The organism is Methanofervidicoccus sp. A16, assembly GCF_003351865.1.
Classification (GTDB): domain Archaea; phylum AGJL01; class Methanococci; order Methanococcales; family Methanococcaceae; genus Methanofervidicoccus.
This window is the reverse complement of record NZ_CP022242.1, coordinates 461,372-576,714: the sequence shown is the minus strand read 5'-3', so window position 1 is coordinate 576,714 and position 115,343 is coordinate 461,372. Positions and strand designations below refer to the sequence as shown.

Here is a 115,343-nt window from a genome sequence, read left to right as displayed (position 1 = left end):
CTAGATTTATGGATAGAAACGAGGCGGAACAGAAGTACGGTTTTAAGATATACCAGGGAGGTGTTGTACCAGGGAATACATTGAGGATAGTGGAGATAGAGGGTGTTGATGTAGAGGCATGTGGAGGTACTCACTGTGAGAGTACCTTGGAGGTAGGATATATAAAGATACTTAGAAGTGAGAGGGTGCAGGACGGTGTGGAGAGGTTGATATTTACAAGTGGTATAAATACAGTTAGGGAAGTAACTGCCATGGAGGATATACTACTTAAGTCTGCAGAGATACTTGGGGTGCCTGTTGAGAAACTACCTAAGACTGTAGAGAGGTTCTTCAAGGAGTGGAAGAAGCAGAGGAAGGTTATAGAGGAGTTGGAGGAGAAGATAGGGGAGTATAAGAGGTATATGTTGATAAACAAGTTCAGAGAGATAGGGAATTATCAAGTGTTAATAGAGGAGGTAGAGGGTACTCCAAAGGAACTTATGACAACTGCAGATAACTTAGTAGGGGATAACACTATAGTAATTCTTCTTAATAAAGATGGGTATATACTCTGTAAATGTGGTAAAGGTGTAAATGTAGATATGGTTAGTTTATTAAGGACAGTTGGAAAGGGTGGAGGGAGAAAGGATCTAGCCCAGGGTAAGTATTTAGGGGATATTGAGGAGATAAAAAAGAAATTGAGAGAGGAGATAAAGAGGATAACTAAGCAGGAAGATGAATAAGAAGGATTACTTTTTTATTATTATAATTAAAAAAATAATCCCAATTCCCATCAAAAAATCCTGATAAGAATAATAATTATAATAAAAATATAAAAAGAAGATATTTAAATCAAAATAAAGAGATAAATAGTCTCTCCTAGGGTGCTCTAAGATACTATGGAAGTGAGTAGATCCTTCCTAACAGTTGCTATTATTAATTTTATTATATGATATTAAATTTTAATATTTCTCAATCTTTTTATTATTTTTATTATTTAAATCATCACTTTAATGGGAATTAAGGTAAAATAATTAAAAATATTTTCAAAAACTATCAAAAATTTTTTAGAATCGAGAAATAGTAAGAGACACCTGCCCCTTTTTAACCTTTATAAAAAATATAAATAAAAGTTTGCTGGATAAATACCATCATCCAAAATAGGAGGTAATTTTATTCCTTTTTGGGAATTTTTACACATTAATTTTTACAATAAAAGATGGTGATACTATGGATCTAAGGTGTCCTATAGTATGTGTATTAGGTCATGTAGACCATGGAAAGACTAGTTTACTGGATAGAATAAGAAAAACTAGAGTATGTCAGAGGGAGGCGGGGGGAATAACTCAACATATTGGAGCCAGTGAGATCCCAATAGATGTTATAAAGAAAGTTGCAAAGGATCTTTTAGGGATGTTGAAGGCAGATTTAAAGATACCTGGCCTCCTCGTTATAGACACCCCAGGACATGAGGCATTTACATCCCTTAGGAAGAGAGGGGGTGCATTGGCAGATATTGCCATACTTGTGGTGGATATTAACGAGGGGTTTAAACCTCAAACCATAGAATCCATCAATATACTTAAACAGAATAAAACACCCTTTATAGTGGCTGCTAACAAGTTAGATCTCGTCCCAGGTTGGAACTCTAAGGATGTGCCATTTGTCTTGAACTTCAACGAAAAGGTGCAACATCCCAACGCCTTAACAGAGTTTGAGATAAGACTGTACAACAACATTATAAAACCTCTCAACGAGTTAGGATTTAATGCAGATCTCTTTACAAGGGTAGAGGATCTTACAAGGACTGTATGTATAGTACCGGTGTCTGCTAAGACTGGAGAGGGAATCCCAGATCTACTACTGATGATAGCAGGATTGGCTCAGAAGTACCTAGAGGATAACCTGAAGTTAGATGTTAAGGGACCTGCAAAGGGTACAGTGTTGGAGGTTAAGGAGGAGAGAGGCTTAGGTAAAACCTTAGATGCAATAATATACGATGGAATAGCGAGAAGGGGAGATTATATAGTTCTTGGAAACCCCGATGGAGTTGTAGTCTCAAGGATTAAGGCACTTCTAAAGCCAAAACCACTGGATGAGATGAGGGATCCTAGGGATAAATTTAAACCTGTGAATAAGGTTACTGCCGCCGCTGGAGTTAAGATATCTGCTCCAGAATTGGATAGAGTTATAGCAGGTAGTCCCTTTAGAATAGTACCTAAGGATAAGATAGAGGAGGCAAAGAAGGAGGTTATGGAGGAGATAGAGGAGTTGAGCATACCAACAGATGAGGAGGGTATTATAATCAAGGGAGACACCATGGGATCCTTGGAGGCTCTTGCAAAGGAGTTGAAGAAGATAGGGGTAAAGATCAAGAAGGCAGAGGTAGGGGATATATCTAAGAAGGATATTATAGAGGCCCACACCTACGGTAAGATAAATCCACTTTACGGAGTAATACTGGCGTTCAACTCAAAGATACTTCCAGATGCAAAGGAGGAGTTAGAGAGGTACAGTGATGTTAAAATTATTCAGGGGAATATTATCTATAAAATAGTTGAGGACTATCAGGAGTGGGTTAAAAAGATGGAGGAGGCCCTTAAATCTGATGAGTTTGACAAACTTACAAGACCTGCTGTGATAAAGGTACTACCTAACTGTATATTTAGAAAGAGTAAACCTGCAATATGTGGGGTGGAGGTACTCTGTGGTACCTTGAGGGTAAAGAGCCCACTTATTAATGAGAGTGGTAAAAAGATAGGATTTGTAAGGGAGATAAAGAATAGGGAACAGGAAAATATTAAGGAGGCAACTGCAGGTATGCAGGTACCTATCTCTATTGAGGGGAATATTATCCTTGGAAGGCATGTAAAGGAGAACGACATACTCTATGTGGATGTCCCAGAGGAGGAGGTTAGGAAATTTGTACATGAGTACAAGGATAGATTGAGGGAGGATGAGAAGGAGGCTTTAGAGAGGTTTGTTGAGTTGAAGAGGAAGTTGGAGAATAACATGTTCTGGGGGATTTAAAAAATAAGTTATTATTAATTACAATGATAATTATTAAAAAATTAATTATAATAATAATTATTAAAAACATAAAATCAAAGATATAAGAATACTTAAAATATTTAAAAATAATAAATAAAAAGCAAAAATAAAAACTAAACCTCGCCTGTTATTCCTTATATTAATACCACCACTTGAAAGGTGGTTAAAGTTCTATTAACCTTTTTCTTAAGTTTTTTACCCTCTTTTTTAACTTTTATTAATTTTAAAAATAATAATAATATTTATATTAGTTTATAAGTCAAATGTTTAACTAAAATTAAAAATTATTTATACCAAACATTAAACAACAGTATCAAATATAGCACTTATCATATCACAGGTGGAACTTATGAAACCTTACAGGGAGGATAACGAAGTTATAAGGGAGGCCCTAAAGGATCTAAAACTTCCTGAAAGAGTAAAAATATTCGATACAACCCTAAGGGACGGAGAACAGACGCCAGGTGTATCTCTAACTCCAGAGGAGAAGGTGGAGATTGCAGTGAATCTGAACAACTTAGGGGTGGATGTGATAGAGGCTGGTTTTCCCATATCTTCCCAGGGGGAGAGGGAGGCTATAAAGAGGATAACATCCCTAAACATGGATGCTGAAATCTGTGCCCTTGCGAGGGCCGTTAAAAAGGATATAGATACTGCTATAGACTGTGATGTAGATGCTATCCATACATTTATTGCAACCTCTCCACTACATAGGAAGTACAAGTTAAAGATGGATAAAGATGAGATAATAAGAAGGGCTGTAGAATCTGTGGAGTATATAAAGGATCATGGTATTATTGTAGAGTTCTCTGCAGAGGATGCAACTAGGACGGAGATCCCATACCTGATAGAGGTATATAAGGCAGTTGAGGAGGCTGGTGCAGATAGGATAAACGTACCTGATACTGTAGGGGTGATGATTCCAAAGGCTATGGAGTATCTTATAAGGAGGATAAAGGAGGAGATCTCACTGCCTATATCTGTACACTGTCATAACGACTTCGGACTGGCGGTGGCTAACTCCTTAGGTGCTGTGGAGGGAGGGGCTCAACAGGTACATTGTACTGTAAATGGTATTGGGGAGAGGGCTGGAAATGCGGCACTGGAGGAGGTGGTACTCTCCCTTAAGATGATATACGGGATAGAGACAGGGATAAGAACTGAGAAACTTACAGAGGTATCCCAGTTGGTATCTAAACTTACAGGGGTAAAACTTCAGATAAATAAGGCTATAGTTGGGGAGAACGCCTTTGCCCATGAGAGTGGAATACATGCCCATGGAGTACTTGCCCATGCCCTAACCTACGAACCTATACCTCCAGAGATCGTAGGGCAGAGGAGGAAGATTATACTTGGGAAACATACAGGTTCCCATGCCATAGAGTGTAAGTTGAAGGAGTTAGGTTTTAAAGTGGGAGAAAATATTACAGAGGAGCAGTTTAAGGAGATAATAAAGAGGATTAAAGATATTGGGGATAAGGGTAAGAGGATCACAGATGACGATGTGATAGCCATAGTTGAGGATATAACGAAGAGGACTGTAAAGGGAGAGAGGGTGGTTAATTTAGAGCAGATTGCAGTAATGACGGGAAATAAGGTAATACCTACTGCCAGTGTGATATTAACCATCGACGGGGAGAGGTATATTACATCTAAGGTAGGTGTTGGTCCAGTGGATGCTGCCATAAAGGCTATCCAGTCCATAATAGGGGAGAAGATAAAGTTAAAGGAGTATCATATAAACGCCATAACTGGAGGTACAGATGCCTTAGCAGAGGTAACTATTAAGTTGGAGGGTTATGGAAGGGAGGTTACTGTAAAGGCTGCAAATGAGGATATAGTTAGGGCTTCAGTTGAGGCTGTAATCGAGGGGATAAATAGGATTATGATAAACAGAAAAAATTAATGAGGTGATCAAATGGAGGAGGTAAAAACAGGGGTTAATTTCAGGGAGATAGATCTTGAGATAAAGAGGTTCTGGGAGGAGAAGGACATCTACAGAAAGGTGAAGAAATCCTTGGAACATGGTCCAGAGTTCTACTTTGTAGATGGGCCTCCATACTGTTCAGGTGCTATACACTTAGGAACCGCATGGAACAAGATAATAAAGGATACTGTATTGAGGTTCAAGAGATTACAGGGCTATAACGTACTGGATAAGGCTGGCTGGGATATGCATGGCCTTCCAATAGAGGTTAAGGTGGAGGAGGAGTTTAAGATAAATTCAAAGAAGGATATAGAGAATAAAATTGGAACTGAGAGGTTTATAGAGAAGTGTAAGGAGTTTGCACTGAGGAATAAGGAGGTTATGGAGAGGCAGTTTAAGAACTTAGGGGTATGGCTTGACTGGGAAAACGCCTATATGCCAATAGAGAGGGATTACATAGAAACTGGATGGTGGACCTTAAAGAAGGCACATGAGAGGGGACTCCTATCTAAGGATCTTAGGGTAGGTTACTGGTGTCCAAGGTGTGAGACCTCCTTGGCAGAGCATGAGGTAAGGGGGGAGTATAAGGAGGTAGTAGATCCATCTATCTACGTTAAGTTTCCCTTAAAGGATAGAGAGAATACATACCTTATAATCTGGACAACTACTCCATGGACCCTAATGGCAAATATGTTAGTTGCTGTCCATCCTGACTTTAACTACGCCTACGTTAAGGTGATCTTAGATAATGAAGAGGGGGATGTTGAGGAGTACTGGATTGTAGGAGAACCACTAGTTGAGAGTGTTGTAAAGAGGGCTGAGAAGAGTCATAACATAAAACACTACCAGGTTGTGAAAACTGTTAAAGGTAGTGAATTGGAGGGTTTAAAGTATATTACACCTCTCTTGGAGGAGAACGAGAAACTTAAGGAGTTTTCAGAGATGGAGAAGGTTCATACTGTAGTACCTGGAGAGCATGTTTCCTTAGAGGAGGGTACAGGTTTAGTACATACCGCAACAGGTTTCGGTGAGGAGGACTTTGAAGTTGGTAAGAGGTACGGTATTCCAATATACTCTCCAATAGATGACAGAGGTAGATACACTGAGGGGTTATGGAAGGGTATCTTCGTAAAGGAGGCAGATAGGTATATAATAGAGAGGTTGAAGGAGAAGGGATTACTCCTCTCGGAGGGTAAGATAAAACACTCCTATCCACACTGTTGGAGATGTAAAACTCCACTACTCTTCAGGGCTACAGAGCAGTGGTTCTTGAAGATATCCAAGATAAAGGATGAGATAATAGAGCAGGCTAAGAGTGTCCATTGGGTACCAAGTTGGGTGGAGACAAGGTATATAAATGGAGTGAAGTACGTGGGGGACTGGAACATAAGTAGGCAGAGGTACTGGGGCATACCTATTCCAATATGGATCTGTGAGAAATGTGGTTCCTACGAGGTAATTGGAAGTGTAAAGGAGTTGAAGGAGAGGATGATTAACGAGGTAGATCTGGAGGATTTACATAAACCTACTGTAGATAAGGTATTTCTCAGGTGCCACTGTGGAGGTGTCATGAAGAGGGTGCCAGATGTCTTAGATGTGTGGTTTGATTCAGGTTTGGCACCTTATGCCTCTATGAACCTGAGGGAATTAAAAAAGGCAGACTTCATAGTGGAGGGACACGATCAGGTTACAAAGTGGTTCTACTCCCAACATGCCCTAAGTGCCATCCTCTTCAAGGATGTACCATATAAGAAGTGTATGATGCATGGCTTCGCCCTCGACGAGAAGGGGAATAAGATGAGTAAGAGTTTAGGGAATATAGTTAATCCTGATGATGTTGTAGAGGAGTACGGGGCAGATATTCTAAGGTTCTACCTCCTAAGTGCAAACAAGGCATGGGAGGATATAAAGTTCTCCTACAACGAGTTGAAGGATGTTAGGAGCCTATTTAACACATTATGGAACGCCTACGCCTTTGCAGTTAATTACATGGTACTTGACAACTTCCAACCTAAGGATGAGTATATGAAGTACCTTAAGGATGAGGATAGATGGATAATAAGTAGAATTAACACATTAGCCAAGGAGATAGTAGAGGATCTGGAGATACCACACCTCCACTCCTACACCTGGAAGTTGAAGGACTTCATACTTGAGGATCTAAGTAGATGGTATATTAGACTTATAAGAAGTAGAACCTGGAAAGAGAGTGAGGATCCTGAAAAACTCTCTGCATATCAGACACTGTACTACGTACTGATGAAACTGATACTCCTACTGTCTCCTGTAGTTCCACATATAAGTGAGAAGATATACCAGAACTTGAAGACAGAGGAGATGCCAGAGAGTGTATTCATGAACAGGATAACTGTAGATGAAGAGTATATAGATGAAACTTTGGAGGAGGATATGGAGTTAGTTAGGGAGATAATAGACGCTATTATGAGAGGGAGGGATAGGATAAAATACACCCTCAGGTACCCAATATGGAAGATAATACTACCAACTACAGTAGAGAATATAGTAAATAAATACGGCCATATCATAAAGGAGCAGGGAAATGTTAGAGAGATAGAAGTTGCAGAGTTCCAGGAGAGCATATCTGTAAAACCAAACTACAGGGAGTTAGGTAAGGTATTCAAAAGTGAGGTTCCAAAGGTTGTAGAGGCTATAAAGTCTGTAGATCCTAAGGTACTTAAGGAGAGGTTGGAGAAGGAAGGAGTTGTTAAAATTGGAGAGTATGAGATAAAACCTGAGTATGTACAGTTCAAGATGGAGATACCGGAGAATATAGTAGGAGTGGAGTTCTCTAAAGGAAGTGTATATATGGATATTAAACTAACTGAGGATATCATCAAAGAGGGACTTATGAGGGAGGTTATAAGGAGAATACAATCTATGAGAAAGGACATGGATCTGGATATAGAGGAGTGGGTTAATATAAAGATGGAAGGAGTATCCTTCGATAGGGATACCTTGGAGTATATAGAGAGGGAGGTAAGAGGTAAGTTCCTTGATGAGGTAAACCCAGATTATAAAAAGGTATGGGAGATAAAGACGCCTGATAATAAGAAGTATAAGGTGGAGATAAGTATAGAGAGGTGTAAAAAGGATTAATTTATAAAATTTTTTTAAAATAATAATTATAATAATAAAAAAATAAAAAAAATAATATTCAAAAAAAAGAAAGTAAACACTAAAAATTAGGAATCTTGTTTATATTTGCCTCTTTAGATCGCTGAACACTGAAAAAATAAAAGATTCCTACACCAGTAATTTATATAGAATTTTGTATCTCCTGTACTTTATTAAAGCACCTCGTTGCCTCATCATATCTTCCTAGATTTTTAAGAACTATTCCTTTGTTATTCCAGGCGTCTACATATCCTGGATCTATCTTTAACGCTTTATCGAAGCATTCTATTGCCTCTTCATGCCTTCCTAGCATATAGAGAGCATTTCCCATATTATTCCATGCAGTTGCATACCTTGGATTTATCCTTAATGCCCTCTTATAACATTCTATTGCCTCATTATATCTACCTAGCATATAGAGAGCAAATCCTTTGTTGTTCCATGCAGTTGCATACCTTGGATTTATTTCCAATGCTCTATTAAAACATTCTATCGCTTCATTGTATCTTTTTAACATATAAAGGGCTATTCCTTTGTAGTTCCACGCAGCCGCATATCTTGGATCAATTTCCAATGCTTTATCAAAACACTCTATTGCCTCCACATATCTACCTAGATTACCAAAGGCAACTCCTCTGTTCTTCCACATCTTTGCAGATCTTGAATTTGTCTTTAATACCTTGCTATGGTGTTTTACCGTTTTCTTATGTTTTTTTGGCTTACTCTTTCTAGACTTTGGTTTCATCTTTAATGCATTATCAAAGCATTTTAGGGCTTCTTTATCTCTCCCTAACTTACGAAGGACATTTCCCTTGGCTATCCATGCAGTACTATACCCTGGATCTATCTTTAGTGCCTTATCAAAACATGCTAGTGCTTCTTTATACCTCCCTAAATTACTGAGTGTTATCCCTTTATTTACCCATATATTTTTATATTGAGGATCTATCTCCAATGCTTTATCAAAACACTCCAAAGCCTCTTTATATCTTCCTAACTTACTAAGAACTATTCCTTTGTTCCTCCATGCATTAGCGTATTGTGGATCTATCTCCAGTGCCTTGTCAAAGCATTCTATCGCCTCTTTATATTGGCCTAAATTACTAAGAGATACCCCCTTGTTTTTCCAAGCCTTTGCATATGTTGTATTTGGTCTCTTTTTCCGTATCATTATTTGTCACCGTCACCTTTATATCTTATAAAACATCAGAAGGAGAAGTTCCCAGTTTTATAACTATTTTTATCCTATTATATTATATAATAATTATAAACAAAAAATATTATACTAATTAAATCTCGAAAATTTCGAATAAAATATAAAAATTACTTTGATTTCTGGAATGCCTGGGCACTAATAGAGGTAGATAGAGCCTGGTAATTCTTTTTCTTAAATTAGATCTTTAATCTATAAATTCTATCTTTTTAGGTATTAGATATCCAAAAAAAAAGAAATTAGAAAAGTTTTTTACCTTTTTTATCTTTATTATTATTTTTTAGAAATCTATAAAATATAGATATTCATAAAATTAATATCCTATAAATGTAATTGTAATTATAAAAGTTCTAAGGTGTAAATATGGACATCTACGATGTAGTAATAATAGGGGGAGGTCCTGCTGGATTGACTGCAGGAATATACGCCATGAGGTCAAAGTTAAAAACTATATGTATCGAAAAGGAAAGAGAAGGAGGGAAAATAGCAGAGGCTGGGATTGTAGAGAACTATCCAGGTTTTGAGAATATTAGGGGATATGAGTTGGCAGAGAGATTTGTAAAGCATGCCAAGAAATTTAATTTAGACATAGTATATGACACCGTTGTAAAGATAGAAACAGGGGAGAGGCCCTTTAAGGTGATAGGAGAAAATAATACTTACATCACTAAAAGTGTTGTAATTGCCACTGGAACTAAGGAGAAAAAGTTGGGACTAAATGAGGATGAGTTCGTTGGGAGAGGAGTCTCCTACTGTACCACATGTGATGCCTTCTTCTATCTAAATAAGGATGTAATTGTAATCGGTAGAGATACGCCTGCTATCATGTCCGCACTGAATTTAAAGGATATTGCAAAGAGTGTTATAGTAATCACAGATAAAAAAGAGTTGAGACCTGCTGAGAGGATCATGTTAGATAGGTTAAAGGAAGCAGAGAATATTACTGTAATAAAAAATGCAAAGGTTATAAAGATACTTGGGAAGGAGAAGGCAGAAGGTGTGTTGATATCGCTAGATGGTGAGGAGAAGGTTATTAAAGGCGATGGGATCTTTATAAGTATGGGGCATGAGCCAAACTCCCAGTTCTTAGAGGGTAGTGGGGTGGAGTTAAATAGAGGGTTTGTAAAGGTAGATAGGAATTGTAGAACCAATATTGATGGTATATTTGCCTGTGGGGATATTACAGGAGGAGTTTTACAGGTTTCTAAGGCTGTTGGAGAGGGGGCTGTTGCAATGGCAAGTGTTGTAAAGTATTTAAATAGATTGGATAAAAATTAAAAAATAAAAAAGAATAGTATTAGAAAAAAAGAATAAGTCTACCGGTCATTTCTGAGATACTTTGAGCGCTAAAAGATATTCTCTAACATTTATTATTTATTTTTATTAGATTTAAAATAATTATATAACATAAAAAAGCATGAATATATATTTTTACATTATTATACAATTAATAAAGGTAGAGTAGATCTTAACTAAACTTTTTCTTTAACATTATAAAACATTAAATAGATTTTATAGAAAGTGGAAATACTGCTTAAAGTGTTGTGAGGGAATTTGTCTTTTCCTGGGGTTCTTAGGGATATCAGAAAAAATATAATGTATAGAATTTTTTTAATCAAAATTTTTAATTTTTTATTATATTTATTTTATAATAATTTATATATCCCTATTTTAATCGAGATTCTCGATAAATGTTTAGTATAACACTCTTTTATATGTTTAACAATTAAATCTCTCACTTAAAGTATTTATCTGTAGAGATGGAGTGGTGCCTCCCTTCTAGATTTGTTCAATTCTGCCAATACTGCATCTAGGTCTTTCTCATCTATGTACTTCTTATCCTCTAATATGGCTCTGTGGAGGGCTGGTTTTAAGAACTTCTCCTTTATATCCCTTCCACTCATGCCCTTTGTCTTCTCTACGTACTTTCTTAAATCTGCTCTGACCTCTATAGGCATCTTTTTCTTATATAGTTCCATGATCTGCAGTCTCTCCTCATCTTTAGGTAATTCAAATTTTATCTCCTCCTCAAATCTGCTCCTTATAGCACTGTCTAACATATCTGGGTTGTTGGTGGCTCCTATGGTCACTATTCCGTCGTTGTCATGTATACCGTCTAACTCTGTCAACAGTGCATTTACTACCTCAGATACATCTCCTCTGAGGGACTGGTACTGTCTACTGAGGGCTATTGCATCTAACTCGTCGATGAATACTATACAAGGTTTGTCCTCCAGTGCCCTGCTGTACAGTTGCTCTATCTGTTTGGCACCATCTCCAACATGCTCTCCTATCAATTCAGTGGCCTTAATCAGATAGAGAGGAACGTCAGTTTCAGTGGCTAAGGCCCTTGCCATCAGTGTCTTTCCAGTTCCAGGAGGTCCATAGAAGAGAACGTTCTTTGGAGCCCACTCTCCAAATAGTTCAGGATGTTTGAGATACTTTATAATGATCTTACACTTCTTCTTTGCATGCTCCTGACCTATAATATCATGGAATCTCGCCTTTTTAAAGGACCTACTTCCCACGTCTCTCTCAGTTATTATTTTAAATAGAGTGTCCCTTGTAATAATACCTCCATCAGATGGATAGGTAGATACAACTTTAAATGCATAATCTGGAATGATGGTGTTATCAAAGAGATAGTCACCTTCCTTTACAGTCTCGCCCTCCCACTGTTCTCTCGCATAGACGTTGAATAAAGTAGGATCCTCTATAGTAACCTTTAAATTCTCACTGTTTATCCTAATTGGAAATCCCACAGGTTTTATTATGACGTACTTCAACGCTATAACTTTATCAGATATCTTCGCAGTTTCAGAAACTAAGGATTTTATCTTTATGGTGCCCAAGTTTATTCTATTCATTGAAAAACACCTCAGATATTATTATCAAAAGTAAATAATTAATCTTACTAATAATATATATAAATATTATGTAAGTTATATAACTTTTTATCTATACCAACTTTATAAAAATAATAATAAAAATAACTAAAATAAAAAATAAGATCTCTAACGAAAAATAACCTCTATGGTGCAATTATGGATCCCACAGTTATTTTTTGGATGTTCTTTATATTTCTTATTCTATACTCCCATAGTACCTTTAGATGGATACAGATACAGCGATACAACTGTATAAAGAAGTTGGAGAGGGAGAGAAAAACTAGGGTAATTGTAATGGTTCATAGGCAGGAACAGTTAGCACTTTTTGGTATCCCTATATATAGATTTATAAACATAGAGGACAGTGAAGAGATACTTAGGGCTATAAGGATGACACCAGATGACATGCCTATAGATCTAATACTTCACACTCCAGGTGGGTTAGTACTAGCCAGTGAGCAGATAGCTATGGCGTTGAAGGAACATAAGGCTAAAACTACAGTAATTGTACCACACTACGCCATGAGTGGAGGTACCTTAATAGCCCTGGCTGCAGATGAGATCATCATGGACAAAAATGCTGTACTGGGGCCTGTGGATCCTCAGTTAGGTAACTATCCAGCAGCCTCTATCTTAAAAGTGGTGGAGAGGAAGTACATAGATCAACTTGATGACGAGACGTTGATACTTGCAGATATCTCCAAAAAGGCTATAGCACAGGTGAAGGAGTTTGTATATAATCTCTTGAAGGATAAGATGCCAGAGGAGAAAGCCAGGGAAGTTGCAGAGACTCTCTCTACAGGGAAATGGACCCATGACTACCCACTAACAGTGGATAAGTTAAAGGAGTTGGGAATAGAGGTGAATACTAACGTTCCAACGTTGGTATATAAACTCTTCGATCTCTACAAGCAACCAACAACCCAGAGGCCATCTGTACAGTACATACCTGTACCTTACAGAAAGGTGGACGATGTTAAAGGTAAGATTTAAAAGTAAAGAGGGTTATAAGGAGTATAACCTCTATGTTGCAGATAATTTTTTTAAGAGAGGTTTAGGTTTGATGTTTAAGAATATTGGAAAAAATGAGGGGATGATATTCTACTATAGAAAGCGAAAACTCCATATCCATACCTTTTTTATGAGATTTCCAATAGATGTTATATTTTTACTAGACAATAAGGTTGTAGAGGTGGTCAGAAATCTGAAACCTTGGAGAACTTATAGGTCTAAGGTATACTCTAACTCTATGATAGAGATAAGGAGCGATGATACTTTAAAGATCGAGGTAGGAGATAGGATAGAGATCAGGAGATAGGCTCTTTCTTATACACATGTATGTGTCTAGTTAAGCCACCATGAACATATAACTTATGTATCTCCATCAACTTCAGATCTAAATCTACTCTCCTAGGGAAGGCAAATACCATATACCCTCCATCCTTCAGAATATCTCCAAGTTTTTTCAGTATATCTATAATATCTCCCTTTACAGATGTCAATATCCCATAGGGAGGGTCTGTAACGATGGCATCTACTCTATCAATACCCTTAGATTTCAGGTAATCTACAACATCCTTGGCATCTATTCTCTTTATCTCTATTATTTTATCCTCTAGGTTATAAGATTTCAAATTTAACAATGTACCTCTTATCATTCTCTCATCTATATCACAACCTATCAACTTACACCCTACCATACCTCCCTCTATTAGAAACCCTCCTACTCCACAGAAGGGATCTAACAGTATTTCTCCCTCCTTCAACCTGGCTAAGTTTATCATCCCTCTGGCAAGTTTTGGGAGGATACTTCCAGGGTGGAAGTATGCCCTTAGATGGGGCCTGTTGTTGTAGAAGTACTTTCTGTCTCTCTTTCTTACAAGTAATCCCAAGTATATCCTATTTTGAAGTATTACTACCTTTATAACCTTAGATGGCTCTTCAAGGTTTACCTTTGCGTTAGTTTTCTCCTTTAGAATACCTCCAACGATCCTCTCGATAGTTGGAGAATTTATATCTTTATCATCCTTTATCTTTATCGTCCTAACTGCAAAGGTATCCTTAGATGGATCCATCTGGAGGGTGTTAAGAAGATCTTCCGATGATAACTCCCTTAACCTCTGGAGAAGAGTTTCAAGTCCCTTCTTTAGAGATCCACTGTACTCTACTCCAGTGATTAAAAGATGTCCCTCCTCAATATAGGCGCTCTTTTTAATAATGTTGTCTATATATTTAACAAGAACAGACCTATCTAAGGAGGATGATACAACTCCGTAGTTGTCTATGATCTCTAACTTATCACCTACTGGATAGATTTCTAAGAGGGCCTTTAACTCAGAGAGTGGAAGTGTTTCATGTTCCTTTAAAAGTAAAAATCCAGTTTCCATATTCACCCCTTACTTTATCAAACTCTTCTCAACCACCTGACCTCTAGGACTAACCTCTTCAAATATCTGAGCCTGGAAGGAGTATATCTTTACAGGATACTTGAGCCAGGCATCTGGAGGTAAGGACGCCTTAAGACATAAATTAGATAGATACTCTGCAACTTCCCATCCCTGTTCTACCGGGACCTGAGGTAGTAATAATCCTCTATGGGCACCATATTCTATTATCAATCCATCTCTTCCTATTTTTATTTTATCCAAGTATTCTAGGGGCTCCTCTACCTCTATCAACTTAGGTGGTGTTAATACACTAACTTCTACCACTATGTTATCCATCTCATCTACAGTTACTGGGGGAAATCTTGGGTCCTTAACTGCAGCACTTATAGCAGCCTCCCTTAGAGCCTCTATAAGGGGCATGACAGGTTCAGGTATTCCAATGCACCCTCTTAATTCACGATCTGGATAGGTATGGAGAGTTACAAAAACACCCCTATATTTATTAAACTTTTTAGGATAATTTACCACTACGATATTTTTACCCTTTAGATAGTTTTCAATAACTGCTCTAGCGTACTTTACAGCGTATGTACCTTCTTCTAAGGTTAGCCTATCTACGGCCTCCATATCCATATTATCTCCTTTGAATTTTTTAGTAATGATTGAGGTAGGGACATATTATTTATAAGTAGTTAGATTAATTATTGTATTTATTAGTATCTATCAAGGTGATTCTATGTTTGCAAGGGAGATTGAGTTAAAGGGACATATAATAGACAATCTTATTTTACCAAGGGTATTTGATACCATACTGGAACTTGGAGGGGACTACAAGGTACTGGAGTTTGACATAGGTAAGAGAAAAACTGATATTTCCTATGCAAGAATACTTGTAATAGGGAAGGATCAGGCCCATTTAGATAAGATATTGGAGGAATTACAGAATATTGGGGCGGAGATTCCAGAGGTCGAGGATGTTGAGGTAAAGAGGGCTGAGAGGGATATGGTACTACCAGATGGGTTTTACTCCACAACTAACCATCCAACCTATATAAAGTACAAGGGCCAGTGGATAGAGGTTGAAAAACCTAAGATGGATGGAGTTATCGTTGTCTATCCAGAGAAGATGAGAGCAGAGACTAAGGTTATAAGGGAGGTTAAGAAGGGAGATTTGGTAGTTGTAGGTCATAAAGGTATAAGGGTGATGCCACCGGAGAGACCTAGGGAGAAGGGACAGTTATTTGAATTTATGAAGTCAGAGGTCTCTGCGGAGAAACCAAAGGAGGCTATTATAAAGAAGATAGCAAGGGAGATGTACAAGATAAGGGAGGAGTACAGAAAAACTGGAAAGGGAGGTATAGTGGTGGTGGCAGGTCCTGCAGTAATACACACTGGAGGAGGCCCTGCACTTGCAAAGTTGATAAGGATGGGATACGTTCAGGCACTCTTTGCTGGTAATGCCCTTGCAACCCACGATATAGAGAGTGTTCTATATGGCACCTCCTTAGGTGTAAATATCTCAACGGGAAAACCAGTATTAGGAGGACATAAACATCACCTATACGCTATAAACACCATTATGAAGGCTGGTAGTATTAGAGAGGCTGTAGAGCAAGGTGTAATAAAAAAGGGTATAATGTACGAGTGTATAAAGAACAACGTTCCTTACGTATTAGCTGGAAGCATAAGGGACGACGGTCCTCTCCCTGATGTTATAACCGACGTTGTAGAGGCCCAGGATAGGATGAGGGAGTTACTGTTAGATAAGAAGATGGTTCTGATGATGTCTACACTACTTCACTCCATAGCAACTGGGAATTTGATGCCATCCTATATAAAAACCATCTGTGTAGATATCAACTCAGATGCTGTAACGAAACTGATGGATAGAGGTACTTCCCAGGCCATAGGTGTTGTTACAGATGTTGGGGTGTTTATCAACTGTTTAGTTGAGGAGTTGGAGAGGCTGGAGAAGGAGAAAGGTAGGGATGATTAAATTTTACTTTTATAAATTATCCATCTATGATAAAAGGTAAAACAGTGAATTTTGGGAGATTTGATAGGTATAGGAAGATTTTTATCTGTAATCAGTGTAGGTATTTTATCGGGAATTTTTGCTACTATATTGTATTTTATAAGTGTAAATAGGTATTTAATTGTACCATTATCTGTAGGTCTTGACTTAGGAGTATTCTTCTGGTTTAATAGGAAAATATTTTTTTCAAAGGAGGTGAAATAAGATTTTTTATTATTATAATTTTTATTATAATTATTATTTTTTAAATAATTCTTTAATACAATAAAAACGTGATACTATGGACAGAATGGAGGATTCTAAAACCCTGATAAAGAAGGCTATCTCTACTATTCACACTTTAAATACTAAGGAAAAAAATATTCCAGAAGTAGAAACCTCTATATCCTACAGAGATGCAAAACCAGGTAAGATAAATGTAGAGGAATTCAAAAATGCAATATACGCCCTTATTGAGGCTGATGACTACCTCTATAGGAAGGCACCTCACCATAAACTAAATGATAAAGAGGCTAAGGAATTCTGTAAGTTGATATTCAAGTGTAAAAGACACTTAAATAAGGTGTTAGAGGGTTTTGGTTTCAAATTCCAGGGAGGGATTAAGTTAAAAAAAGATGTGCTGTATATAGTTAGTAGTAAAAAACTACTGAGAAGTTTAAAAAGTAAAATGCCAGAGATAAACGTAGTATCTACAGATGGAGTTCTACATCCAGAGGATATGAAGGTAATAAGACCTGATATAAGTGAAAAGGCCCTTAAAGGTATCTCTAAAAAGTGTGAGATTGTAAAAAGAGAGATAAGTAAGTTAATAGATAAACTGAAACCCTCTGAAATAATAGTTATAGTAGATGAGAATAATAAGGGAGATCAGTTGGTATATTTAAGGGCTAAAGAGTTATACGGTGCCAAGAAGATAAGTGTAGAAGATCTCGATCTATAGGGATAGTATGCTCTACGTAGTGGGAATAGGCCCAGGTGGAGAAAAATACTTTACAAGGGAATCTGAGGAGGTATTAAAGAGTGTAGATCTTATAGTGTGCTACAGTGGATATAGGAAGTATATAGAGAGGTTCAGGAAGGAGGTATATACAACTGGAATGAAAAAGGAGATAGAGCGTGTAAGGTATGCATTGAAGGAGGCAGAGAAGAGGGATGTTGCACTGGTATCCAGTGGAGACGCCACTATATACGGTATGGCCTCCTTAGTTTATGAGTTGGCAGAAAAGGATAACTGCAAGGTACCTATAAAGGTAGTAAGTGGTGTCACCGCCGCCAGTATATCCTCTGCTATCTTAGGTGCCCCTCTAAACCATGACTTTGTAGTTGTCAGTCTAAGTGATCTACTTACACCTCTGGAAGTTATCCTTAGGAGAGTAAGGTGTGCCTTAGAGGGAGATTTTGTTTTAGTGTTGTACAACCCTCTAAGTAGATCCAGGAGGGAACCTTTCTTAAGGACTGTAGAGATTATAAGGGAGTACGGGGAGAAAAGAGGAGTAGATTATATAGTAGGTATCGTTAAAAATGGTGGAAGGGAGGGAGAGGAGTACAGAATTACCACTATAGGAGATATATGTAGCAACTTAGATAAGTATATGAAATTTATAGATATGAACACCACTGTGATAGTAGGGAATAGTAATACAAAGGTGATCTGTAATAAGATGGTTACACCTAGAGGGTATTTAGATAAGTATAAGGTGTAATTGTCTTTAAAAGTCGAGTAAATTTTATTATTTCCTTTTTCATTTATTTAATTCTCTAGTATATACTGAGTACTGAAGAAACGGACGAGATTCCTATTTTGTCCCTTTCTAGACTTTATTCTTTCTATTTTTTATTAATTAAATATTATAAGTTTTAAAATTGTATGTATAACTATTTATTTAAAAAATAAAAAAGTTTTCTAGAGATTTTTAATTCTAATACAATATATCTCCTGTTAAGGATAAAATAATACTTAGAACCCTGTTTCCCCTGAATTCTCCTGGTCTACAAATAATATTTTAAATAGTTTTGTGTTGTAATCCTTTGCCAACCTATAGGAGTCGTAAATACTATATATCCATATTAAAGGAGTGGTAAGAAGACCTATAAGTAATAAACAGAGGAATACAGAAACTGTAAAAACAATAGATATTATTATACCTCTTATAATACATCCAATGTAGATATGTCCAAGTCCAGGTAGGAGAAAACTAAGAAGGACTGTGATCCCAATATTTTTCTTTTTCATCTCGTAGTAAATAATTTTATAGCCTTTATCTACATCCTTTACCAGTTCTTTAATTATATTTAATTCTGCCTCCCAACTACTCCCTACATCCTTTATAAACTTCTCTACTTTATTTAGATCTGTTCCATCCATAGTATCACCTTTTTAATATTAATATTTCAATCCTCTCTCTTAGAGGTAAGCACCCTATATCCTCCCTTTACAGTAACAGCCCTAACGTTGCCAAATATCTCCTCCATATACTTTGCAAGGGATTTTGCTCCATGCTTCCTTTGGACTACTAACCATATACTACCATCTTTCTCCAGCAGTTCTTTACCTTCCCTAACTATTCTATGAACAACTTCCTTTCCCGCCTTTATTGGAGGATTTGATACGATCTTGGTAAATCTTCTATCCTTCACCTTCTCGTATAGATCACTATGAAGTACCTCGATGTTTCTATCCTCTAAGTTGTTTAGTTTTATATTTTCTCTTGCAAGTTTCACAGCCCTCCTGTTTATATCTGTCATGACTACACTATCTACCTCATCACATACACTTATGCCTATAACCCCATATCCGCAACCAACATCCAATAACTTATCCCCTTTATCCAACTCTAGAGCCTCTACAAGTACCTTAGTGCCCTTATCTACTTTTTTAGGGGAGAATACACCACTGTCTGTTTTAAATATAAACCTCTTACCCCTTAAGATAGCCTCAATTAACCTCTCCCTATGGGCAGATGTTGGTTTTTCAGAGAAGTAATGCATAGTATCACTTTTACATCAACCTCTGAATTATCAACTTAATAAGTATCTTGATACCTGTGATCACATTTGTACCCCTTGACATGGAGTACTCTGTATATATTGTCTTTATAGGTACCTCTTTAAATTTCAACCCTTCCCTTCTCGCTATTATTATAAACTCCGAGGAAACCTCGTATCTATTACTCTTTAAGTTAGAGAGTATTACCTCTGCAGCCCTCTTGGAGAACGCCCTTAAACCACTTTGACTGTCTGTAACGAGATAACCTCCAAGGAGGTAGGTTATAACATTTAATAATATATTCCCCACCCTCTTTACTACAGGCATGTTTTTTAACTCCTCTCTATCCATTAACCTACTACCTACTACCATATCGTAACCTTCGTATAGGATAGGTTTCACAACCTTCTCTATATCCTTGGGATCATGTTGTCCATCTGCATCGAAGGTTACTATCACCTTTGGATTGTACTCCAGGGCACACTTTATACCTGTACCTAAGGCTCCCCCTAAACCTCTGTTGATAATATGCCTACAGAGGATAACTCCCTCCTCCCTTGCTATATTGGATGTTTTGTCCTTACTACCGTCATCAACTACTATAATATTGTGATAGCCCTCACTCTTTAACTTTCTTAGGGTATCTTTAATTACCTTCTCTTCATTGTATGCAGGTACAACAATGTAAATATCTTCCTTATCCATAGTAATCCCGCTCTATCTTTTACGCCACAATTATATGCCTTGCCAAACCTCGCCCTATGGCTATCTTACAGTTCCCAACTCTTACTATAATTGGTCCCTTATCATTTGAGATTACCATTATTTTAGAGCCTGGCACTATTCCCAACTGGTAGAACTTGCTACAGGGCTTAGTTATTTTTACAACGGTGTAGATACCTGGACCTTTATCTGCAAGACTATCCATATTATCACCTAACAATGAGATTTTTATAATAATTATTAAAATATTTTATCCCTGTTAAAAATAATAATGATAATAAAAATTAAAAATTCTAATATAAAAATCATAATATTGAAGAGAAACCCCAAATTCTCACCGACTATAGACTGAATAAATAACCTTAGTTCTATTAAAAATTAGAAAAAACTCACTGTTTAGAATATTAATTATTATTTTTTTAATTACTATCTTATAAAACCTACAACTCTTCACATACACAGAACTCACATAGAGAGTACTCATTTCTCTGTTTATTCTTCACTGGACAGTAGTACTTGTCTCCTCTTTTTACTATGCACTTCCCTCCAGGAAACCTCGTTCCTACAGGATGTAGTGGTTTTTTCTCTATGAATATTAAATAAGGTACTACGATCTTAGAGAGTTTAATAAATGAATCCTCCCCTTTAACTCCCCTTTTAAAACCCTCTATCCTCTCAAGGAGATCCCTTAATTTTCCCTCATCTATTGGATAATCCTCAATATCATCATCCCCCTTCCTCTTTATCTCCTTCAATGTATTCATAAAGTACATGATCTGATTTTTCAGGTACTGTTCTTTATAGTTCTCTGGTAAATACTTCATATCCTCCTCTAAGAACACCCTTACATTCATAAGATCCTGGATACTAAATTCCTTTGCCATCTCCTTCAGTCTCTTAAACAACTCCCTACTCCTCATAATTCCACTACAGTATATTCTCAATTACAAAACTTATCAGGGCAACCAATAATCCTACCACAGCCATTTTAACCCCTGAAAATATAAGGTTTTCCTTGGACATCTTTCCTATAAAGACACCTAAGGCAAAGAGTATAATTGTAGTTATTGCAACTGCAAGGAAGAGGGCAATCTCCTTTGGAAAGATGAAAAATGGAGTTATAGGTATTATAGAGCCAAAAGTTGTAGATAGCCCATCCCATATACCACTTATAGTTGTTCTGTTCAATGCATCTCTGTAGGCTTGGGAGGATTTTAAATAACCTTCCTCTCTTAAAAGTACTCTCTCCTGGGACATCCTTACACTCTCCACTATAGCCCTCTCTGCAGTTAACGCCCCTAAGATGTTGGAGATACCATTTGCCACTCCTCCACCTATGCCTGCTGTAATTATAAGGGAGACGTCACCTCCACTGGCTCCTATTATAACTCCAAGGGAAGATAGAGATCCGTCGATGATCCCTCTTATTACATACCTTATATCGAAGTTTGCAGTGAGACACTTGCTAATATCCTTCAGATTCACCTGCTATCCCCCTTATACTCTTCTCTAACTAACTCTAAGATCCTAAAGGACATCTCGTAATTTTTAAAGTAGTCGTCTAATATATTCTTCAGGGAACCTATAGAGTCAGTCTCTACGTAAAGTTCTAATATATTATCCTTTTCCTGGTAAGACGTCTCTATTATAAGCCCCTCATTAACATCATCTACCTTTAAACTCCTATATACTACCTCATCTCCAGGTATCCTCATCCTGTACTTAACCCTCACAGTAGCACCTCTGAGTATCTCCTTACCTCCTCTATAACTTTATCTGTAACCTCTTTAGTTTTTAAATTTCCCCCTAAATCTGGTGTTGTATATCCCTTTTCAACTACAGATTTAACTGCCATTCTCAAGATCTTACTCTCCTTCTTCATCCCAAGGTAGTAGAGCATCATGGCACCACTTAGTATTGAGGCTAAGGGGTTTGCTATACCCTTCCCTGCTATATCTGGTGCAGAGCCATGGACAGGTTCAAATAGTCCGTATTTATCTCCGATGTTTGCAGAGGGTGCTAAACCAAGGCCTCCTATCAACCCTGATGCCTCATCGGAGAGTATATCACCAAATAGATTGGTAGTAACTATGACGTCAAAGATCTTAGGATCCTTTACCATATACATGGCTGTAGCATCCACCAGATAGTCGTTAGTTTCTATGTTGTATTTTTTGTAGTCCTCACTTACCTGATAAAATATCTTTAAAAATAGCCCATCTGTTATCCTTAAGACGTTAGCCTTGTGAACACAAGTTACCTTTTTCCTATGATGTTTCAGTGCATACTCAAATGCAAATTTCACTATTCTATAACATCCCTTCTTAGATATTACCCTCTCTGCAACTGCCTCTTCGGTGTATGGGTTGTAATACTCCCTACCTACGTAAAGTCCCTCTGTATTCTCCCTAATTATTATAAAGTCAATATCTCTGAAGTTGGATATAGGCCGAATATTTGCATAGAGATCCAACTCTCTCCTCAAGGTAAGAATAGGACTCCTGTATATCTTGCCCTCTAACTCATGAGGTTTTGGAGTGGTTACCGCCCCGAAGAGTATGGCGTCACACTCCTTTGCTGTCTCTATTGTCCTCTCAGGTATGGCATCACCGTACCTCTTAAAACACTCGTACCCTGCATACTCCTTTATAAATTGGAAATCTCCAAGGTTCTCAAGTACCCTGACAGTCTCAGGTATTACCTCTTTACCTATTCCATCCCCTTCTATGACACATATCTTGTACCTTTTCATCTACTCACCAAGTAAGAATCTCCTATAACATTATCCTAATCTTTTAAAATCCATTTTGAGATTACTATTTATATTTTCTTATAAAAATTAAAATAATTATTTTATTTTTATTATCAAGATTTTTAAAGATATGAATTATTCTAAATTATGATTGAAAGTTTAATGAAGACATAACTTACAACTATTTATTATTTGATAATATTTATCCAACAAATTAAAAAAGGGTAAGATCTATGAAGATCCTGGAAACTTCGGAAAAGGATACACTCAAAGTTATACCTGAGAATTTAGACGATCTCTGGCATCTATACAATATTATAGAGAAAGATAACATAGTGTGGGCACTGACAGAGAGAAGGGTGGAAGATAAGGGAGATAAGTTAAGGGCCGATAGAGGTGCTAAGAGAAAGGTATTCTTGGGATTAAAAGTGGAAAAAGTCCTCTTCCATGAGGATACAAATAGGTTGAGAGTAAGTGGTAGGATAGTACATGGACCTGACGATATACCCCTTGGAGCCTACCATACCATAGATATAGAGCCTTTAACAGAGGTTAGTATTCAGAAGGAGTGGAAGAGATGGGATTTAGAGAGGTTAAAAAGTGCTGAGGAATCTACAAAAAAGCCAAAGATAGTAGTTGTTATTATGGATGACAGTGAGTGCAACGTATATCTTATAAGGGAGTATGGAGTAAAGGAGTTGGCACATATAAAATCCAATATATCTAAGAAGTTAGATCCAAAGCGGTTGGAACAGGAGAGACATAACTACTACAAGGAGATTGTAGAGGTTCTGAAGCCTTACGAGGGGAAAATTCTTGTAGCAGGTCCTGGATTTGGTAAGAATAACTTCCAGAAGTATCTTGCCGAAAAACATAAGGATATCTATAAGAGGACAGTATTCGAGTCTATAAACCATACTGGAAGACTAGGACTTAACGAGGTCTTAAAATCTGGAATGGTAGATAGGATATACGGCCAGGCAAGATTGAGTGAAGAAACTCAACTAGTGGAGAAACTTTTAGAGGAGATTTCAAAAGGAAATTTAGGTGTTTACGGTTTAGAGGAGGTTAAAAAGGCTATAGACTACTCTGCAGTAGATATATTACTTATATCTGATGAGTTTCTAAGGAAAAATAGAGATTTAGTTGAGAAACTTATAAACTCCGTTGAATCCATCGGAGGCAAATCTGTAATTATATCTACAGAGCATGATGCAGGAAAACAGTTGAGGGCGTTAGGTGGTATTGGGGCGATACTGAGGTTTCCTATTGAGTAATATTAAAAAAAAATAAAATATTAATTAAGGCCTCTCTATCTTTACTGCTTTTCCATTCCTCCACTCCACAAAGATAGGCTCATCTGGGAGATCCTCCAAGGTTTTGAAGTACTCCACTGCCGCCTTTGTACCCCATCTGTCGGAACCTGCCAAGAGAACAACTGTGTGGCCATCGATCTTTATTACCTCTATCACTCCCTTATACCTTCCTGGATACTCGTTAGTTACCCTCACTGGGAAGTAATTCAGGTACTTTTTCACCACTGGATTCGCTACAGGACCTCCTATGAGGATACAGTCTTCTTTTATCTCGAAGGGTGTATCTATTAGATCTATGTCAGTTTTTAGATATTTTGCAGAGAGGTTGATGTCTATCTCTGAACCTACGGCAACTCTTGTCCTGTATACGAAGTCCCTTATCTTTTCTGATTTAATATCCTTTGCTACTACCTTGGTGATAGGTGATGGACCTGCTCCTCCTCCAGTGGGGATATAGGTGGGGGTTTTCTTTGGTGGTAATTCTGCTGAAAGAGTGACTTTTACTTTAGGATCTTTTATTAGAGTTATTTCTAACACTCCTTCAGTGGGTATTCTGTACCATCCTATGTACCATCCTATTTTGTTGTGTGTGTTATTACCCTTCCATTCATTCAGTTCTACTGTGGTAGTTCCATTGGATACTGTGACGTTCTCCACTGTTAGATTACCTATTGGTACTCTAACTGTTATGAATCCTTTCTTGGAGGTATTAACTGCGTTGAAGGAGATGGTAGATATTATCTTGTTTCCAACCTTTTCAGATTCTTCTACCGTTTCATTAGCTATAGTGAAGTTCACAGCTATTACTGGTGTAATGTTTTCTGCAATCTTTTCAACTATTTCTTTTACATCGGATTCGTTTCTGATTTCTACGTTTTTAATCTTATCTGCTACATTAAGGGTTTTGTTTAGATTTTCAATAATCTTAGTAATATTTTTTATTTTTAAAGTTACATTAACAACTTTTGGAATGATTACTGTATCTCCAATACTTTCTAAGGGTATCTCTACCACTTCTAAATTACTTATATTATAGGTTGATACATTATTAATATCGATGATATCTGTTATATTTTCCTCATCCAACACTACAATTTCTTTTAGAATTTTCAATTTTGTAGTATTTATGTTGTAGTACAATTTAATAAATCTAACGTCTCCTGCCTTGTATTTTATAGTATCTGAGGCGTTAAGTAAGATAGTACCATTTAGGTAGAACTTAACCTCTTTATCTTTCTTTCCCGGTGCATATACTAACAATTTCCCATCTAAATATGTAGGACCTCCAAAGGCATTATTAACTAGAGGTATAGTAGCGTAGGTTTCATTGTCTATTTTTGCCTCAATAGAACCATTTAAAGGGGTTGGAGAGATAACTTTTCCATAGTACTGGGCAGGTAGTTCTGGCACATTGAAACTTTCAGCGAAACTACTGTGTGATAAAAGGAATCCTAAGATAAAAATTACAGAGTATATTTTTACCCCACATTTCATAAAATCACCGTAGTAATTGTTTAAAAAGTTATTAAAAAAATAAGGGATAGTAGAAGTAGAAGGATTTAATATAGATTCCTTCCAGCTAACATATCATCCTCTTTACAGTACATCCAATAGACTTCGTATGGGTAAAGTAGCACATTGAAGAGGTTGTCATTTTTAGTATAGAGGTTTCCATCGAGATCAAGTATCATTATCCATGAGTCCTCTACAGGTAGTACGAAGTCTATCACTCTTACTCCATTGATATCATTCTTTCCTGGATTTACTCCAACGAGGTTCCAGCCTTTGTATACATCTCTCACAGGTGGTGCTGTAGGTTTCTCTGGGGTGATGTATTGTATGTACATGTAGGTGTCGTTGTGGCAGTAGATGTAGTATCCGTAGAGTGGTTCTAAGTTGGTTTTGTTATGCCAGGTGTTGTTGTAGTAGGTTATTATGGATGTTACAGTCTCTGGATCACTGAAGGATATGTTTGCCCTGTGAGGTATTGAGATAGCGTTCCAGCCTTTATTGAGGGTGATGATTCTACCGTTACCAGTTGTTGAGAATATTATATCTTCTTTACTTCTCGGAAGTATTTCATAGTATTGTTTATAGAGATGTGCTATTCCCACTACACCTATTTTATCTCCCACCTTCACAATACTTGAAGGATTGAAACCTGCCATCTTACAGTATAGTACTGTTGTATTTGTTCCATCACTTACAACTATCTTTCTATCGTCCACTGATTCTACAGTTAGGCCCTTTACTATAACCAAGTTTCCTAGGTTCTCTGGGATCTCGTTGATAGTAATTTCCTTTGGATCAGGTATTGGTGCACTTCCATTTATTATTAGATCTTCCTCCCTTCCTACAACGATCTCTATCATGTTGTTGTATGTTGTCAACTGTCCCCTTACAGTTACTACATCTCCTAAGTTAATAGGACCGTGGTTTATTTCTCCTAACCATAACTCAATACCTCTGGTATCATCTTGAATAGCCACTAAATCTCCAAATACTGCAGTTACAACTCCCTTTACTTCAACGTATTTATTTTTTAAGGCACTGAAGTTTTTGTAGGCAGTTTCAATATTTGGGAGAACTATCAATCTTACGGATATATTTTCGAACCCATATACTATCACATCGGAACCACTTATTAACTTCAGTTCCTTAGTACCTTTAAACTGAGTTATTTGTCCCCTTAGTATCACTTTCTGCCCTTTTGTGAAGTTATCATGTTTACAGTCCCCTGCCCATATTATTATATCCCCTGAATCATCTACAATTTGAAGTAGGTTCCCATTACGTGTAACCATTGATATAGTTCCATTTATTGTTGTAAATAATCCATAGTAGTCATTAAAGTTAGTATCATTAATTATCTCTGCGATCTTCATTATGGTATTATTTGAGAATTTGTAGTGGAATGTTCTGTTAAAGGTACTACCATCCTTTGCTGTGACGATTATTGTTATATTGTGTTTTCTGTCGTCTAACATATCAGGAGTTATGATTACATCGCCCTTGGCGTTGTACCACCATGTTTTTGTAACGTTGATCAGAGTAAAGTTTAGAGGATGTAATGTTCCTTCATTGTCTATCTTATAGGTTATATTAACTATGGTTTTGTTTTCGTAATATACATTCAATTCAATTGGAGTTGTACCATTTAATACAACGTCCCTTGGGGAGAGTAAATTGATCTGCTGTGTATATCCAATACCTTTGTAGAATCTGTAGATAGTACCATTTTCTATATAGTATATGGTATACCCTATTGGATTACCATCAGGAGTTTTACCAGTTTGCCACCAATCTCCACAAACTGCCCCTCCCTGATGCTCAGGAACTCCGTTTATAGTCATTATTCTATTGTCATGAGTATGTCCAGCAATGAGTAATATATGGCCGTTGTATTGGGAAACTATATCCAAAAACTCATTATAGTATTCATCTTCCCAGGAACCTAATGGTTGGTGATAACTTATGATGATAAACTTATCACTGTTCTTTTCTAAATCACTTCTTAACCATTCTAACTGCTCTCTAGGTAATCTAACCGCTCTGTATCCACTTTCTTCTGTTTCCACAGGATCTATGACTACAAAGTGGTAATTTCCATAGTCATAGGAGTAGTATGTTTTACCTTTATCACTTAATAGATACTTTAGAAGTAATCCGTCGCCGTATCTAGGATCAGATTTATCTACATTATCCAATGTAATTCCTGCTGGATCATGGTTTCCAGGTGCAAATAGGAATGGAATACCTGCTGTCTTATTTATAGGCGTATATATTGTAGCATTTACCAACTTATACCATCTTTCATCAGTATCTAGATCGTACCTATCTGCCAGTGCTACTATATCTCCAGTCTGTACAACTACCTCAGGTTGGAATCTTATTACCTCTTCAACTGCCTCTTCTGTTGTAGTTACAGGAGGTACTGTACCTCCAAATACTTCATTAACTTCATCGTCATCACAGATGTGAATATCTGCGAGATGTATAAAGAAAATACTTCCGTAGTTTTGGGAGATATTGGTTTTTGGTATTTTAATCCTTATCTTTGAAATTGTGGATTTATCCCCCTCTATTTCAAAGTCATTGTCATTTAATAGGTATAAGGTATTTCCATCCCTTGCAATTCCCTCTATTTTTTTAGGCAATATTATTTTAGATTCTCCATTGTCAAATACCAATATTTTCTGGAGAGGAGTTATGTTGTAGTCCTTTAACTCTTCTACCTTCAATTCATCTAAACATGGTTGGGTATCTTCATCGTCCCATTTTGTATTGTATATGTTCGTTCCATTTAATTTTACATAGTACAATTTTGTAGTTGCAGATACTCTTTCCAATACAATGAGTTCATCGTCGCCTACACAGACCATTTCACTTAATTTTACCTTCTTTTGTTTGTCGGTATTATCCAGTTTGAAGGTTTCAGGAGTATCTAAAGTATATACATACTCTCCTACAACCTTTTCATTATTTAAATCGTATTTAAACAGCCTAATGATCCTTGATTTTTTATAGTTTTTATTATTAGGGTTGTCTATTGGGCTCTGAAGTGCGAAGTATAGATACTTTTCATCAGGAGATAGAGCAAGTGCCTCAATACCTCTATTTAAGTGTCTCTTAGCAATAATAGATGGCAATCCTCCAACTACATCATAGGTTGCATTGACATAGTACTTTTCTAGCCCTTCAGGAACTATTCTTTTAATTATTCTTCCATCAGGAGCAACTAATAGTATACTTGGACTGTATTCTTCACCTATCCAGAAACTTCCATTTGATAGTACTACTATTGCTTCAGAATCAATTCCATTTGGATCGTGATCCAATAGATTAAAGTTACTGTCGTATGCCAACTCTGTCGAAGGAATTGGATTTGTCAATCCTGTAATTTTATTTCCATATTTATCTTTTAAGGTAATATTTCCGATTATCTCATAGTTTGAGGCATTTATTAAGAATATCGTTGGAGTGTAGTCTGGAATTGGGAATATCTTTCCATCTTCACTTAAATTATACTCCTCCTCTGCATCCACTCCTAATATCTTCTCTGTATCATCAACATCGATGTTTGGTCCCCTATCTGTAATGGCGTAGATTATTCCATCCTTATAGAATGCACCGCTTCCAATACCGTAACTGAATCTCAATGTTTTATTGTTTTTGAAGGTTACCTTTCCTAAGGATATGTCTATTACTGCCTCTGTTTTAGGATATATTGTAATATCCTCATCACTTCTTGGATTTACCTGTATATTGTCATAGCATCCTACAACGGATATAAGATCTACGAAGTCTCCAGTATTTAATGGGTTGTTATCACTGTATTTGATATATCCTCCGATTTCTCCAGTTGCATCTGCAACTTTGAATTTTTTACCATCTACATGTGTAGCCTCAACTTTATACAATTTTATTAAAGTTCCCATTAAACTTTCATTGTTTATATCCTTAATTTGAACAACCTTTGGATCTGGTAATTTGTTATTGTGGCTTAGTATGACTACTTTGGTAGATACTATCTCCCTTAATCCTTTATATTTATCCAATGTCCCTACAACGTTTATTTCATCTCCAACCTCCACATCTGAGAATACACCACCACTATTATATAACCAGATACCTGCCGTATCGTCTTGGATTACTATTAACTTATCGCTAAATTTTGCCGTGACAATACCTGTGACATTAACTTCATCTTTAGATTTCAGTAGAGAATCAAAGTGTTCATGGACGTATGCGATATTTACCTCATCCCCATAGCATACTGCTAGAGATAAGATACCCAATAGCAAAATTAGTAATATATTCCTATTCATACCTTCACCTACCTTATTTTAATTCATTAGATATCTAACTGTGGATCTATGTCCACAGAAAATTATGGTGCTCACATCTAGTATATAAAATTAACTATTATGAATAATTATTCATAGATTATGAACAGAATATTAGACAGAAGCATTAATATCTTAAAATCTAATATTGAAGACCCAAACTTAAGAAGTTTAACAAGTTCAGGATATAGAAGAAAAATTTATTGTAAAAAAATAAAGATTCATAAGGATCCAAATATAAAAAATAATTTAATTTTATTTTATAACTAAAATAACAACCATGAAGGAATTAGAAGATTGAGATAAAAATAATATATTATTATAATTTAACCTTATTTCCATTAAAAAAATTCTGATAAGAACAATAATTATAAAGATAATAATAAAAAGTATAAGTAAGGTATTAATAAGAGATAAATGATCCCTTCCTGGGATACTATAAGATGCTATAGAAGTGGAACAGATCCTTCCTCACAGGTTGCTATTATTAATTTTATTACTTTTTTATTATATATTTTTATTATTCAAATTATTACTTTGATGGGAATAGGGTTATAATTTAATAGAAATAGATAATATATGAAATAAAAATAAGTGTAAGAAATAGTACAGATAAGTAATTCTATCAATATTTCTAGACATACACTAGACACTAGGTAGTGGGATGATACTCTAAATAATTTTTATTTATCTCTTATTATTTTTAGTTATTTTTTATTTATTAATTTTTGTTTTTAATTGGTTTAAAATGTTATGTCCTTGATTATATACTCTGAAAAATAATCTCTTTTTTCTGTTTCTAATATTTTCCATTTCTATTTACATCCCTTCACTAAATCAACAACCTCCCTAAGACCCCAAATACGGCAGAATGAACATACCTCTCCACCTGAGGGCATATCACAGACCTTACACTCTTTAATCTCTCCCCTTTCAACCTCTCCCTCAAAGAGACACCTCTTCTTTAGAAATCCCCTCACAAACTTTATCTTTGTTCCAGGTCTCATTTCTTCCAACTGATTAATAACCTCCTTATATTTCAGTGTAATGGCCCCCTTTGAATAGGGACATTTATCAGTTACATACTCTATCCCAACTGCTGAGGCATATGCAACAATTTCCCTCTCTGTGATCTCATAGAGTGGTTTAACTCTCTTTACAAATTTACCTTCACCGGGAAGGATAGGACCCTGTTTAGCAAGATATTGAGTACTCCAGTTAAGTATATTGCCAAAAATAAAAGATGCCTCATCATCTAAGTTATGCCCTGTAACCACAACATCAAAGTTGTTATCATAGGCAAACTTGTTGGATATATACCTCTTTGTAGTTCCACAGTAGGAACATGTAGGACGGGAAGTTCTAAGTTCGCCAACTCCAGCCCCTAAAAGTTCCCTAATTCTAACTACATGAAGAGGAGCGTCTATCACTTCACATTGTTTTTTAGCATACTCCTCACATCTGTCAGAGTATTTTCCAATTCCAAGGTTGATATAGAGACACTGGATAGGATAGTTTAACTTTTTAAGTACGTAGGAGAGAACTGCAGAGTCTTTTCCACCACTTAAAGCAACTAATATTCTTTCATCCTCCTTTAAAAGTTTGTATCTATCGATAGTCCTTCTAACCTTTCTTTCAAAGTATTCTATAAAATGCTCCCTACAGAGATACATCTTTGGATGGTGAAGTTTAATATATACCTCCCCTTTACAGAATTTGCACTTCATCATTCCCACCTTTTATGTATTACTGTAGTTCCACATTCCTATTCTATGTTCCTTAGCATACTTTTCATACTCCAAGTATCTCTCTAACAGTTCAAATTGAGAATAGTATACCCTAGCATAACCATTTATTATCAAATCCTCCCCAAGATCTCTACCATCTACAAATATGTAAGCCAAATATCTGTTATACCTATCCCTTTTTGGAGACATCCTATCAAATACTACAATAACTTCTTTACCCTTTAACTTATTCTCCACATACTCCTTTGCCCTGTAGCCCCAGAGTTTTAAGTGTGTGGTGTTAGTTATAGGAGTTCCATCGTAGGTATAGTACTCATAGGGATTGTTTCTATGATTTATTTCCGGAGTATCTATCCCTAGAATTCTTATTTTATATAAACTTCCATTTTCACATCTAACCCATACAGTATCTCCATCTACAACTTTAACAACCTCTCCTACAAAGTGCTCATGACTCTCTATAAATTGATAGGGATCGTAATAATCGCCCTGAAAAGTGGTAGTGAGACATCCTGAAATCATTAGAATAATCAATAGAAGGGAGACGATCCTAATATTTCCACCTTCCATATTTTATTTATCTACAATAGCGTCTATTGGACAGTATTTAATACATAATTTACACTCTCTACATAGATCCCTACTTATAATAGCCCTTCCATAACTACTGATCGCTCCAAAGGGACAGAATGGAACACAGTTGCCACATCCAATACATCTATCTAACACCTTCATGGGATCACCGCTCTTTTATATTAAACTTTAATAATGATTATAATATAAAAAAGAAGTAAAATCTCCAGAATACCTTCCTGAAATACGACCTAAGAAGAACAAACTATCAGAGATTTCTATTTAACTCTTCAGTACTTAGGAGACAATAATAAGAGATTAACTTTTTTCTCCTTTTAAATAATCCTATGACCATGAGATTTTTCAATCTACTTATTAATTTAATTTTTTATATTAATTATAAAATTATTATTTTTTATTTCCTTCTTATCAAATTCTTCAATAGAATTTAAAAATCTAAATATATCTAACCTCTAGAGACATCATAAAAAATAAGGATTTAGAACGGGAAACTATGGACTTTGATAGATACGACGTTGTTATCGTTGGAGGAGGGCCGGTAGGTTGTATTACAGGAGAAAATATAAAACATCATAAGGTATTGATTGTTGAGGAACATAGTACTGTAGGAGTTCCTCTACAGTGTGGAGGGCTTGTTAGTAAGGAGGGTGTTAAGGAGTTGGGATATCCGAAAGGTGTGGTGAACAAAGTTAGGGGTGCCTATATATTTTCAAAGAATAGATGTATAAAAATTGAAGATAGAGATATCAGGGCCTATGTATTTGAAAGGAAGATTATGGATAAAGACATAGCAAAGAGGGCCTCTAAGAATGTTGATTTTCTACTTAAAGCCTATGGTAGACTAGTTATACCTTCCTATTGTCAGGAGGAGAATAGATTAAAAAAAGAGAAATTCCTCAATCTCAAGAACCTCCTTAAGGAGGAAAAGAGATACTCTCTATCTGTAAGTTTTATGGGGGATGACTACCATTTAAATCCCAAGGTTATAGTTGGTGCAGATGGGGTAAAATCAAGTATTGGAAGATCTGCAGGAATTCCTATGAGGAGGGAGGTACTTTCTGGGGCACAACTTGAGATGGTAAATGTAGATGTTGACAATGATCTTGTCTACGTATTTTTAGATAGAACCTACTCTAAGGATTTCTTCGCCTGGATAATTCCCATGGGAAAGGACAGGGTAAGGGTTGGTTTATGTGATACATCAGATGGGTATAGGAAACTTATTAACTTTATAGAGAATCATCCTGTAGTTTCCCAGATGTTGAAGGATGGTGTCCCTGTGGAGTTCTCTGTAGGTGCCCTTCCTATAGGATACGCAAAAGAAACAGTTAAAAACAACCTCCTCCTCGTTGGAGATGCTGCGGGACAGGTAAAGCCTTTAAGTGGAGGGGGATTGTACTACGGAGCAAAGTGTGGCAAGATCTGTGGGAGGATCATAGGGGAGTATCTCAATGGAGAATACGATATGGAGTATCTCAAGAGATACCACACACTCTGGAGAAGGGAGATAGGTAGAGAGATCGACTTTGGACTTAAATTCAGAGATCTCTTAAAGAGGATGGATGACAGTATGATAGATAAACTTTTAGAGTTTATCGAGAAGAGAGAACTTGTAGATTATATAGTAAGGGAGGGGGATATGGACAATCCCTCAAGGGTATTAGAGGGAATATTTAAAAAATTTTTTGGAGGTTTTATAAAGGATTTTATTAAATAATAAACAGAAGGTTTTTAAATTAACGACAATTATCTGGATCCTGAATAAAAAATAAGAAATTATTAAAAGAAATAATAATTATAAAAAGAAAAAGAATAATTAAAATCAAAAAAATAAAAAATTATTAAAATACCATAATAAAGAGCTAATACGGACAAAAAAGTAAAATAATAACCCTTATCCTCCTGGCTATAGTGAGTAGGGGGAGGCGGGGGGATTTTTGTTAATCCTTCATCTTAAGAGTTTTTTACTTTTTTATTTATTAATTTTTAACTATTTTTTATTAATGGTTATTATTATAATAAACCCTAATTCCCATCAAAAAAATTCTGATAAGAATAACAATAATTATAATAAAAATAATAAAAAGAAGGTATTAAAATCAAAATAAGAACCTTAGTTCCCACCAAGTAGTGATTAAAAGAACAATGAAAATAATCAATATAAAAATATTAGATATCCTTAGGATCTTTCCGAACCCTTAGGTAAGATAGGAGATCTTATTCTGATATCACTATTTAGTAAGATATACAGAGGACCATCCCCTCCAATCTTCTTTTAAAATTTTGTATCTAAGATTATAGAAGTTTTTATTTTAAAACCTCTTCTTATTTTATTATTTTTATAATTATCCTTATTATTCTTTAAACTATCTTTTTGAGATGGGAAGTAGGGTTATAATAATTATTTTTTATTTTTATTAACATTATTATTTTTAATTATAAGTTTAAAAAGTTATGTCCATGACTAAAGTTTATATCAATATTAGAAACCCTATTATTATTATTATATCTAAGAATAGAGTAATGGCTCCATTTATCATAACTATTTTAGTTCCAAGTTTCGGTCCAAAGAGGGAGATATGAAGAGGTAGGGAGTGTTTTACATACCGAGATGAGAAGGTTATTACATTTCCTATAGTAAGACCTATCAGTACCTCCTTGGAACTTAGTATATTCTCTCTTAAAAATTCTCCAGCCATTACTACGGCTCCATAGACGTTTATCACTTCAGTTAAGGCCAGCAGACCAACATTTGGATTTAAATGAAATCTCTCAGTTATGGGCATAATTAAGTTATTTAGGTATTGAAAAATACCTAATTTAGATAGAAACACGACTAAGAACATTGTAATAAACATTACAGGCACTAACTTCCTCGAGAATTTCAATGTGCTGTAGAAGGAGTCTTTAATATCTCTCTTTTTATAACCCTTTATCTCCAACTCCCTTTCAATATTCCCATTCCTTGACAACTTATTTAGATAGAGTAATCCCACTATACTTTTTACAAGTGCTATACCTAACCTTATAAATAAAAAGGCTACTCCAGTTAGGCCTAATATAGGTATTACAACAGGGAGGAAGAATGTAAAGGTATGGGAGAGGATAGATGGGAAAGAGTTTGCAAGGGAGGTTGCAATTACCTCTTTTTCACTTATCTTATTACTCCTTAAACCTTCTGCTAAAATAGAGTATCCAACTGTAGGACTAAATAAACAGGCCAATATAGAGGATAGGGAGAGGGGATTTATATTCAGGTGTTTTATAAGGGGTAGCATCCTCTTCAAGATTTTCTCCATAATACCAGAGTTGATTAGATAGTTCATAACAAAGATGGTGGGAAGTACTATAGAGAGTACCTTTACAGTGTAAATCAGAGCAGTTTTAAATGATATAAGAAAAATATCTATATATGACATATAAACTCCTCCAGTATCCTTCTAAATATGTTGAGTATGTGATATTTTAACTTTAAAAAATAATAATTATAATAATAAAAATCTTAACTTAATTCAGGAATCTAAATATAAAAAGTGGGTAATCTATCTATTACTTTTTTAATAAAAACCTAATTCCCATTAAAAATCCTGATAAGAACAGCAATAATTATAATAAACGTATAAAAAGAAGGTATTAATAAGAGAGATAAATAGTCTCTCCTAGGACGCTCTAAGATACTCTATGGAGTGGAGTAGATCCTTCCTAACAGGCTGGCTATTATTAATTTTATTAAAGATATTTAATATTTTTTTTCTAGTCCTTTTTATTATTCTTATTTTTATTAATTCCCATCAAAAAATTCTAATAAGAATAACAATAATTATAAAAAATAAAAATATAAAAAGAAGTATTAAAATTATTGAAATTAAAACAAGAGATAAATAATTTCTCCTGGAATGCTCTAAGATACTGTAGGGATAAAACAGATCCTCCCTAACAGTCTGCTATTATTATCCATATTTTAATATTTTCTCAGTCTTCTTTATTATTTTTATTATCTAAATCTTATTATGATGGGAATAAGGTTTATTTTATTACTCCTCTTAAGATTTTTATTATTTTTTATTATAATATTTTTATTTTTATTATTCTTCTAATCACAGTCTTGATGGGAATTAAGGTTTAATTTTATTGGATATTATATTTTAATATTTTTTCTAGTCTTTTTTATTATTTTTATTATTCAAATCATTACTTTAATGAGAATTAAGGTTTAAATAAAAATAAAAAATAATAAAGAACATTTAAAATCGTAATAAAGGACAAACTATAGGTGAAATAATAAAAATTGATTCTAATATCTTAAACAACACTAAACACTGGGAAAGTAGGGCTGGATTTTACCGATCTCTCTTTTTAAGAAGTTATCTGTCCTCCTTTTTATTTATTAATTTTTATAAATATCGTTATTTTTATTATTCTTCTAATCACGGTCTTGATGGGAACTGGAATTTAATAAAAATATATTGATCATTCAAAATATTATTTTTTATAATCCTTTTTAACCTTCTCTACAACTAAGAATACACCTTCAACTCCAACTATTCTAACCTTATCACCTTTTTTTAAAGGCTCTCTGCTTTTAATATGCCACTTTTCGTTATCTATGGTAATTAGGGCCTGTCCAGTCTCATCTAAATCTACAGGTAAAACTATCTCTCTTCCTATATATTTCTCAGGTCCTATCTTTATATCTCCTTTTACCCTATATACCATATTCTGTAAAATAACAACTGTGGTTATCCCTGCAAGGAGGGCGAGAGGTAGTGCCAGAGATGGTGCATATAGTAACATTATACCATATATAGTTAGGGCTATCCCAACTGCTGGAAAGTAAAGGCCAGGTAAAATAGATTCAAGGAGTATAATGATTAGTCCAACTAAGATAAGTAAATGTCCTATATAGAATTCCATGGAATCACCGTAGAGATATCTAGTCTTCCTTTATAACTCTCCTTAGATCCTCAAAGGTATTTATATTTGTGAATACCTTTTTACTTTTATCTATATTCTTTGAGGGTACATATAGAGGGTTCAACCTGTGGATCAACGCTCTGATAGGAATTCCTCGCTCTTTCTCCTTTAATAACCTTTCCAAAGTACTTAAAGAAGATCTCTTGTAGAGGGAAAATAGGGGTTCGATATGCCCATCCTCATGCCTAGGGACTATACAGTTGTATTTCTTAGATTCTGCAATCTCTATGTATTTGAGTAGGTTTTCTACAGATCTCTTACTTATAAAGGGAGTATCACAGGGTAGTACAAGTATCCAATCTCCCTCTATTACCCTCATACCAGAGAATATTCCTACTATAGGTCCTCCGTTATATACTATATCCCAAGTTATACTCTGTCTGTATCTCCTCAGCAGGTAGTTTATCTTATCAATATTTTCCCTATCCAAATACCTCATATGTTTAAATACTACAACGAAAGGGATCTTCATCTCCACAAGTACTTTAATGGTACCTTCTATTAGATAACCTTTTCCAAATTTTCTAAATGGTTTCTCACCACCTAATCTCTTTGCATTACCTCCTGAGAGTACAACTCCTGAAATCTCCATACTACCACATATTAATAAAGATAATGATAATAATTAATATTAAATAATAATTTAAATTGTTGATAAAAAATACTACGGTGGTACTGTGAAAACAAAAGTTATAGTTCTATCTGAGGATGCTAAAACATCCCCTTCAAGGCTTTTCAGGTTTTTAAACTCCCTAAATTATAACATCAAGGTAAAGGAAACATGTTTTGGAGCCTATATAGAGGGGGAGGATGAGGTTGTTGATGAGGTTGCAAACATCGTTAGGAACTTAGAGAAGAACAAGATCTTCTGTAAGGATAGGGGGTATCCAATATGGGATAAAAGGGTATGTAGAGCCTATAGAGGGGGAGGTCCTAGGTTTGGATTCCACCAGTTGGAGGCAGAGCAGAGAACCTTGGAGTTAATATCTAAAGGGTTGGATGAGTTGGAAAAGGGTAATTTAGATGAGAGGGAGATCGAGGAGAAGTATAGGGAGATTATCAGTAGGTATAAAAAGTTAGATATTGAAAAGTTCAAGGAGACTGTAGAGAAGGAGTTATCCAATATTCTATAGGTGTGTACTTTGGGTAGGGGCAATTCTAAGTATAGGAAGGGCACAAAATTTGAGTGGGAACTTAAGAGAATACTTGAGAGAGAGGGTTTTGCAGTAGTTAGGAGTGCAGGTAGTCATGGAGTAGATCTTATAGCAGGGAGAAAGGGAGAGATCTACGCCTTTGAATGTAAATCTACATCTAAGGAAAGTTTTTATATCTCAAAGGAGAATATTCTAAAACTTTTAATTTTTTCAGAGACATTTGGAGCCAGGCCCTATATTGCAATAAAGATAAAGAGAGATATACTATTTATAGATCCCTACCTGTTAAAGTTGGAGGGTAAAAATTATTTGATAGACTACTACAAGATCTTTCCTATAGCCCTAAGTTTTAAAGAGTTGGTAGGGAAGAAATGATAACGATTTAGAGTACTTAAAAAATAGTTAAAATAATAATAAAATAAAAAAATAAAAAATTTCTAGATATACTAGGAAAAAATTTAATTTTATCTTGTTATCTATAATACTCTCTTTTTCCCAGGGTTTAAAGTAGATGTCCAGGTACAATATCCTTTGCAATAAGATCTCCGTAAGTTTCCCTCTCCCTGATAACAAAGACTCCCTTATCACTAGTTAGTACCATCCTTGGCCTTCCCCTACCGTTGTAGTTGTTTGCCATACTTATACCGTATGCCCCAACATCAAGTATAGCCACTATATCACCAACACCAACCTTTGGAATATTTCTATCCCTTCCAAAGACATCTGAACTCTCACATAGTCCTCCAGCAATATTTACAACCTCCTTTTCCTCCCTAAGTACACAGGGCACTATCTCATGGTAGGCGTCGTATATTGCAGGTCTCATCATGTCGTTCATACCTGCATCTATCATTACCCACTTTCCATAAGGAGTCTCCTTTATGTGATGAACCTTTCCAAGGAGCACCCCAGCTGTTCCTACAATACTTCTTCCAGGCTCAAGGAGGAGGTTAGGTAGATCTACCTTATCTTCGTACTCCATAATAGTATTAATTATAACCTCTGCTAACTGATAGGGAGTAGGTACCTCTTTGTCTTTATGATAGGGTATCCCTAAACCACCTCCTAAGTTAACATCCTCCACCTTTATGCCCTCCTTTTCCAACTCCACAACAAAGTCCATAACTTTCTTAGTCTCCTCCACAAATGGAGAGAGATCTGTCAGTTGGGATCCTATATGGCAGTGTAGTCCTACAACATTTACGTTATCCATATCTAGAGCCATCTTTATAGCCTTCATAGCCATACCAGATTGGACATCAAGTCCAAATTTACTCCTCTTTAAACCTGTGGATATCTTAGGATGTGTCTTTGGATCCACATCTGGGTTTATCCTAAATGCAACATTTGCCACAACTCCCATCTCCCCCGCTATCTCATCTATTAATATCAACTCACTTATACTATCTACGTTGAAAGCCCTTATATTACTCTCAATTCCCATTACAATCTCTTCCTCTGTTTTACAGTTCCCGTTGAATACTATCTTCTCAGGTGGCACCTTGGAAAGTCTCGCTATATACAACTCACCGCCACTTACAACATCTGCACCACTTCCCAACTTAGATAACAACCTTGTAATAGCTAAGTTGGAATTTGCCTTGTAGGCGTAGCAAAGAATAAAATCCTTCCCTGTTTTTTTCTTATACTCCTTAAATGCATTTTCGTACGCTCTGTAGTTTCTTACTATCTGATTTTCACTCATTACATATAGAGGAGTACCGTACTTCTCTGCAAGTTCCTTTGCACTGTATCCATCTATCTTTAGGACTCCATCCTCTACAGTTATCATGTCGTTTCCTGGGAATTTCACATTGATCACCTAATATTGCATTTCTAACAATTATAGTAGAATAGACTATTTATATTAATCTATATTACCTTAAAAAATTTTAATAAAATAATTATTAAAAATAATTATAATAATTAAAAAGTCTTAATATATAAAATAGTGAAGATTATGAACCTCAAAGATTGGGCACCTATATACTCTAAGATTATAGAGGATTTTAAATTTGATCAGGAGATGGATTTAAAGAGTGGATTACTACTGAAGGATCTAATTGATAGGCTAAAAAATAACGTCCCAGTGGAGAGGCTAAGGGAGTTAATAGAGGGTAAAACTGTCTATGTAGTTGGGGCTGGTCCCTCTATAAAGAGGCATATAGGGATATTAAAAACTCTGAAAGAGATAGAAGTAATCATCTCTGCAGATGGGGCAACAAAGGCTCTACTGGAGGAGGGCATCCTTCCAGATATAATAGTTTCAGATCTAGATGGAGATATGGATAGTATATTGGAGAGTAATAGGAAGGGATCCATAGTTGTAGTACATGCCCATGGAGATAACATAGACAGGATAAAAAAATATCTACCGAAATTGAAGAATGTTGTAGGAAGTTATCAGGTTCCTGTCCAGATTCCAGGACTTATTAACTATGGGGGATTTACAGACGGTGATAGGTGTTGTTTCCTTGCAGAGTATTACGGTGCTAAGAGAATAGTACTCTGTGGTATGGACTTTGGAGAGTATATAACTAAGTACTCAAGGCCGAACCTAAGGAGGGAGGTAGAGAAAGGGGATGATATTAAGATAAAGAAGTTAAGGTATGCTAAGGAGTTAGTAGAGTACCTTAAAGAGCATGGAAAATGTGTAATATTATCTATAGAGGAATGGATAAGATGTCAAAGGTGAATGTCCTATTAGTTGGAGGTTATGATCCTACAGGTGGAGCAGGGATTGTTGCAGATGTGAAGACAGTTGAGGTAGTAGGATGTAATCCTTTAACTGTGATCACCTCTTTAATACCTCAAAACAACAAGAGGGTATATTCTAAGATGGATCTTCCAAGGGATGTAATAGAGGATCAACTTCAGGCTATATTTGAGGACTTCCAAGTACCTATTGTAAAGACTGGAGTATTAACTGAGGACGCTATAGATGTACTTTTAAAGTATCATAAAGAATACAACTTTAAAATAGTGTGTGATCCTGTTTTAAGATCTACAACAGGCTATAACTTCATAGATGAGAAAACCCTGGAAAAGTATTTTAAACTCTTTAAAAGATCCCTTTTAATACTCCCTAACTCTCAGGAGTACAACATAATAAGACAGTCTAAGTATTTTAAGGATTTAGAGAAGGGGAACAACTACATACTGATAACTGGGATTGAGGATAAACTCCTCTATAAAGGTAAGATAATAAGGAGGTTCAGAGGGAGGAAGATAGATAGGGAGGTGCATGGTACAGGTTGTGTATTTGCCTCTGCAGTGGCATCCTTTATTGCAAAGGGATATAATATTGTAGATGCCATCGAGGAGGGAAAGAGAGTGGTGTTGGCATCTGTGATATATGCAACTAAGACGAAGTACGGATATAACTCCAATCCTATATATATAAACAGGGAGAGAATACTAAAGAGTTTATACTACGCCCTCCATCTACTAAGGGAAATGGATCTCCAATCTCTTATTCCAGAGGGCGATTCTTACATTGGAGAGTGTCTCATCCTTCCAAGGGATATTGAAGATATTGCCAGTTTAAGGATTACAGGAAAAGGTGCAGTTGAATATGTGAAGTTTGGAGTCTCCAATATTGTATCCAAGGCGATAATTACCGCCAACTATTACGATCCCAAGGTTAGAGGTGCAATAACAATAAAGTGCTCTTCGGATATCTTAGAAACTCTAAGGAAGTGTGGATTTTCCCTTTTTCCCTTACCTGATGGGATGGAAATCAGAGGAATAGAGGAGGGCATAAAGGTAGTATATGAGAAATTTGAGGGAGTGCCTGATGCTATCTACTTCAAGGATAAGGTTATTATATTCGGAGAGGATGGAGTAGATGTTGTAAAAAAGGTGAAAAGGGCTTGTGAAGTTTTAAGGTAAAAATCCTATTACTATCATTCTATGTGTCCATGGGTACTAAGAAGGTGGTGTGTTAGATGTTGTTGTTAATCTAAGGCGTTTAAGGGTATGAGAAAATATTTTTAAAAATTTTAAATTTTATAAAATCTTAATTTCCATTAAAGTAGTAATTATTATAATAAAAATCTTAAAAAGAATAATAAAATAAATAAACACCCTAATTCCCATTAAAAAAATTCTAATAAAAATAACAATAATTATAATAAAAGCAATAAAAAGAAGGTATTAAGATCAAAAATAAGAGATAGATAATCTCTCCTGGGATGCTATAAGATGCTATGGAAGTAGAGCAGATCCTTCTTAGCAGGTTGCTATTATTAATTTTTATTATAAAATATCATATTTCAATATTTTTTCCAGTCTTTTTTATTATTTTTATTATTTAAATCGTTACTTTAATGGAAATTAGAGTATTAATAATTAAAAAAATAATCTATTTAACAATATCTATCTTGTAAGATTTTCCTGAACACTAGAATAAGATTAAGAATATTCACAGTTGTAGTTAAAAGATTAGTGTCAATCCTTATTAGATGGATAATTCTTTCCTCCAGTATTTAAGAAATGGATAAAAATATCACTTAGTATACTTTCACAAAATTTTATTCGAAGTAGATGGAAGGTATTTATTTTTAAACAGTTTCTTTTGTTTTATTTTTTATATTGTGTAAATAATTATTAATCTTATAATATTTTTGATAGAAACAAGAGTTTATAAATATCATAATAAAAACATAAAAACATTAAAAATATAGCTATAATTAAATATTTTTTCTTTTTTAACTGTTTTTTAACAGTATATTTTATTTATTATAAATATTTTTTAATTATCTTTACTTCAATCTCTTAACTATATCCACTATCTCCCCAATATTCTCTATCTTCACATCTGCAGTATCTAATGCCTTTTTTGAAACCTTGCCTCCCTGTAAGTTGATAACCGATAGATCACTCTCAAGCATTGCAGGTACATCGTTAGTTCCATCCCCTACCATAACTACTTTATACCCTTTTCTCTTTAACTTTAACACTAAGTCCCTCTTAAGGTGTTGATGTGCCTCTGGGAGGATGTGATCCTTGTCAATACCTATTAACCTACTTAACTTTTCAATGGCGTACTTACTATCCCCAGAGGCTATATATATCTCCACTCCCATATCCTTCAACTCTTCTATGGCTTCATGCACTCCCTCAAATAGACAACCTCCGGTGGCAATGGTATACTCTATTCTTCCCTTTACAGTATCACAGATCAGGGCGTATCCAGGATCTGTTTCAATGTTAAACCTGTTAAGTATATTTGCAGGGTCCTGTAGTTCCTTTACCTTAGTTTTACAATCTTTTAGAATATTTCCCTTGAAGATTGGAGGGTGGCAGTATGTGATCCTCCACTTTATCCTCTCAAGTAGATCCCTCATTGGCATATCTGGATCTAAATTTAAAAGAGGAATATTCTCCCCTATAACAACTAAAACTCTACCTCTCTTTTTATCTACGATATCTACAGTCTGATGATTACATAGAAACTTCTGGGATTCTATCTCTTTGACGATCCTTTTAACATCCACCAAGGTACCAGAGCAGTCAAAAACTACGGCAGTTTTCATAGGATCCCGTTATATCATTTTTAAACTTTCTACAAAGGATCTTATTAGATCTTCACTCTTCTCACCTTCCTTTTCAACACCACTTGATACATCCACCCCAAAAGGTTGTACGTAATCCACAATTTCCCTAACATTCTCTGGGTTCAGCCCCCCTGCAAGTACTACATCGAATTTTTTACAGATTATCTTACTTACCCTGTGATCGTGAGTAACTCCACATCCTTTACCTGTATCCAAGAGGATCCTATCCACTATATCTTTATACTCTGCTATCTTATTTATAAGATCCTCTGCATCTCTCTCAGGGAAAGTGCTCCTCTTAGGTACTTTAAAAACTTTCATTATAAATACACTGTATTCGTCCTTTAACCTTTCTACAGTTCCAACATCCATATCTGAATGGATCTGAATATACTCAGTTTCAGTTTTTTCTATAACCTCTGACCAAGATTTAAAATCCTCCAATGTAGAGACTGTAAATACTGGGATACTGGAAGTTTCTATCAACTCCTTAGCCCTATCTAAACTTATCCTCCTTTTAGATTCTGACTCCACTATCACCCCTGTGGCGTCGGCATACTTCTCCACTATATTTAACTCCCTCTCAGTTTTAACACCACATATTTTAATAAACATTCAGTATCACTCTACAATTATCTTAACAATATCTCCATTTTTTAAAAATAGGTAATTTCTTAGATTCAACGGTGATATTACCTCCACTATGTCCTTGGGATGGTTAGATTTCTCCGGGAATATTAGGGCACCTTTTATAGCGAATTCATCCTTGGATACCTTTGCAGGGAGGACTTTTACACCGTAGTATTTCTTACCTTTGTATTCGAAACCATCTATCTTAAAACACTTAGATGTATCTAAGGGAATATACTCACTTAACTTGATATTTAACGTTCCCTCGTAAGGATAGTACCCTAATATACTTTTAAATCTCTCCCTGTATGGTTTTAAAGACATAAAATATCTACCTTCTCCCCTCCCAGAGGTTACTCTCCCGTAAAGTACTGTCATACTATCACAGTATGTATTATTAGTTGTGAAAATTTAAGTTTTATTATTTTATTATTTATATTATAATAACCTTAGTTTCCACCAAGCAGTGATTAAAAGAACAATGAAAATGATCAATAATAAAAACTATTAAATACCTTTAGGATCTTTCCGAACACTTAAGTAAGATAGGAGATTTTACTCTGAATCCCTGTATTAAAAGATATCCAGAAGATTATAGAAGTTTTTATTTTAAAACTTTTTCTTATTTTTTATTTTTATTTATTATAATTATTATTTTTATAATTATTTTTATTATTCTTTAAATTTATCATTTTGAGGGGAATTAAGGTTTAAAATTATAATTAAAATAAAAAGAGATAAGATTATAACTCTAATTATAACTCCTTTACAGCAGGGATTACCTCTTTACCTATCAATTTAATACTCTTCTCCTTGTTAGGTCCAATTGGAGAACCTGCAACAACTTGAGTAACTCCCATCTCTGCCAAACCTTTTATCTTCTCTACAACATCCTCAGGAGTTCCATATAGGGAGAATGCCTCTAACATGGCATCATCCACTGTGGAAAATGCAGTTCCAAAGTCTCCCTTCTTTAGAGCCTCTCTTATTTTCTCTACCTTCTCCATTTCTATACCATGTCTCTCCAATACTATTGGAGGAGATCCTGCTGCAATAAATGCCACCACTGGAACTGCAGCCTGTTTAGCCTTCTCTGGGTTTTTATCTACAGACATACAGGCGTATGCTGCAACGTCGATCTCTTCTATACTTCTACCTGCAGATTCTGCCCCCTTCTTAATAATTGGTATTGCGGTCTCAAAGTCCTTTGGGTTAGATGCATTGATTAAAACTCCATCTGCAATCATCCCTGCAGTTTCAAGCATCTTTGGTCCCTGGGCTCCCATATATATTGGTATCTCAGATTTTGGCTTTATAGACAACTGGGCACCTGTCTCTAACTTCTCCCCCTTCATTAGAGTTCTTATATCTGCGATAGCCTTCTTAATTGTTGATACCGGTTTTACCCAGTCTATACCTAAGGCGTCAAATGTAGCCTTGTCACCTGGTCCTATACCTAAAACTGCCCTTCCACCTGACAACTCATCCAATGTAACCATTGCAGATGCAGTAATTGCAGGGTGTCTTATGTATGGGTTAGTTACTCCAGGTCCCAATTTAATTTTGTTTGTTACACCTGCAATGGCTGTTAAAGTCATATATACATTTCTGTTGTTGTAGTGGTCGGTGATCCAACAGTACTGGAATCCACTGTCCTCTGCCAACTTTACATAGTGGCATATCTTAGTTATAGGTTCGTTAGGTACAAACTCTATCCCAACCTTCATATTTTTCACCTAGGTGTTGTTATATCTTTATTTATTATTAAATTTTATTAATATATATTTAATTCTCATTAAATCAAATAGAAAAATATAAATATAACTTTTAAATATTCTGAGCAATTTAAAAATCTAATATGGGATATCATATATTCTAAAATCCTATGGTATAAAAATTTTAATATAGTATTAACTGTTAACTCTTTTCTACGGTGATTTTATGGACCTAGATAAACTGTACACAAAGAATATTTCAAAAAAGGAGTGTTTAGAACTTTTTGAGGATGATGAAAATCTATTTGATATCTTAAAGGTGGGAGATACTCTTAGGAAGGTTATCGTAGGAGATGTAGTAACCTACGTAGTTAACAGGAACATCAATTATACCAACATCTGTGTAGGAGACTGTAAATTCTGTGCCTTCAGAGTAAATATGGGAGATAGGAGAGCCTACTTTTTAGATGTGAATGAAATAGCTAGAAGAGCCCTAGAGGCAAAAAAGATGGGATGTACAGAGGTATGTATCCAGGGAGGACTCCATCCTAAGGTGGATACTTACTTTCAAGGGGAGATACTGGAAAAAGTCCATAGAGTTACTGAACCTTACGGAGGTATCCATATCCATGCATTCTCTCCAATGGAGGTTAAATTTGCAAGTGAGAATGCAGGTCTCAATGTAAAGGAGGCGTTAAAGATACTGAAGGAAAAAGGATTAAACACCATGCCTGGGACGGCGGCAGAGATTCTAGATGACTCTATCCGATCAGAACTCTGTCCCTCTAAACTCTCTACAAGGGAGTGGATAGATATAATAAAAACAGCTCATAAGTTAGGGATAAAAACAACATGTACTATAATGTACGGCCACATCGAGGAATATGAACATATAGTTAAACATCTCTTTATTTTAAAGGAGATACAGGAGGAAACTGGAGGATTTACAGAGTTTGTGCCTTTAACGTTCATGTATAGATTAGCCCCTATATACCTCAACGGGAGAGCAAGGAGAGGTGCGACAGGTATAGAGGATCTTAAGATCTATGCAATAAGCAGGATACTCTTCAAAGATCTTATAAGGAATATCCAGGTGTCATGGGTAAAGTTAGGGATAAAGATGGCCCAGGTTGCCCTAAGATGCGGTGCCAACGACTTTGGAGGAACCCTTATGGAGGAGAACATCTCCAGGGCTGCAGGTGCTGAGTACGGTGTCAGTCTATCTGTAGAGGAGATAAGAAGTATTATTAGAGAGATAGGTAGAATTCCTAAGGAGAGGAATACGCTGTATGAGATACTGGAGTGATTTAATAAGTGCTAGAGATGATTAGTATATAATTTTTAAACTAATAATAGAACTATACTTAAGATGAATAAAATAAAAAAGTAAAAAACCCTAAGAAGAAGAGTTAACGAAAATTCAAAGTGTTTAAGACATTCTAAAAACTGCAACGGGATTTTAGTTTTCATTCCTTTTTAGTGATTTTAAAACTTTTATTTTAATTATTTTTATAATCATTATTATCACGAACAAAAAAATAATTATTGTGCTAACTAAAACCATTAAGAGATCTTAAATAAATAAAAAAATTAATAAAAAAAAATAATAATTATTAAAAAGAGAATAATAATTGAAATCTGAAGAACAAACATTCTAAAAACTGTTAATGCCTAATAAAAACAAAATAGGGGCAAAAAAAAATATACAACCCTTGTCCTCTAGTTTGCACTGACCACTGGAGGAGCATGAGAGGTTTCTGTTAAACCTTTTTTAAGAGTTTTTTACTTTTCTCTTATTATTTTATTTTCTTATCTTTTCTATCTAATTATATTTTACTTTTTTACTAAAAATTATAATTTTTATTATAAAATTTTAAAAACCTTAATTCCCATCAAAAAAATCCTGATAAAAATAATAATAATTATAATAAAAGTAATAAATATAATAAAAGAATAAGAGATAAATAGTCTCTCCTAGGGTGCTCTAAGATACTCTATGAAAGTGGAGTAGATCCTCCCTAACCAGTTGCTGTTATTAATTTTATTATGAAGATTTTTCTCCTTCAATCTTCTTTTTAAAATGTTATATCTGAGATGATAGAAGTTTTTATTTTAAAATCTTTTCTTTATTATTTTTATTTTTATTAATTTTTATAATTATTTTTATTATTCTTTAAATTATCATTTTGGTGGGAACTAGGGTATTAAAAAATTATATTTATATTATTGTATTATTTAAATCGAAATCCGAGGAGTTGTGATAAAGATCGAGAAGATTTGAGTATAAAATAAGTATTTCGACGTAAAGTTCAAATTAATATAAAAAAGAAATTTTTAAAGAACTATTAACTACCTATTACTTCAACAGTCCCAGAGCCTTATTTGTCATCTCTATAGACTTTATATTGTCATCTACCATCTCCAACATAGATCTTATACAGTCTATATTTTCAGGTACTACATCGCTCTCCTGGTGGATAGCCTGCATCAGGAATACCTCCTTATCCACCACGTTGATACTCTCCTCCCATACTGCGATCTCGTAAAGGTCGTATCTCATCCTTCCTATATCCCTTGCAAACTCTATTATTGTGGCAGTTGAGTTAAGTCCCTCTTCTGCACTTACTGTAATTACCCTTGGAGTTCTCTCTATGCCCTCAAGGATATCCTCCTTAGTGGTACCTGTCGTCTCCACCATAACTGTATGCATATGCATCAAGGTAGTAGGTACAACTACTGCAGAGGTGAATATCTTCCCTTCAAGTTCTGGAATTACAGAGACTACATCAGGTCCATGGTGGGAGGGTAAAGTTGGAGGGTTAGGTACTATAGCATTTATAGGTCCTCTCTTTACATCATTGGGATCTGCTCCTCTCCTTACAAGTACCGCCCTTACTTTTACAATATCGGTTACTGAATCTATGGCGTAGAGTATTCTACAGAGTCCAGTGGTATTACAGGATACTACTCTTACGTAATCCCTGCCATAACACCTGTCATAACTCCAGAGTACATTGAAGTTGTCCTCTACGTACTGTGCCTTTTCACCACCTTGAAGTATAGCCTTCACCTTGTACTCTTTATACATTTTTAGGTTCTCCTTTCCTACTCCACCAGGAGTACAGTCCACTACAATATCTGCCTCCTCTATAACGTCGAAGATTGTACCTTCAATTTCTATCCCTTTCTCCTCGAAGAGGGATTTCCTCTCTGGAATAGCAGTATATAGTTTATATCCCTTCTCTATAGCTAACCTTGCTTCAAAGTCTGGCTTTGTCTTGGTAACACCAATTACCTCCATATCCTTCTGCTTTGCAACTGCATCTGCCACCCTCTTACCTATGGAACCGTATCCGTTTATTAGAACTTTTACCATAGTGTATCCCTCCATGTGATGGTATAAGTATTATACCGTTAATATATTATATAAATTTAGTTTAAGGATATAAAGTAATATCAAAAACTAAAAGGTGAAACTATGAGAAAGGTAGGTACAGAACTTCTAAAGAGAGGATTTGCTAAGATGGTAAAGTACGGAGTTATAATGGATGTTACAAGTGTTGAACAGGCACAGATTGCCGAGGATGCTGGGGCTACTGCGGTGATGGCCTTGGAAAGAGTACCTGCAGATATAAGAGCCCAGGGAGGAGTTGCAAGGATGTCAGATCCTCAACTGATCTTAGATATTAAAGATGCAGTATCCATCCCTGTAATGGCTAAGGTGAGGATAGGACACTTTGTCGAGGCCCAGGTCTTAGAGGCTATTGGTGTAGATATGATAGATGAGAGTGAGGTACTTACACCTGCAGACGATGTGCATCACATAGACAAGAAGAGATTTATAGTGCCCTTTGTATGTGGTGCCAGGGATTTAGGAGAGGCACTTAGGAGGATAGATGAAGGAGCAGCCATGATAAGAACCAAGGGAGAGGCAGGAACTGGTAACGTTGTAGAGGCAGTTAGACATGTAAGAACTGTAAATGAAGGTATTGCAAGGGTGGTTGGATACTACGAGATGGGATTAGACAGGGAACTTCTACAGATGGCTAGAGTGTTAAAGGTACCTGTAGATCTCCTATACGAGGTTGCCAAGTTGAGGAGATTACCTGTTGTAAATTTCGCTGCAGGAGGTATTGCCACACCTGCAGATGCCGCCATGATGATGCAGTTGGGATGTGATGGAGTATTTGTAGGTTCAGGTATCTTCAAATCTGAGAATCCAGAGGAGAGGGCTAGGGCTATTGTTGAAGCAACTTATAACTACGATAAACCTGATGTTATAGCAGAGGTTAGTAAGAACCTTGGAGAACCTATGCCAGGTATTGATATAGAGAGTTTACCTGAAAAGGATCGTCTCGCTAAGAGAGGGAATTAATTATAAATAGTATGAAGTTTAAAATTTTTTTATAAAGTTTTTAGGAGATAGTATGCCAGTTGCAGAGGTTAGTATAGTGCCCATTGGAGAGGGCCCAAGTATCTCCAAATACGTAAAGAAGGCTATAGAGGTTTTTAAAAAATACAATTTAAAAGTTGAACCTTGCGCAATGGGAACTGTATTGGAAGGGGACTTAGATGAGATAATAAGGGCCTTCAAAGAGGCTCATGAAACTGTACTTAATGATACTGTAAGGGTACTGAGTACTTTAAAGATCGATGATAGAAAGGATAAGGAAATTACTATAGAGGGGAAGTTAAAGGCTATAGGTTGCTATAAAGAGGAGAACTGAGATAAATAAAAAAATAAAACTCTTGAAGGGTTAAAGTCTTCAGTATCAGTGTAGTTTGGAGTACTGGAGCCATATTTTAACTTTTTTATCAGTTTTTATTAGGTATTAACAGTTTTAAAATTTTTATTTTTTCGATTTATTTTTATAAATAAATCCAGTTTCTATAAAAAATCTGGGACCTGTCCACTTAACATAAACACCACCTCAGTTTATTATAATACAGAACAAATAACCTACAAAAGAAGTTCCAGTTTCTAACAGGATTTTTAGCATTAATAGAGCAGAAAAAGATCTTTACCCTCTGCTTCAGAGAAGAAAACACCGATTCTATCAAACTCCCCCGCCCAAAAGTCTGATGTTCAAAGTTTAAATTAAGACTTTTTAGAGCACTAATTAGCCATGGGGCTTTATCTATAAGGAATTTAGGCTCACCCCTACAGTACTTCAGTACTTTCTTTACAAAGGACCTCGTAATTAGATGATTCCTTATTGTATAGACTCTCATTAAAATTAATTCATTCCTCTCAACATCTACAGCTGAATAAACGTAATAGTGCTTCCCGCCACCTTTAACAACAGTTTCATCCACCGCTATTAGATCTCTTTCTCTTTCCTCTGTTGTAATGGATAATTCTTCTTTAAACTTATTTATCCAGTTCCAAACTGATGTTTTTGAGACTGGATAAATCTCTGAAAGAATTCTGGCAGTCCTTCTTACTGAAGATGTCTGAATGTAGGTTGCAATGGCGAGTGTTTTAATTTCTATAGGTATTTTGTTCCTCTTAAAGATTTTTAATTTCTTTATAATATCTTTTACTCTTAGCATAATAGTATCTTATGTACATTGTTATATATGATGTTTGTTTTATGTGGACAGGACCCCGGACCCCCCTCTCTACTAGAAAAATTTATATATGTAAACAGGTGTTCATAGTAGTGTATACAATTAACACAACTATGAAGATAGTAAACAATTAAAAAACTTTAAATAAAGAATAATAATATATTTCATATTACAACCAAAATATATTAACAAAAAATAATACTGGTGATTGCCTTGGATGTTAAAGAATTAGGTAAAAAGTTGGAGGAATTACTAGGATTGGAATATCCTCCAGTTGCTGTAAAACTTGCAAAATCTAAAGATGAGATCCCTGAAAATTATAGTGAAATAGAAAACCAAGTAAGGCACTGTGAAATGGTTCAAATAGCAAGGAAGGAAGGAAAGAAATTCTATGCTACCTTGGAAAAACACTTATGTAAAGGAGGGGCCTATGCAATAGGAATTCTTCAAAACCCTCCAGAACCCTTGGCCACAGGTAAGTTATACCACAAGTTAGGTAACTTTGAAACAGAGGAGGCTGCAATAAGGACTGTAGAGGCTATACCTAGAGTTAAGGAAGAGATATACGCAAGTGTATATGCACCTCTAAGTGATGCAGACTTTGAACCAGACTCAATACTGGTTATAGCTACACCAAAGAAGATTCTAAGGCTGGTACAGGCATTACTCTACAAAGAGGGAGGAAGGTTCCAGGGAGACTTTGCAGGTATCCAATCCCTATGTGCAGATGCAGTGGCTGCTGTTAAGGTTAGGGGAGTTGCAAATGCTACCTTGGGATGTAACGGTTCCAGGAAATACGCTCGTATAGAGGATGGGGAAATGATATTTGCATTCCCGCCCTCTGATTTAGAGAATATCGTTAAGGCATTGGAACACTTCAAAGAAATCTGGGGATAATAAAAAAGATAGGAGGTAATGAGTATGGTAAAGATACTGGTATTCACATCTCCAATGTGTCCTCACTGTCCTCCTGCAAAGAGGGTTGTTGAGGAGGTAGTTTCAGAGATAGGTAAAGGAATAGAGGTAGAGTATATAGACGTTATGAAGGAACCTGAGAAGGCTGCAGAATATGGAATTATGGCAGTACCTACTATAGTAATCGATGGAGAGGTTGCCTTCGTTGGAGCCCCTACAAAGGAGGCATTGAGGGAAAAAATAGCCAAATACATTTAATTCCTTATTTATAATTATAATAATTTTTATTTTAAAAATATCCATATAATGATATCTATGAAACTATGGATACTTTGTAAATACAATAATTCAAGAAATCCCAATGAAGATGATCTTGTAATAAACTGTGGTATATGTAAAGGTATGGACACTTTAAACTCTATTAAAGTTATATTAGAAGAGTATTGTGATGAAATAGAGGATATAGTCTATCCTGAATGTAATATCTTAAAAAATGTATTAAATAAAAAGTATTAAATAAAAATATGAAAAGGATACTATGATAAGAGAGATATCAGTTAAGGGCCTAAGAAGTCCTGAGATACTTGTTGAATCTGTACTCAGGAAGATGAAGAAGGGACTACTTATTGTTGAAACAGATGGGGAGCATCAGATAAAGGCTATAAAGGATCTTGCAGATAAGATGGACTACAAGGTAGAGGTTGACAACAACATCGTTAAAATACACGTTGGAGATATCGAAACTTCTAAATCTATAAACGTTGTTGGGGCAACCTGTCCAGGGCCTATAATGATAGTATCTGATATACTGGAGAAGATGAATGTTGGAGAGGTATTGGAGATAATAGCAGGTAAAAATGCTCTAACAGATCTAACAGAGGGACTGAAAGGTATTGGTCATGAGATACTCTCTGTTGAGGAACTGGAAGATGGGAACTATAGAATACTGGTGAAGAAGGGAGAGAAGAAAAAGGAGGATCTTAAATCTGTAAATATAGATGAAATATTTATCATAAACACCACAGGTACTGGAAATGCAGAGAGAGCGTACTCCACCTTTATGATGGCAGATATTGCCCTAAGGATGAAGTTGAAACCAACTATATTTCTCATGTTAGACGGTGCCAGTTTAGCCCAGAAAGGTGAATGTGATAAGGTAAAACATCCAGCATTTCCCAAGTTAAGTGATCTAGTGAAGGATGTTGTAAAGAAGGGAGTCAAGATCTACGTATGTGAGTTAAGTGCAGAGTTTAGAGGGATCACTAGAGAGAATCTAGACGAAGGTTTCGAAATTGCAGGGGCACCTACATTCTTTAACTACCTCTCAAAACCTAACGTTAGGCCTGTGTGGTTGTAAGTGTCTGGTGTTCTCTAAGACAGTAAAAGATATATAAAAATATTAGAAGGTGGTTAAATTGGGTGATAGTGTAGTATCCTTAGTATCTTTAGCTGTACTTTTTGGTAGTATGCTCTCAGGATTTGCTACCTTTAGATTAACAGGAATGAGACTTATGCCTCACTTTGTATCTTTAATACTTGCCTTTATATTTACTTTACTTTCACTGATATTTTCTAACAGTATAATATTTTACCTTGCAATACTTCTACAGATACTCACTCCACTTACTATATGTAGTACTATCTGTAATATACTAAAAACACAGTTCCAAAATACTGGGATATACTCTGCCCATCTTGGTTTTATGGGTATGTTGTTGATTTTAGCACTGGGTAATTTACTGTTCTTCTAAAAAATAATTATAATAAATATAAAAATAAAAAATCTCAAAAAGAAAAAAAAGATAAAAAATTCTTAAAAAAGGTTTAACAGAAATTTCCATCTGTTTTTTTAGTATCTGGTATAATCTACGGGATAATTTTTTTCATATTTTTTATTATAATTTTCAATAACTTTTTTCTTATTATTATTTATTTTAACTTATTTAAATTTTTTAATATTTTAAAAGTATATTATCTCCAACCTCAACACCTACAAACTGGGCTACAGGGGAACACTTAGCCTTAAATATATAGTATATTGGTTTATCAATGGAGTACTCAGTTAAACTCTCAAAGTTGCCCATTCCCTTGGCAATAATTATATCTGCCCTCTCAAACTCCCTTAAGAACTCCTCAGAGGATTCTTCTAAATCAATTCCTATAACATCATAACCTGTGGTTATTACCTTTACCACCTTATCGAGACCTACGTATTTAGCATCTTCCAGTGTAGCATCGTTCAATATAGGACCTCCTTTTACAGAGGCTATAACTTCACAGTATTCCTTTAACTCTTCAATGAGTATCTTATCAAAGGTTATCTCACCTGCGTTATCACATATATAGAGTATTTTATTATACTTCTTTAGATCCTGAAATAGTTCCCTACTGTGATCGATCTTTAACTCTCCCTCTAAGGTCTCCTTTAACTTCCTATCTATGTCCACATCTGTACTATAGGGACCAAAGTCAATTACATTTCCTGCAATGGCTAATTTTACCTTATACCTTAATCTCTCCAATGGAGGTTTATCCTTGTACTTTTTTAGATCCTCCTCTATACTCTTAAGATATTCCATAGCCAACTTATTGGCCCTATCTTTTAGACACCTGTAGGGATCCTTGTTGCCACTTATCCTTTTAAGGTATCTATGTACCTTAGTTCCCATCCAGGCGGGAACAGCGTCAGGACCATAAACCTCCTTTATACATGAGAGGGTAGAACTCACCAGTTTAAACTGTACTTCCTCCTCCTTGGATATCTCCTTAACAGCATCTACAACCTGCCTTACAATACATATGGCGCACTCTGGTTTAATCTTCAAGGGATCACCCTTTAATTTTATACCTCTCCAAAGAGGGAGATAGAGAGGGATTTACCTAAATACACTGCCAATATACACCCTACAACATTTAAGAGGATATTCAATACTACCTTAATGATAAAACCCTTTTCCAATAGGAAGAGATTTTCATAACTGAATGTAGAGAAGGTAGATAGGGCTCCACAGAATCCTGTGACTATAAGAAACCTATACTGGGGATAGATCTCATTCAAAGGTGAGTACATAAAGAATCCCATTATAAAACTACCTATTAAATTAACTCCGAAGGTTCCTAGGGGCATTTCAAATACAACAGGTATTGTGTTACTTAAAATATACCTAGTCACTGCTCCAAGGAATCCTCCAAGTCCAATTAAAAGAATCTCTTTCAGATTTTGGGACAACTCCAACATGAATACTAACACCAAAAAATGTTTAATATGTTCTTCCCACTGCAATGTATTTTTCCCCATTGTATTCAGTTGTTCCAAGAATGGACGCCTCTATCTTCTCCTCAAAGTCTTCATTATAGATACTCTCACTGTAAGGTATTAAGGCTATTCCTTTTTTCTCCTTAAGTATTTCTTTAACTCTGTTTCCAACCTCTTCAATTGGAGCATCTTCGGTGTAATCTACAAGGGTAATGTATTTTTCCATCCTCTCTTTAGCCCTCTCTCTCAGGTTATCCTTTATCCTCTCTAGGAGATTTAATATTTCATCTTTAACCTCCTCTTCTTTTATTTGATACTTCTCCCCTGTATCTCTCCTGTAGATAGTAACCATCTTATTCTCTACGTCCTTTGGACCCACCTCTATCCTAACTGGCACCCCTCTAAGTTCCCAGTCGTTGAACTTCCTCCCTGGTCTAATGTCTCTATCGTCTATTTTTACTCTGATCCCTGTTTCCTTTAACAGGTTGTACAACTCTGTTGCTTTATTTTCTACAATCTCTCTCTTTCCCTTAAACAGTAGAGGTACTATAACCACCTGGATTGGAGCGACGTTAGGAGGTAGAATAAGGCCTTTCTCATCTCCATGGATTGCTATAATTGAGGCTATTGCCCTGTCAGATATACCGTAGCATGTTTGATAAACGTAATCTTTTCCTCCTTCTAATGTTTCAAACTCTAAATCAAAAGTCTTTGAAAAGTTCTGTCCCAAATTATGGACAGTACCTATCTGTATCGCTCTACCATCTGGGAATATGGTATCAAAGGCTACTGTATACTCAGCACCTGGGAATTTATCCCACTCTGGCCTCCTAGATACAATAACTGGAATGCCTAACTCATGGAAAAACTCTTTGTATATCTCTATAGCCTCTTTAACCTGATTTTCAGCATCTTCCATTGTTGCATGGGCGGTATGTGCCTCCTTAAATGTCATTATCTCTCTCAACCTTATAAGGGGTCTTGTATGTTTTGTCTCGTATCTGAAGGTATTTACAACCTGGAATAGTTTTATAGGGAGGTCCTTATGTACCTTTATCCACAGTTTCATCATATAGTATATGGATGTCTCAGAGGTAGGTCTCAGTGCAAGTTTTACCTCTAGGGGCTTTTTCCCCCCATGGGTTACCCAGAATACCTCGTCCTCAAATCCCTTTATATGTTCTCCCTCCTTTGCAAGAAGATCCTCAGGAATAAGTAGGGGAAAGAGGACCTCCTCATGCCCCCTTTCCTCTAATAGCCTTCGTAATATATCAAAGGTATATCTCCTAATCTTAAATCCATATGGTAGGTAGACACCACAGCCCTTTATAGGATATCTAACATCGTATATTTCAGCCCTCTCCAATATTTCACTGTACCACTCTGAGAAATTCTCCAAGTTATCACCTTTCACCGTCTTTAGAGGTTTGGAATTTAAGGATGTAAAATATATTGTTTTTTAGTTTTTATATTTAATTTATCAATAGAATAAAAAATATTAAAAATAAAGTATATTCAGGAAACATCTTGAATGTAGAATATTACTCTAGTTCCCATCAAAATGATAATTTAAAGAATAATAAGGATAATTATAAAAAAATAATTATGATAAAAAAGAAAATTTAAAAATAAATAATAAAATAAAAATGTTTAAAAAACAGAAAACTCCTATCATCCTAGATACAAACTAATTTTAAAATAATATTGAAGGAGAATGGTCCTCTGAAGATCTTCTAATACAGGGATTCAGAATAAGATCATAAGATCTCCTATCTTAACTAAGGGTTCCGGAAAGATCTTAGGATATTTAATGATTTTTATATTGATTTATTATTCTTTTAATCACTACTGATGGGAACTAAGGTAGAATATTTTATTAACCGAAAACTTTATATATATGTATGTTATATTCTAATGATGGATTTAATCGCAGGGGTTGCCAAGCCTGGCCAACGGCGCTGGACTTAAGATCCAGTCCCATAGGGGTTCGGGGGTTCAAATCCCCCCCCCTGCACCATTTTTATTTTTAGAGCATTATATTGATGAATTTATATATATAATTATAATATTTATTACTTTTTTATATTAGATCGACAATTAAGAGTTAAGTATGATTACTTTTAGGTGAAGGTATGATAAGATGGACTGCATACAAGATTAGACCAGAAGAGTTCTTAGAAAATGAGGTGGTAGATAATACCTTAATTATAGAGGGTAAGAGAATACATCGTGTTAGGATACTGGGAGAAGTAAAGAAAGTATCTGAAACCTCCATACTTATGTTTGAATTAGAGGGAGGTGTAATTGTTAAAGATTTTGAAAAGAAAGGAAAGGATATTAAAGAGAAGGATCTTATAGATGTGATTGGAAGAGTTAGTCAATTTGAAGGATCTCCTTATATTTCTTTAGAACTTTATAAGATAAGGAATGAGAATAGGGATAAATGGAGGGAATTAAGAGATCTGGAGATTGAAATAACAAGGAAGTATATGGAGGATGAAGGTGAAAAGAGCCCTAAAGATTACAGTGAAGGCGATAAGGAGGATTTAATAAGTGAGGAGATGTTTGAAGACGTATACAGAGAAGAGGGGGATATAAAAGATATGGTTTTAAAAATAATAAAGGATAGAGAGTCTGTGGGATATGAGGAGTTGTTAAAGATAGTTAAAATAGACGAATATGAACTTGACAAAATTCTGGAAGAGTTGCTGGAGGAAGGTTACATATACGAACCTAAAGCCGGTATTTATAAAGCAGTACAATAAAATAGTATTGTGAGAGGATGGACAGAAAGTATGTCATAGTGGGGATATTTTTATTGATAGTACTACTACTATTGACTCTTATTATTGGAGCTACTGTACTATTTATAGGCGTAGGTGAGATTTCGGGAGGGAATATTGCGAGGATAGATATAGAGGGAATGTTAATACTTCGCCCCCAGGATAGCTCTTTCTTTAAAGAGGATATCGGTGTTGAGGACTATATAGAGGCTTTAGATAGGGCAGAAAAAGACCCCACCATTAAAGCAATAATCTTAAGGGTAAATAGTCCTGGGGGAGAGGTTATAGCAAGTGAGAAACTTGCAAGAAAGGTCAAAGAAGTATCTAAGAAGAAACCTGTTATAGCCTATATTGAAACTGTAGGTGCATCGGGAGCCTATATGGCAATAGCACCTGCAACCTGTATAGTGGCAGAAAAACACTCTATCGTCGGCAGTATTGGAGTTAGAATGGATATGATCCAGTACTATGAACTTATGAGAAAACTTGGTGTAAATGTAACTGTAATAAAGGCTGGAAAATACAAAGATATAGGATCTCCCTATAGACCTTTAACACCAGAGGAAAAGGAGTACTTAGAGAGTATAATAAACGAGATCTATATGGATTTTGTTAAATGGGTTGCAGAGAACAGAAACATGACAGTTGAAGAGACACTGAAAGTTGCTGATGGTAAGATATACTCAGGATATGGTGCTAAAAAAGTTGGTCTTGTGGACTACATAGGAACTGAAGAGGATGCTGTGGAAATGGCCAAGAAATTGGCAAATATATCCAACCCAGCGATTGTTGATTATACGCCCCACACATACACTGGATTTTTTAACCTAATGTCACAGTTGATATATAATTTAGGTTATGGGATAGGAAAGGGATTTGGTGAAGAGATAGATGAAGAGGCATATATGTTCTTCCCTCAATGATTATTTAAAAAAATATTTTATTATGTTTTATCTTTTTTAACTGATTTGTTATGAAACTAAGAAATAAAATTAAATAAAATAATAAAAAACACTAGAAAAATAAGGGTAGAAAATTCTGTCATGATACAAAATTCAGTTAGAGAGGATCTTCTTTTTTCATAATTCCGGAAATATAGAGAAACTTCTTAAGTTTAAATTTTTACAAATAGCTTCTTCTTATTTTAACATATTATCATAATTTTGGCAAAATTAATTATTATTACTATAACCAAAAAATAACCTATGAGAATTTTGATTAAAAAATAATATAATTATAAAAAATAATTTAAAATTAAAATAATAAAAAATAAAGAATTGTAAAAGATTAAATATATCTAAAAAGAATAATACACAGGTTGGTAAGTAAAAAATACTGGAGAAGTAGAATAGGAATTTTCATCAACCTTCTTTTTAAGAATTTTTAGTTTCTTTTTTAATTTTAAATTATATTTATTTTAATTATTTTTGTATAATGTTTTTGTATAAATGTTTTATTCAGGATTTTTAATGAAATTTAAAAGATATAAAAAATTAATAAAAAATGAAATAAAAAGTTTTATAGATAAAAATAAGAATCTCTTGTTGATAAGACCCTACCTATAGAGTAAGGATGAAAGATAACCTATTTAGGGAAAAAAGATTTTAATAGATCTATTCTAAATTACCTAAAGTTTAGAATCTCTCAAAAGAACACAATAAAAGGATGGTTTTTATAGTTTTTAATATTTAGGATTATTCTATTTTACAATTAATTATTTCTATATTTACCCTATAATTCCCCATCAAAAGGATAATTTTAAAAAAATAATAAAGAATAATTATAAAAATAAAAAAAATAAAAATAATTATAAAAATTAATAAAAATAAAAAATAAAGAAAAAGGTTTAAAATAAAAACTTCTATTTATCTCAAATACAGAAATTTTAACAAAGAAGATTGGGGGAGAATAACCCTCCGAATACTCTCTAATACAGGGATTCAGAGTAAGATCTCCTATCTTACCTAAGTGATTAGAAAGATCTTAGGGTATTTAATGATTTTTATATAGTTTTATATTGATTATTTTAATCATGTTTTTATTTAACAATTATCATTTTCATTGTTCTTTTAATCACTACTGATGAAAACCAGGGTTTTTTCTAGTCTTTTTTATTATTTTTATTATTTAAATCGTTACTTTGATGGGAATTAAGGTTCTATATTTTTTTATAATCATTATGTTTTTCCAAACCATACCTCTCCTATAATATAGAAATTAAACCTAATCAGATAACAAAACTTTAAATATTGTATAGTTATTTAATTCTATTAAAAATATCAGAGATAACCATGGAAATTGGAATATTGGATATAAAAGGATCCCTTCCATGTTTTGAAAACTTTGGAGATCTGCCTACCTTAGCAGTTAACGAGGATAATATCCATACTATTAAAGATTTAGATATGTTGATAATACCAGGAGGCAGTCTTATAGAAAGTTTCTCTCTAAATGAGAGATTAAAAAAATACCTTCTAGAATTTGATGGGATACTATTCGGAGTATGTAGTGGGTTTCAGGTACTATCTAAAAGGGTGGATATAGGGAGGAAAAGCCAGTATCCAATATTCAGGGAGGGGTTAGGTCTGTTAGATGTGGAATTTTCTCCCTTAATATGTACAGATAGGGTAGAGTTTAAATTGATGGATAACTGTATCTTTGGAAAATGTGGAGATAGGGGAGAAGGGTTCCACTGTCATACCTACGGAGATATAAAGTTAGGTAAGGGGGTGAAGGTACTAACAAGGTCCAAAGTTAAAAAGTTGAACTATAGGTATCTTAAAGAGGAGAGTTATATAGTCTCTGGAGTATATTGGAAGAATATATACGGTACTATGGTTCATGGATTTTTAGATAACGAAAATATAAAGAGGAGTTTATTGGAGAGTTTAGGAGTAGATGAGGAGGAGTATAAGGCTATACTAAATAAGAATAGGGATTTAAAAGAGAAGTTGAAAAGAAAATCTATAATATACCCCAATAGAAAAAGACATGAGAAAGAAGAAGAGGAAAATAAAAAAAGAGGAGTAATTCTCCTATCTACAGGTTCCCAATCTGGAAAAACTTTTTTATTAACTAGTATAGTCTCCAAATTAGATGGAAAAACGTTTGTTGCGAAGATCGGTCCTGATGTTAGGGATATCGTTCCATCCCTCTATATCTTAAGGGAGCCTATGTTGAAGTACAGTAGTATAAAAATTGGAGATAGAGGATGGTGTGATGTTGAGGAGTTTTTAAGGTTTGTTGAGGAGTCTGATTATAAGTACTATATAGTGGAGGGCGTTATGGGTGCCTTTACAGGTGCCCTAAGGGAAAAGAACTACAGTAGTGCTGAGGTGTCAAAACTTCTAGGTTTTCCAGTGTATGTTATATCCTCCTGTAGTAAAGGGGGTATTGAGGGAGCCTTTGTAGAGGGTTTAAGTTATTACTCCCTTCTAAAGAGTATGGGGGTGGATGTAAGGGGCATAATATTAAACAGGGTTTACGACTTTCAGATCTTTGAGAAGGTTAGGAAGATAGGAGAGGAGATAGGGGTAAAGGTAATAGGTGTTAAAAAGGGAGAGGGTGGGGATAGTAGAGGATTTATACCTGAGGTAGAGATAGACTACGAGAGTTTCTGTAGAAGTGCCATGGGGTTAGACTTTGAGTTGGAGATTCCTCTAATAGATACAGATAAGAGGATGAAGGAGGGTAAAAACTTTGAATACTATCTTAAAAAGTGGGCTCATAAGTTTTTAGATTTAGATATGTCATTGTAAGAGTTTTTTCTAGTTTTTTAATCATTTAATTAAAATAATAATTATTGTTGATAAAATAAAAATAATTATATAAAAATAAATAAATCTAAGGAAAAAATCATAAAAAAGAAAATAAACTATTAAATATTTTCAAGAGTCTTTATTAAATAAATACTAAGATTTGATGGAAAATTCATCCTTTCTTCGATATATTAAGGAGTAAAGAGTAGATATATTTATATTCGAGGTTTTACTCTTTAAACAACTTCTTCATTATTTTTTATTATTATTTTTATCCTAATTATATTTTTAAATCATTACTTTCCGACTAAAAATTAAGATAAATTATTATTACCTTATAATTACTAAATTAATCCAACCCGTCGTAATCTCCCAAAGGCTCCTCCTCTCTATTTCTCTCACTGTAGGATCTCTCCCATATTCCTACAATATCTAAATCCTCCCCTCCGTATCTACCGTTAAATTTGTTTATCTTAACAAGGGCTGGGATACTTAGAGCGGGGCCTATTATTATAGCCTCTCCTACATTCAACCCAGGGAGTTGTTTAAGGAGATCCTCACTTAAACTCTCTGAAGCCTGTTGTACATGTTGTTGATCGTGAGGTTCAATTAACTTCGAGATAATAAGGTTATTACACTGTGAGAGTGCCTCGGGGTCCAAGGTCTTAGGTCTCTGGGATACTAAACAGAGACCTACTCCAAATTTCCTACCCTCCCTCGCTATCCTGGATATATGGAGTTTCGATCTTGTATTCCTGTTCTTTGGAATAACGAGATGAGCCTCCTCAAGTACTATAAATATAGGTTTTGGATAACCTTCCCGAAGTGCCCTCTTTCTATCTGCCAGTATCTCCTTTGAGATATAGGATATAATAATATCCATGTCATTTTCATCTAAGCCCTCTAAAGGTAGTATATTGATGTAATTCTCCTTTATCTTCTCTATAGGGTTGTAGTGTAGGGTTATAAGATGATTCTTAAACTTCAACATATCCTTAAGTCTGAATATTGCAGTATGTATACTGTCAGCGTCCCTCCTACTCTCCTCTAAGAAACCCTCCAACTCATTTATAATACAGTTTATATAGTCCTCTGCAGACTGGAAATCACTTTCCCTGTACTCCTTCTTTATATTATCTATGGCCCTTCTAATATAGGGCCTCTGTTTCGTAGCAGCAGCATCTACTCCGGCGAGATCTGCTAGACTATCACTACTTATCTCGTATACGTTTATCTTCGGTTCTATGATATTAATCCTCAACCTGTTATTATCGTCGAAGGACTCTATATACTTGTACTCTCCATGTATATCGAAGACAAGTACTGTAGCCTTCAACCTGTTTAACTCCGAGAGGAGTACTGCAACGGTGTTAGATTTTCCCATCCCAGTTATAGCCAGTATTGCCAAATGTCTAGAACATAACATATTGACATCTAACTTTACAGGTATATTTTTAGATAGCAGTCTTCCTATCTCTATGTGTCCCTCGGAGAACATCCTTTTTAAAACCTCTTCACTGGCTGAATATACCTCTGTACCTGGTTTTGGAGGTATCTTAGGTATCTTCTTCTCCTCCACATCTCCTAATATCTTTATCTTACCTATAACCTGGTAGGAATCCTCCCTCTCCAATTTTCTCAATTTTAATATATCTTCTACACTTAACACCTCGTTGAAGATAGGACAACTTTGCATAACCCCCTCTATCATACCTAAAACTTCCCTTCCATTTGGATACTCTATAGAGACATAACTACCTACTTCAGGTATTTTATTTGATAGAAATGTAACCTCCGTTGTTGTAGTCTCCCCCACTATATACCCTATAACCTCTCTCCCATCTTTCATAATATCCCCTTATTTAACTACTAAATTGGCACCAAGAGATCTCATCACAGAGATAAAGTCTGGGAAGGATACCTTTACACTCTCCTCCCCCTCAATTACAGTCCTCCCTTCTGCCAAAAGTCCTGCAACTGTAAATGCCATTACAAGCCTGTGATCTCCATAGGTGTTCAACTTAGCACCCTTCAACTTTCCTACCCCCTCTATTACAAGTCCATCAGGTTTCTCCCTTATCTTAGCACCCATCTTCCCCAACTCTACTGCACAGGCATGTAGTCTATCACACTCCTTGAATCTAACATGTTCTCCGTTGTAAATTTCAGTTCTACCTTCAGCAAAACATCCCAAGACGGCGATAGTAGGCACAAGATCTGGTATATCCTTTACATCTATAGAGATACCCTCAAGGTGATAAGATCCCTCTATTATTAATCTATCCTCCTTTACCTTGATATGGGCACCCATCTCCCTTAAAATACTAACTATTCTTTTATCCCCCTGTTTAGAGTTTTGAAAGAGATTTTTAATGACAATCTCAGAGTTCAAAAGTACTCCAGCGGCGATGATGTAGGAGGCAGAGGAGTAATCTCCCTCAACTGTATAATTACAGGGCTTATACCTCTGATTTCCCTCTACAAGAAATCTACCATATCCCTCATTATCTTTCACTACCTTTATCCCAAACCTCTCAAGTACATCCATAGTTATATCTAAGTAGGGGGCAGACTTTAAAGGTGTAGTTAGTACTATCTCACTGTCCTCCTGAGAGAAAGGTAGTGTCATCATAAGGGATGTAATAAATTGGGAACTTACGTCTCCCCTTATTTTTACAAGGTTATTCTTTATCTTCCCACCTTTGACAACTACAGGAGGGGTACCGTCCATCTTAGAGGAAAAAGCGGTAATATCCAGTTGATTCAATGCATCTAATAGAGGCCCCATAGGCCTTCTCCTTATAGACTCATCTCCAGTTAATATAGCGTAGCCCTTAGGTATCTGGGAGGAGATACCTGTAAGTATTCTTAAAGTTGTACCACTGTTTTTAACATCTATAACGTTATCAGGTGTCTTTGGACTGTTGTAATTCCCTTCCACAACCCATGTATCCTCCCCTATATCTATATTGGCTCCTAAAGATATACAGCCATTTACAGAGGATAGACAGTCTTCACTGTTAAGAGGATTTACAATCTTAGACACTCCATCTCCCAGGGATGCACATATTACAGCTCTATGAGTGTAGGACTTTGAAGGTGGTGCATTTACAGTCCCTCTAAGTTCCTCTGTTCTCTCCACTATAAGCATAATATTTCACCAGATAATTTTTAATATATTAGGAATTTCAAGATGTGCTGAAAACATGTGAGAAAAGATGATATAAAAAATTATGGTTAAGTATATAATAATTTTAGGATATAGTAAAACAGAACATAAAAAATAAGGAAAAATTTAGTTAATAGAAATTCCCCTCTTTTCCTAGTGCTAAGTGTAAGGTAAAGGATAACAGTGGGGAATTTTATTCTTTTCACTAAGTATTAATTCTTTATTAGGGCACATTAGCAATTTAAAGATTTTTATTTTTTGATCAAATTATTATTTTTATTAAGATTTCCAGGATTGTTCTTAAGTACAGTGGTTTTGTTTAAAGTTATAATTAAAAATTATTCAAGAAAAATAAGATTCCAAGACTTTATTTCTAAGAACTTATATTAGTGAGATCTATTTATTTAATATTCTTAATTAATTTTTGGGATTTTTATAGATTAATTTTATTAATCCTAGACAGTTGTTGTATGATGTAAATAAAATTATATTAAAAACATATTCATCCCTAAATACTGGAGAGTTATATACTCCCTTTAAAATTTAGTATTATAGAGTCATTGTCAAAGATCTCAATTATCTCAAACTAAAGATAATTATTTTAACAGCAAATTTTTCACAAAATCCTTCTTTTTAATAGCCTCTCTACAGGCCTCCTCTATCTTTCTCTTCATACGTTCAAGTTCCTCCTTATCAGGTTTCATCTTATCTACAACCTTCTTTACAGGTGTATATGGAGACTCCCTAAACCCTGGAATAAGAGGTATCTTCCGATCTCCATCTATGATATAACTCCCCTCTCCCTCCTTCACTTTCCCTACCACCTTAGCACCAGTTTTTTTCATTATCTCATCTGCGTACTCCTCAGGTGTTATTATCAAGAGACTGTCTATAGATACACCTAAGGGATCTATATTTAACTTTTCCAGCATCTCTAAAACCTTAGGGTTTATAACATCAAGTACCTTATCCATGTAGAACTCTAAGGAAACCTTGGCAGATCTTGAAATCTCGTAGGCGTCCCCCCTCAGTCCTCCATTTGTCACATCTGTCATAACATGGATGTACTTCACCAGATCACTCTCAAATAACTCCTTACATGCCTTCAAGAAATCTATATTGAGAGTCTCATAAACTACTGAAAACATCCCATGGTATATGGCAGTTGTTGCTATAGTACCTCCTCCACTCCCCCTAGTCATAAGGATTATATCTCCAACTTCAGCCCTCCTCCTTGCAGTAGGAAGGGCATCCTTTATCACACCAATAGCCCCCACTGCACTTACCATCCTCTCCCCCAATACCATATCTCCCCCTACTCTAAGGGTACTCCCTGCAACCAGTGGCACCCCTATACTCTCAGATACTGCACATATACCTGCTGTAAAATCTAGTATCTTGGACACATCTCCATCATCTGCCAGATGGACATCACTTATAAGGGCAACAGGTTCTGCACCCATAACGTATACATCCCTTAGACATGCCCTTGTCACATGGAAACCTGCCAAGAAGGGGAATTCACTTAACCTGGAGTGAGTACCATCAATTGTGGCTACTATATACTTACCCTCTGCCTCCACAACTCCACCGTCATCCTGATCCCTAGTATCTACAACTGTTTTCTGGTTGGTACTCTCGATGATCTTCCCTATCTGTTGGTGTAGAAAGAAATCGCCCTCTCCCCTACTACCTCCACCTATCTCTCCCATGCTAACTCCAGATCTTTTGTATTCTAGAAGACTTTTTAGTTTTGGATCCTCTATATTCTTGTAAGATTCTACCGTTTTCACCTCCTTTAGAACCGCCTCAAGGAATTCCCTAGCCAGTTGCTCATCTATCTTTTTAAACTCCATAACTATCTTAACACCCTCCTCAATAATAACGTCTTCAGGTATATTCTTTCTTAAACGTCTCCGTACATATTCTTCTATATCCATCGTACCACCATACTTTAATAATAAAATAATAATATAGTCCAGTATGGCTTTATAAACTATAATCATTAATAAGAGTAAAAAATAAATAAAAAAGAAAGATAAAAATTTTCTTAAGAAAAAGAATTAATAGAAATCTCGCCTGTTTCTCCAATACTTAGTATAAGTCCAAGAGACAGATACTAGATTTTGCTTTTTCACCTGTATTTATTCTTTATTTGGGTATTAAATGTCCAAGATTTTTATTTTTTAATAATATTAATTATTTTTTGGATCTTATAATTATTATTTTTTATTCAAGATCCCGGATGATCGTTATTAGTTTAAAATAATAAAAATAATAAAAAACTGGAAATATGATAAAATCCATAAACAACAGTTCTTGTTAAGGAATATATGGAATCCACTTCTCAAGTATTCAGAGATATTCAAGAATTATTTAATCTGTTTATGCTAGTTTTTTAAAGATTTAATTCTAATTTTTTAACCCTAGTTCCCATTAATGATTGTAATTATTAAAAAATAATAATTATCATAATAAGAATAATAAAAATCTTAAGAGGGATAATAATAAAATAAACCTTAATTCCCATCAAAGTAAGATTTAGATAATAAAAAGATAATAAAATTAATAATAGCAACCTGTTAAGAAGGATCTGCTCCACTTCTATAGTATCTTATAGTATTTCAGGAGAGATCATCTATCTCTTATTTTGATTTTAATACCTTTTTTTATACTTTTATTTTTTATAATTATAGTTATTCTTATCAGAATTTTTTTGATGGGAATTAGGGTTTTTTAATATATTATCTATATTCTAATTTTAATTATTATTATTATAATTTTTTTAATAAAATTAAAAATTATATTAAAAAGATGATTGAGTATGATATACGACTTCAGAAGAGAGAAAAAGTACGGGTATACAACAGGTGCCTGTGCTGCAGCGGGGGCATACTGTGGTATTTACTACTTAAAGAAAGGTGTGAAGTTAGATTACGTAAAGATAGAGAACGATAGGGGAGATATACTTATAATACCTGTGGAGAAGGTGGAAGGAGATATCTATTCCAAAAGTGCTACAGTCACTATTAGGAAGTTTGCAGGAGAGGATATAGACATTACTAATGGAATAGAAATTATAGTGGATACCAAGATCGTAAAGTGGGAGGGAGGGGAGAGGGTCAAGATAGTTGGTGGGAAAGGTGTAGGTATCGTTACAAAGGAGGGATTACAGGTTAAAAAGGGAGACTGGGCTATAAATCCAAAACCTCGGGAACTTATTATTAGAAACATAACTCCTCTTCTAGATAAAGATGAGGGGGCTATAGTGAAGGTCTCCGTTCCCAAAGGTGAGGAGTTGTATAAGAAGACACTGAATCCCAAACTTGGGATAGTGGGGGGTATATCAATCCTTGGAACTACAGGTATAGTTAGGCCCATGTCCAATGAGGCTTATAGGGAGTCGTTGGTGCCACAGATAGACATCGCCCTGGCGAAGAATCACAGGATGTTGGTATATACACCTGGAAATATAGGTACTAACTATGCAAAGAAACTTCTAAATGTTGAGGAGGACCAGATAGTGGAGGTTTCCAACTTCTGGGATTTTATGATAGATAAGGGAGAGGAGAAGGGAGTTGAGGGCATCCTTATATTTGGACATGCTGGAAAGATTGTTAAACTTGCAGGAGGTATATACAATACCCACTCTAAGGTTGCAGATGGGAGAAACGAGATATTGACTGCTTATAGTTCCCTATATATAGAGAATAAGGATATCTTAAGGAGGATACTTTATGGAAACACCACAGAGGAGATAATAGGCATCCTAAGGGAGGAGGGAATTCTTCATCAGGTGTTTAACGATATAGCGAGGAGGGTAGTTGAGAGAACTAAAAGTAGGTGGAAAAAAATAGACTTCAGTTGTATTATTATAGATATGAGAGGGAACATCTTAGGGAGTTGTATAGGGGATAGGTTTTTACCACTGTTAAAAATAAAAATATAAAACTCTAATATCTCTATCAATAATTAGAAGTTAGAAAACAGCCCAAGATAAATATAAAAAGTTTTCTTTTTTAATTCCTTCAATTATATTTTTTACTATTTAAATGTAAATTATTTTAATATTTATTGAAAAATATTATCCTTTAATCTTATATTATAAATAATTAAAAATAATTTTGATATAATAAAAATACATTTTTACCTCTTTTATATCACTCTCTATATCAATAAAAAGGTGACTCTATGGAGGAACTATTAAACAAAATATACACAACTCTAAATGGAGAGGATAGATATATCTCAGAGATATCTAACATATTTCCCTATGTTCATAACGAGAAATTTAGAAAGTACTACCATCTACTCTTAGAGTTATGTAGTAGAGACGTAGTGATGCATTGTTTGGCTGTATCTCTTTACACCTACGAAGTTGGTTTAAAATTAAAGAGCAAAGGCCATAATATAGATCTAGATCTGGCAGTATATGGTGCACTACTTCACGACATAGGGCGAAGTAGAACCCATGGTATAAAACATGGAGTTGAGGGGGGAAAGATAGTAAGGAAGTACAACTTAGGTGAGGAACTGGCTTTAATAGTAGAGAGGCATATTGGAGGAGGGATTCCAAAAGAGGAGGCTGTCCAGTTAGGATTACCTCCAAGGGACTACATCCCCACAACAGTGGAGGAGAAACTTGTGGCACACTGTGATAATCTGATAAGTGGTACAAGGAGAGTGGATATAAACTTCGTGGTGGAAAAATTTAAAAGAAGATTATCCTGTGACAGTATAAATCATCCAGTGATACTGAGGATTTTAAGGTTAAACGATGAAATTAATCTACTATTAGGTGAAGAGAAACTTCGTCATATTGAGTGTAACGTAGAAAGACAACATACCAAAGGTCATACATAGGGTACTACCTACTACCATTCTACTAAACTTTAAACCGAAAAGGGGAATAGTAAACAAAAATCCAAATATTCCTGTGCCTATTTGGATAATCTCCATACATTTTGCTATCTCTTGCGGTGTTACAGGAGTTCCATTAGGTAGTAATGCTGCAGTTATGTTTAGATAACCACCAATGATACCTGCAGTTGCAGGAACAACTCCACAGAGTATTATTAATCCTACTGCAAGACCGTTTGCAGTAACACTTAACAACTGTGTTCTTAGATTTTCCAAGTCTTCTAGAGTTTTTGCAAGAGTAGCTAAAGTTTTTGCTAACTCTCCTCCATATTTCCTATTTTCAATAAGTAACCTCCCAAGTAATCTAAATATCTTTGAATCCATACTTGTTGAAACTAAAAGTACAGCATCTTCAAAACTTAATTTTTTATCGGTGATCAACTTAACTATTTTTAAAAAGACTATATCAACCTCTTTTATATTACTCTCGATAACTTCATTGATGGCATCTACTACTGAACGTCCAGATTCTAACGCCAATACCATTACATAGAGAGCCTTAGGTAAATTACGCTCAAATCTCTCTATTTTTATATCGTAGATAATCCTAGGAAGTACAAATACAGAGAGAGAGTACATTATAAGTAGTATGATGAAACTTTTTAAAGTAAGATTTAAGAAGTATTTCAACAGAATAGGTATTACTGCAGAGAGTGCTATAGTTATTAGATATGCTCTCTCGCTTATCCTGATACCACATTCCTTTAACAAAATAATATTACGTCTGATTGTGTACAAATATAAGTCTTGAAGACTTATCATTATTTCACTCAATTTTTAACTTTATAAATATTGCAAAGATGGCTGTTGATATAGGGGCTATCTTTGTCAGAATTAAATCTACAGTATCTATTATACCACTAAAACCTGTATTCCCCTGAATTGCTGAAAGCATCATCCCTGAGAAAGGGAGGATTATACCTACACCAAATATTAGATTACCTAAATTTGTTATTTGGAACTTCGATGAGTCTATTTTAGCCATTGATTCTCTAAGGATATCGTTGTATAGACTTTTTAACAGAAGTTGAGTCCCTCCCTTATCTACAGCCACTATAAGTTGAGTGTATAACTTTTTCATTAGAGGTATTTTAGTTCTAAATCTCGCCCTCTCTAAAGCCTCTTTAAAACTATAACCTCCTTTTTCAATATCGTAGATAACTCCTTTAAATTCAAAGGAGGGGATACCATATTCAGGGTTTTCTGCTATTTTCTTAATACACTCCTGTAGAGATAGTCCGGCATTTAGTGATGCTATCATATCTAGGAGTGTTACCATTATTTGGATTTTTATATCTCCTCTAAATAGAATAAGTTTTATCTTTGGATAGTATATACCTGCAACAATTGTCAATATACTTGCAAATAGTCCATTTATTAAACCTATGAATATATTATCTATAAAGTTCAAAAAGTATATTATTCCTACAACAACAGATATAATAATTACCTTCAAAAAATACTTATTTATATCCCTAATACCTATATAATGAAAATCTCTTAAAGAGGGCAAATATTTACTACGGATTACACAGTAAGAAAAATTTGTAATATAATCTTTTAAAATATTCATATAAGAACGTTCTAGTAGTTCATCTAAGTCTATCTCTATTTCTTCTAATTTTTTTCTCTCTAAAATTTTCTCGTAGTCTATATACTCTTCAATATCGTAGAATTTCATTATGTCTTCATCGATATCTTTATATTCATCAATTAATTTCTTAATATCTCCTAAAGAAATTTTCTTCCTTTTTACATGCCCCCTGGCCCTTCCAATATTTAATTTAAAATAGATCAACCTGTCTATGGCATCTATTATCCATAAAAAATATTTTTTAATCGCCTCTAAAAATTCTTTAAATAATATTTTTAACTTTTCTAGAGTTATATTTACCATCATACCCACCATACAACCTCGCCCTTTATAGGGGCAGGGAGGAAAGATAACTATTTTAAATTTATGTTTTAAAATTGAAAAGTATTTATACTTTGTTATCAAGTGTTTTTAAAATAATATATCCTAACTATACCAATGATTCCAATAATACCCTTATAAGAATGTGATAAGATAAAAAAGAAAATTAGAGCCTTATACTCTTGAGTAATCTCTCTGGATCCTCCTGATATCTTCTTATTAAACTACCAACACTTTCTATATCTCTTATATTGTTTCTAACAGCATACTTTAATACTTCAATTCTGTTAAGTCTATCTTCTATTAACTCCTCCCTAGTTATACCAGCAATTTTACAAACCTCTTCCTCCCACATACAGATTCCTTCTCTTTTTAAAGTATCCTCTAGACTGTTATAAGTAAAGAGGAGGGTCTTTGATATATCCTCACTAGAACCTCCAATTTCTATAACTTCCAGTATTCTCCTTATAGTTTTTCTGTTTCTCTTAACTCTCTGCTGGTTTATGATAAAGTCGAGAGAGGATAACATGATCTTAGGAACGTTCATCGGTGGATTTATTAGTCTAAGTATAGCTTCACTTGCACTATTTGCGTGGATAGTTCCAGAACAGTTAGAGACTACAATACCTCCGTTACTTCCTGCTATATAGGTGTGGTTATCCTCAACTGTAAGATCGTATATATAACCATCGTATTCAACTTCCTCAATGGAAACAACTCTATCCCAGGAGATATCCATACTTGGAATATATAGGCTCTCTGCTATTACATCCCCACCTATAACACTCCTGTTAATTGTATCCCATCTTTCTCCTCCTATATCTTCCCTAGGAATGGCTATGTAATCTCCAACCTCCAAGGAGGAGGCGTTCACCTCGAAAATAATACCTCGTAGTACATAAACTGGATGATCATAAGTAAGGGTTATCTCTCTATTACCTTCAGTCTTTATTCTTAGAAGTTTTCCAGAGTACCTCTTTCTCCAGACGTGAGATATCAATTTGTTCTCAATTTTCAAGGAACTCTTGTTGAAACTTTTGATATATACGCCCTCCTTAGATACATCTATCCATTTAAATCCATTATCTTCCTCTACTACTTTGTACCCTTTCTCAAAGAACCTATCTACAAAATCTCCTATTTCCACAACTGTTCCATCAGATAAATAAATTAACTCCCCACCAATTAATGCACCGTCATGACCAGTGTTCATAGCTACTAAGAGGGAGTGGGCCTCCTCTCCTCTAACCTCTCCTACAAATATCCTATCAGGTCTCATCCTCAGGGCGTTTTTAATTAAGTCGTTCATAGTAATCTCGTAGCCAGGAACTCCAGGTCTTGGAGGCCTAGTTATCATCTTTATTACATGATCGTGAGGTATTTGAAGTTCTGGAGTATCTTCAATAGTAACTATTCTGTCGGTATACATGGAGAACATAGATATTACGTTGAGGGTTGTAGTCTTACCAGAACCTGTACCTCCTGCAATTAAGGTATTAGCTGGTTTAGCACCAAAGTACCCCTCTACAGCCTGCCATAGGAAGGCTGCAAATTCAAAGTTGAAGGTTCCAAATTTTATAAGATCAACAACTGTTAAAGGATCTTTTGTAAATTTACGGATAGTTAAAGTATTCCCCTCTGGTGTAACCTCCTTTATTGTAGCGTTAACTCTACTTCCATCAGGTAAAAATGCATCTAACATAGGAGTTCTGGCGTCTATAGTTCTTCCTGCAAGTAGTGCTATATTCTCTATAATTCTCCTTAATTCTTCCTCATCAAAATAGATGTTGGTTTTACACATCTGGTACTTCCTATGGAATACATAGGCGTATTTATATTCCCCATTTACCATTATTTCCTCTAATCTATCATCATTTAAAGGTATCTCCAAAAATCCTAATTTACCAATAGCCAGATAGAAGTACTTTGCTAAACTTCTAATTTCTGGATCTTTGAGGTCTAAATCGTACTTTTCTACATAGTTTAACAGATATCCGTATATTTCACCAATACTATTGAACTCTCCCTCTGATATATCTGTTTTTATCTCCTGAACATTATTATTTGGTAATTTTGACAGTATACTTAATATTTGGTCTACCTCAGGTATTGTATAGTGCATATATCCATCTTTTTTTTCTATAACTACCTCAAACTCCATATCTTCTACTTTTACAGTATAGGTATCTATAGCATTTGAGGGTGATACTATACTCGGCTTTTCAAATTTAATAGGATGCTCTTTCCAAGGTTTTGGTACTGGAACCTCTTCTTTTATAACAGGTTTTTTAACTACTTCTGTTGGTGGCATTATAACTTTATCAGTATTACTCTCTACTTTTTCAACACTCTCAGTTTTATCTAAGATTTTACTTTTTTTAACAATAATGGATGTAGGTTTAATACTCTTCTTCTTAATTTTGTCAAATAGTCCTCATATTTAGATCCCTCATTTTTCTATTTTTAAATTTTTGAATATTTTTATAAATTTATGAGAGTAATAAAAAATATTATTATAATCATTATTTAAAACATGGACTAAAAATTAATAAATAAAAAAGTTTTTAAAGAGTTACATCTATGTCCAAGTGTTCTGTCAACTCCTTGTATCTATTTCTTATAGTAACCTCTGTAACACCTGCAACATCAGCAACCTCTCTCTGGGTTCTTCTTGTTCCATGGAGTACGCTGGCGATGTATATTGCAGCTGCAGCTACACCTGTTGGGCCTCTACCACTTGTTAACCCCTTCTCACTTGCCTTCTGAAGGATGGCAATAGCCTTAGACTCCACCTCTCCAGGTAGATTAAGTTCAGAGGCAAATCTTGGGACGTAATCTATTGGACTTGTTGGAGCCAACTTTATATTCAACTCCCTTGTTAGGAACCTGTAGGTTCTACCTATCTCCTTTCTATCTACTCTGGAGACTTCAGCAATTTCATCTAATGTCCTTGGAACCTTACATATTCTACAGGCGGCGTAGAGGGCGGCTGCTGCTACACCTTCTATACTTCTACCTCTAATAAGTCCCTTCTCTACAGCACCTCTATAGAGGATTGCAGCATTCTCTCTTACATTCCTTGGAAGTCCTAACTTAGATGCAATTCTATCTAACTCTGAAAGAGCATAGGCCAGATTTCTCTCCGAGGCATCTGATACTCTAATTCTTCTCTGCCACTTTCTCAACCTGTAGAGTTGAGCCCTCCTCTCTGCAGAGATATCTTTACCATAACTGTCTTTATTCCTCCAGTCGATAACTGTAGATAATCCCTTATCATGAATAGTGTATGTTATTGGAGCCCCTACCCTACTTCTCTTTACCCTCTGCTCATGGTCGAAGGCCCTCCACTCTGGTCCTGTATCAAATAGATTCTGCTGTAAGACACAACCACAGTCTGCACATACAATTTCTGCTCTCTCGTAATCTTTAATTATATTTTTACTATTACATATAGGACAGACTAACTCCTCCTCCTTTTCAAGAATAACATTTTTTGATTCTTTTTTTTCTTTATTTTTTTCTTTTTCTACGACACCCTCTTTTTCTACAGTCTCCATTTTCATAATTCACACCGTTAAAACAACTTTTTAAGGTGGTTCTTATTATTTACTTTTTATTGGAGTGTCTCCTACCTCTCTTTTCATCTAAAATAAAGGCCTCCCTACGACGTAGTGCTATCTTCTTTGCAGTATCATTTATGGACAGGATAGAGACGTAGGGTTTATTTACTGGACCAAAAACCTCATACACCCTCCCTAACACTCTTCTTTTAGATCTATCTAAAAAAACAGTTGATTTCAACTTAGGTTGATAATTTACCCTACCAACGATCTTCCCGTTGGGCAGTTCATGTAGTATCTCTACCCTCCTCACGGTACTCCTCCACTTTGATTAACTTATAGATTTAGAAGTATGAATATAAACTCCTACATGCTACATCCCAATACACCTTTTGAAGAACTACTATATAAACTTTTCGAAAAATATATATATAAGTATCTCTTGTGTTTATCAATATATTCCAATAACTAACACCTACTTATTGACAGGACTCTCTTAAACTATAAAAATAAAAAATATAAAAATAATAATAGATAAATATAATAACAAATACAATAATCCTTAAAACATTGTTAAAAAGGTGAAATGCTATGATACTATTTGAATGGGGTACCTACAATGCACTCTCTACACTTAAACAGGCTGCACTCTTAGGTACAAGGATCACAGAGATACCTCCTGCTGTCCTATCTAAGAGGATGTCAACAGATTATTACGAAGATTATAGAAAAATAGGAGAAAAGTACTTTACTTTAATTGTGGCACATGGTCCTTACTATAACCTAACATCTGAGAGGGGATTAAAGGCCCATCTTACAGCGATAGAGAGGGCTACAATCTCTGGTGCTAAGATATACAATTACCATCTTGGTAGGAGAATAGGAGCAGGAGATCTAAATGTCCATCTAGAGATTCTGAAGAAGTTCAATAGTATAAACAGTGAAATGATATACTCTCCAGAACCTGCTACCAATGAGGAGGAGTTTGGTACATTAGATGAAATTGAAGAACTTGTCAAGGCTGCAAAAGAGGAGGGAATAAAGATAATACCATCCCTACAGTTGGAGAATATATTCCTAAATGAGTTAAAGGTTTACGAAACTGGTGATCTGGTAGAAGCATCTGAAAAGGCAGATGCAAAGTGGTGGTTAAATATCCTCGAGAGAATGGATAAGATATCAGAAAATATGATACATATTAGATTCTCCCAGGTAGTGGGTATTAAATATGGAGAGAGGTTCTATAAAAAGAGAATGCCTCTAGGAATGGGATATCCACCACTTGAACCTTTAGCAGAGGCTCTCTCAACCTATTTCGTAAATAATAGTATGGCAAAGGTAGTTAAAAAGATACTGTTCCTCTATACAGGACTACCAGAGGTAAAGTATAGAGATCTGATAGATATCTATGCTACAGTTATGAAATTATCCATAGATAAGTTAATGAGTAAGAAGACTCAGAAAGAATATGGAAAATTCTACGCCTCTCCTAAGGTAGAAGAGGATAACGATTAATTTAAATATTTTTTTAATTTTTATAATTTTAATAAAAATAAGGAAAATTATCCTTCCGATTTTATAAGTTATAGTTTTTTAGTATCATCTCTGATTATCTCTTCTATTTCAACTATCTTAATACTAATTAATATTATTAATAATTAAATCCCTATTTTCAACTTCTATATTTTAAGTTTTTATATTTCTTATAACAAATTTACACAAATATATCAAACCTCTAAGAGTGATACCATGATAGATAAGTGTCCAATTTGTATGGGTACTGGAAAGAAGATTGTAAGGTATAAAACCTGTCCAGATTGTGAGGGAACTGGGTATATATGCGAGTTCGATACGAAATCCCATTTTAAGGGAGTTTCTAAGAGATCAAAGTACGACTTAGATCTCGCTGAAGTACCTTGTCCAAACTGTGAAGGTACTGGTAAGATACCTGTATACGATACCTGTGATTACTGTGGAGGTTCTGGAAAGGTTGTAAAGTGTGAAAAGTGTGGTAGGTACATTGGAAAGTATCCTGAGTATAAAGATGTTACTCTATGTGATATATGTAAAAAAGAGGAGGAGGAAAGGAGGAAGAATTTAAAGACTGTCTATGAGTTGGACAACCTATGTAGTGTTGGAGATGTAGAGGAAGGTAAATTCTACAAAGGTATAGTATCAAGGACTGAAAGGTACGGAGTCTTTATCTCCCTCAATGAACAGACCAGGGGACTACTTAAACCTCGGGAGATGGTAGGTAAAAAATTAAGTGATTTTAAAATAGGAGACGAGGTTATAGTCCAGGTTATAGATGTAAGGCCTGAAAAGAGAGAGATAGACTTTAGGTACATCCCTCTCACCAACTACACAGTAGAGAAACTTGAAAAGGAAGTGCCTCTAATAACTATAAAGGAGATCGTAGATAAAGGTCTTGTAGAGATGAAGGATGAGATAGTCCATATTAGAGGGGAGGTTATCCAGATAACCCAGACTCCTGGACCAACTATCTTCACAGTGACAGACGGAACGGAAACTGCATGGGTTTCAGCCCTTGATATTGCAGGTTTAAGGGCACATCCTGAGGTACTCGTTGGAGATATTATAGACGTTATTGGATCTGTGTCTATAAGAGAGGGAAGACTTCAGATCGAAAGGTTGAAGTTAAAGAAGTTGGAAGGTAAAGAGGCCGAGGAAGTTAAAAAAGAGATAGAGAAAAAGTTAGATGAAAAATCAGAGCCCTATAGTGATATAGATTTCCTAGTACAATCTCCAGTTTTGGAGAGGTTGAGACCTAAGATGGCCCATGTAGCAAAGAAGATAAGGAGAGCTATATTAGACGGAAAACCAGTAATTATAAGACACCATGCAGACACCGATGGATACTGTGCAGGTTTGGCATTGGAGAGGGCTATACTACCAATACTTAGTAAGTTCTCCATAGATGTAGATGCCCAGTGGCACTATTTTAAGAGAAGCCCCTCAAAAGCCCCATTCTACGAGTTAGAGGATGTTACCAAGGACCTAGTATACTCCTTAGAGGATAAACTGAGATTTGGCCAGAAGATGCCCTTAGTAGTACTTACCGATAACGGTAGTACAGATGAAGATATCCCCGCCATCTCCCAGGCTATAGCCTTTGGAATGGATGTAATTGTAATTGATCACCACTATCCTGGAGAGGTTGTTAACGGTAGGGTAGAAGTAGATGACTACATATCAGGCCATGTAAATCCTTATTTAGTTGGAGGAGATAGTAATCTTACAGCAGGTGTATTGGCAACAGAGGTCGCAAGGATGATAAACAAGGATGTAACTGGGGAGATAAATCACCTCCCAGGTATAGCAGTGGTTGGAGATCATGCCAAGGGAAGGGAGGTAGAGGAGTATATAAAGATAGCCCTAAAGGATCTGACAAAGTGGAGTAAGAAGTACGGCAGTGGTAAGGAGTATACTGTAGAGGATCTTGAGAAGATCGCCCTATGTATGGACTTCGAGGCATTCTATCTTAGGTTTATGGGTGGAAGGGGAATAGTAGAGGAGATACTGGCTACAAACAAGAGGGAGATATACAGACATGAGAGGTTGATAGATATCCTATATAAGAGGGCCATGGAGATGATTGATAGACAGATGAGGGCAGTACTACCTGCCTTGAAGACTGAGAAGTTGGAAAATGGAATAATACTGAGTACCTTAGATGTGGAGAGGTACGCCCATAAATTTACCTTCCCACCACCAGGAAAAACCTGTGGATTTGCACATGACAGTATAGTTAAAAAGTATGGAGAGGAGACACCTATTATAACTATAGCCTACGGTCCAGATTTCCTAGTAGTTAGGGCTACAGATGCAGTCAGTGAGAGGTTCAACTTCAATCTAAACCTCATAGTGGAGCAACTTATAAGGGAGATACCAGAAGCCTCTATAGATGGAGGAGGGCATGAGTGTGCTGGAAGTGTCAAGTTTGTAGAGGGTTTGAGAGATAAGGTGCTCTCTAGGTTTATAGATATCTTGAGAAGTATGTAGGGTCAATTTAATTTTTATATATTATAATACCTGAGTTTTAAGGTTTTAGACTATTGAGAGATAATTAAAAAGTTTTTAGATCAAATTCTGTTATTCACAGTTTCTATTCTATGTGTCTGTTTAGTACTGTTTTCAAAGATAAATATCTGATAAGATTGATATATATTTGCTATTAAAAAGAGCGTTTGCCTGTTTTTAATTTTTATTTATTATTATACTAAAAATAAAAATATTAATAAATATTAATAATTTAAAAATAAAAAAAAGAGTCTTAAAAGAGAGTAAATACTAAAAGGGAGTTCTGTTTATATTGCTCCTTTTAGATCACTGGATACTACAAAAATTCTGTACAGTCTTTTAATAAAAATTAAGTCTTTAAATTAGTATTTACAGGAAATAGTAAATTTTTACTGTTGATTCTTACATCTACTTTCATTTCTGATCTTGTAATAGTGGTACTCTACAGTTTTTAAATTTAACCCAGTGATCTTGGATATCTCCCAAGGTTTCTTATCCATATATTTCGCTACAATTTCCCTGTTTTTAGAAGGTCTTCCTACCTTTACTTTCAGAGGCTTAACAGTTAAACCGATCTCCTTTAGGGCATTGATAAGTTTTTCCTTAGTACGTTTGTACTTAGAAGGAGGAAGATATATTGTATTTATGTTGGTGTTTTCCAAGAGGTATATTATTAGGTCCTTAGAGAGTTCTGTATTTATATATATCTCATCCTCTCCTTTTAGATCCATATTTTCTAACTTTTCAATAATCTCCTTAGGAGATTTTCCTCTAACCTCTATCATGTAGAAATCACCATCTTACTGAGGATTATTTGCTTTTTCGTTCATATATTTTCCCTTTTTCTACCTATAAGATGTAGTTTGTAATCCATTCCCTTTATAGTACTTGGAGAGCGATGATAGAAAGATTTAAATACTAACGAGCCCATAATTATAATTTAATAAGGATGATATATTTAAAAAGGAATTCTTCCAGATGAAGAAGATTTTTATAGTATAGGGCTAATAATTCGACAGATTAAAAGTGGAATAGTTAAAGATATTAAAACGGTTAAATTGTTGTAAATAATAGTAGATCAAAATTGAAATATTAACCATTAAATAACAAAAGACAAATATTTCATAGAGATCATAAGTCTTTTTTTATACATTTTTTCTATTTTCTAACCTTTATATACTGTTCTTGTACTGAGTTGAACAGGTACACTCTAATTAAATTCTAAAATTGTTGATTATTAACAGTTAGAATAAGAATTATCTCAATAATAATTTGTTTCTTCTTTATTATTAGTTTGGAATAAGAATAGTAATTTATTTATATTATTAAATATATAAAAGTTATTTTGCGACGAATATAGTTATAGGGGGTGAGACTATGAGAGAGATCATCCTCTCAGAATGTGTTGAAATATTACAGAGGTATAACTTCACAGTTTCACAAACCTTCGGTAGATCATGCTTCGATATACTTGCCAGAAAGGGCAGTAGGAAATATCTAATAAAAGTATTAAAAAATATAGATAGTCTAAGTTATGAACAGTCTCTGGAGTTGTTAAAACTCTCTAAAATCTTAGGTGCCACTCCTCTTATAATAGGTATTAGGACGAGAAATCTTCCTATGGAAAATGGAGTGGTCTATGAGAGACACAGTATAAAGGCAATCACACTTAAAACCTTTGAGGCCTATCTAGAAGGTAACCCTCCAATTGTCTACGCTGGACGAGGTGGTTTCTTCGTAAATATAGACGGAGAGACCTTGAGAACTGTCAGAGAGAAGTTAAACATATCAGTAGGAGAGTTGGCAGAGTATTCTAATGTCTCAAGGAAGATGATATACAAGTATGAGCAGAATCTAGCGAATCCTACTATAGAAGTTGCCCTAAGAATAGAGGAGTATTTAGATACACCACTGATAAGAGGTATACCTCTAGAGGTGGATGAAAAAGAAATAAGTGATATAAGTATAGAGGGCGATAAAGAGAGGTATAGATCTGAAAGAGAAAATGATTTCAAACTCTATGTGATAGATATATTCAACCAATTAGGGTTCCACACTACAGAAGTTAAAAGAGCACCTTTCGATGCAATTGTTGAGAAGGAGGATGTTGAAACTGAAGAGTACAACCTATGTACCTTGGTACTAACTAACATAGAGGAAAGGGAGACTGAAGAAACAAGACAGAAGATGTTAATTGTGAGCCAACTCTCTAGTGTGTTAAACAGTAGTTCTCTCCTAGTCTTGGAAAAAGAAGACACCCATAGTATAGACTATGTAAAGACTATAAATGTAAGGGAGTTGGAGAGAATGGATGATGCCTCAGATCTGCTGGAATACATAGCCAGTAAATAATAGGTGATAGGGTGTCTATTTCTTTAAAAAGCGACTACTACTTTCTAGGGCTCTTATTAGTAGCATTTCTATTTTCCTGTCTTTTAACAAGGTTTTTTATAAAGTTTATGGTAAATTATAAGTACGGTTTTGATCTACACAAGAAAAATAAGGAGAAGATCCCTGAAATGGGTGGCATTGTTCCAGTTTTTATAATATCCCTGTTATTTATGTTATTCGATTTTAGAATATCCCTTATTTTATTTTTAACTGGATTAGTAGGTATCTATGACGATCTCTTTAAATTATCACCCTTTAAGAAGATAGTAATCCTTGGTATTATAGGAGGTATTATAGGATATTTGATCTTTGGCCTTGATGTTAAAACCCTTCTTATGATCTTAGGCGTATCTATCTTTTCAAACTTTACAAATATGTTGGCTGGATTCAACGGATTGGAGATTGGACTGGGAATAATTTCAGCATTTTTTTTAGGTTTATTACTACTGTTAAATGGAGAGTACGAAGGTTTCAAGTTAGTTCTTCTTTTTATAGTTTCTTACTTAGGACTTCTTCTTTTTAATAAATACCCTGCAAAGGTGTTTCCAGGAGATGTGGGCACCCTTCCAATTGGCGCCTTTCTAGTTACCCTTGCTATTAAATACTCCATCCCTGAGTTTCTCATTATAATGATTCCCTATATAATAGATGCATTCCTAAAGTATCTCTCTGCAGGTATTACAAAGAGGGAAGACCATAAACCTACCACCTTACGTGAGGATGGAAAACTTGACCCAGGTGAAGGATATCTCTCCCTTCCAAGACTTATTTTAAAGATATATCCAATGAGGGAGTATGAACTAGTTTTACTTCTCTGGGCAATAGGAATATTTTTTGGAATTTTGGCTGTTGTATTTAAGGTAATAAGGTAAAAATCAAAGGGTCGATTAAAAATAAGAAATAGTATCTTATCAATAATAGTCGATCAGTATTGACTATACTACACAGGAATTATCGAGGATTTTAAACAAAATAATAAATTAAATTTTATTTTTAAAATTTTTAATTACTTTACTCTTATTTATCATCTTTCTTAACTTCTATTATCATTTTTTAACTATTCATTACATAAGGTGAAATCTTGGAACTTATGGATCTCAATGACCTTGGAACTCTGGAGGTTGGTAGGTTTATAAAAAGGGAAAATAGATTCCTAGGGAGAATAGTTGTAGATGGTAAGGAGAGAAGTTGCTATATAGCAGATACTGGGCGCCTTAGGGACATACTAGTTAAAGATAGGGAGATATGGGTGATAAAAAACAGGGAAGGGTTGAAGACCGACTACACATTGATAACGGTAAATGTTGAGGGAGAATGGGTCCTTGTGAACACATCCCTTCACTCCAATATAGCCTATAGGGCCATAGAGAAAGGAGTATTGGGTTTTATACCTAAGAGAATAGAAAAAGAGGTAAAATTTAAAAACAGTCGTTTTGACTTCTTGGTAGATAAAAATACCTTTGTAGAGTTAAAAGGTTGTAATCTTGTCAAGGGAGATACAGGTTACTTCCCAGACGCTCCAACGAAGAGAGGTGTGAAACATCTAAGAGAGTTGATAGAGGCTAAAGAGAAAGGTTATAATGCAGTAATACTTATAATGGCTCTTAGGGACTGTAAGTACTTCCTACCTAACTCAGAGACAGACAGAGAATTTAGTGAAATGTTTTACAAGGCTCTTGACAAGGGTGTGAATTTTAGAGGATTTAAGATAAAAGTGGAAGAGAATGGAAAGATCTATTTTGTCTCTACCTTGAAACTTGGCTCTATTTGATGGATGGAGGTTATTAGATGAGGGAATGAATAAATACAAATGATATAAAGTTGGAGAACAGAGAAACAATGGTTAGGATAAATATAGTCTATTATAAATCCCTAACGTAGAGAAATACCTCGTACTCCTCTCCATCTTCATCGTAAGCCTTAGTTTTTACTCTGTAATATAGTTCTCCCTCGTCCTCAAAGTAATCAAAAACCTTCAACTCCTCCTCAGTTATATCCAGGAGTATAATCCCAGAGACCTCAGATCCCTCCTTTTTTCTAACACCGTAATAGCCTATGGAATAATCAAAGAATTTCTCATAACCCTTTATCATTCCCTTCTTCTTTTTTGGTATTCTATTTATCAATCTCAACAGTACATCGTCTTTCATTAACTCTCCATATACAAAGAGGTTCATGGTTTCCCTTAAAACCGTAATTATACAGTTTTGCAATTAATTTCTTCCTAAGATCTTGAAGGGCTAAATGCCTACTATCTAATTTCCAACAATTATTAATAAATTTGCTAATAGTTTCCTACTCAAAAAATCCTTACTAATAAAAAAATAATAATTCTAATAAAATATAAAATGATAAAAATTATCTAAAAAATTAGAATAATAATCCAATTATAAAAAAGAGAGGAAAATTATTAACAATAAACAAATATCTATTTCTCAGGATATTTTTCTGAAAAATATTAAATCGATCCTGTTGGAGGGAAAAATTATTCTTTCCTCTAAAAATATTTAATGAAGAGTATTAGGAAATTTAAACAAGTTTTTATTAATTTTTCTTTTATTATTTTATTGATTATAATAATTTTTTAGTTTTTTAAATTTGATATTTTTAATAGGAACTTTTATATTTGTATAAATCATGAATCACATAAACTATTAAAGACATACTCTTAAAATAATTCATCTAAATCTTGAAAAAATCCTGTAAAGTGCTCTGCCTACTTTCACTTTTAAGTTCTTCCTTAGATATTCCCAGGGCCTCCATTATTCTTATTACAGGAGGGAGGACCTGATTGTCTATGTAATAATTTACATCGTAATCCTCTGCATCCTCTGGCAACTCTGCCCTCTCACTTACAGGTCCACTGCCACTGGTGATGATATAGCCAACTACATCTCCTACTCTCAACCTCCCTCCGTTCCTCAAAATCTTTTTTGCAACTTCAACATGAGGAGCAGTTGTTTTGTACTGGGATATATCCTTTGTAATCTGCGTATATATAACTAGATCCTCCTTCTTTACCCTCCCTTTTCTCAGGTCCTCTATGGTATTGATAACAATATCTTTCGCCATTTTAATATCTCCCTTCTCCAGTAGAGCCTTAAGTACCTCTCTCTGTGTCTTCTTGGCTATGTTAGACCAGTCCCTCCTTACAAGTTCTAATCCCTTTATTATTATCTTGTTATTTTCATCGATGAGGGCGTATTTCTTCTTTGTAACGAATAGACCTCTTTTGTAGTATCCCTCAAATTCCAACTCCATATCCTTCGGAAGTTTCTTATTCATCTCCCTTAAAAATTTGTAAGTTTTCTCTAACAACTCCTCCTTACTTTTTACACCTTCCATAGTTGCATACAATCCATCTGTATCAGCATATATTATTTTGAATCCGTATCTTTCACCTTCCTTTATAGTCCTCTGGATAAACATCCTACCTAAATAGGTTATTACTTCGGCACACTCCTTGGAGTACCATCTAGCCCTTGGATAGGCCAGATAACCATAGTGGCTGTTAGCCAGTACCTTTAAGGACTTCTGTTCGTAATCTAAGAGAGCGTAATAAGGAGAGGTACTGTCAATCTTCTTTAACTCCTCCTTTATCTCCTTTCTCCTCTTAAGCAACTTATGGAGTACCTCAGGTATGAGGCCCCTTCTCCTTTTACAGAACCAGTGCCCAAGTATTTTTTCAGATTTTTCTTCACAACATCTACAGTCTATAGTATCTGGACTTATGTTGTAGGCTATTATGATAGATGGATATAAGGATCTGAAATCCATACTTACTATATTCTCATGGACGCCCCTAATAGGTTCCTTTACATACCCTCCTTCATAGTACTCCCTAAGTCTTTTCTTATACTCCTCATCAGAAGGTCTGTTAGGTGCTAAAAAGTTCTTCCTATAGGAGTGCCTTAGTAGTAGATACTCCACCATCTGACTACTACTCATCCTACAAACTTCAAAGGGTGTCTGATTTACAATCCTGGAAAACATCACCTCTAAGGGTAGAAAGTACTCTCCAACTAGGTAGGTATAGTGGGCATCCTGAAAGGAGTATTCAACAAGTTTTTTATCATTTTCCTCCCACAACTTGCCTATATTTCTATGACCAACCTCCAACTTACGCACTCCAAAGAGTTCATAACATACTTCTTCTAAACTATATTTACTCAGGTTCAACGTTCTCCTTACAATGGGATAAAGATCTATATGTACTTTCCCAGGGATATAACTTCTTAAATACATCCCTCCCCTTGAGATCCTTATATTTAGAGGAATATTGACACCTAAGTACTTGGCCCTTTTCACTAGGTAGGGAAAGTCGAAGTTGTCTCCGTTGTAGGTGTATATTAGATTGTAATCCCGTAGGATCTCAACAGTCCTCTTTATCAACTCCCTCTCGTTCTCCACTAACTCCAAACACTCATGTTTGAAATATTTATAAGATAATACCTTCTTTATTTCTTCCGAGAAAAAACTTACCATAAGTATAGGATCTCTATCTGGTACAGGTTCCCTACCTTCACAGTATACCTCCATATCAAAGGCTATTGCCTTCAACTTCGGTATCTCGTTACCTACTATTTCCCTCCTGTCTCTGTCTTCGATATTCTTGTAGTATACCATAGGGATTAAATCGTTGTCTATAAGGTACCTCTTTGTAAAGGGAATATCATGCTCGTATATCTCTCCCAAATTCTTAAGTACCCTAAGTTTTGGTACCTCCTTAGGATACTTTACAACTACCCTTGTAAGAGTCTTTTTGATGACCCTGTCTCTACTTCTAAGATCCCTGTTTATTATTACCTTCTCTGTAGTCTCCAGGTCTTCTATACGATACAATAACTCTCTATGGTTTTTTTCAAGGTATCTTTTAATATCTTCTGCAGATGCATCTACGTAAAAGTAGGGTTTAAAGTCCCTATCCTTTATAAGGCCCTCTAGTAGATAGAGGTCTATACACTTATCATCTGGGTTATAATCAATATCTATTAGGGCATTTTTATCCATAATAACACCTTCTAATAGGGAACATTTAAATATACCAAGAGGTTATACTGTTATGGTATCTCTTTTATTGAGTTCTAATTTTTTGAATTTAAAAAATAAGTTTTTTAATTAATATTATTTTAAAAAATTTATAAATTTTTAGGTGATTTTTGATGAAAGGGGAGATTTTGGCACTTATCATAGCGATGATGTGGGGGATATATCCAATTATTGAAAAAAAGGCGCTGAATTACGTGGAACCTTCAACGGCACTATTTCTTATAGTGTCTATGAATTTCGTTATAATATCTTTAGCATACATTCTAATAGGGAAAGTGAGTATAGAGGATCTCAAATCCTTACCTCTTGAGCCCATTATTTTTCTTGGAATCGTATCCCTTGGAAGTCTTCTATCTACCTATCTATATTATAAGGCTCTAAAATTATCTTCACCTTCAAAGATCGTAGTAATTACCAGTATTTACCCTTTCTTTACAATAATCGCCAATTCTGTTATAACACGGGAACTTCCATCTATTAGAATAATAGTTGGAGCTTTTTTCATATTCTTGGGAATATACCTTGTAATGGATTATTTCTAATAAATTAAAAAAACTTAAATATAGTAAAATTATAATAATTATAATAATTTTTTAATTTACAATAAAATAATAACTTAGGTGATTTTGTTAAATGACTAACCAGGTGGCAGAGATGCTAAAAAGGTTAAAGAGAGTTATCTTTGGAAATGATGAACCACCAAAACAACTTCCTATTAAAGACGATATATATGTTATTATAGGTGAGGAGGCGTCTGCCTACGAGATAAAAGGAGATGAGGAGATACCACTACCTGAGTCTAAGATAGTGTCTAAGTTAAAGGTAAAAAGGAGAGAGCCTATAATAGATAAAGAGGAGATAAATAGGGAAGAAAATGAGGAGGAAAGTGATGAAAAAACTGAAAGTAAGGTAGTTGTTCAGAAGATTCTACCTAAGGTATTAACAGTTAGAATGAAATCTCCTCACGAATTTGAAACCTTGAAGAGAATAATAGATCATGATGTGATCATCATAAACCATGAGGAGATCTCTCTTGAGGCATTTGAAAAGTTATTTTTAGATTTTAAAAAGTACATGGAAACTTTAAATTACTCCCTCTGGAAGGTTGACGACAACGTAATTTTAATAGTCCGTTCTGACATAGACATCGACAGATACAGATCTGAAACAGTTGCTGAAAGTGCCAAGGAGAACAATTAAGGTGGTAGTATAAAACTGGCTATAACAGGGACACCTGGGGTGGGAAAATCCACCATCTCCAAACATTTAAAAGACAAACTGATGGAGAAGGGAATCTCCGTTGAATATATAGATCTTACAGAGGCTGTAAAGAGAAACAACCTTTACATAGAGAAGGACGAATATATGGACTCCTACGTAGTAGATTTTCAAAAACTTAAAGGGTATTTAAAAGGTATAAAGGGAGATTTTATAATCCTCGATGGACATGTAAGTCATCTTTTAGATGTAGATTTTATAGTGGTCCTCAGGTGCAATCCTCAAGTGATAAAGGAGAGATTGGAAAAACGAGGTTATTCAGAGGAGAAAGTTAAGGAGAACGTAGGAGCGGAGATACTTGACGTTTCCCTTGTGGAGTCCTTAGAGAGATGGAAAAAAGAGAATATTCCTGTATATGAAATCGATACCACCAACAGGAGTGTAGATTCCATCGTAGATGAGATTATAGAGAGTATTGAAAATAAAAAGATAAAGTATGGAACGGTGGATTGGTTGGAGGATTACTTTTTTATGTTAGAGTAGTAATAAGAATATAAAAGTGAAAAATAATAGTATAAAAAAGAAAAACCAAAAAATAAAAAGAAATCCCACACCTTACACCAGTGTTCAATATAGGAATGAGAGTATTTTACTTTTTTACTTCTATCTCTTTAGAATTTTATCCATTTTATTATTTTTTCATTACAGTAATATCAGTACTTCTCCAACCTCTTAGCAACCTCCTGAGCCATCTCAAATGTTGTAAGGGAGCCACCGAGATCTGGAGTTGTAAGTCCCTTCTCCAGCACCTCCTCAAGTGCCCTCTCCACCCTATTGGCAACCTCATCCTCTCCCAAGTACCTCAACATAAGTACTCCAGTTAGTATAGTTGCAGTGGGATTTGCTATACCCTTCCCTGCTATATCTGGTGCAGAACCATGTACAGGTTCAAAGAGCCCATACCTATCTCCAATATTGGCAGAAGGTGCCATCCCTAATCCTCCAACTGTTCCAGCAGCACCATCTGAAAGGATATCTCCAAAGAGGTTTGAGGTAACAACTACGTCGAAGGTTTCAGGTTTTGTGATGATGTACATATTCATGGCGTCTATGTAGTAGTCCTCTGCCTCTATATCTGGATACTCCTCTGCAACCTCGTAGAATATCCTTTTAAATACTCCATCTGTTAATTTCAGTACGTTGGCCTTGTGGGCACAGGTGACTTTCCCTATTTTTCCTTCTTTCTTCCTCTTTTCTGCCAATTCAAAGGCAAATTTAAATATCCTCCTACAGGCTTTTTCCGTGATTACCCTCGTTGCAGTATATACGCCATCTGCAACTTCACTCTCTATACCCTTGTAGAGATCCTCTGTATTCTCCCTTACTATTACGTAATCTATGTTATCCTTTAGACACTTTATTCCCTTATAAGATTTAACAGGTCTGACGTTGGCGTAGGTGTCCAGTATCTTCCTCAACTTAACTATAACATCTGCTGCAGTCTCTCCGGCAGCACCAAAGAGTACTGCATCACACTCCTTTGCTATTTCTATAGTCTCCTCTGGGAGGGCAACTCCTCTCTTTTTAAACACTTCGTCCCCAGCCTCTGCATGTACAAATTCAAAGTCCAACCCTGTAGCCTTTAAAACCTCCAAAGTTGCAGGTACAACCTCCTTTCCAATACCATCTCCCTCTATTACACATATCTTATACATCCTTTCACCTTTTACTTTTTAACAACTACAGCACCTATATAACCGCCAAAGTACTTTAAAAAGGTTTTGTATAGTATAGTATCTAAGGGAGAGTTTGTAATGTAGGTACCAAAGGTATACTTTATATGGAAGTTATGCTTTTCCAGGAGATCCTCTATCTCTTTCAATGTATAAAACCTGGTACTGACTCTTATCTTCCTTCCATTTATAACCTTTGTAATGTCTCCTCTTCTCTTTTTTATGGCCTTTACAGTCTTTTTCCACCCTCTCCTTAAAAGGGATTTAATTATCCATCTTAGATGATAGAGGTTGGCCAATGTAAATATAAATACTCCTCCCTTAACAAGAACCCTTCTTATCTCCTTAAGTGCCCTGTTTATCTGTACATGATTTAAAGCCCCAAAGAAGGAGATCACACAGTTGAAGGATCCACTTTTAAAGGGCAAGTACTGTACATCCCCTACAACTACAAATTTTCCACTTTTCCCCTTGGCTCTCCTAGCCATTTCTATGGAGATATCCATCCCTATTATGTTGTAATCCCTTAGAAATATTAAATGCTCCCCAGTCCCACATCCTACATCTAAGATTAAATAATCTTTTTTAATTTCATCCTCAAGTACCTTATACTCTATAGATCTCATATATTTTGTATCTTTGTATATTCTGTCGTACTCCCTGGCTAAGGTGTTGTAGTACTCTATCACCCTCTCCATAATACCACAAAAATAAAAATAATAAAAATTATAATAAAAATAAAAATAATTTTAAATTGTATAATTATTAGCGAGAGGTTCTAATATTCTATTGCAGTAGTTGAGATACCCTTTTACTTTTTGATTTAAAATTATCAATATTTAGGAGAACTTTTAGGTTAAATATTTATAATTTTTATAAAAATTGTCATAACATAAACATACATCAGGTGATATTGTGGAGAGTTATATCCAAAATCTATTTGCCGAAAGGATAGGAGGTAAGAATTTTGGTAAAGAGGATAAGGTTTACAAATTTGAAAAGATAAAGAGGGCAAAGTTAGAGGCTATGAAAAAGCATCCAGATATGGAGTTAATAGATATGGGTGTGGGAGAGCCAGATGAGATGGCAGATCCTAAGGTTATAGAGGTACTCTGTAGGGAGGCTAAGAAGTACGAAAATAGAGGTTATGCAGATAACGGAATACAGGAGTTGAAGGATGCAGTTCCAGGATATATGGAGAGGGTGTACGGTGTAAAGGGTATAGATCCTGTAAATGAGGTTATCCACTCTATAGGTTCAAAGTCTGCCCTGGCATATCTACCTGCTGTATTTATAAATCCAGGAGATATTACCCTTACAACGGTGCCAGGTTATCCAGTAACTGCCACCCATACAAAATGGTACGGAGGTAAGGTATACAACCTCCCACTTCTTGAGGAGAATAATTTCCTACCTGATCTAGAGAGTATTCCAGATGATGTAAGGAGGAAGGCGAAGATACTCTATTTAAACTATCCAAATAACCCAACAGGTGCCCAGGCAACTGTGGAGTTCTATAAGGAGGTTGTAGATTTTGCACAGGATAACAACATCATTGTAGTGCAAGATGCAGCCTATGGTCCTTTAACGTACGGTAGCGAACCACTATCTTTCCTATCTATAGAGGGGGCAATGGAAGTAGGAGTAGAGATACACAGTTTCTCAAAGGCATTCAATATGACAGGATGGAGGTTGGCATTTCTCGTAGGAAACGAGTTGATTATAAAAGGTTTTGCTAACGTAAAGGATAACTTTGACAGTGGACAGTTCATACCTATCCAGAAGGCGGGAATATATTGTCTAAACCATCCTGAGATCACAGAGAGAATAAGGAAGAAATACGAGAGACGACTTAAGAAGATGGTAAAGATATTTAGAGAGTTAGGATTTGACGCCAAGATGCCTGGAGGAACCTTCTATCTCTATCTAAAGGCACCTAAGGGTACCAAGGATGGTAAGGTATTCAGAAACGCTGAGGAGTTCTCCCAGTACCTTATAAGGGAGAAACTTATATCTACTGTACCGTGGGACGATGCAGGGAGTTATATAAGGGTAGCAGCCTGTTTCCCTGCCTTTAAGGATGGTAAGGTATCTGAGGAAGAGGAGGATAGGATACTGGAGGAGGTTAAGAACAGGCTCTCAGATGTGGAATTTGTATTTTAAATACCATATACAGCAGTGATTAATAATCTACTTCTTCAGTGCTAATGTAGTCCAGAAAATGGACTTATTTTATTTTTCACCTATATCTATCTTTATTATTGAGTATTTTAAGATTTTTTATTTTTTTCTGAATTTTAATTATTTTTGATCATTATAATAAAAAAAAGTAGCAAAAAACTTGTATATAGACATAGTTAAGTTTTTTATTTTTCACTGCTTTTTATTAATTTTTAATTATTCTTTTAATCATCACTTTAATAACTAGAGTTATATTATTGTCCTAATAAGAATGATGTTTTTATAATAAAAAAATAAATAATACCTTCCAATAACAAAAATCATGAGAGATAAAATGAAATTTGGAGTCTCCTCTTTGGTATTTCTACCTGAACCTCTCCAAAGTTCCATGGAAAAGATCGTAGAGGCCCACTTTGACGCCTGGGAGATCGTATGTGAGGGGCATCACCAACTAACACCTGAGAATGTTAAATACCTTAGGGAGTTAAAGGATTGCTACGATGTAGATATTGTGGTACATGCTCCCTTCTCAGATCTCAATCCTGCCTCTATGAACAGTAGAGTTAGAAAGTTAACAGTCCAGTGTATAGGTGAGGCTATAGAGGGCGCCTCTGAACTTGATGGAAAGGTTGTAGTGGTACATCCTGGCTACGTTCCTCCACTCTGGTCAAATTACATAGAGGAGATAAGGGATAACAACTACTCTACACTGATAGAGATCCTCGAGGTGGCAGAGGACCATAAAATAATGATTGGTTTAGAGAATATGCCCTACTACTCAGGAATGGGAATCTTAGGGACTACCTTAGAGGATATAAAGGGGATGGTGGAGGGCATAGATTCTAAGTACTTAGGTATAACCTTCGATATAGGTCATGCCCATACTGTAATATATAACGGCGTCGGTAGATGTAAAACCTTGGAGGATTTTATATATCAGTTGGATAGGATAGGTAGGGGTATTGTGCATGTCCACTGTCACGACAACAGGGGGAAAGTTGATGAACATCTAAAATTGGGAGATGGAAATATAGACTTCCTTAAGGTGTTTAAATCTTTAAAGGATATAGGGTATAGTGATATTATAACCTTTGAATCTAAGAATCTAAGGGACGCTATTAAAAGTAGGGAGGTTGCCAGTGAAATTATCTCAAATCTTCTTTAAGGTGATAATGTGAAGATAGCAATACTTGGAGGTACTGGGGATCAGGGTTTTGGACTTGCCCTTAGACTGGCAAAGAAGTACGAGATAATTATCGGTTCAAGGAAGAGGGAAAAGGCAGAGGAATCTGCAGAGAATATAAAAAAGATACTCTCCTCGAAGGGTATTCCTTACAGGGATGTTGTAGGTATGGAAAATAGGGATGCTTCTCAGGAGGGAGATATAGTTATTCTCTCTGTACCCTATCAACATACATTATCTACCATAAAGGACCTAAAAGAGGAGTTAAAGGGCAAAATCGTCGTATCTATAGGAGTACCTTTGGCAGGTGTAATTGGAGACAAACCTACAAGGGTGGTACTGCCTCCGCAGGGATCAGTTGCTCAGATGGTGCAGGAGTATTTAAAGGATTCTAAGGTTGTCAGTGCATTTCAGAATGTATCTGCAAAGGTGTTGGAGTGTATAGATGAACCTGTAGATTGTGATATCTTGGTATGTGGGGACGATGAGGAATCTAAGAGGAAGGTAATAGAGGTTGTAAACAGTATAGAGGGATGTAGAGGAATAGACTGTGGAGGGTTGGAGATGTCCAGGTATGTTGAACAGATAACACCTCTCCTAATAGGTCTGAATATAAAGTATAAGTTAAAGGGTAGTGGGATAAGGATAACTGGATTAAGGAGATAACTGGGATACTATGGAGAGGAGTTTAAAGGTTAGACCCATTGAAAATGGAACTGTGATAGATCATATAGCAAGGGGTAAAGCTTTGAATGTCTATAAAGTGCTCAACATAGGGGAGGAGAATACAGTAACTATAGCCATGTATGTGCCCTCTAAGAAGTACGGGAAGAAGGATATATTGAAGATAGAGGGAATTGAACTCTCGGAGGAGGACGTAAATAAGATAGGCCTTATATCTCCAAATGCTACAATTAACATAATAAAAAATGGAAGTGTTGTAAAGAAATTTAAGGTAAAAATACCTGATGTTATAACTGGAATCTTAAAATGTACCAATCCAAACTGTATAACTAATGTTGAGAGAGTACCTGGGAAATTTAAGGTTGAGAAGAAGGATCCTCTGAAGATAAGGTGTATATACTGTGAGAAGTTTTTGAATACTATTGAGATAGCGAGATGACTGTCTCTAATGTTTTAAAAATTATAAGAAAAATTATTTAAATAATAATAATTATCCTAATAAAAGTTAAAAGAATTAAAATTAAAAAATAACAGGTGCATAAGATGGTAGAGATATACTACGACAAAGACGTTACACTGGATGGAGTAAAGGACAAAGTTATTGCAGTTATAGGTTATGGGAATCAGGGGAGGGCACAGTCCCTGAATATGAGAGACAGTGGATTAAATGTAATAGTTGGACTAAGGCCCAACGGTCCATCATGGGAAAAGGCAAAATCTGACGGACATACGGTAATGACTATAGAGGAGGCAAGTAAAGAGGCAGATGTAATTCACATACTTATACCAGATGAGGTTCAACCAACAGTCTATGAGAAACAGATAAAACCTTTCCTAAAGGAGGGGAAAACCTTAGGGTTCTCCCATGGCTACAACATACACTATGGATTTATCGTCCCACCTAAGGGGGTAAATGTTATAATGGTCGCTCCGAAGGCTCCAGGGGTTATGGTTAGAAAGACGTACCTCGAAGGGTTCGGAGTACCTGGATTGGTGTGTGTTGAGAGGGATGAGACTGGAGACGCCTGGGACATCGCCCTTGGAATGGCAAAGGCACAGGGTTTAACAAGGGCAGGGGTTATTAAGACTACCTTCAAGGAGGAGACAGAGACTGATCTCTTTGGAGAGCAGGTTGTACTCTGTGGAGGGGTAACTGAGTTGATAAAGGCAGCCTTCGAGACACTTGTTGAGGCAGGATACTCTCCAGAGATGGCATACTTCGAGACATGTAACGAGTTGAAGTTGATTGTAGATCTCATATACGAGAAGGGACTCAGTGGAATGTGGGAGAACGTCTCCAACACCGCAGAGTACGGAGGATTAACTAGGAGAAGTAGAGTAATAAACGAGGAATCTAGAAAGGCTATGAAGGAGATCCTAAGGGAAATCCAGGATGGAAGGTTTGCAAGGGAGTGGACATTGGAGAATATGAGTGGTAGGGCACATCTCAACGCTATGAGGAGGTTGGAGAGGGAGCACTTAATAGAGACTGTAGGGAAGAAACTTAGGAAGATGTGCGGATTGGAGAAGGAGGATTAAGTTATTTTTCTATTTTTTATAATAAAAAAATAATCAAGGATAATAAAAATTATAAAAAATAAAAAAAGAAAATTAAAAAGAATTCTAGTTGTTTTTTCAGTGTTTAATATAGAAATGAAAAGGTTATTTACTTTTTTATCTCTTTATTTATTCAAAATTTTATTCGTTACTGTTTCTCTATAAGATTTTTATTTTAATTTTTATTATTATAATAATTTTTATTAACCCCAATTCCCATCAAAAAATTCTGATAAAAAATAATAATTATAAAAATAAAATATAAAAAGAAGATATTAAAATCATAATAAAAGGATAATCTCCTGGGATACTCTAAGATACTATAGGAGTAGAGCAGATCCTTCCTAACAAGTTGCTATTATTAATGCCCCACATCCCATAAAGTGATAATATAAAAAAAATAAAAATCATAAAAACTAAAAAAATTAAAAAGGAATCTTACTTGTTTTTATCCTGTATCCAATATTATTTTACTTTTTATCTCTATCCTTTCAGAATTTTATTACATTTTATTATTCCTCTTAAGATTTTTATTATTTTTTATTATAATGATTATTTTTATTATTCTTCTAATCATAATCTTGATGGGAACCAGGGTTTTTATTATTATTTTTTTTAATTACAACTTTAATAGGAACTAGATTTCTAATTATAATTCTTCTTCATTACTCCTCCTCCCCTTCTGTATCTGGAATATCCTTTTAACATCCTCTAAGGTGTTTATATCTTCAGGAGGTCTGTCCTCCCTTATTCTCACAACCCTCGGGAACCTCAATGCATAACCACAACTGTACTTGTCAGACTCCTGTATCTCCTCGTAGGTAACCTCTAATACGATCTCTGGCTTAACTATTACCTCATCTCCTACCTCTTTCACCTTTATAGAATCTATCATCTTACTTAACCTATCTAACTCCTCCTCAGTTAAACCACTGCCAACATGTCCTATAGGGTGGAGGTTTCCATCTTCATCCCTAACTGCAATCTCAAAGGATCCATACCAATCCTTCCTCTTACCCATCCCTATCTTTGCCTTTGTAATAACTACGTCTAGACTCTCCAGTGTAGGTTTAAACTTGTACATGGTTCTAACTCTACTTCCAGGGGTATATACAGCCTTCAGGTTCTTTATCATAACTCCCTCATGCCCTATACCTAAACTCCACTTGTAGAACTCCTCTGCCTTCTTTACATCCCTGGTCACTAATTTATAAGATATATCTATCTTCTTATCCGATCTGATCTCCCTCTCTATCTTCTCCCTCTTCTTCTCCCAGTCGTTATCCTCGGACAGGATCTCCTCCAATATCCTCCTTCGCTCCTTCAGTGGAACATCTAACAGAGGTTCATTGTAGTATAAGATATCAAAGAGGTAAACCCTTAGATTAACCTCCTCTTTCATCTTCTCGATATTGTACTTCCTCCTAAGCCTCCTGAGAATATCCTGAAATGGTCTCGGATGTCCAGTATTTAGGTCTATAGCCACACATTCTCCTTCCATTATAAAGTTATCCCTCTCTATCTTCTTTATCTCCTCCACGATCTCAGGGAGGGAGTTGGTGATATCCTCTAACTTCCTGGTGTATATCTTAACCTTATCTCCACTCCTGTGTATCTGTAGCCTTGCACCGTCGTACTTCGTCTCAAACTGTGGAGTGCCTATCTCCTCTATAGCCTCCTTTATAGATGGGGCTATCTGGGCTAACATTGGTCTTATAGGTCTAAAGAGTTTTAACTTCAGATCCTCGTCCCTGTCTATATCAACCCCCATTAATAACTTCTCCCCAATAAGTCCTATATCATTTACAACTGCGTATATCTTCTCCAACTTCTCCTTGGGAATCCCGAAGTACTTCGAAAAGGCACTTAGGATAGTTGGGACGTTCATCCCTATTCTCATATCCTCTAGGATAATCCTTGCAATATATCTCCTCTCAAGAGGTGTTGCCATTAGGAATAAATTAGAAATATACCTTATTTTTTTCTTCTGGGAACTCTCTCCCTCTATTTCACCTACCTTTTTCAAAGTGTCGTATACATCGTCAAGAGTTAGGTGTTTTTGAAAAAGAGATGCCTGTTTTATTTGAGAACTTAACTTCTCAATGGATATACTTATATCTCCAGTCTCTTTGATAGATTCAAGTAGATCTTTTTCCCTGATACCTATACTTTTAACTGCCTCTATTAGCATATTGGGGCCAATCCCTAACTCCTTATTTTCATACTCTGGATATACCCTACCGATGGAGAGATAACATATCTTTCTTAAACTTGACGGAGAATTTTCCTTCTCCGCCATCCTTATTAACTTAATGAAAAGGTATATCTTATCTGTTCTCTTAGTAGTGTCTTCTATCTTTTTGAATACCTTACAGACGTCTAAAAATAGCATAAACTCACCACTATTTTTTTATTTAATTAATATTAATATTATTATAAAAATAAAAAACTTCTTCGGATATTATTTTAGTTATTATCACTAATTAAAAAATTTTAATGCATTTAAAAATTTTAAACTTATTTAAAAGGATATCAAAAATTATTTATAGGAATACAACCACATAATTAATCAAAAAATGTACAAATGGTGAAATATTATGAAAAATGAAGTATTCGTAGGAGAGGGGATGAAATACATCAAGGAGAACTATCCTGAATTATACAAGGTAATAGTAGATCTAAACAACGAGGTATATACAGGGAAGGTATTGGATTACAAAACCCAGAAGTTAATAGCGATAGCTATTTTAGCAGCCTCAGGAGACGAGAAAGGTACTAGGAAACAGATGACTAGTGGTATCTCCGAATTAGGTATTACAAAGGAGGAGATATTTGACGCCCTAAAGGTAGTACTCTTAACCGCTGGGATGCCTTCCTTTATTAAGGCTGTAAGGATATTAAATGAATTATAATCGTCTCATATTTAAAGATATAGGTTGAAATTCGTACAGTTAGTTATATATAACACAAAAGTGGAAATAATATATCGTAATACTAAAAAGTGTGATGATATGAGTTGTGTAGATGCTAAAACTATGGTAGAGGGTACCGATTTTGAGAAAAAGCACACACCATTGATCCAATGTAATGACGTGGTCAAGGCTGGGGAGATATTTGAGGTTAAGATACAGACTGCTGGAGTAGAACATCCAATGGAGGACGGTCACTTCATCCAGTTCATTGAACTCAAGGTAGGGGACGTTCCTTTGGTGAGGGTAGATCTTACCCAGTACGCCAAACCTGAGGTAGTGGTATATATAAAAGCACCTTCCGAGGATCATAAGGGGCAGGTTATGAAACTTACCGCCTACATGTACTGCAACCTCCATGGTATCTGGAAGTATGAGAAGGAGATAAAAATTGAGTAAGGGGTTAGGGTATGGCAAAGTACCAGTGTATGTGTGGATGGATATATGACGAGGATAAGGGAGAGCCTTCCCAAAATATACCTCCAGGTACTAAATTTGAAGACCTCCCTGATACCTTCCAATGCCCCCAGTGTGGTCTGGGGAAGAACGCATTTAGAAAGATCTAATTTGGGATATTTATGACATGGTGGAAATGTTCCAACTGTGGATATGTCTTTGAGGGGGACACCTTGCCTGAAAGGTGTCCCAACTGTGGAGAGAAGTGTACCTTTTATGACGTATCCTGTTATACTCCTGAGTGTGGGTTTACAGGGTACGATCCTAAGTTAGTTGCAAGATCCCCTTCCAATGAAAGTAAATTCTAAAAAATAAAAGGAGGGATAAAAATGTGCGGAGAAGGAAATGGATTAGAAACCTATGTAGGACTACCTGTAATAGGTGAAAAGTTCCCAGAGGTAGAGGTTCACACAACCTTGGGAACAATAAAGTTGCCTGACTACTACGTAGAGAAAGGTAAGTGGTTTGTACTCTTCAGCCACCCAGCAGACTTTACACCTGTATGTACTACAGAGTTCGTAGCATTCCAGAAGAAGTACGACAAATTTAGAGAGTTAAATACAGAGTTAATAGGATTGAGTATAGACCAGGTATTCAGCCACATAAAGTGGATCGAATGGATAAAGGACAAGTTAAATGTAGACATTGAGTTTCCAGTAATTGCTGATGACAGAGGAGAGTTAGCAGAGATACTTGGAATGATCAGTCCTTACAAGGGGAACAACACAGTGAGAGCAGTATTTGTCGTAGATGACAAGGGAGTAATAAGGGCTATAGTGTACTACCCACAGGAAGTAGGTAGAAACGTAGAGGAGATAGTAAGATTAGTTAAGGCACTTCAAACTGCAGATAAGTACGGAGTTGCAACCCCAGAGAACTGGCCTAACAACGAGTTAATAGGAGACAAGGTAATCATCCCACCAGCATCAACTATCCAAGAGGCTGAAGAGAGGAAAAAGGCTGCTGAAAAGGGAGAAATCGAGTGCTACGACTGGTGGTTCTGCTACAAGAAATTAGAATAACTACTATTAAAACTTTTTTATTATTTTTTTTATTATTGTTATTATTGTTATTTTAATATAAATAAAAGTGATAATATGACTAATAAGACAATAGAAAATTTAGCCACGGCTTATGTAGGGGAGAGTTTAGCAAGGAATAGATACACCTGTTTTGCAAAAATTGCTAAAAATGAAGGGTACGAGAAGATAGCAGAGATCTTCTTACTTACCGCTGAGAACGAGAGGGAACATGCTAAGTGGCTGTACTACATGTTAAGTGAGTTGATGAAGAAGGAGGGAGTAGAGGGTCCTATAAAGATAGAAGTTGAAGTACCTGTAGTATTGGGAAATACCGCTGAAAATTTAAAAGCTGCTATCGAAGGAGAAAACTTTGAAAACACCGAGATGTACCCAGAGTACGCTAAAATAGCTGAAGAGGAAGGATACAAGGATATAGCAGAGAGGTTAAGGGCTATTGGGGTAGCAGAGAAACACCATGAGGAGAGGTATAGAAAGATACTTGAGAACTTAGATAGTTTCTATAAGAAGGATGAGCCAGTAGAATGGATATGTATGAAGTGTGGTTATCTTCACGTAGGTGAAGAGCCTCCAGAGGAGTGTCCATCCTGTAGTCATCCAAGGAAGTACTTTGAATTGAAATGTGAAAAATACTAAATTATGGTGATATATATGAAAACTGCCTTCTTGATATTCTCCTACCTACACAAGGAGAAACCTAACATGCCTATAATGTTCCACACACTACTCTTTGCCAAGGAGATGAAGGAGAAGGGAGATGAGGTTAAGATAATACTAGAAGGAGAGGGAGTCCTCTGGGGAAGGGATCTCTTAAAGGAGGATCATCCATTATCCAACCATGTAAAGCCATTACTTGAGGATATAGTAGTCTGCGAGGCATGTGCGAACATGTTCAACGTAATGGAGGATGTAAAGGATAAGTTGACACTTGAGAAGGATCTCTTTGGACATGTAAGTTTGAAGAAGTACTTAGATAACGGTTATAATATAATCACTTTATAATAAATATAATAATTTTTTAAATAAAATTATAATGATTAATAATTATAAATTGTTGGGATACTATGATAAGTTCAAAGGATTTCAAGGAAGAAATTCCTAAGGCAGTTGTAGAAGTTGGAAAGGATATCTTAGGTGAAGAGCACTTAAAATCATTCACTAGATGTTATCAGTGTGGAACCTGTACAGGAGCCTGTCCCAGTGGAAGGATCACTGCCTTCAGGACTAGAAAACTTATAAAGAAGATACTCTGTGGAATGGATGTATTCCACGAGGAGGATCTCTGGATGTGTACTACCTGCTACGAGTGTTATGAGAAGTGTCCTAGGAACGTTAAGATAACTGATATAATAAAGGCTGCAAGAAATGTAGCCTGTAGGTTGGGGGCGATAGCAGAACCTCACAGGAAAACAGCACTTTATGTATTCCTAACTGGCCATGCTGTACCTGTAAATGATCAGATGAAAGAGGTTAGAAAGAAGTTGGGACTCTCCGAGGTGCCACCTACAACCCACAAGTATCCAGAAGTATTGGAACATGTAAGAGGAATTATGATAGATTTAGAACTATGTGATAAGGTAGGTATATGTCCAACAACTAAGGTGTTGAAGGAGATAAAGCCTATGAAGTGGGAGGACATGAGTGAATAATTGGTGGTTTTATGGTAGTTAAGATAAAGGATAGTATATACTGGATAGGTGCTATAGACTGGGAGGTTAGGGAATTTCATGGATATGAAACCTTAAGTGGAAGTACCTACAATGTATATCTAATAAAGGATGAGAAGAACGTACTTATAGACGCTACTAAGAACTACTTATTTAACGAGTTAATGTTAAACCTCAAGTCAGTTGTAGATCCAAAGGAGATAGATTACATTGTAGTGAACCATGGAGAGATGGATCACAGTGGATCCTTGGAGAAGTTGGTAGAGTACACAGGTGCTACAGTTATTACAAATGAGAAGTGTAAGGAGCACCTAGAACTACAGTACAATACTGAAGGATGGGAGTTCATCACCGTAGATGATAAAGAGGAGATAGATACAGGAAACAGAAAATTAAAGTTTATAAAAACTCCCATGCTTCACTGGCCAGACAACATGGTAACATACTCCATAGAGGATAAAATACTATTCTCCAACGATGCCTTTGGCCAGCACCTGGCATCCTCTGAAAGGTTCGACTACCAGTTCAAGGATTTAGAGATGCTATTTGAGGAGACTAAGGAGTACTTTGCAAACATACTTCTACCATACAGGATGCTAGTTCCAAGGGTTGTGGAATCCCTAAAAAACTTAGATATTGAATATATATGTCCCTCCCATGGAGTTATATGGAAGGAGTACATAGGGGATATTCTTGAAAAATACTTAGAGTGGTCCTCAGATAGGTACGTAAATAGGGCGGTAATTGTATATGACACTATGTACAACTCCACCAAGAAGATGGCATACAGTATGGGGGATGGTTTAATGGATGGTGGAGTTGAGGTTAAGATATACAACCTATCAAAAACCCCTATGAACAAGATCATGAGAGATATCTTAGATGCAAAGTACGTACTAATTGGATCTCCAACGTTAAACTCCAACATCTATCCACCTGTAGCCAAGTTCCTAGCCTATATGGAAGGGTTGAAACCTGCAGGTAATAAGATAGGGGTGGCATTTGGATCCTACGGATGGATGGAGATGGCAACAGATGTTATTAAAAAGACTTTTGAGAAGTTAGGGTTTAAAGTGGCGGAGGATGAGTGTTTAACCTGTAGATTCGTCCCAAAGGATGATCATCTATCTAAATGCTACGAATTTGGAAAGAAATTGGCCCAGATGGAGTTATAAGGTGATAGAAATGATAACAACCAACCACCCACTGTACGAGGCTCTAAAGGATATAGAGGAATTTAAGTTGAAGTTGGCAGAGTACTTCAAAGATAAGGACGTATTCCCTATAAAAAGTAGGGTAGAGTTGGCAAATGCCCTGCCCTGTGGGATATCTCTATCCTGTGGAGAGGTTGAGGCTGGAGAGTTGGTAAAGTTGATGAGTGATGAGGACTTTCCTATAAAGGATATAGAGGACTTAGTAATAAAGTTGTCCAGTAAATGCCCTATAAAAAGAGAGTAATTTTTTATGAGGGCATCTCCCACTTTAATTATTATAAAACTTTTTTAAGATTAGAGAGATATTGTTATTACCTCTTCGGTTTGGAGAGGATTCCACTTCACTAATTTTCTTTATTTTTAAGCCTAACAGTTTTTTTAAATTTAATTTATAATTTTTAATAAAATTTTTATTTTTATCAAAATAATTTAGTAAAATATTGTCTACAGGTTATTAAAAAATAATAAATACTATTTTCTCTAACTTTAAAATGAATCAACAAGTAAAGGTGAAATCTATGAATATAGGTGTATTAGGAATTCAGGGAGATATTGATGAGCAGGAAGAAATGGTTAGAAAAATCGGCCACAATCCTGTAAGAGTTAGAAGAGTAGAGGATTTATCCAAGGTAGATGCCCTAATAATACCTGGTGGTGAAAGTACAACCATAGGAAAACTGATGGAGAAATATGGGTTTATAGAGGCATTGAAAAATTCAGATATACCTATCTTAGGAATCTGTGCAGGAATGGTACTGTTGTCAAAGGAAGTTGTTGGAAAAAAACAGCCTCTTCTAGAATTGATAGATATAGTAGTCAAAAGAAATGCCTATGGTAGTCAGAGGGAGAGTTTTGAGGATGAGATAGATTTCAATGGAGAGAAAATAAAGGGAATATTTATAAGGGCTCCTGTAGTTGATAGGATTTTAAGTGATAAGGTGGAAGTAATTGCAAAGGAGGGCAGTAATATAGTAGGTGTAAGGGAAGGAAAATATATGGCAGTAGCCTTCCATCCAGAATTGTCAGAGGATGGTTATAAAGTTTACAACTACTTTGTAGAGGAGGTTTGTAATAAAGGGTAAGTTATCTAACGATACCCTCCTGTATATCCTACATCTTCATGCAATCTCTCCAATATACCAAGCAGGTAAGTTTTAGCAGTTGGAGAAGTTTCCCATTCTATAAGGTCCATTATCTTTTTAGATAGGACGTCTAAAAATTCTCTATTTTCTTTTAATTCAGGACATTCCTCTACAATATCAACTATTTTCTTAAATATTATCCAAGGCTGATCGCTATAAGTGTTGTATATAACTTTATACAGTCCCTTTGCTATATTTCTAGGTTTTTTACATTTTAATATATTATTATCTATTAAGTATTTACAGGCCTCTATGATCTCCAACTCAACAAAAGGACTTGACACAGATTTTAAAAGCCTTTTCATAAGGAATGGTGTATTTTTTTCATCAAATTTATTTATCAAATTATCTTTTAACCAGTTTCCTTTTTTAATACTAATCTCTTCAAGAACAGTGAGGGCCTTCTTGGATATTAAACTGTAGTCAGGGAGTACGGCTAACTTTGCTAGTATCTTAAAGATATCGGTAATGGACGAAATCTCATTCAATAGGTTATCGTTGGATACAATTTCATTAATAAGGTAGTCGAGTACCATTATTTTTGGAATGGTCATTTCTTTAAACTCCAGTATTTGAGCGATTATTCTAGAGATAGGTATATTTTCACTATTTACTATTTCAACGGTATCTAATGCCGGTATATATCTTATCTTAACTGAATTAAATAGAGGTATCTCCATAACCCCGTCTTTAAAACATCTGTTAAATATCCTCTCCTTTTCCTGTAGTATGGCCTTACATTCAGGTTCTTCTATTTTATCAAGTATCTTCATTGCTATTTTAACATCTTTAGAACAAGTATCTGCATATACAACCAACTCTTTAATTCTATTTAGTACTCTTCTCTGTATTATAATTCCCTCGTTAACATATGCCAATACTTGAAGTAGAGTTGTGTATCTTATTTTAAAGATATGGTCGTTTACTAACTTATAAAAGGTATCTGCCATATATCTAGGCAACTTAGGATATTTTTCTACATAAGATTTAACAATTTCTGCGGAGAGTGGGAAATTTCTTCTCTTTAACCTTATGATTTCAAAGAGGGCATAAATAACCTCTTCACAGATATTTTCGTAGATTATCTTCAAAAGTGTTTCAATGTAATTTTTATCTCCATTTTTATTTTTAATATACTCCTCTAATTTATTTTTAATCAACATTACTACAGCCTTTCTTGTTTCAGGATATTTAATATATTTGTTAAGTATGAAAATCTGTTCTTCTGGCTTTTTATTATGGTAGTCCAACAGTTCAGAATATCTGGATATGTCATCTACAAGTTTGTAGAGTAGATCTCTACTTACATGTCTGATGAATCTATTTTTATCAGTTAAGCACTTTGTTAAAATTGTTGAGATCAGCCCTGTCTTTATAGTCTCTAATTGGATATTTTTGGGAAATTTACTGATTAAAGTACTGTAAAACAGCATGTATTCTACTCTAGTTCCAAAGTACCAGTCGTCGAAGAGGTATGTAGTCTTAATTATCGGGTTGATATTGGAAGGAGGTCTGTTTTCTATCTCTATTATCAACCTAAATAACCATATTCCAATGTTTCTGTTTAAATAATTGGTATCATATAACAGTCTATTAACTATCTCAAACATCTGTGAATTGTATCTTATTCTACAACATAGCACATTACCTAAATACTTCCCAGAGTAGAATCTATCTAGCCATCTCCTCTTCTTCGCCCCCAGATATATATTTTTGATAAGTTCATGTAGTTCAGAAAATTCCAAATCTTTGAAATTTTCAATAAGTTCTTCACTTATATTTGGTGAATATCTAGCAGAAAGATAATGTAACTTTTTAAAGTAATATGAGAGATATATGGCATAGTAGTAGGACAGGTATCCTTCATTCATAATCTTCTCTATATCTACTCTTTCCATAACCTTCTCTATTTTCTCTAAAATATATTGAGAACCACCCCATTTTACAAGGTTATGGAGCGCCTCAAGAGAGAACCCTTTTAATAGATAGTTACCCTTATTTAGACTGTTTTCAATTACCTTGAAAAACTCATTAATGTCTCTTTTATCTAAATGTTGATAGACCTTTTCTACGGTTACGATCTTGGAAAAGAGTAATATTGCAGATAATTTGACCATAAAGTTATCGCTTTTTATATACCATAAAACTTCTTCTAGTAGTACCTTACCCAGGTTTTCATCTTCTTCTAATAACTCTCTAAGAGGTTTGAAATGGGTATATAGAATAGACATCTCAAGGATTTTCAAGGTATCATCATATTCATATCCCCTATTCCTTATTGTATTAACAACCTCCAGAATATCGTCTTTAGAAGTTTCTTCTTTTAAATATATATTATAATATTTAATTTTATTAAAATATTCTTTAAAATTATCTTTTAAATTATGATTTTGGAATATCTCTTTGTAATGGTATCCTATATAGCAGATATAGTATAACTCAGTTAAATACTCTTTATTTAAGAATTCAAATTCTCCTAGTATCTCAATAGCCATAATCTGCAGTATTTTATGCCTATTAATATTTGCCAATAACATTAGTTGAGATAGTGCATCCATAAGATATTCAGGTGTTACAGTAGATATCAACCCTATTGATACGAGAGAGTAAAGCTTTTCATAGTTGTTTGAAGATTCTAACTTTTTAGATAACTGTGAAACAAATTTAATTAATATATATCTATCTATAGACTTTATAATATGAACTATTAAACTACATACGGACTTATCAGAACTATTGGCTAGAAAGTACAACAGAATAAAGATGTCTTCATTTATAATATTATGCTCCAATACTATTTTCTTTAGAGAATGAACTAGATTCGTTCTAATGAATCTATTTGAATCTAGAGCCAACTCAATAATATGAGGGGTTAATCTATCTATCTCTTTCTGGTTGTTAATATGACCTAATATCCTAGCAGCTTCAGATCGTTTTTTCCAGTCTTCTTTACAGTATTCTAAGAATAGTTGCGAGAGTTCTCTATTATTCATAGTGTCGTAGATGTGCATAGATGATCCACCATATATGGTATAAATACAAAAAATCCTTTCAATAGATTATTAAAAAACTCATAATTAAAATTTTTGTTTTACTATTTTTAAATACCTAAGTATATAGAAACTCCATGTCCAAAATAGGCTATAAGGAGAAACCTGGGAAACCTTCCTATTAACGTTCCAACTGTAAATTTTAAGACATTCATGTCAAAAACCCCTGAGAGCCAGGCTACAACTTTATATGGTAGGGGGGAGAATCCTGCAATTATCACTCCCCATATACCGTACTTTTCAAAGAACTCCTCCCCCATTCTAAAGTACCTCTCTCCAAACAGTCTAATAAAAACTGGTGTGCCAAGATTATGCCCCAATATATAACTAGTTACTCCTCCCAATATTGAACCTACAGTTGAAACTACTGCACATATTAAAGGGTCTAAACCAAAGATCGAGGCTCCCATTATAAAGATATCTGGAGGTACAGGTTGGATTATCGACTCAGTAAATGCCACTATAAGGAGACCGGTATATCCATGATTCCTTATTAAATTCTCCATTATTATATAAGTATCCATAATCTCCTACTCATATATTTTTTAACTTTAAAGGTTTGTTGATAGAATTTTTTGTTTTATTACTTTTCGATTCATTGATACATAAGGTTGTTAATATGTTGGTTCCACCTTAGCCACATCTCTCTAGTAAAATCGTCCTCCTTATTAAATCCCATGATTATATGGTATTTCCCAACTCTTCTATAGTAGCAATAACTTACTGAAGTGATATTGTCATATTGGATAGTATAGGTATATTTGTAATAGGTGCCGTATTGGAATTGCCTAGTCTCCTTTAATACCTTTGCATATCTTGGGTTATCTAAGTTAGGTTTGTAGTTTCTAACATCGAAGTTTATTATATATCCATCATTTGTATAAGTTTTTACTATACCTTCTCCCTCTTCGGAGATCTTTATAACGTTAGAGTAAGGTAGATTCATAAAGAGTTCAGAGAGTGTTATATTTTTTATATTAGGGTAGTTGTTTTTTTGATTTTCAGAGTATGAGATGCTAATGTTTAAATCTTCAGAGACAGAATTATTTAAATTATCTACTCTACTGTGCTGTGGTATTGTACTATTTGTAATACTGTTGTTAGATTCTTTAACAGTAGAATTGGAATTGTCTGTTTTTGTATTATTCAAAGTACTACTGTTAAACTTATTACTGGTATTATAAGAAATATACTCGAAATTATTAGTTTTTACGTCCTTTAACCTATCATTACTTAGATTATTTAAAGAATAGGTGTTATCAGTGTGACTATCTTCTGTTTTAAATACAATATAAAAAACTAAGAACAGTTGGGTAACTATGAGAAACACAATAAGAATATCTTTATAAGATATCTTCATAATTTCCACTTAATATACTCATTAATATTATAATTAAAAAATAATAATTAAAAATTTTAATCTACAAGTGCCATAAGATCCTCTGGTTTATGCAACTCCCCGCCTATCTTACTACAAGGTACTACTTCGGCTCTACTGTACTTCATTACCTCTTCGACAATCTGGCCCAAGTTCATCTCTGGTACTATAATCTTAGTGGCCTTTAGATCTTTTACTATTTTGTCAGGGAATGGATGTACTGTTATAAGTCTCAAGTATCCTACGTCGTATCCCTCCTTCCTCAACATCTCAACAGTATATTTTACTGTTCTTGAGGGTGTACCGTAGCATAGGAATATTATATCACTCTCCAGGTACTTTCCTTCATACTTTATAATCTTATCCTTGTTCTTCAGTATTTTATTACATATCCTTCTAACTAACTTGTCATGGGTTTCAGGTGAGACATCTGGGTAGCCCCTCTCGTCATGGGTGAGTCCTGTAATATGTACGTTGTAGCCCCTTCCAAATACTGGCATCTCTGCAATATCTTTATCAAATGGGAAAGGTTTCTTACAGGGTTTCTCCTCAGGAGTAGTTCTCTCCACTATAGGGATGTTGTCGTGGAGTACAACCTTCTCCCTCATATGTCCTACGATCTCATCTGCCATGACAAATACTGGTATCCTGTACATCTCGGCGTAGTTGAATGCCATAATTGTAAAGTCGTACATCTCCTGTACCGAAGATGGGGCAAGGGCTATAGGTTCGTAGTCTCCATGGGAGCCCCATTTAACCTGCATCATATCTCCCTGGCTGGCGTAAGTAGGCTGACCTGTAGAGGGCCCTCCCCTCTGTACATCCACTATTACACAGGGTGCCTCTGTCATATAGGCGTAGCCGATCTGTTCTATCATGAGGCTAAGTCCAGGGCCTGAAGTTGCCGTCATCGCCTTTAAACCACCCCAACTTGCACCTATTACACTTGCCATGGCCCCTATCTCGTCTTCCATCTGGACGTAATACCCTCCTACCTTTGGGAGTATTCTCGCCATCTCTTCTGCTACCTCTGTAGATGGGGTTATAGGATATCCTCCAAAGAATCTGCAACCTGCCTTAATTGCTCCCCTTGCACTTGCTGCATTACCTTGGATAAAATCTACCTTTCCATCCAAAAGTATCACCTGTGGTTAATATTTTCTAAAAAATCTCTCTATAAGAATTCTGTACTAACTCCTTATTAAATCTATTTCAAAAGATATTCTATACCATTAATGTTATATAATTATTAACTATATTATACTTAAAGATATTACTATCGTAATAAAAATGGTGTTAATATGTTATTTAAAAAACTATCTACTGTGGAAAGGGTTTACAATATCGGATTAGAACAGAACTCCCTATTTAGCATATTCAACCATATCACCTTATTTGTAAAGGAGGCAGAAGAGGATTTAATAAAACTTTACGATTTAAGGGTATTAGAGAAAATACCTGTAAAGAATATAATGACAAGGAATATCATAACTATCAACAAGAACGATAGTATCGATAAGTTAAAGGAATATATAGAGAAATACCGACACATGGGTTATCCAGTTGTTGATGACGATGGGAAATTAGTTGGAGTGGTTACCTTTAGAGATCTGGAGAAAGGTGGTAAAAAAACCACTATTGAGGACATAATGACTCCAAAGGATAAATTAGTATTTATATCTCCAGAAACTTCTGCCTCAGAATCCCAGAAGATAATGGCGAAGATGGATATTGGAAGGTTGTTAGTATTAGATGATAAGGGAGAACTTATAGGTATAGTAAGTAGAGGGGATATTGTAAGAACCTACAAAATATACAGCAAAGGTTCTGCAAAGATTCAGAAGTGTTCTAGGATATCTAATTTTTATTTCTATGACAGAAATAAAAAGGAAAAGTTGAAGAATCTTGTAGATGACCTTATTATGTTACTTGGGGGTAGGGACTATATCATCTCTGAAAAGGAGGACTATATAGAGGCATTAACTAAGGACTGGGAACCTCTGGTTAAGATTATGATGTCAGGGAATACTATAGATCATATTTCTATAACTACCAAATCGATTAATATATTGGAAATGGATATAATAAGGGAGATATTAAAGAAGATAGATGAGTATGCCTTTGAAGAGATAGTACTAACTGATCACATTACCCTTATAGATGAGAAATCCTCAATCCAAAGGGTAATCACCGATGTCACACTCTTCAACGACAGTAAGAAGACATTTGGAACTATCACTATCAGATCCGACTTCTAAAAATTCTAGGTGAAGGAGATGTACGAGATCGTTAGATACGAGGGAGGAGTTTATAGAAACAATATATTAAAAGAATGGATTGAAGATATTGGTGGTTTTATAATCCAGGAACATGTGATGCAGTTGGACGTATATATGACTGTGGCACTTCCTCAAAGTGAGTTGGAGAACTTCAAGAGGGAGGCTAAGAAGTACAAGGGGAAGGTAGTTGAAACACCACTGGCAGGGATCGAGATAGCAGTTGTCGCTCCAAGTTTATCAAGGCACCATCTACCTCATACAGCCTGTGATGTAGCAGAGTATCTAAGAAGGTATGGAGCAAAGTCCAACATGATAGGACTTGCCCACGGAGCAGGTAAAGGTATAAGTAGTATAAAGGAGAGGGAAAAGAGGCTTATCGAGGAGCACGATATTGCTGTATACGTTATGGGCAACTTTGAAAGTTGTTTAAAAGATAAGGTACATCTCTTCGATGTAGATATCCCTGTTGTAGTAACTGGGGGGCCTGAAAAGTTGGATATTCCCTATCCCTACGTGGGAAACCTTGGAAGGAGAAGTCAGAGGTTGAGACACAGTGAGGAGAGACAGGCTTTAAAGAGGATGGTGGAGGAGATTACAAAGTTGATAAACAGGAGAAGGGAGGAACTCTCTTACGATCCTCCAATAGTCCCTCCAGTTGTACTTAAGGACATACTGGAGAAGAGCGTAGAAGAGATATACGGTATTTTGTCTCCGATGCCTATAGTTACACAGTTAGATGGTTTAAGGGTGAAGTTAGATTACGACACCTATCATGAGAAGATAGAGAACGTTAAAGTTGGAAAGTACCTTCTTAAAGATATAGCAGAGGTTAGAAGATCCTACATGAAGAATTATATTCTAATTAAAATAAAGCCAACATCAGAGGTTATAGGGTAAATTTAGAATATTTAAAAATATATTAATATTTTAAAAATTATTTTTCTTAATCATAATAAAAATCAATAAAAATAGGAAACAAAAACCCTCATTCCTACTAAATAACGATAAATAAGTTTACTCACTTTACTAACTAATCAATTGGAACTAGGATTAATATTTACAACCAATATTTTTTGAGTAGGAGATACTATGGAAAAGGATAATATAGTAGAGATACCTATTCCACCTGGGGTTCCACAGTCTGTCATATTTAGAGTTATGGAAACCTGTGGAGTTGATTATCAGATAAAAAAAGATCCTATATTAGATAAAGAGTACCCTGTTCTATCTGGATATCCAGAGCAGATAGAGAATGCTAAAAGATACTTAAAACTATTCACAGAGGTTAAACTGGCACTGAGGGATATTGCACTGTTAGGTAGGAGATACAAAACGATGGCCAAGATATACACAGAGGATGAGGAGTTAAGATATATTCTAAGTATAGCATCCCAGGATATTGCAAATAGGGACTGGATAGAAGTATGTGAGGAGAAACCTACAGATGGAGAATGTGAAACCTTGGAGATCTGTGGGAAAAAGGTATATATATACGTTTAAGGGAGAGTATGCACTACTCTACACTTGAGTTGAAGTTGGAGAGAGATAGTATAGTAATAGACAGGGGTTCATTGAAAACAAAGAGGAAATTCGCCTTTCTACTTGAGGAGGGCGATATACTATTGAGGGAGAGGGATAAGTTGCAGGTGCATGAGGAGGTTGAAGTAGTGGTTGATTACACCTACACCGAGGGAAGTAAGAGACCTAAAGAAACTATAGATATATACAGAATCAAGGAGATAGTTAAGAGGTAATTTTATTTTTTAAGGTGTTTATATGGATGTGGAAGGAAAATCTGCTATAATCCATACGTTGGGTGGCATAGTATTTGGAATACTGTCTAACTATGTATATAACTTAGGCCTTGGTATATTCAGTGGAATAGTAACCATGATCTTTCTAACTGTTGGACTTCTCATAGTGGGGCACATTACAGCCTTAATTCTTGGTAAGGATAGTTTAAATCAGAAACAGTGGCTTGGATGTGGAGTAGCACCTTATTTTTTTACCGCCATCGTATTCTGGATACTGGCATACAACGGAGTATTTTAAATCTCTATTTCGAAATCTGGTGATTTGATGGTAAAAAAAGTTTATGGCGTAGGAGTAGGACCAGGAGATAGGGAGTTATTGACGTTGAAGGCTGTAAAGGTGTTAAAAAAAGTAGATAAGATATTTATTCCAGTGTCCAAGGAGGGTAGATCCTCATTAGCCTACGATATTGTAAAGGATATTGTAGAGGGAAAACCTGTAGAGGAGTTGCTATTTCCAATGATGAGGGATAGGGAACAGGTAAAGAAATACCATCAGAGAGCTTTTGAAACTGTTAAAAGTGCTCAGGGAGAGGTGGCGGTAATTACCATAGGAGATCCTACCTTATACAGTACCTTCTCCTACCTCTGGAAACTGTTAAAGAGGGATAATATCCCGGTGGAGATCGTAAATGGAATACCCTCTCCCTTCGCCTGTGCAGGGAGGTTGAATATACCTCTCGTTGAAGGGGGAGAGAAATTGGTTATTTTACCTAGAGGTGAAGATTTAGAGAGATGTTTAGGGGTATTTGACACCATCGTAGTTATGAAGACGAAGAGGTTGGGAGAGATACTGAAGAGAGTATTAGATAAAGAGGAGAGGGATAAATACCTAATAGGGATAGTAAGTAAAGGTTTTTGGGAGGATGAAAGGATACAGTGGGGGGGGATTGAAGAGATCGACTTTGAGGATATCAACCACTATTTATCCTTGGCTATAATTAAAAGGGTGGAAAGGGAAGATATATAGGGATGCTATGATCGTAAGGTGTGCAAAACTATCCCATAAAAACAAAGTGTCAGAGGGATTGGAGAGGTTCTCTAATATTAAAATAGTAGGTTATCACTTTGGAGAGGAAAAACACCTGGAAGAGGACTACGACACCTTTATATGGACTAAGGAGATACTGGGGCCCTCTGAGGTAAAGGTATGGGAGGAGACTATATTAAAAGAGATGGAGAGAGGTAAAAACGTATACAACATGGCAAGACTCTATAGAGTAGGTGATAACCATAGATTGGTATCTACTGCAGAGGAGTACGGCGTTGAATACTTTGACTCTTCAGATCCTCAGGCATTCCAGAGATACATAGATTACGCCAAGTTAGGTTTAGAGGGTATAGAGGGAAGGATAATAACTGTAATGGGCACTGGGAGGAAGAGTGGTAAGTTTACCACATCTCTTATTTTAAAGAGGGAACTTAGTAGACACTTCAAGGTAGGTTGTGTAGGTACTGAACCTCATTCAAAACTCTGTAATATGGAGGAGATGATAATCCCCCAAGTTATACCTCTCTGTCATGTAGCCTCTACTATTTTTGGTGCCATCAAAAAGGTGGATTTAGAAGGTAAAGATATTATAATAGTGTCCAGCCAAACTGGAGTATTTTCAGATCCCTTAGAGGTAGGAACTGGTAGGGGAGGGGGTGTTGTAAGTCTATCTATCCTCTACGGTTCAAAACCTGATTACATAATACTTGCATCTGATACCTTAAATGTGGAAGAGATAGAACGCCATATAAGGGTTTTGGAGTTAGTAAGTAATAGGAAGGTAATAGGAATTACTGTAAATGGAAAGAGGTTTAAAAACTTAGGCGAGAGTTATGAGGAGATACTGAACA

Annotated in this window: 108 protein-coding genes and 1 tRNA gene (2 of these 109 running past the window's edge); 61 read left to right on the top strand and 48 right to left on the bottom strand. The window is 35.3% G+C overall.

The features are described from left to right. The 4 genes from alaS to ileS form a co-directional block, all read left to right on the top strand. Positions 1-722, top strand: the end of a protein-coding gene (gene alaS, locus CFE53_RS02710) for an alanine--tRNA ligase (RefSeq protein WP_148120365.1). It extends 1,981 nt beyond the left edge of the window; the window shows 722 of its 2,703 coding nt (coding positions 1,982-2,703); the start codon falls outside the window, past its left edge; its stop codon occupies positions 720-722. Between the two features lie 487 nt (positions 723-1,209). Continuing rightward, positions 1,210-3,009 (top strand): translation initiation factor IF-2, encoded by a 1,800-nt coding sequence (infB, locus tag CFE53_RS02705; RefSeq protein WP_148120364.1) that lies wholly within the window; start codon positions 1,210-1,212, stop codon positions 3,007-3,009. A 370-nt stretch (positions 3,010-3,379) separates the two neighbouring features. Then, positions 3,380-4,936, top strand: a complete 1,557-nt coding sequence (locus CFE53_RS02700; protein WP_148120363.1) for a 2-isopropylmalate synthase — start codon at positions 3,380-3,382, stop codon at positions 4,934-4,936. Positions 4,937-4,948: 12 nt separating this feature from the next. Then, the gene (gene ileS, locus CFE53_RS02695; protein WP_148120362.1) at positions 4,949-8,074 is read left to right on the top strand and encodes an isoleucine--tRNA ligase; all 3,126 of its coding nucleotides are present in this window, start codon (positions 4,949-4,951) and stop codon (positions 8,072-8,074) included. Positions 8,075-8,234: 160 nt separating this feature from the next. Here ileS and CFE53_RS02690 read toward each other — a convergent pair whose 3' ends face one another. Further along, positions 8,235-9,263 carry a tetratricopeptide repeat protein gene (locus CFE53_RS02690; RefSeq protein ID WP_148120361.1) on the bottom strand — a complete coding sequence of 343 codons (1,029 nt, stop codon included), beginning with the start codon at positions 9,261-9,263 and terminating at the stop codon, positions 8,235-8,237. A 405-nt stretch (positions 9,264-9,668) separates the two neighbouring features. On the opposite strand from CFE53_RS02690, the gene trxR reads away from it, so the two are divergent. After that, positions 9,669-10,583 carry a F420-dependent thioredoxin reductase gene (trxR, locus tag CFE53_RS02685; RefSeq protein ID WP_148120360.1) on the top strand — a complete coding sequence of 305 codons (915 nt, stop codon included), beginning with the start codon at positions 9,669-9,671 and terminating at the stop codon, positions 10,581-10,583. A 470-nt stretch (positions 10,584-11,053) separates the two neighbouring features. Here the strand turns inward: trxR and CFE53_RS02680 are convergent, their stop codons facing one another. After that, complete coding sequence (locus tag CFE53_RS02680; protein ID WP_148120359.1) at positions 11,054-12,172, bottom strand: AAA family ATPase; 1,119 nt, start codon at positions 12,170-12,172, stop codon at positions 11,054-11,056. 177 nt (positions 12,173-12,349) lie between these two features. Between CFE53_RS02680 and CFE53_RS02675 the strand changes: the two genes are divergently transcribed. Further along, positions 12,350-13,186: an ATP-dependent Clp protease proteolytic subunit gene (locus CFE53_RS02675; RefSeq protein WP_148120358.1), complete on the top strand. Its 837-nt coding sequence runs from the start codon at positions 12,350-12,352 to the stop codon at positions 13,184-13,186. Next, positions 13,167-13,511 (top strand): DUF192 domain-containing protein, encoded by a 345-nt coding sequence (locus CFE53_RS02670; RefSeq protein ID WP_148120357.1) that lies wholly within the window; start codon positions 13,167-13,169, stop codon positions 13,509-13,511. Before CFE53_RS02675 ends, CFE53_RS02670 begins: the two co-directional genes overlap by 20 nt. Here the strand turns inward: CFE53_RS02670 and CFE53_RS02665 are convergent. Both CFE53_RS02665 and CFE53_RS02660 read right to left on the bottom strand, forming a co-directional pair. Further along, entirely contained in the window at positions 13,501-14,580 is a 1,080-nt protein-coding gene (locus CFE53_RS02665; protein ID WP_148120356.1) for a THUMP domain-containing protein, read from the bottom strand. The genes CFE53_RS02670 and CFE53_RS02665 overlap by 11 nt on opposite strands. A gap of 9 nt (positions 14,581-14,589) precedes the next feature. Then, positions 14,590-15,213 (bottom strand): TIGR00296 family protein, encoded by a 624-nt coding sequence (locus tag CFE53_RS02660; RefSeq protein ID WP_253254770.1) that lies wholly within the window; start codon positions 15,211-15,213, stop codon positions 14,590-14,592. Positions 15,214-15,316: 103 nt separating this feature from the next. On the opposite strand from CFE53_RS02660, the gene CFE53_RS02655 reads away from it, so the two are divergent. The 3 genes from CFE53_RS02655 to cobJ all read left to right on the top strand — a co-directional run bounded on the left by CFE53_RS02655 (position 15,317) and on the right by cobJ (position 18,318). Beyond that, the gene (locus tag CFE53_RS02655; protein WP_148120355.1) at positions 15,317-16,576 is read left to right on the top strand and encodes a TIGR00300 family protein; all 1,260 of its coding nucleotides are present in this window, start codon (positions 15,317-15,319) and stop codon (positions 16,574-16,576) included. A gap of 319 nt (positions 16,577-16,895) precedes the next feature. Then, positions 16,896-17,555: a DUF2100 domain-containing protein gene (locus tag CFE53_RS02645; protein WP_148120353.1), complete on the top strand. Its 660-nt coding sequence runs from the start codon at positions 16,896-16,898 to the stop codon at positions 17,553-17,555. A gap of 7 nt (positions 17,556-17,562) precedes the next feature. Continuing rightward, the gene (gene cobJ, locus CFE53_RS02640; protein ID WP_148120352.1) at positions 17,563-18,318 is read left to right on the top strand and encodes a precorrin-3B C(17)-methyltransferase; all 756 of its coding nucleotides are present in this window, start codon (positions 17,563-17,565) and stop codon (positions 18,316-18,318) included. Between the two features lie 254 nt (positions 18,319-18,572). On the opposite strand, the gene CFE53_RS02635 is transcribed toward cobJ, so the two are convergent. From CFE53_RS02635 to aksF, 8 genes are all read right to left on the bottom strand, one after another. After that, positions 18,573-18,980 (bottom strand): DUF6677 family protein, encoded by a 408-nt coding sequence (locus CFE53_RS02635; protein ID WP_253254769.1) that lies wholly within the window; start codon positions 18,978-18,980, stop codon positions 18,573-18,575. Between the two features lie 26 nt (positions 18,981-19,006). Continuing rightward, a complete protein-coding gene (locus tag CFE53_RS02630) occupies positions 19,007-19,603 on the bottom strand; it encodes a class I SAM-dependent methyltransferase (RefSeq protein ID WP_148120351.1) in 597 nt (198 codons plus the stop codon). Between the two features lie 10 nt (positions 19,604-19,613). Continuing rightward, on the bottom strand, positions 19,614-20,306 hold the full coding sequence (locus CFE53_RS02625) for a glycosyltransferase family 2 protein (RefSeq protein ID WP_148120350.1): 693 nt from the start codon (positions 20,304-20,306) through the stop codon (positions 19,614-19,616). Between the two features lie 19 nt (positions 20,307-20,325). Further along, positions 20,326-20,529, bottom strand: a complete 204-nt coding sequence (locus tag CFE53_RS02620; RefSeq protein ID WP_148120349.1) for a FeoA family protein — start codon at positions 20,527-20,529, stop codon at positions 20,326-20,328. Positions 20,530-20,764: 235 nt separating this feature from the next. After that, the gene (locus CFE53_RS02615) at positions 20,765-21,244 is read right to left on the bottom strand and encodes a DUF2115 domain-containing protein (protein WP_148120348.1); all 480 of its coding nucleotides are present in this window, start codon (positions 21,242-21,244) and stop codon (positions 20,765-20,767) included. 7 nt (positions 21,245-21,251) lie between these two features. Next, on the bottom strand, positions 21,252-21,809 hold the full coding sequence (locus tag CFE53_RS02610) for a TIGR00267 family protein (protein ID WP_148120347.1): 558 nt from the start codon (positions 21,807-21,809) through the stop codon (positions 21,252-21,254). Beyond that, a complete protein-coding gene (locus tag CFE53_RS02605; protein WP_253254768.1) occupies positions 21,806-22,057 on the bottom strand; it encodes a KEOPS complex subunit Pcc1 in 252 nt (83 codons plus the stop codon). Before CFE53_RS02605 ends, CFE53_RS02610 begins: the two co-directional genes overlap by 4 nt. Further along, positions 22,054-23,076 carry a homoisocitrate dehydrogenase gene (aksF, locus tag CFE53_RS02600; protein ID WP_148120346.1) on the bottom strand — a complete coding sequence of 341 codons (1,023 nt, stop codon included), beginning with the start codon at positions 23,074-23,076 and terminating at the stop codon, positions 22,054-22,056. The genes CFE53_RS02605 and aksF overlap by 4 nt, the downstream gene beginning before the upstream one ends. 233 nt (positions 23,077-23,309) lie before the next feature. On the opposite strand from aksF, the gene CFE53_RS02595 reads away from it, so the two are divergent. Then, a complete protein-coding gene (locus CFE53_RS02595) occupies positions 23,310-24,353 on the top strand; it encodes an mRNA surveillance protein pelota (RefSeq protein WP_148120345.1) in 1,044 nt (347 codons plus the stop codon). Positions 24,354-24,377: 24 nt separating this feature from the next. Here CFE53_RS02595 and CFE53_RS02590 read toward each other — a convergent pair whose 3' ends face one another. From CFE53_RS02590 to CFE53_RS02570, 5 genes are all read right to left on the bottom strand, one after another. Next, on the bottom strand, positions 24,378-25,886 hold the full coding sequence (locus CFE53_RS02590; protein ID WP_148120344.1) for an S-layer protein: 1,509 nt from the start codon (positions 25,884-25,886) through the stop codon (positions 24,378-24,380). Positions 25,887-25,951: 65 nt separating this feature from the next. Next, entirely contained in the window at positions 25,952-30,220 is a 4,269-nt protein-coding gene (locus tag CFE53_RS02585; protein WP_148120343.1) for an esterase-like activity of phytase family protein, read from the bottom strand. An 833-nt stretch (positions 30,221-31,053) separates the two neighbouring features. Beyond that, on the bottom strand, positions 31,054-31,965 hold the full coding sequence (locus CFE53_RS02580; RefSeq protein WP_148120342.1) for a TIGR00269 family protein: 912 nt from the start codon (positions 31,963-31,965) through the stop codon (positions 31,054-31,056). 12 nt (positions 31,966-31,977) lie between these two features. Continuing rightward, positions 31,978-32,556, bottom strand: a complete 579-nt coding sequence (locus tag CFE53_RS02575) for a thermonuclease family protein (protein ID WP_148120341.1) — start codon at positions 32,554-32,556, stop codon at positions 31,978-31,980. A gap of 3 nt (positions 32,557-32,559) precedes the next feature. Continuing rightward, positions 32,560-32,721 (bottom strand): 4Fe-4S binding protein, encoded by a 162-nt coding sequence (locus tag CFE53_RS02570; RefSeq protein WP_148120340.1) that lies wholly within the window; start codon positions 32,719-32,721, stop codon positions 32,560-32,562. Positions 32,722-33,073: 352 nt separating this feature from the next. Between CFE53_RS02570 and CFE53_RS02565 the strand changes: the two genes are divergently transcribed. Then, complete coding sequence (locus tag CFE53_RS02565; RefSeq protein ID WP_148120339.1) at positions 33,074-34,297, top strand: NAD(P)/FAD-dependent oxidoreductase; 1,224 nt, start codon at positions 33,074-33,076, stop codon at positions 34,295-34,297. Between the two features lie 754 nt (positions 34,298-35,051). Here the strand turns inward: CFE53_RS02565 and CFE53_RS02560 are convergent. The 3 genes from CFE53_RS02560 to CFE53_RS02545 form a co-directional block, all read right to left on the bottom strand. Next, positions 35,052-35,999, bottom strand: a complete 948-nt coding sequence (locus CFE53_RS02560; protein WP_148120338.1) for a nucleoside recognition domain-containing protein — start codon at positions 35,997-35,999, stop codon at positions 35,052-35,054. A gap of 1,063 nt (positions 36,000-37,062) precedes the next feature. After that, positions 37,063-37,494 carry an NfeD family protein gene (locus tag CFE53_RS02550; RefSeq protein WP_148120336.1) on the bottom strand — a complete coding sequence of 144 codons (432 nt, stop codon included), beginning with the start codon at positions 37,492-37,494 and terminating at the stop codon, positions 37,063-37,065. 19 nt (positions 37,495-37,513) lie between these two features. After that, positions 37,514-38,146 (bottom strand): molybdenum cofactor guanylyltransferase, encoded by a 633-nt coding sequence (locus tag CFE53_RS02545; protein WP_148120335.1) that lies wholly within the window; start codon positions 38,144-38,146, stop codon positions 37,514-37,516. Between the two features lie 85 nt (positions 38,147-38,231). Between CFE53_RS02545 and CFE53_RS02540 the strand changes: the two genes are divergently transcribed. Together CFE53_RS02540 and hjc are read left to right on the top strand one after the other, a co-directional pair. After that, a complete protein-coding gene (locus CFE53_RS02540; RefSeq protein ID WP_148120334.1) occupies positions 38,232-38,687 on the top strand; it encodes a methanogenesis marker 6 protein in 456 nt (151 codons plus the stop codon). A 9-nt stretch (positions 38,688-38,696) separates the two neighbouring features. Continuing rightward, positions 38,697-39,083 carry a Holliday junction resolvase Hjc gene (gene hjc, locus CFE53_RS02535; protein WP_148120333.1) on the top strand — a complete coding sequence of 129 codons (387 nt, stop codon included), beginning with the start codon at positions 38,697-38,699 and terminating at the stop codon, positions 39,081-39,083. A 127-nt stretch (positions 39,084-39,210) separates the two neighbouring features. On the opposite strand, the gene lysA is transcribed toward hjc, so the two are convergent. Then, positions 39,211-40,521 (bottom strand): diaminopimelate decarboxylase, encoded by a 1,311-nt coding sequence (gene lysA / locus CFE53_RS02530; RefSeq protein ID WP_172456346.1) that lies wholly within the window; start codon positions 40,519-40,521, stop codon positions 39,211-39,213. Positions 40,522-40,668: 147 nt separating this feature from the next. Here lysA and CFE53_RS02525 point away from each other — a divergent pair, with 147 nt between their 5' ends. Then, positions 40,669-41,403, top strand: coding sequence for a 6-hydroxymethylpterin diphosphokinase MptE-like protein (locus tag CFE53_RS02525; protein ID WP_148120332.1), 735 nt, complete (start codon positions 40,669-40,671; stop codon positions 41,401-41,403). After that, a complete protein-coding gene (locus tag CFE53_RS02520; protein ID WP_148121130.1) occupies positions 41,391-42,599 on the top strand; it encodes a bifunctional hydroxymethylpyrimidine kinase/phosphomethylpyrimidine kinase in 1,209 nt (402 codons plus the stop codon). The genes CFE53_RS02525 and CFE53_RS02520 overlap by 13 nt, the downstream gene beginning before the upstream one ends. 872 nt (positions 42,600-43,471) lie before the next feature. On the opposite strand, the gene CFE53_RS02515 is transcribed toward CFE53_RS02520, so the two are convergent. From CFE53_RS02515 to mer, 4 genes are all read right to left on the bottom strand, one after another. Continuing rightward, a complete protein-coding gene (locus CFE53_RS02515; protein WP_148120331.1) occupies positions 43,472-44,245 on the bottom strand; it encodes an HAD family hydrolase in 774 nt (257 codons plus the stop codon). A 9-nt stretch (positions 44,246-44,254) separates the two neighbouring features. Beyond that, positions 44,255-44,881, bottom strand: coding sequence for a phosphoribosylanthranilate isomerase (locus tag CFE53_RS02510; protein ID WP_148120330.1), 627 nt, complete (start codon positions 44,879-44,881; stop codon positions 44,255-44,257). A 6-nt stretch (positions 44,882-44,887) separates the two neighbouring features. Beyond that, positions 44,888-45,274 carry a CTP-dependent riboflavin kinase gene (gene ribK, locus CFE53_RS02505; protein WP_148120329.1) on the bottom strand — a complete coding sequence of 129 codons (387 nt, stop codon included), beginning with the start codon at positions 45,272-45,274 and terminating at the stop codon, positions 44,888-44,890. Between the two features lie 377 nt (positions 45,275-45,651). Beyond that, a complete protein-coding gene (gene mer / locus CFE53_RS02500; RefSeq protein WP_148120328.1) occupies positions 45,652-46,623 on the bottom strand; it encodes a 5,10-methylenetetrahydromethanopterin reductase in 972 nt (323 codons plus the stop codon). A 214-nt stretch (positions 46,624-46,837) separates the two neighbouring features. On the opposite strand from mer, the gene cofH reads away from it, so the two are divergent. Continuing rightward, the gene (gene cofH, locus CFE53_RS02495) at positions 46,838-47,917 is read left to right on the top strand and encodes a 5-amino-6-(D-ribitylamino)uracil--L-tyrosine 4-hydroxyphenyl transferase CofH (RefSeq protein ID WP_148120327.1); all 1,080 of its coding nucleotides are present in this window, start codon (positions 46,838-46,840) and stop codon (positions 47,915-47,917) included. 1,050 nt (positions 47,918-48,967) lie between these two features. Here the strand turns inward: cofH and CFE53_RS02490 are convergent. Beyond that, positions 48,968-49,987, bottom strand: coding sequence for a type II glyceraldehyde-3-phosphate dehydrogenase (locus CFE53_RS02490; RefSeq protein ID WP_148120326.1), 1,020 nt, complete (start codon positions 49,985-49,987; stop codon positions 48,968-48,970). A 102-nt stretch (positions 49,988-50,089) separates the two neighbouring features. Here CFE53_RS02490 and pdxS point away from each other — a divergent pair, with 102 nt between their 5' ends. Next, positions 50,090-50,986, top strand: a complete 897-nt coding sequence (gene pdxS, locus CFE53_RS02485) for a pyridoxal 5'-phosphate synthase lyase subunit PdxS (protein WP_148120325.1) — start codon at positions 50,090-50,092, stop codon at positions 50,984-50,986. A gap of 52 nt (positions 50,987-51,038) precedes the next feature. Further along, positions 51,039-51,338 carry an MTH1187 family thiamine-binding protein gene (locus CFE53_RS02480; protein ID WP_148120324.1) on the top strand — a complete coding sequence of 100 codons (300 nt, stop codon included), beginning with the start codon at positions 51,039-51,041 and terminating at the stop codon, positions 51,336-51,338. A 187-nt stretch (positions 51,339-51,525) separates the two neighbouring features. On the opposite strand, the gene CFE53_RS02475 is transcribed toward CFE53_RS02480, so the two are convergent. After that, the gene (locus tag CFE53_RS02475) at positions 51,526-52,164 is read right to left on the bottom strand and encodes a DDE-type integrase/transposase/recombinase (RefSeq protein WP_148120323.1); all 639 of its coding nucleotides are present in this window, start codon (positions 52,162-52,164) and stop codon (positions 51,526-51,528) included. Between the two features lie 231 nt (positions 52,165-52,395). Between CFE53_RS02475 and CFE53_RS02470 the strand changes: the two genes are divergently transcribed. Genes CFE53_RS02470 through CFE53_RS02450 form a run of 5 tightly spaced genes read left to right on the top strand, consistent with a single transcriptional unit; the run spans position 52,396 to position 54,848 of the window. Further along, positions 52,396-53,079: a DUF169 domain-containing protein gene (locus tag CFE53_RS02470; protein ID WP_148120322.1), complete on the top strand. Its 684-nt coding sequence runs from the start codon at positions 52,396-52,398 to the stop codon at positions 53,077-53,079. A gap of 18 nt (positions 53,080-53,097) precedes the next feature. Next, complete coding sequence (locus CFE53_RS02465; protein ID WP_148120321.1) at positions 53,098-53,355, top strand: MJ0307 family thioredoxin; 258 nt, start codon at positions 53,098-53,100, stop codon at positions 53,353-53,355. A 57-nt stretch (positions 53,356-53,412) separates the two neighbouring features. Further along, positions 53,413-53,613 carry a hypothetical protein gene (locus CFE53_RS02460; protein ID WP_148120320.1) on the top strand — a complete coding sequence of 67 codons (201 nt, stop codon included), beginning with the start codon at positions 53,413-53,415 and terminating at the stop codon, positions 53,611-53,613. Positions 53,614-53,635: 22 nt separating this feature from the next. After that, entirely contained in the window at positions 53,636-54,454 is an 819-nt protein-coding gene (locus tag CFE53_RS02455) for a sulfurtransferase TusA family protein (RefSeq protein WP_148120319.1), read from the top strand. 58 nt (positions 54,455-54,512) lie between these two features. Continuing rightward, positions 54,513-54,848, top strand: a complete 336-nt coding sequence (locus CFE53_RS02450) for a DUF5400 domain-containing protein (protein WP_172456345.1) — start codon at positions 54,513-54,515, stop codon at positions 54,846-54,848. A gap of 201 nt (positions 54,849-55,049) precedes the next feature. Here CFE53_RS02450 and CFE53_RS02445 read toward each other — a convergent pair whose 3' ends face one another. Genes CFE53_RS02445 through proS form a run of 3 tightly spaced genes read right to left on the bottom strand, consistent with a single transcriptional unit; the run spans position 55,050 to position 57,752 of the window. Continuing rightward, positions 55,050-55,922 carry a DUF89 domain-containing protein gene (locus tag CFE53_RS02445; protein ID WP_148120318.1) on the bottom strand — a complete coding sequence of 291 codons (873 nt, stop codon included), beginning with the start codon at positions 55,920-55,922 and terminating at the stop codon, positions 55,050-55,052. Between the two features lie 17 nt (positions 55,923-55,939). Further along, positions 55,940-56,335 carry a fluoride efflux transporter CrcB gene (gene crcB, locus CFE53_RS02440; RefSeq protein WP_148120317.1) on the bottom strand — a complete coding sequence of 132 codons (396 nt, stop codon included), beginning with the start codon at positions 56,333-56,335 and terminating at the stop codon, positions 55,940-55,942. A gap of 22 nt (positions 56,336-56,357) precedes the next feature. Then, positions 56,358-57,752, bottom strand: coding sequence for a proline--tRNA ligase (proS, locus tag CFE53_RS02435; RefSeq protein ID WP_148120316.1), 1,395 nt, complete (start codon positions 57,750-57,752; stop codon positions 56,358-56,360). Positions 57,753-58,282: 530 nt separating this feature from the next. Here proS and CFE53_RS02430 point away from each other — a divergent pair. The 4 genes from CFE53_RS02430 (at position 58,283) to CFE53_RS02415 (ending at position 62,894) form a co-directional block, all read left to right on the top strand. Continuing rightward, a tRNA-Leu gene (locus CFE53_RS02430) sits at positions 58,283-58,370 on the top strand. A 115-nt stretch (positions 58,371-58,485) separates the two neighbouring features. Continuing rightward, the gene (locus CFE53_RS02425; RefSeq protein ID WP_148120315.1) at positions 58,486-59,118 is read left to right on the top strand and encodes a winged helix-turn-helix domain-containing protein; all 633 of its coding nucleotides are present in this window, start codon (positions 58,486-58,488) and stop codon (positions 59,116-59,118) included. Positions 59,119-59,135: 17 nt separating this feature from the next. Continuing rightward, positions 59,136-60,059: a signal peptide peptidase SppA gene (gene sppA, locus CFE53_RS02420; protein ID WP_148120314.1), complete on the top strand. Its 924-nt coding sequence runs from the start codon at positions 59,136-59,138 to the stop codon at positions 60,057-60,059. Positions 60,060-61,427: 1,368 nt separating this feature from the next. Next, positions 61,428-62,894, top strand: a complete 1,467-nt coding sequence (locus CFE53_RS02415; protein WP_148120313.1) for an AAA family ATPase — start codon at positions 61,428-61,430, stop codon at positions 62,892-62,894. A 349-nt stretch (positions 62,895-63,243) separates the two neighbouring features. Here the strand turns inward: CFE53_RS02415 and CFE53_RS02410 are convergent, their stop codons facing one another. The 3 genes from CFE53_RS02410 to CFE53_RS02400 form a co-directional block, all read right to left on the bottom strand. Then, on the bottom strand, positions 63,244-64,743 hold the full coding sequence (locus CFE53_RS02410; protein ID WP_148120312.1) for an ATP-binding protein: 1,500 nt from the start codon (positions 64,741-64,743) through the stop codon (positions 63,244-63,246). Positions 64,744-64,752: 9 nt separating this feature from the next. Continuing rightward, positions 64,753-66,045, bottom strand: coding sequence for a 3-phosphoshikimate 1-carboxyvinyltransferase (aroA, locus tag CFE53_RS02405; protein ID WP_148120311.1), 1,293 nt, complete (start codon positions 66,043-66,045; stop codon positions 64,753-64,755). 614 nt (positions 66,046-66,659) lie between these two features. Then, entirely contained in the window at positions 66,660-68,003 is a 1,344-nt protein-coding gene (locus CFE53_RS02400) for an AIR synthase-related protein (RefSeq protein ID WP_148120310.1), read from the bottom strand. Positions 68,004-68,887: 884 nt separating this feature from the next. Between CFE53_RS02400 and cbiD the strand changes: the two genes are divergently transcribed. Beyond that, positions 68,888-70,012: a cobalt-precorrin-5B (C(1))-methyltransferase CbiD gene (gene cbiD, locus CFE53_RS02395; protein ID WP_148120309.1), complete on the top strand. Its 1,125-nt coding sequence runs from the start codon at positions 68,888-68,890 to the stop codon at positions 70,010-70,012. Between the two features lie 242 nt (positions 70,013-70,254). Next, on the top strand, positions 70,255-70,926 hold the full coding sequence (locus CFE53_RS02390) for a TIGR00295 family protein (RefSeq protein ID WP_148120308.1): 672 nt from the start codon (positions 70,255-70,257) through the stop codon (positions 70,924-70,926). Here CFE53_RS02390 and CFE53_RS02385 read toward each other — a convergent pair. The 5 genes from CFE53_RS02385 to CFE53_RS02365 all read right to left on the bottom strand — a co-directional run bounded on the left by CFE53_RS02385 (position 70,858) and on the right by CFE53_RS02365 (position 76,771). Continuing rightward, on the bottom strand, positions 70,858-71,745 hold the full coding sequence (locus CFE53_RS02385; RefSeq protein ID WP_148120307.1) for a type II secretion system F family protein: 888 nt from the start codon (positions 71,743-71,745) through the stop codon (positions 70,858-70,860). The genes CFE53_RS02390 and CFE53_RS02385 overlap by 69 nt on opposite strands. A 4-nt stretch (positions 71,746-71,749) precedes the next feature. Further along, positions 71,750-72,880, bottom strand: a complete 1,131-nt coding sequence (locus CFE53_RS02380; protein WP_148120306.1) for a type II secretion system F family protein — start codon at positions 72,878-72,880, stop codon at positions 71,750-71,752. 184 nt (positions 72,881-73,064) lie between these two features. Next, positions 73,065-75,209, bottom strand: a complete 2,145-nt coding sequence (locus tag CFE53_RS02375) for an ATPase, T2SS/T4P/T4SS family (RefSeq protein WP_148120305.1) — start codon at positions 75,207-75,209, stop codon at positions 73,065-73,067. Between the two features lie 253 nt (positions 75,210-75,462). Continuing rightward, positions 75,463-76,461: a transcription initiation factor IIB gene (locus CFE53_RS02370; protein WP_148120304.1), complete on the bottom strand. Its 999-nt coding sequence runs from the start codon at positions 76,459-76,461 to the stop codon at positions 75,463-75,465. 43 nt (positions 76,462-76,504) lie between these two features. Next, positions 76,505-76,771, bottom strand: a complete 267-nt coding sequence (locus tag CFE53_RS02365; RefSeq protein WP_148120303.1) for an H/ACA ribonucleoprotein complex subunit GAR1 — start codon at positions 76,769-76,771, stop codon at positions 76,505-76,507. Positions 76,772-77,049: 278 nt separating this feature from the next. Here CFE53_RS02365 and CFE53_RS02360 point away from each other — a divergent pair, with 278 nt between their 5' ends. Both CFE53_RS02360 and CFE53_RS02355 read left to right on the top strand, forming a co-directional pair. Then, on the top strand, positions 77,050-77,973 hold the full coding sequence (locus CFE53_RS02360; protein ID WP_148120302.1) for a hypothetical protein: 924 nt from the start codon (positions 77,050-77,052) through the stop codon (positions 77,971-77,973). A gap of 234 nt (positions 77,974-78,207) precedes the next feature. Beyond that, positions 78,208-80,481 carry a DHH family phosphoesterase gene (locus CFE53_RS02355; RefSeq protein WP_148120301.1) on the top strand — a complete coding sequence of 758 codons (2,274 nt, stop codon included), beginning with the start codon at positions 78,208-78,210 and terminating at the stop codon, positions 80,479-80,481. 407 nt (positions 80,482-80,888) lie between these two features. Here CFE53_RS02355 and CFE53_RS02350 read toward each other — a convergent pair whose 3' ends face one another. Beyond that, a complete protein-coding gene (locus CFE53_RS02350; RefSeq protein WP_148120300.1) occupies positions 80,889-81,284 on the bottom strand; it encodes a hypothetical protein in 396 nt (131 codons plus the stop codon). 592 nt (positions 81,285-81,876) lie between these two features. Between CFE53_RS02350 and CFE53_RS02345 the strand changes: the two genes are divergently transcribed. The 3 genes from CFE53_RS02345 to sfsA all read left to right on the top strand — a co-directional run bounded on the left by CFE53_RS02345 (position 81,877) and on the right by sfsA (position 84,661). Beyond that, entirely contained in the window at positions 81,877-82,851 is a 975-nt protein-coding gene (locus CFE53_RS02345; protein ID WP_148120299.1) for a transcriptional regulator, read from the top strand. Positions 82,852-82,862: 11 nt separating this feature from the next. Continuing rightward, on the top strand, positions 82,863-83,762 hold the full coding sequence (locus CFE53_RS02340; protein ID WP_253254767.1) for a glycosyl transferase: 900 nt from the start codon (positions 82,863-82,865) through the stop codon (positions 83,760-83,762). Positions 83,763-83,980: 218 nt separating this feature from the next. Then, positions 83,981-84,661, top strand: a complete 681-nt coding sequence (gene sfsA / locus CFE53_RS02335) for a DNA/RNA nuclease SfsA (RefSeq protein ID WP_253254781.1) — start codon at positions 83,981-83,983, stop codon at positions 84,659-84,661. A gap of 91 nt (positions 84,662-84,752) precedes the next feature. Here the strand turns inward: sfsA and CFE53_RS02330 are convergent, their stop codons facing one another. Both CFE53_RS02330 and CFE53_RS02325 read right to left on the bottom strand, forming a co-directional pair. Beyond that, positions 84,753-85,067, bottom strand: a complete 315-nt coding sequence (locus CFE53_RS02330; RefSeq protein ID WP_148120297.1) for a gamma-glutamylcyclotransferase family protein — start codon at positions 85,065-85,067, stop codon at positions 84,753-84,755. Between the two features lie 505 nt (positions 85,068-85,572). Next, positions 85,573-87,900 carry a DNA-directed DNA polymerase gene (locus CFE53_RS02325; RefSeq protein ID WP_148120296.1) on the bottom strand — a complete coding sequence of 776 codons (2,328 nt, stop codon included), beginning with the start codon at positions 87,898-87,900 and terminating at the stop codon, positions 85,573-85,575. 152 nt (positions 87,901-88,052) lie between these two features. Here CFE53_RS02325 and CFE53_RS02320 point away from each other — a divergent pair, with 152 nt between their 5' ends. From CFE53_RS02320 to CFE53_RS02310, 3 genes are all read left to right on the top strand, one after another. Next, on the top strand, positions 88,053-88,481 hold the full coding sequence (locus CFE53_RS02320) for an EamA family transporter (protein WP_148120295.1): 429 nt from the start codon (positions 88,053-88,055) through the stop codon (positions 88,479-88,481). Positions 88,482-88,593: 112 nt separating this feature from the next. Next, positions 88,594-89,139 carry a hypothetical protein gene (locus CFE53_RS02315; RefSeq protein WP_148121127.1) on the top strand — a complete coding sequence of 182 codons (546 nt, stop codon included), beginning with the start codon at positions 88,594-88,596 and terminating at the stop codon, positions 89,137-89,139. Between the two features lie 9 nt (positions 89,140-89,148). After that, positions 89,149-89,700: an adenylate kinase family protein gene (locus tag CFE53_RS02310; RefSeq protein WP_148120294.1), complete on the top strand. Its 552-nt coding sequence runs from the start codon at positions 89,149-89,151 to the stop codon at positions 89,698-89,700. A gap of 170 nt (positions 89,701-89,870) precedes the next feature. On the opposite strand, the gene leuB is transcribed toward CFE53_RS02310, so the two are convergent. Beyond that, positions 89,871-90,872, bottom strand: coding sequence for a bifunctional 3-isopropylmalate/3-methylmalate dehydrogenase (gene leuB / locus CFE53_RS02305; RefSeq protein WP_148120293.1), 1,002 nt, complete (start codon positions 90,870-90,872; stop codon positions 89,871-89,873). Positions 90,873-90,883: 11 nt separating this feature from the next. Next, positions 90,884-91,588: a class I SAM-dependent methyltransferase gene (locus CFE53_RS02300; protein ID WP_148120292.1), complete on the bottom strand. Its 705-nt coding sequence runs from the start codon at positions 91,586-91,588 to the stop codon at positions 90,884-90,886. A 217-nt stretch (positions 91,589-91,805) separates the two neighbouring features. On the opposite strand from CFE53_RS02300, the gene CFE53_RS02295 reads away from it, so the two are divergent. The 5 genes from CFE53_RS02295 to ilvC all read left to right on the top strand — a co-directional run bounded on the left by CFE53_RS02295 (position 91,806) and on the right by ilvC (position 96,477). Beyond that, positions 91,806-93,053 carry an LL-diaminopimelate aminotransferase gene (locus CFE53_RS02295; RefSeq protein WP_148120291.1) on the top strand — a complete coding sequence of 416 codons (1,248 nt, stop codon included), beginning with the start codon at positions 91,806-91,808 and terminating at the stop codon, positions 93,051-93,053. 352 nt (positions 93,054-93,405) lie between these two features. After that, positions 93,406-94,236, top strand: coding sequence for a sugar phosphate isomerase/epimerase (locus tag CFE53_RS02290; RefSeq protein WP_148120290.1), 831 nt, complete (start codon positions 93,406-93,408; stop codon positions 94,234-94,236). Positions 94,237-94,245: 9 nt separating this feature from the next. Further along, positions 94,246-94,920 carry an NADPH-dependent F420 reductase gene (npdG, locus tag CFE53_RS02285; protein ID WP_148120289.1) on the top strand — a complete coding sequence of 225 codons (675 nt, stop codon included), beginning with the start codon at positions 94,246-94,248 and terminating at the stop codon, positions 94,918-94,920. Positions 94,921-94,930: 10 nt separating this feature from the next. After that, on the top strand, positions 94,931-95,377 hold the full coding sequence (pyrI, locus tag CFE53_RS02280; RefSeq protein ID WP_148120288.1) for an aspartate carbamoyltransferase regulatory subunit: 447 nt from the start codon (positions 94,931-94,933) through the stop codon (positions 95,375-95,377). A 104-nt stretch (positions 95,378-95,481) separates the two neighbouring features. Next, positions 95,482-96,477, top strand: coding sequence for a ketol-acid reductoisomerase (ilvC, locus tag CFE53_RS02275; protein ID WP_148120287.1), 996 nt, complete (start codon positions 95,482-95,484; stop codon positions 96,475-96,477). A 667-nt stretch (positions 96,478-97,144) separates the two neighbouring features. Here ilvC and CFE53_RS02270 read toward each other — a convergent pair. Continuing rightward, on the bottom strand, positions 97,145-98,887 hold the full coding sequence (locus tag CFE53_RS02270; RefSeq protein ID WP_148120286.1) for an ATP-dependent DNA ligase: 1,743 nt from the start codon (positions 98,885-98,887) through the stop codon (positions 97,145-97,147). A gap of 205 nt (positions 98,888-99,092) precedes the next feature. On the opposite strand from CFE53_RS02270, the gene CFE53_RS02265 reads away from it, so the two are divergent. The 11 genes from CFE53_RS02265 to pdxT all read left to right on the top strand — a co-directional run bounded on the left by CFE53_RS02265 (position 99,093) and on the right by pdxT (position 104,923). Further along, a complete protein-coding gene (locus tag CFE53_RS02265; protein WP_148120285.1) occupies positions 99,093-99,407 on the top strand; it encodes a carboxymuconolactone decarboxylase family protein in 315 nt (104 codons plus the stop codon). A 99-nt stretch (positions 99,408-99,506) separates the two neighbouring features. Next, the gene (locus CFE53_RS02260) at positions 99,507-99,863 is read left to right on the top strand and encodes a class II SORL domain-containing protein (RefSeq protein WP_148120284.1); all 357 of its coding nucleotides are present in this window, start codon (positions 99,507-99,509) and stop codon (positions 99,861-99,863) included. An 11-nt stretch (positions 99,864-99,874) separates the two neighbouring features. Then, positions 99,875-100,030, top strand: a complete 156-nt coding sequence (locus tag CFE53_RS02255) for a rubredoxin (protein ID WP_148120283.1) — start codon at positions 99,875-99,877, stop codon at positions 100,028-100,030. A gap of 12 nt (positions 100,031-100,042) precedes the next feature. Continuing rightward, positions 100,043-100,228, top strand: coding sequence for a rubredoxin-like domain-containing protein (locus CFE53_RS02250; RefSeq protein ID WP_148120282.1), 186 nt, complete (start codon positions 100,043-100,045; stop codon positions 100,226-100,228). A gap of 21 nt (positions 100,229-100,249) precedes the next feature. Continuing rightward, the gene (locus CFE53_RS02245; protein WP_148120281.1) at positions 100,250-100,942 is read left to right on the top strand and encodes a peroxiredoxin; all 693 of its coding nucleotides are present in this window, start codon (positions 100,250-100,252) and stop codon (positions 100,940-100,942) included. A gap of 75 nt (positions 100,943-101,017) precedes the next feature. After that, complete coding sequence (rbr, locus tag CFE53_RS02240; protein WP_148120280.1) at positions 101,018-101,596, top strand: rubrerythrin; 579 nt, start codon at positions 101,018-101,020, stop codon at positions 101,594-101,596. Between the two features lie 15 nt (positions 101,597-101,611). Further along, positions 101,612-101,962, top strand: coding sequence for a DsrE family protein (locus tag CFE53_RS02235; RefSeq protein WP_148120279.1), 351 nt, complete (start codon positions 101,612-101,614; stop codon positions 101,960-101,962). Between the two features lie 62 nt (positions 101,963-102,024). Continuing rightward, on the top strand, positions 102,025-102,609 hold the full coding sequence (gene hdrC / locus CFE53_RS02230) for a CoB--CoM heterodisulfide reductase subunit C (RefSeq protein WP_148120278.1): 585 nt from the start codon (positions 102,025-102,027) through the stop codon (positions 102,607-102,609). 11 nt (positions 102,610-102,620) lie between these two features. Beyond that, a complete protein-coding gene (locus tag CFE53_RS02225; RefSeq protein ID WP_148120277.1) occupies positions 102,621-103,802 on the top strand; it encodes an FprA family A-type flavoprotein in 1,182 nt (393 codons plus the stop codon). 10 nt (positions 103,803-103,812) lie between these two features. After that, positions 103,813-104,085, top strand: coding sequence for an MTH865 family protein (locus tag CFE53_RS02220; protein ID WP_148120276.1), 273 nt, complete (start codon positions 103,813-103,815; stop codon positions 104,083-104,085). Between the two features lie 274 nt (positions 104,086-104,359). Then, positions 104,360-104,923, top strand: coding sequence for a pyridoxal 5'-phosphate synthase glutaminase subunit PdxT (gene pdxT / locus CFE53_RS02215; RefSeq protein WP_148120275.1), 564 nt, complete (start codon positions 104,360-104,362; stop codon positions 104,921-104,923). A 5-nt stretch (positions 104,924-104,928) separates the two neighbouring features. Here pdxT and CFE53_RS02210 read toward each other — a convergent pair whose 3' ends face one another. The 4 genes from CFE53_RS02210 to CFE53_RS02195 all read right to left on the bottom strand — a co-directional run bounded on the left by CFE53_RS02210 (position 104,929) and on the right by CFE53_RS02195 (position 110,547). Next, a complete protein-coding gene (locus tag CFE53_RS02210) occupies positions 104,929-107,994 on the bottom strand; it encodes a HEAT repeat domain-containing protein (protein ID WP_148120274.1) in 3,066 nt (1,021 codons plus the stop codon). Positions 107,995-108,083: 89 nt separating this feature from the next. Further along, positions 108,084-108,557, bottom strand: a complete 474-nt coding sequence (locus tag CFE53_RS02205) for a YqaA family protein (RefSeq protein ID WP_148120273.1) — start codon at positions 108,555-108,557, stop codon at positions 108,084-108,086. A gap of 71 nt (positions 108,558-108,628) precedes the next feature. Continuing rightward, positions 108,629-109,393, bottom strand: a complete 765-nt coding sequence (locus CFE53_RS02200; protein ID WP_148120272.1) for a hypothetical protein — start codon at positions 109,391-109,393, stop codon at positions 108,629-108,631. 56 nt (positions 109,394-109,449) lie between these two features. Next, positions 109,450-110,547, bottom strand: coding sequence for a 2-oxoacid:acceptor oxidoreductase subunit alpha (locus CFE53_RS02195; RefSeq protein ID WP_148120271.1), 1,098 nt, complete (start codon positions 110,545-110,547; stop codon positions 109,450-109,452). Positions 110,548-110,712: 165 nt separating this feature from the next. Between CFE53_RS02195 and CFE53_RS02190 the strand changes: the two genes are divergently transcribed. The 7 genes from CFE53_RS02190 to CFE53_RS02160 form a co-directional block, all read left to right on the top strand. Continuing rightward, positions 110,713-111,669 (top strand): CBS domain-containing protein, encoded by a 957-nt coding sequence (locus CFE53_RS02190; protein WP_148120270.1) that lies wholly within the window; start codon positions 110,713-110,715, stop codon positions 111,667-111,669. A gap of 18 nt (positions 111,670-111,687) precedes the next feature. After that, positions 111,688-112,587 (top strand): methanogenesis marker 7 protein, encoded by a 900-nt coding sequence (locus tag CFE53_RS02185; RefSeq protein WP_148120269.1) that lies wholly within the window; start codon positions 111,688-111,690, stop codon positions 112,585-112,587. A 192-nt stretch (positions 112,588-112,779) separates the two neighbouring features. Continuing rightward, the gene (locus CFE53_RS02180; RefSeq protein WP_148120268.1) at positions 112,780-113,190 is read left to right on the top strand and encodes a hypothetical protein; all 411 of its coding nucleotides are present in this window, start codon (positions 112,780-112,782) and stop codon (positions 113,188-113,190) included. A gap of 8 nt (positions 113,191-113,198) precedes the next feature. Next, positions 113,199-113,444, top strand: a complete 246-nt coding sequence (locus tag CFE53_RS02175; RefSeq protein WP_148120267.1) for a hypothetical protein — start codon at positions 113,199-113,201, stop codon at positions 113,442-113,444. Positions 113,445-113,466: 22 nt separating this feature from the next. Then, positions 113,467-113,742, top strand: a complete 276-nt coding sequence (locus tag CFE53_RS02170) for a DUF5379 family protein (protein ID WP_148120266.1) — start codon at positions 113,467-113,469, stop codon at positions 113,740-113,742. 27 nt (positions 113,743-113,769) lie between these two features. Then, positions 113,770-114,471: a precorrin-2 C(20)-methyltransferase gene (cobI, locus tag CFE53_RS02165; RefSeq protein WP_172456344.1), complete on the top strand. Its 702-nt coding sequence runs from the start codon at positions 113,770-113,772 to the stop codon at positions 114,469-114,471. Between the two features lie 7 nt (positions 114,472-114,478). Then, positions 114,479-115,343, top strand: the 5' portion of a protein-coding gene (locus tag CFE53_RS02160) for a DUF1611 domain-containing protein (protein ID WP_148120264.1). Its footprint extends 92 nt past the window's final position; the window shows 865 of its 957 coding nt (coding positions 1-865); it begins with the start codon at positions 114,479-114,481; its stop codon lies beyond the right edge, outside the window.

Bases quoted from the DNA above. Each gene is read 5' to 3' on its own strand.
- CFE53_RS02490 (WP_148120326.1), bottom strand. From the start codon at position 49,987: ATGGTAAAAGTTCTAATAAACGGATACGGTTCCATAGGTAAGAGGGTG.
- CFE53_RS02415 (WP_148120313.1), top strand. From the start codon at position 61,428: ATGGAAATTGGAATATTGGATATAAAAGGATCCCTTCCATGTTTTGAA.
- CFE53_RS02475 (WP_148120323.1), bottom strand. From the start codon at position 52,164: ATGCTAAGAGTAAAAGATATTATAAAGAAATTAAAAATCTTTAAGAGG.
- CFE53_RS02370 (WP_148120304.1), bottom strand. From the start codon at position 76,461: ATGAAAATGGAGACTGTAGAAAAAGAGGGTGTCGTAGAAAAAGAAAAA.
- CFE53_RS02545 (WP_148120335.1), bottom strand. From the start codon at position 38,146: ATGGAGATTTCAGGAGTTGTACTCTCAGGAGGTAATGCAAAGAGATTA.
- CFE53_RS02255 (WP_148120283.1), top strand. From the start codon at position 99,875: ATGGCAAAGTACCAGTGTATGTGTGGATGGATATATGACGAGGATAAG.
- CFE53_RS02200 (WP_148120272.1), bottom strand. From the start codon at position 109,393: ATGAAGATATCTTATAAAGATATTCTTATTGTGTTTCTCATAGTTACC.
- CFE53_RS02410 (WP_148120312.1), bottom strand. From the start codon at position 64,743: ATGAAAGATGGGAGAGAGGTTATAGGGTATATAGTGGGGGAGACTACA.
- CFE53_RS02465 (WP_148120321.1), top strand. From the start codon at position 53,098: ATGAGTATGGTAAAGATACTGGTATTCACATCTCCAATGTGTCCTCAC.
- leuB (WP_148120293.1), bottom strand. From the start codon at position 90,872: ATGTATAAGATATGTGTAATAGAGGGAGATGGTATTGGAAAGGAGGTT.
- CFE53_RS02190 (WP_148120270.1), top strand. From the start codon at position 110,713: ATGTTATTTAAAAAACTATCTACTGTGGAAAGGGTTTACAATATCGGA.
- CFE53_RS02680 (WP_148120359.1), bottom strand. From the start codon at position 12,172: ATGAATAGAATAAACTTGGGCACCATAAAGATAAAATCCTTAGTTTCT.
- CFE53_RS02620 (WP_148120349.1), bottom strand. From the start codon at position 20,529: ATGGATAGTCTTGCAGATAAAGGTCCAGGTATCTACACCGTTGTAAAA.
- cbiD (WP_148120309.1), top strand. From the start codon at position 68,888: ATGATATACGACTTCAGAAGAGAGAAAAAGTACGGGTATACAACAGGT.
- CFE53_RS02225 (WP_148120277.1), top strand. From the start codon at position 102,621: ATGGTAGTTAAGATAAAGGATAGTATATACTGGATAGGTGCTATAGAC.
- CFE53_RS02270 (WP_148120286.1), bottom strand. From the start codon at position 98,887: ATGCTATTTTTAGACGTCTGTAAGGTATTCAAAAAGATAGAAGACACT.
- CFE53_RS02670 (WP_148120357.1), top strand. From the start codon at position 13,167: ATGTTAAAGGTAAGATTTAAAAGTAAAGAGGGTTATAAGGAGTATAAC.
- CFE53_RS02345 (WP_148120299.1), top strand. From the start codon at position 81,877: ATGAGAGAGATCATCCTCTCAGAATGTGTTGAAATATTACAGAGGTAT.
- CFE53_RS02325 (WP_148120296.1), bottom strand. From the start codon at position 87,900: ATGGATAAAAATGCCCTAATAGATATTGATTATAACCCAGATGATAAG.
- crcB (WP_148120317.1), bottom strand. From the start codon at position 56,335: ATGTTGGAGTTGTCCCAAAATCTGAAAGAGATTCTTTTAATTGGACTT.
- CFE53_RS02690 (WP_148120361.1), bottom strand. From the start codon at position 9,263: ATGATACGGAAAAAGAGACCAAATACAACATATGCAAAGGCTTGGAAA.
- ilvC (WP_148120287.1), top strand. From the start codon at position 95,482: ATGGTAGAGATATACTACGACAAAGACGTTACACTGGATGGAGTAAAG.
- infB (WP_148120364.1), top strand. From the start codon at position 1,210: ATGGATCTAAGGTGTCCTATAGTATGTGTATTAGGTCATGTAGACCAT.
- CFE53_RS02385 (WP_148120307.1), bottom strand. From the start codon at position 71,745: ATGATAAGTCTTCAAGACTTATATTTGTACACAATCAGACGTAATATT.
- CFE53_RS02425 (WP_148120315.1), top strand. From the start codon at position 58,486: ATGATAAGATGGACTGCATACAAGATTAGACCAGAAGAGTTCTTAGAA.
- CFE53_RS02515 (WP_148120331.1), bottom strand. From the start codon at position 44,245: ATGAAAACTGCCGTAGTTTTTGACTGCTCTGGTACCTTGGTGGATGTT.
- CFE53_RS02350 (WP_148120300.1), bottom strand. From the start codon at position 81,284: ATGATAGAGGTTAGAGGAAAATCTCCTAAGGAGATTATTGAAAAGTTA.
- CFE53_RS02675 (WP_148120358.1), top strand. From the start codon at position 12,350: ATGGATCCCACAGTTATTTTTTGGATGTTCTTTATATTTCTTATTCTA.
- CFE53_RS02625 (WP_148120350.1), bottom strand. From the start codon at position 20,306: ATGGATAAGGAAGATATTTACATTGTTGTACCTGCATACAATGAAGAG.
- CFE53_RS02360 (WP_148120302.1), top strand. From the start codon at position 77,050: ATGATACTATTTGAATGGGGTACCTACAATGCACTCTCTACACTTAAA.
- CFE53_RS02455 (WP_148120319.1), top strand. From the start codon at position 53,636: ATGATAAGAGAGATATCAGTTAAGGGCCTAAGAAGTCCTGAGATACTT.
- CFE53_RS02320 (WP_148120295.1), top strand. From the start codon at position 88,053: ATGAAAGGGGAGATTTTGGCACTTATCATAGCGATGATGTGGGGGATA.
- CFE53_RS02220 (WP_148120276.1), top strand. From the start codon at position 103,813: ATGATAACAACCAACCACCCACTGTACGAGGCTCTAAAGGATATAGAG.
- CFE53_RS02595 (WP_148120345.1), top strand. From the start codon at position 23,310: ATGAAGATCCTGGAAACTTCGGAAAAGGATACACTCAAAGTTATACCT.
- CFE53_RS02660 (WP_253254770.1), bottom strand. From the start codon at position 15,213: ATGGATATGGAGGCCGTAGATAGGCTAACCTTAGAAGAAGGTACATAC.
- CFE53_RS02700 (WP_148120363.1), top strand. From the start codon at position 3,380: ATGAAACCTTACAGGGAGGATAACGAAGTTATAAGGGAGGCCCTAAAG.
- CFE53_RS02630 (WP_148120351.1), bottom strand. From the start codon at position 19,603: ATGCATTACTTCTCTGAAAAACCAACATCTGCCCATAGGGAGAGGTTA.
- cobI (WP_172456344.1), top strand. From the start codon at position 113,770: ATGGTAAAAAAAGTTTATGGCGTAGGAGTAGGACCAGGAGATAGGGAG.
- CFE53_RS02300 (WP_148120292.1), bottom strand. From the start codon at position 91,588: ATGGAGAGGGTGATAGAGTACTACAACACCTTAGCCAGGGAGTACGAC.
- CFE53_RS02580 (WP_148120342.1), bottom strand. From the start codon at position 31,965: ATGAAGTGCAAATTCTGTAAAGGGGAGGTATATATTAAACTTCACCAT.
- rbr (WP_148120280.1), top strand. From the start codon at position 101,018: ATGACTAATAAGACAATAGAAAATTTAGCCACGGCTTATGTAGGGGAG.
- mer (WP_148120328.1), bottom strand. From the start codon at position 46,623: ATGAAGGTTGGGATAGAGTTTGTACCTAACGAACCTATAACTAAGATA.
- CFE53_RS02570 (WP_148120340.1), bottom strand. From the start codon at position 32,721: ATGAAGGTGTTAGATAGATGTATTGGATGTGGCAACTGTGTTCCATTC.
- CFE53_RS02645 (WP_148120353.1), top strand. From the start codon at position 16,896: ATGGACAGAATGGAGGATTCTAAAACCCTGATAAAGAAGGCTATCTCT.
- CFE53_RS02635 (WP_253254769.1), bottom strand. From the start codon at position 18,980: ATGGATGGAACAGATCTAAATAAAGTAGAGAAGTTTATAAAGGATGTA.
- CFE53_RS02615 (WP_148120348.1), bottom strand. From the start codon at position 21,244: ATGAGGAGTAGGGAGTTGTTTAAGAGACTGAAGGAGATGGCAAAGGAA.
- cobJ (WP_148120352.1), top strand. From the start codon at position 17,563: ATGCTCTACGTAGTGGGAATAGGCCCAGGTGGAGAAAAATACTTTACA.
- pdxS (WP_148120325.1), top strand. From the start codon at position 50,090: ATGAGAAAGGTAGGTACAGAACTTCTAAAGAGAGGATTTGCTAAGATG.
- CFE53_RS02590 (WP_148120344.1), bottom strand. From the start codon at position 25,886: ATGAAATGTGGGGTAAAAATATACTCTGTAATTTTTATCTTAGGATTC.
- CFE53_RS02390 (WP_148120308.1), top strand. From the start codon at position 70,255: ATGGAGGAACTATTAAACAAAATATACACAACTCTAAATGGAGAGGAT.
- CFE53_RS02380 (WP_148120306.1), bottom strand. From the start codon at position 72,880: ATGGTAAATATAACTCTAGAAAAGTTAAAAATATTATTTAAAGAATTT.
- CFE53_RS02205 (WP_148120273.1), bottom strand. From the start codon at position 108,557: ATGGATACTTATATAATAATGGAGAATTTAATAAGGAATCATGGATAT.
- CFE53_RS02170 (WP_148120266.1), top strand. From the start codon at position 113,467: ATGGATGTGGAAGGAAAATCTGCTATAATCCATACGTTGGGTGGCATA.
- CFE53_RS02510 (WP_148120330.1), bottom strand. From the start codon at position 44,881: ATGTTTATTAAAATATGTGGTGTTAAAACTGAGAGGGAGTTAAATATA.
- pdxT (WP_148120275.1), top strand. From the start codon at position 104,360: ATGAATATAGGTGTATTAGGAATTCAGGGAGATATTGATGAGCAGGAA.
- CFE53_RS02575 (WP_148120341.1), bottom strand. From the start codon at position 32,556: ATGGAAGGTGGAAATATTAGGATCGTCTCCCTTCTATTGATTATTCTA.
- CFE53_RS02235 (WP_148120279.1), top strand. From the start codon at position 101,612: ATGAAAACTGCCTTCTTGATATTCTCCTACCTACACAAGGAGAAACCT.
- CFE53_RS02525 (WP_148120332.1), top strand. From the start codon at position 40,669: ATGAACCTCAAAGATTGGGCACCTATATACTCTAAGATTATAGAGGAT.
- CFE53_RS02180 (WP_148120268.1), top strand. From the start codon at position 112,780: ATGGAAAAGGATAATATAGTAGAGATACCTATTCCACCTGGGGTTCCA.
- CFE53_RS02375 (WP_148120305.1), bottom strand. From the start codon at position 75,209: ATGCCACCAACAGAAGTAGTTAAAAAACCTGTTATAAAAGAAGAGGTT.
- CFE53_RS02250 (WP_148120282.1), top strand. From the start codon at position 100,043: ATGACATGGTGGAAATGTTCCAACTGTGGATATGTCTTTGAGGGGGAC.
- cofH (WP_148120327.1), top strand. From the start codon at position 46,838: ATGGACCTAGATAAACTGTACACAAAGAATATTTCAAAAAAGGAGTGT.
- CFE53_RS02245 (WP_148120281.1), top strand. From the start codon at position 100,250: ATGTGCGGAGAAGGAAATGGATTAGAAACCTATGTAGGACTACCTGTA.
- ileS (WP_148120362.1), top strand. From the start codon at position 4,949: ATGGAGGAGGTAAAAACAGGGGTTAATTTCAGGGAGATAGATCTTGAG.
- CFE53_RS02355 (WP_148120301.1), top strand. From the start codon at position 78,208: ATGATAGATAAGTGTCCAATTTGTATGGGTACTGGAAAGAAGATTGTA.
- CFE53_RS02585 (WP_148120343.1), bottom strand. From the start codon at position 30,220: ATGAATAGGAATATATTACTAATTTTGCTATTGGGTATCTTATCTCTA.
- sppA (WP_148120314.1), top strand. From the start codon at position 59,136: ATGGACAGAAAGTATGTCATAGTGGGGATATTTTTATTGATAGTACTA.
- CFE53_RS02480 (WP_148120324.1), top strand. From the start codon at position 51,039: ATGCCAGTTGCAGAGGTTAGTATAGTGCCCATTGGAGAGGGCCCAAGT.
- ribK (WP_148120329.1), bottom strand. From the start codon at position 45,274: ATGACAGTACTTTACGGGAGAGTAACCTCTGGGAGGGGAGAAGGTAGA.
- CFE53_RS02400 (WP_148120310.1), bottom strand. From the start codon at position 68,003: ATGGATATAGAAGAATATGTACGGAGACGTTTAAGAAAGAATATACCT.
- CFE53_RS02175 (WP_148120267.1), top strand. From the start codon at position 113,199: ATGCACTACTCTACACTTGAGTTGAAGTTGGAGAGAGATAGTATAGTA.
- CFE53_RS02565 (WP_148120339.1), top strand. From the start codon at position 33,074: ATGGACTTTGATAGATACGACGTTGTTATCGTTGGAGGAGGGCCGGTA.
- pyrI (WP_148120288.1), top strand. From the start codon at position 94,931: ATGGAGAGGAGTTTAAAGGTTAGACCCATTGAAAATGGAACTGTGATA.
- CFE53_RS02330 (WP_148120297.1), bottom strand. From the start codon at position 85,067: ATGAACCTCTTTGTATATGGAGAGTTAATGAAAGACGATGTACTGTTG.
- CFE53_RS02460 (WP_148120320.1), top strand. From the start codon at position 53,413: ATGAAACTATGGATACTTTGTAAATACAATAATTCAAGAAATCCCAAT.
- CFE53_RS02290 (WP_148120290.1), top strand. From the start codon at position 93,406: ATGAAATTTGGAGTCTCCTCTTTGGTATTTCTACCTGAACCTCTCCAA.
- aroA (WP_148120311.1), bottom strand. From the start codon at position 66,045: ATGCTTATAGTGGAGAGAACAGAGGAACTTAGAGGGACTGTAAATGCA.
- hdrC (WP_148120278.1), top strand. From the start codon at position 102,025: ATGATAAGTTCAAAGGATTTCAAGGAAGAAATTCCTAAGGCAGTTGTA.
- sfsA (WP_253254781.1), top strand. From the start codon at position 83,981: ATGGATCTCAATGACCTTGGAACTCTGGAGGTTGGTAGGTTTATAAAA.
- CFE53_RS02665 (WP_148120356.1), bottom strand. From the start codon at position 14,580: ATGGAAACTGGATTTTTACTTTTAAAGGAACATGAAACACTTCCACTC.
- CFE53_RS02210 (WP_148120274.1), bottom strand. From the start codon at position 107,994: ATGCACATCTACGACACTATGAATAATAGAGAACTCTCGCAACTATTC.
- CFE53_RS02185 (WP_148120269.1), top strand. From the start codon at position 111,688: ATGTACGAGATCGTTAGATACGAGGGAGGAGTTTATAGAAACAATATA.
- trxR (WP_148120360.1), top strand. From the start codon at position 9,669: ATGGACATCTACGATGTAGTAATAATAGGGGGAGGTCCTGCTGGATTG.
- CFE53_RS02520 (WP_148121130.1), top strand. From the start codon at position 41,391: ATGTCAAAGGTGAATGTCCTATTAGTTGGAGGTTATGATCCTACAGGT.
- CFE53_RS02560 (WP_148120338.1), bottom strand. From the start codon at position 35,999: ATGTCATATATAGATATTTTTCTTATATCATTTAAAACTGCTCTGATT.
- CFE53_RS02265 (WP_148120285.1), top strand. From the start codon at position 99,093: ATGAAAAATGAAGTATTCGTAGGAGAGGGGATGAAATACATCAAGGAG.
- aksF (WP_148120346.1), bottom strand. From the start codon at position 23,076: ATGAAAAGGTACAAGATATGTGTCATAGAAGGGGATGGAATAGGTAAA.
- CFE53_RS02315 (WP_148121127.1), top strand. From the start codon at position 88,594: ATGCTAAAAAGGTTAAAGAGAGTTATCTTTGGAAATGATGAACCACCA.
- CFE53_RS02260 (WP_148120284.1), top strand. From the start codon at position 99,507: ATGAGTTGTGTAGATGCTAAAACTATGGTAGAGGGTACCGATTTTGAG.
- CFE53_RS02550 (WP_148120336.1), bottom strand. From the start codon at position 37,494: ATGGAATTCTATATAGGACATTTACTTATCTTAGTTGGACTAATCATT.
- CFE53_RS02655 (WP_148120355.1), top strand. From the start codon at position 15,317: ATGTTTGCAAGGGAGATTGAGTTAAAGGGACATATAATAGACAATCTT.